Origin of the sequence: Novosphingobium sp. SG754, assembly GCF_013149315.1 — a bacterium.
Lineage (GTDB): Bacteria > Pseudomonadota > Alphaproteobacteria > Sphingomonadales > Sphingomonadaceae > Novosphingobium > Novosphingobium capsulatum.
Genome location: NZ_JABGCC010000003.1, coordinates 115344 through 230686, shown reverse-complemented (window position 1 = coordinate 230686; position 115343 = coordinate 115344). Strand labels below are relative to the sequence as shown.

Annotated in this window: 93 protein-coding genes (2 of these 93 cut by a window edge); 61 read left to right on the top strand and 32 right to left on the bottom strand. The window is 66.5% G+C overall.

The genetic code is table 11. From position 1 onward, the window contains the following. From cydB to FHW97_RS09095, 3 genes are all read left to right on the top strand, one after another. Nucleotides 1-149 carry the final stretch of a cytochrome d ubiquinol oxidase subunit II gene (gene cydB / locus FHW97_RS09105; RefSeq protein ID WP_022674873.1) on the top strand. Its footprint begins 1000 nt before the window's first position, so the window shows 149 of its 1149 coding nt (coding positions 1001-1149); its start codon lies off the left edge, out of view; it ends in the stop codon at nucleotides 147-149. Nucleotides 150-161: 12 nt separating this feature from the next. After that, the gene (cydX, locus tag FHW97_RS09100; RefSeq protein ID WP_022674874.1) at nucleotides 162-272 is read left to right on the top strand and encodes a cytochrome bd-I oxidase subunit CydX; all 111 of its coding nucleotides are present in this window, start codon (nucleotides 162-164) and stop codon (nucleotides 270-272) included. Between the two features lie 229 nt (nucleotides 273-501). Next, nucleotides 502-2820 (top strand): TonB-dependent receptor, encoded by a 2319-nt coding sequence (locus tag FHW97_RS09095; RefSeq protein WP_171798747.1) that lies wholly within the window; start codon nucleotides 502-504, stop codon nucleotides 2818-2820. A 65-nt stretch (nucleotides 2821-2885) separates the two neighbouring features. On the opposite strand, the gene FHW97_RS09090 is transcribed toward FHW97_RS09095, so the two are convergent. The 3 genes from FHW97_RS09090 to FHW97_RS09080 are packed head-to-tail and all read right to left on the bottom strand — an operon-like array spanning nucleotide 2886 to nucleotide 5724. Then, nucleotides 2886-4190, bottom strand: a complete 1305-nt coding sequence (locus tag FHW97_RS09090) for an amidohydrolase family protein (protein WP_171798746.1) — start codon at nucleotides 4188-4190, stop codon at nucleotides 2886-2888. 29 nt (nucleotides 4191-4219) lie between these two features. Next, a complete protein-coding gene (locus tag FHW97_RS09085; RefSeq protein WP_168352236.1) occupies nucleotides 4220-5209 on the bottom strand; it encodes a FecR family protein in 990 nt (329 codons plus the stop codon). Continuing rightward, nucleotides 5206-5724 carry an RNA polymerase sigma factor gene (locus FHW97_RS09080; protein ID WP_168352235.1) on the bottom strand — a complete coding sequence of 173 codons (519 nt, stop codon included), beginning with the start codon at nucleotides 5722-5724 and terminating at the stop codon, nucleotides 5206-5208. The genes FHW97_RS09085 and FHW97_RS09080 overlap by 4 nt, the downstream gene beginning before the upstream one ends. Before the next feature lie 124 nt (nucleotides 5725-5848). Here FHW97_RS09080 and FHW97_RS09075 point away from each other — a divergent pair, with 124 nt between their 5' ends. The 3 genes from FHW97_RS09075 (at nucleotide 5849) to FHW97_RS09065 (ending at nucleotide 12216) form a co-directional block, all read left to right on the top strand. Then, nucleotides 5849-8392 carry a TonB-dependent receptor gene (locus FHW97_RS09075; RefSeq protein ID WP_171798745.1) on the top strand — a complete coding sequence of 848 codons (2544 nt, stop codon included), beginning with the start codon at nucleotides 5849-5851 and terminating at the stop codon, nucleotides 8390-8392. Nucleotides 8393-8533: 141 nt separating this feature from the next. Then, a complete protein-coding gene (locus FHW97_RS09070; protein ID WP_168352233.1) occupies nucleotides 8534-10843 on the top strand; it encodes a TonB-dependent receptor in 2310 nt (769 codons plus the stop codon). A gap of 14 nt (nucleotides 10844-10857) precedes the next feature. Then, nucleotides 10858-12216, top strand: coding sequence for an amidohydrolase (locus FHW97_RS09065; protein ID WP_171798744.1), 1359 nt, complete (start codon nucleotides 10858-10860; stop codon nucleotides 12214-12216). A 17-nt stretch (nucleotides 12217-12233) separates the two neighbouring features. On the opposite strand, the gene FHW97_RS09060 is transcribed toward FHW97_RS09065, so the two are convergent. Genes FHW97_RS09060 through ptsP form a run of 4 tightly spaced genes read right to left on the bottom strand, consistent with a single transcriptional unit; the run spans nucleotide 12234 to nucleotide 18880 of the window. Continuing rightward, a complete protein-coding gene (locus tag FHW97_RS09060; protein WP_171798743.1) occupies nucleotides 12234-13622 on the bottom strand; it encodes a carbohydrate porin in 1389 nt (462 codons plus the stop codon). Nucleotides 13623-13667: 45 nt separating this feature from the next. After that, nucleotides 13668-15299, bottom strand: a complete 1632-nt coding sequence (locus FHW97_RS09055; protein ID WP_169048437.1) for a PTS fructose transporter subunit IIC — start codon at nucleotides 15297-15299, stop codon at nucleotides 13668-13670. Between the two features lie 42 nt (nucleotides 15300-15341). Continuing rightward, a complete protein-coding gene (gene pfkB / locus FHW97_RS09050) occupies nucleotides 15342-16292 on the bottom strand; it encodes a 1-phosphofructokinase (RefSeq protein WP_169048438.1) in 951 nt (316 codons plus the stop codon). Then, entirely contained in the window at nucleotides 16292-18880 is a 2589-nt protein-coding gene (gene ptsP / locus FHW97_RS09045) for a phosphoenolpyruvate--protein phosphotransferase (RefSeq protein ID WP_370525365.1), read from the bottom strand. Before ptsP ends, pfkB begins: the two co-directional genes overlap by 1 nt. Before the next feature lie 162 nt (nucleotides 18881-19042). On the opposite strand from ptsP, the gene FHW97_RS09040 reads away from it, so the two are divergent. Further along, entirely contained in the window at nucleotides 19043-20029 is a 987-nt protein-coding gene (locus tag FHW97_RS09040; RefSeq protein ID WP_171798741.1) for a LacI family DNA-binding transcriptional regulator, read from the top strand. Here the strand turns inward: FHW97_RS09040 and FHW97_RS09035 are convergent. Further along, nucleotides 20026-21198 carry an acyltransferase gene (locus tag FHW97_RS09035; RefSeq protein ID WP_171798740.1) on the bottom strand — a complete coding sequence of 391 codons (1173 nt, stop codon included), beginning with the start codon at nucleotides 21196-21198 and terminating at the stop codon, nucleotides 20026-20028. The genes FHW97_RS09040 and FHW97_RS09035 overlap by 4 nt on opposite strands. A gap of 486 nt (nucleotides 21199-21684) precedes the next feature. Here FHW97_RS09035 and FHW97_RS09030 point away from each other — a divergent pair, with 486 nt between their 5' ends. From FHW97_RS09030 to FHW97_RS09020, 3 genes are all read left to right on the top strand, one after another. Continuing rightward, nucleotides 21685-22761, top strand: coding sequence for a class 1 fructose-bisphosphatase (locus FHW97_RS09030; RefSeq protein ID WP_171796840.1), 1077 nt, complete (start codon nucleotides 21685-21687; stop codon nucleotides 22759-22761). Between the two features lie 40 nt (nucleotides 22762-22801). Beyond that, the gene (locus FHW97_RS09025; protein WP_171798739.1) at nucleotides 22802-23746 is read left to right on the top strand and encodes a LysR family transcriptional regulator; all 945 of its coding nucleotides are present in this window, start codon (nucleotides 22802-22804) and stop codon (nucleotides 23744-23746) included. Nucleotides 23747-23891: 145 nt separating this feature from the next. After that, a complete protein-coding gene (locus FHW97_RS09020; RefSeq protein ID WP_370525366.1) occupies nucleotides 23892-25124 on the top strand; it encodes an MFS transporter in 1233 nt (410 codons plus the stop codon). A gap of 99 nt (nucleotides 25125-25223) precedes the next feature. On the opposite strand, the gene purU is transcribed toward FHW97_RS09020, so the two are convergent. Further along, nucleotides 25224-26111: a formyltetrahydrofolate deformylase gene (gene purU, locus FHW97_RS09015; protein ID WP_253941696.1), complete on the bottom strand. Its 888-nt coding sequence runs from the start codon at nucleotides 26109-26111 to the stop codon at nucleotides 25224-25226. Between the two features lie 158 nt (nucleotides 26112-26269). Between purU and FHW97_RS09010 the strand changes: the two genes are divergently transcribed. The 5 genes from FHW97_RS09010 to FHW97_RS08990 all read left to right on the top strand — a co-directional run bounded on the left by FHW97_RS09010 (nucleotide 26270) and on the right by FHW97_RS08990 (nucleotide 32771). Further along, nucleotides 26270-27556: a sarcosine oxidase subunit beta family protein gene (locus FHW97_RS09010; RefSeq protein WP_171798738.1), complete on the top strand. Its 1287-nt coding sequence runs from the start codon at nucleotides 26270-26272 to the stop codon at nucleotides 27554-27556. Between the two features lie 15 nt (nucleotides 27557-27571). Next, nucleotides 27572-27835, top strand: coding sequence for a sarcosine oxidase subunit delta (locus tag FHW97_RS09005; protein ID WP_022678459.1), 264 nt, complete (start codon nucleotides 27572-27574; stop codon nucleotides 27833-27835). After that, nucleotides 27832-30711 (top strand): 2Fe-2S iron-sulfur cluster-binding protein, encoded by a 2880-nt coding sequence (locus FHW97_RS09000; RefSeq protein WP_171798737.1) that lies wholly within the window; start codon nucleotides 27832-27834, stop codon nucleotides 30709-30711. Before FHW97_RS09005 ends, FHW97_RS09000 begins: the two co-directional genes overlap by 4 nt. Then, entirely contained in the window at nucleotides 30704-31198 is a 495-nt protein-coding gene (locus FHW97_RS08995) for a sarcosine oxidase subunit gamma family protein (RefSeq protein ID WP_171798736.1), read from the top strand. Before FHW97_RS09000 ends, FHW97_RS08995 begins: the two co-directional genes overlap by 8 nt. A 256-nt stretch (nucleotides 31199-31454) precedes the next feature. Next, on the top strand, nucleotides 31455-32771 hold the full coding sequence (locus FHW97_RS08990) for a spinster family MFS transporter (protein WP_370525377.1): 1317 nt from the start codon (nucleotides 31455-31457) through the stop codon (nucleotides 32769-32771). Here the strand turns inward: FHW97_RS08990 and FHW97_RS08985 are convergent. After that, nucleotides 32768-34351: an AMP-binding protein gene (locus FHW97_RS08985; RefSeq protein ID WP_171798735.1), complete on the bottom strand. Its 1584-nt coding sequence runs from the start codon at nucleotides 34349-34351 to the stop codon at nucleotides 32768-32770. The two genes, FHW97_RS08990 and FHW97_RS08985, sit on opposite strands and share 4 nt — an antisense overlap. A gap of 237 nt (nucleotides 34352-34588) precedes the next feature. Here FHW97_RS08985 and FHW97_RS08980 point away from each other — a divergent pair, with 237 nt between their 5' ends. The 5 genes from FHW97_RS08980 to FHW97_RS08960 are packed head-to-tail and all read left to right on the top strand — an operon-like array spanning nucleotide 34589 to nucleotide 41628. Further along, nucleotides 34589-36856 carry a TonB-dependent receptor gene (locus tag FHW97_RS08980; RefSeq protein WP_171798734.1) on the top strand — a complete coding sequence of 756 codons (2268 nt, stop codon included), beginning with the start codon at nucleotides 34589-34591 and terminating at the stop codon, nucleotides 36854-36856. Nucleotides 36857-36873: 17 nt separating this feature from the next. Beyond that, nucleotides 36874-38112 carry a cytochrome P450 gene (locus FHW97_RS08975; protein WP_171798733.1) on the top strand — a complete coding sequence of 413 codons (1239 nt, stop codon included), beginning with the start codon at nucleotides 36874-36876 and terminating at the stop codon, nucleotides 38110-38112. Nucleotides 38113-38144: 32 nt separating this feature from the next. Then, the gene (locus tag FHW97_RS08970) at nucleotides 38145-39029 is read left to right on the top strand and encodes a helix-turn-helix domain-containing protein (protein WP_022676838.1); all 885 of its coding nucleotides are present in this window, start codon (nucleotides 38145-38147) and stop codon (nucleotides 39027-39029) included. A gap of 7 nt (nucleotides 39030-39036) precedes the next feature. Further along, entirely contained in the window at nucleotides 39037-40503 is a 1467-nt protein-coding gene (locus FHW97_RS08965) for an aldehyde dehydrogenase (protein WP_216647704.1), read from the top strand. Nucleotides 40504-40527: 24 nt separating this feature from the next. Further along, nucleotides 40528-41628: an NAD(P)-dependent alcohol dehydrogenase gene (locus FHW97_RS08960; protein ID WP_171798732.1), complete on the top strand. Its 1101-nt coding sequence runs from the start codon at nucleotides 40528-40530 to the stop codon at nucleotides 41626-41628. Between the two features lie 11 nt (nucleotides 41629-41639). Here FHW97_RS08960 and FHW97_RS08955 read toward each other — a convergent pair whose 3' ends face one another. Then, entirely contained in the window at nucleotides 41640-42176 is a 537-nt protein-coding gene (locus FHW97_RS08955) for a TlpA disulfide reductase family protein (RefSeq protein WP_022677949.1), read from the bottom strand. 195 nt (nucleotides 42177-42371) lie between these two features. On the opposite strand from FHW97_RS08955, the gene bchI reads away from it, so the two are divergent. Genes bchI through FHW97_RS08935 form a run of 4 tightly spaced genes read left to right on the top strand, consistent with a single transcriptional unit; the run spans nucleotide 42372 to nucleotide 46130 of the window. Then, nucleotides 42372-43367 carry a magnesium chelatase ATPase subunit I gene (gene bchI, locus FHW97_RS08950; RefSeq protein WP_171798731.1) on the top strand — a complete coding sequence of 332 codons (996 nt, stop codon included), beginning with the start codon at nucleotides 42372-42374 and terminating at the stop codon, nucleotides 43365-43367. Continuing rightward, nucleotides 43364-45067 (top strand): magnesium chelatase subunit D, encoded by a 1704-nt coding sequence (locus FHW97_RS08945; protein ID WP_171798730.1) that lies wholly within the window; start codon nucleotides 43364-43366, stop codon nucleotides 45065-45067. The genes bchI and FHW97_RS08945 overlap by 4 nt, the downstream gene beginning before the upstream one ends. Continuing rightward, entirely contained in the window at nucleotides 45064-45957 is an 894-nt protein-coding gene (gene bchO, locus FHW97_RS08940; RefSeq protein WP_171798729.1) for an alpha/beta fold hydrolase BchO, read from the top strand. The genes FHW97_RS08945 and bchO overlap by 4 nt, the downstream gene beginning before the upstream one ends. Next, the gene (locus FHW97_RS08935; RefSeq protein ID WP_168352212.1) at nucleotides 45954-46130 is read left to right on the top strand and encodes a hypothetical protein; all 177 of its coding nucleotides are present in this window, start codon (nucleotides 45954-45956) and stop codon (nucleotides 46128-46130) included. Before bchO ends, FHW97_RS08935 begins: the two co-directional genes overlap by 4 nt. 183 nt (nucleotides 46131-46313) lie before the next feature. Here the strand turns inward: FHW97_RS08935 and FHW97_RS08930 are convergent, their stop codons facing one another. Both FHW97_RS08930 and crtD read right to left on the bottom strand, forming a co-directional pair. Next, nucleotides 46314-47087 carry a hydroxyneurosporene dehydrogenase gene (locus FHW97_RS08930; RefSeq protein ID WP_370525367.1) on the bottom strand — a complete coding sequence of 258 codons (774 nt, stop codon included), beginning with the start codon at nucleotides 47085-47087 and terminating at the stop codon, nucleotides 46314-46316. A 65-nt stretch (nucleotides 47088-47152) separates the two neighbouring features. After that, nucleotides 47153-48709, bottom strand: a complete 1557-nt coding sequence (gene crtD, locus FHW97_RS08925; RefSeq protein ID WP_171798728.1) for a 1-hydroxycarotenoid 3,4-desaturase CrtD — start codon at nucleotides 48707-48709, stop codon at nucleotides 47153-47155. Nucleotides 48710-48799: 90 nt separating this feature from the next. On the opposite strand from crtD, the gene FHW97_RS08920 reads away from it, so the two are divergent. From FHW97_RS08920 to FHW97_RS08870, 11 genes are all read left to right on the top strand, one after another. Then, complete coding sequence (locus tag FHW97_RS08920; RefSeq protein WP_168352210.1) at nucleotides 48800-49939, top strand: methyltransferase; 1140 nt, start codon at nucleotides 48800-48802, stop codon at nucleotides 49937-49939. Nucleotides 49940-50064: 125 nt separating this feature from the next. Beyond that, nucleotides 50065-51024, top strand: a complete 960-nt coding sequence (bchC, locus tag FHW97_RS08915) for a chlorophyll synthesis pathway protein BchC (RefSeq protein ID WP_171798727.1) — start codon at nucleotides 50065-50067, stop codon at nucleotides 51022-51024. Continuing rightward, nucleotides 51021-52007 (top strand): chlorophyllide a reductase iron protein subunit X, encoded by a 987-nt coding sequence (locus FHW97_RS08910; RefSeq protein ID WP_028658065.1) that lies wholly within the window; start codon nucleotides 51021-51023, stop codon nucleotides 52005-52007. The genes bchC and FHW97_RS08910 overlap by 4 nt, the downstream gene beginning before the upstream one ends. Continuing rightward, nucleotides 51994-53538: a chlorophyllide a reductase subunit Y gene (gene bchY, locus FHW97_RS08905; RefSeq protein ID WP_171798726.1), complete on the top strand. Its 1545-nt coding sequence runs from the start codon at nucleotides 51994-51996 to the stop codon at nucleotides 53536-53538. Before FHW97_RS08910 ends, bchY begins: the two co-directional genes overlap by 14 nt. Next, nucleotides 53535-54995, top strand: a complete 1461-nt coding sequence (bchZ, locus tag FHW97_RS08900; protein WP_022677063.1) for a chlorophyllide a reductase subunit Z — start codon at nucleotides 53535-53537, stop codon at nucleotides 54993-54995. The genes bchY and bchZ overlap by 4 nt, the downstream gene beginning before the upstream one ends. A 139-nt stretch (nucleotides 54996-55134) precedes the next feature. Then, a complete protein-coding gene (gene pufB, locus FHW97_RS08895) occupies nucleotides 55135-55290 on the top strand; it encodes a light-harvesting antenna LH1, beta subunit (RefSeq protein WP_022677062.1) in 156 nt (51 codons plus the stop codon). Nucleotides 55291-55369: 79 nt separating this feature from the next. Next, nucleotides 55370-55555, top strand: a complete 186-nt coding sequence (gene pufA, locus FHW97_RS08890) for a light-harvesting antenna LH1, alpha subunit (RefSeq protein WP_022677061.1) — start codon at nucleotides 55370-55372, stop codon at nucleotides 55553-55555. A 118-nt stretch (nucleotides 55556-55673) separates the two neighbouring features. Then, nucleotides 55674-56498 (top strand): photosynthetic reaction center subunit L, encoded by an 825-nt coding sequence (gene pufL / locus FHW97_RS08885; protein WP_054131572.1) that lies wholly within the window; start codon nucleotides 55674-55676, stop codon nucleotides 56496-56498. Nucleotides 56499-56512: 14 nt separating this feature from the next. Continuing rightward, the gene (pufM, locus tag FHW97_RS08880) at nucleotides 56513-57487 is read left to right on the top strand and encodes a photosynthetic reaction center subunit M (protein ID WP_062786811.1); all 975 of its coding nucleotides are present in this window, start codon (nucleotides 56513-56515) and stop codon (nucleotides 57485-57487) included. Further along, nucleotides 57484-58584: a photosynthetic reaction center cytochrome PufC gene (gene pufC, locus FHW97_RS08875; RefSeq protein WP_171798725.1), complete on the top strand. Its 1101-nt coding sequence runs from the start codon at nucleotides 57484-57486 to the stop codon at nucleotides 58582-58584. Before pufM ends, pufC begins: the two co-directional genes overlap by 4 nt. Nucleotides 58585-58846: 262 nt before the next feature. Then, nucleotides 58847-59374: a cytochrome c family protein gene (locus FHW97_RS08870; RefSeq protein WP_148291759.1), complete on the top strand. Its 528-nt coding sequence runs from the start codon at nucleotides 58847-58849 to the stop codon at nucleotides 59372-59374. A 170-nt stretch (nucleotides 59375-59544) separates the two neighbouring features. Here FHW97_RS08870 and FHW97_RS08865 read toward each other — a convergent pair whose 3' ends face one another. From FHW97_RS08865 to FHW97_RS08855, 3 genes are read right to left on the bottom strand one after another with little or no spacing between them, the layout of a single operon-like run. Further along, nucleotides 59545-59994, bottom strand: coding sequence for a nuclear transport factor 2 family protein (locus FHW97_RS08865; RefSeq protein ID WP_171798724.1), 450 nt, complete (start codon nucleotides 59992-59994; stop codon nucleotides 59545-59547). Then, nucleotides 59991-61328: an SRPBCC family protein gene (locus FHW97_RS08860; RefSeq protein WP_062786533.1), complete on the bottom strand. Its 1338-nt coding sequence runs from the start codon at nucleotides 61326-61328 to the stop codon at nucleotides 59991-59993. Before FHW97_RS08860 ends, FHW97_RS08865 begins: the two co-directional genes overlap by 4 nt. A gap of 13 nt (nucleotides 61329-61341) precedes the next feature. Beyond that, nucleotides 61342-62535, bottom strand: a complete 1194-nt coding sequence (locus FHW97_RS08855) for an aromatic ring-hydroxylating dioxygenase subunit alpha (protein WP_171798723.1) — start codon at nucleotides 62533-62535, stop codon at nucleotides 61342-61344. 164 nt (nucleotides 62536-62699) lie between these two features. Between FHW97_RS08855 and FHW97_RS08850 the strand changes: the two genes are divergently transcribed. Then, complete coding sequence (locus FHW97_RS08850; RefSeq protein WP_253941694.1) at nucleotides 62700-64358, top strand: AMP-binding protein; 1659 nt, start codon at nucleotides 62700-62702, stop codon at nucleotides 64356-64358. On the opposite strand, the gene FHW97_RS08845 is transcribed toward FHW97_RS08850, so the two are convergent. Further along, a complete protein-coding gene (locus tag FHW97_RS08845) occupies nucleotides 64324-65454 on the bottom strand; it encodes an AI-2E family transporter (protein ID WP_062786538.1) in 1131 nt (376 codons plus the stop codon). The genes FHW97_RS08850 and FHW97_RS08845 overlap by 35 nt on opposite strands. 56 nt (nucleotides 65455-65510) lie before the next feature. Continuing rightward, entirely contained in the window at nucleotides 65511-66308 is a 798-nt protein-coding gene (locus FHW97_RS08840) for an SDR family oxidoreductase (protein ID WP_168352202.1), read from the bottom strand. A gap of 150 nt (nucleotides 66309-66458) precedes the next feature. Between FHW97_RS08840 and FHW97_RS08835 the strand changes: the two genes are divergently transcribed. Beyond that, complete coding sequence (locus FHW97_RS08835) at nucleotides 66459-67220, top strand: SDR family NAD(P)-dependent oxidoreductase (RefSeq protein WP_022677051.1); 762 nt, start codon at nucleotides 66459-66461, stop codon at nucleotides 67218-67220. 148 nt (nucleotides 67221-67368) lie between these two features. Here the strand turns inward: FHW97_RS08835 and FHW97_RS08830 are convergent, their stop codons facing one another. Beyond that, nucleotides 67369-68400 (bottom strand): NADP-dependent oxidoreductase, encoded by a 1032-nt coding sequence (locus tag FHW97_RS08830; RefSeq protein WP_028658060.1) that lies wholly within the window; start codon nucleotides 68398-68400, stop codon nucleotides 67369-67371. 217 nt (nucleotides 68401-68617) lie between these two features. Here FHW97_RS08830 and FHW97_RS08825 point away from each other — a divergent pair, with 217 nt between their 5' ends. After that, the gene (locus FHW97_RS08825) at nucleotides 68618-70891 is read left to right on the top strand and encodes a TonB-dependent receptor (RefSeq protein ID WP_370525368.1); all 2274 of its coding nucleotides are present in this window, start codon (nucleotides 68618-68620) and stop codon (nucleotides 70889-70891) included. Nucleotides 70892-70972: 81 nt separating this feature from the next. Then, nucleotides 70973-71752 carry an SDR family NAD(P)-dependent oxidoreductase gene (locus FHW97_RS08820; RefSeq protein WP_022677048.1) on the top strand — a complete coding sequence of 260 codons (780 nt, stop codon included), beginning with the start codon at nucleotides 70973-70975 and terminating at the stop codon, nucleotides 71750-71752. Between the two features lie 79 nt (nucleotides 71753-71831). Here FHW97_RS08820 and FHW97_RS08815 read toward each other — a convergent pair whose 3' ends face one another. Further along, the gene (locus tag FHW97_RS08815; RefSeq protein WP_171798722.1) at nucleotides 71832-72632 is read right to left on the bottom strand and encodes a ThuA domain-containing protein; all 801 of its coding nucleotides are present in this window, start codon (nucleotides 72630-72632) and stop codon (nucleotides 71832-71834) included. Next, a complete protein-coding gene (locus FHW97_RS08810; protein WP_171798721.1) occupies nucleotides 72632-73060 on the bottom strand; it encodes a nuclear transport factor 2 family protein in 429 nt (142 codons plus the stop codon). Before FHW97_RS08810 ends, FHW97_RS08815 begins: the two co-directional genes overlap by 1 nt. 295 nt (nucleotides 73061-73355) lie before the next feature. Here FHW97_RS08810 and FHW97_RS08805 point away from each other — a divergent pair, with 295 nt between their 5' ends. Both FHW97_RS08805 and FHW97_RS08800 read left to right on the top strand, forming a co-directional pair. After that, complete coding sequence (locus tag FHW97_RS08805; RefSeq protein WP_171798720.1) at nucleotides 73356-74825, top strand: GH1 family beta-glucosidase; 1470 nt, start codon at nucleotides 73356-73358, stop codon at nucleotides 74823-74825. 16 nt (nucleotides 74826-74841) lie between these two features. Next, entirely contained in the window at nucleotides 74842-75837 is a 996-nt protein-coding gene (locus FHW97_RS08800) for an alpha/beta hydrolase (protein ID WP_169048470.1), read from the top strand. A gap of 38 nt (nucleotides 75838-75875) precedes the next feature. On the opposite strand, the gene FHW97_RS08795 is transcribed toward FHW97_RS08800, so the two are convergent. After that, the gene (locus tag FHW97_RS08795; RefSeq protein ID WP_171792978.1) at nucleotides 75876-76229 is read right to left on the bottom strand and encodes a Rieske (2Fe-2S) protein; all 354 of its coding nucleotides are present in this window, start codon (nucleotides 76227-76229) and stop codon (nucleotides 75876-75878) included. Nucleotides 76230-76260: 31 nt separating this feature from the next. Continuing rightward, nucleotides 76261-77304, bottom strand: coding sequence for an NADP-dependent oxidoreductase (locus tag FHW97_RS08790; RefSeq protein WP_171798719.1), 1044 nt, complete (start codon nucleotides 77302-77304; stop codon nucleotides 76261-76263). Nucleotides 77305-77459: 155 nt separating this feature from the next. Between FHW97_RS08790 and FHW97_RS08785 the strand changes: the two genes are divergently transcribed. From FHW97_RS08785 to FHW97_RS08770, 4 genes are all read left to right on the top strand, one after another. Then, nucleotides 77460-77867, top strand: coding sequence for a nuclear transport factor 2 family protein (locus tag FHW97_RS08785; RefSeq protein ID WP_107715219.1), 408 nt, complete (start codon nucleotides 77460-77462; stop codon nucleotides 77865-77867). A gap of 21 nt (nucleotides 77868-77888) precedes the next feature. After that, nucleotides 77889-79079: a beta-ketothiolase BktB gene (gene bktB, locus FHW97_RS08780; protein WP_171798718.1), complete on the top strand. Its 1191-nt coding sequence runs from the start codon at nucleotides 77889-77891 to the stop codon at nucleotides 79077-79079. Between the two features lie 107 nt (nucleotides 79080-79186). Continuing rightward, complete coding sequence (locus FHW97_RS08775) at nucleotides 79187-80548, top strand: malonyl-CoA decarboxylase (RefSeq protein ID WP_171798717.1); 1362 nt, start codon at nucleotides 79187-79189, stop codon at nucleotides 80546-80548. A gap of 250 nt (nucleotides 80549-80798) precedes the next feature. Further along, nucleotides 80799-83183: a TonB-dependent receptor gene (locus tag FHW97_RS08770; RefSeq protein ID WP_107715216.1), complete on the top strand. Its 2385-nt coding sequence runs from the start codon at nucleotides 80799-80801 to the stop codon at nucleotides 83181-83183. 53 nt (nucleotides 83184-83236) lie between these two features. Here the strand turns inward: FHW97_RS08770 and FHW97_RS08765 are convergent, their stop codons facing one another. Both FHW97_RS08765 and FHW97_RS08760 read right to left on the bottom strand, forming a co-directional pair. Beyond that, nucleotides 83237-84778 (bottom strand): carboxylesterase/lipase family protein, encoded by a 1542-nt coding sequence (locus FHW97_RS08765; protein ID WP_171798716.1) that lies wholly within the window; start codon nucleotides 84776-84778, stop codon nucleotides 83237-83239. 3 nt (nucleotides 84779-84781) lie between these two features. Next, the gene (locus FHW97_RS08760) at nucleotides 84782-86308 is read right to left on the bottom strand and encodes a malonyl-CoA synthase (RefSeq protein ID WP_171798715.1); all 1527 of its coding nucleotides are present in this window, start codon (nucleotides 86306-86308) and stop codon (nucleotides 84782-84784) included. 142 nt (nucleotides 86309-86450) lie between these two features. Here FHW97_RS08760 and FHW97_RS08755 point away from each other — a divergent pair, with 142 nt between their 5' ends. The 4 genes from FHW97_RS08755 to FHW97_RS08740 all read left to right on the top strand — a co-directional run bounded on the left by FHW97_RS08755 (nucleotide 86451) and on the right by FHW97_RS08740 (nucleotide 91044). Then, a complete protein-coding gene (locus tag FHW97_RS08755; protein WP_216647703.1) occupies nucleotides 86451-87146 on the top strand; it encodes a GntR family transcriptional regulator in 696 nt (231 codons plus the stop codon). Between the two features lie 52 nt (nucleotides 87147-87198). Further along, on the top strand, nucleotides 87199-87564 hold the full coding sequence (gene madL, locus FHW97_RS08750; protein ID WP_022674638.1) for a malonate transporter subunit MadL: 366 nt from the start codon (nucleotides 87199-87201) through the stop codon (nucleotides 87562-87564). Beyond that, complete coding sequence (madM, locus tag FHW97_RS08745) at nucleotides 87557-88318, top strand: malonate transporter subunit MadM (protein ID WP_107715214.1); 762 nt, start codon at nucleotides 87557-87559, stop codon at nucleotides 88316-88318. Before madL ends, madM begins: the two co-directional genes overlap by 8 nt. Before the next feature lie 347 nt (nucleotides 88319-88665). Continuing rightward, complete coding sequence (locus FHW97_RS08740; protein WP_171798714.1) at nucleotides 88666-91044, top strand: TonB-dependent receptor; 2379 nt, start codon at nucleotides 88666-88668, stop codon at nucleotides 91042-91044. Between the two features lie 50 nt (nucleotides 91045-91094). Here the strand turns inward: FHW97_RS08740 and FHW97_RS08735 are convergent, their stop codons facing one another. Beyond that, a complete protein-coding gene (locus FHW97_RS08735; protein ID WP_171798713.1) occupies nucleotides 91095-92195 on the bottom strand; it encodes a DUF475 domain-containing protein in 1101 nt (366 codons plus the stop codon). Nucleotides 92196-92374: 179 nt separating this feature from the next. Next, complete coding sequence (locus FHW97_RS08730) at nucleotides 92375-94846, bottom strand: TonB-dependent receptor (protein ID WP_253941693.1); 2472 nt, start codon at nucleotides 94844-94846, stop codon at nucleotides 92375-92377. Nucleotides 94847-95059: 213 nt separating this feature from the next. Between FHW97_RS08730 and FHW97_RS08725 the strand changes: the two genes are divergently transcribed. Both FHW97_RS08725 and FHW97_RS08720 read left to right on the top strand, forming a co-directional pair. After that, entirely contained in the window at nucleotides 95060-96064 is a 1005-nt protein-coding gene (locus tag FHW97_RS08725; protein WP_171798712.1) for an NADP-dependent oxidoreductase, read from the top strand. Continuing rightward, entirely contained in the window at nucleotides 96061-96594 is a 534-nt protein-coding gene (locus FHW97_RS08720) for a nuclear transport factor 2 family protein (RefSeq protein WP_233250817.1), read from the top strand. Before FHW97_RS08725 ends, FHW97_RS08720 begins: the two co-directional genes overlap by 4 nt. Nucleotides 96595-96601: 7 nt before the next feature. Here FHW97_RS08720 and FHW97_RS08715 read toward each other — a convergent pair whose 3' ends face one another. The 5 genes from FHW97_RS08715 to FHW97_RS08695 form a co-directional block, all read right to left on the bottom strand. Next, nucleotides 96602-96742 carry a hypothetical protein gene (locus FHW97_RS08715; protein ID WP_022674645.1) on the bottom strand — a complete coding sequence of 47 codons (141 nt, stop codon included), beginning with the start codon at nucleotides 96740-96742 and terminating at the stop codon, nucleotides 96602-96604. Nucleotides 96743-96811: 69 nt separating this feature from the next. Continuing rightward, nucleotides 96812-97426 carry a pyridoxamine 5'-phosphate oxidase family protein gene (locus tag FHW97_RS08710; protein WP_171798711.1) on the bottom strand — a complete coding sequence of 205 codons (615 nt, stop codon included), beginning with the start codon at nucleotides 97424-97426 and terminating at the stop codon, nucleotides 96812-96814. Further along, nucleotides 97426-98049 (bottom strand): TetR/AcrR family transcriptional regulator, encoded by a 624-nt coding sequence (locus tag FHW97_RS08705; protein ID WP_171798710.1) that lies wholly within the window; start codon nucleotides 98047-98049, stop codon nucleotides 97426-97428. Before FHW97_RS08705 ends, FHW97_RS08710 begins: the two co-directional genes overlap by 1 nt. Further along, nucleotides 98046-98510: a DUF1348 family protein gene (locus FHW97_RS08700; RefSeq protein WP_107715207.1), complete on the bottom strand. Its 465-nt coding sequence runs from the start codon at nucleotides 98508-98510 to the stop codon at nucleotides 98046-98048. The genes FHW97_RS08705 and FHW97_RS08700 overlap by 4 nt, the downstream gene beginning before the upstream one ends. Before the next feature lie 183 nt (nucleotides 98511-98693). Continuing rightward, nucleotides 98694-99620 (bottom strand): LysR family transcriptional regulator, encoded by a 927-nt coding sequence (locus tag FHW97_RS08695; protein ID WP_051146213.1) that lies wholly within the window; start codon nucleotides 99618-99620, stop codon nucleotides 98694-98696. Nucleotides 99621-99879: 259 nt separating this feature from the next. Between FHW97_RS08695 and FHW97_RS08690 the strand changes: the two genes are divergently transcribed. The 10 genes from FHW97_RS08690 to FHW97_RS08645 form a co-directional block, all read left to right on the top strand. Next, entirely contained in the window at nucleotides 99880-101145 is a 1266-nt protein-coding gene (locus FHW97_RS08690) for an aromatic ring-hydroxylating dioxygenase subunit alpha (protein ID WP_370525370.1), read from the top strand. Next, on the top strand, nucleotides 101135-102391 hold the full coding sequence (locus FHW97_RS08685) for a cystathionine gamma-synthase family protein (RefSeq protein ID WP_171798709.1): 1257 nt from the start codon (nucleotides 101135-101137) through the stop codon (nucleotides 102389-102391). The genes FHW97_RS08690 and FHW97_RS08685 overlap by 11 nt, the downstream gene beginning before the upstream one ends. After that, entirely contained in the window at nucleotides 102388-103986 is a 1599-nt protein-coding gene (locus FHW97_RS08680) for an FAD-dependent oxidoreductase (protein WP_370525371.1), read from the top strand. The genes FHW97_RS08685 and FHW97_RS08680 overlap by 4 nt, the downstream gene beginning before the upstream one ends. 17 nt (nucleotides 103987-104003) lie before the next feature. After that, the gene (locus FHW97_RS08675) at nucleotides 104004-105161 is read left to right on the top strand and encodes an FAD-binding oxidoreductase (protein WP_062786604.1); all 1158 of its coding nucleotides are present in this window, start codon (nucleotides 104004-104006) and stop codon (nucleotides 105159-105161) included. Nucleotides 105162-105263: 102 nt separating this feature from the next. Then, on the top strand, nucleotides 105264-107201 hold the full coding sequence (locus FHW97_RS08670) for a CocE/NonD family hydrolase (protein WP_171798708.1): 1938 nt from the start codon (nucleotides 105264-105266) through the stop codon (nucleotides 107199-107201). Between the two features lie 211 nt (nucleotides 107202-107412). Beyond that, on the top strand, nucleotides 107413-108411 hold the full coding sequence (locus FHW97_RS08665) for a LysR family transcriptional regulator (protein WP_082209252.1): 999 nt from the start codon (nucleotides 107413-107415) through the stop codon (nucleotides 108409-108411). A gap of 349 nt (nucleotides 108412-108760) precedes the next feature. Continuing rightward, complete coding sequence (locus tag FHW97_RS08660) at nucleotides 108761-111022, top strand: TonB-dependent siderophore receptor (RefSeq protein ID WP_171798707.1); 2262 nt, start codon at nucleotides 108761-108763, stop codon at nucleotides 111020-111022. Nucleotides 111023-111039: 17 nt separating this feature from the next. Next, on the top strand, nucleotides 111040-112842 hold the full coding sequence (locus FHW97_RS08655; RefSeq protein ID WP_253941692.1) for an ABC transporter ATP-binding protein/permease: 1803 nt from the start codon (nucleotides 111040-111042) through the stop codon (nucleotides 112840-112842). Continuing rightward, nucleotides 112839-114188, top strand: coding sequence for a TldD/PmbA family protein (locus FHW97_RS08650; RefSeq protein WP_171798706.1), 1350 nt, complete (start codon nucleotides 112839-112841; stop codon nucleotides 114186-114188). Before FHW97_RS08655 ends, FHW97_RS08650 begins: the two co-directional genes overlap by 4 nt. After that, nucleotides 114185-115343 carry the 5' portion of a metallopeptidase TldD-related protein gene (locus FHW97_RS08645; RefSeq protein ID WP_171798705.1) on the top strand. Its footprint extends 302 nt past the window's final position, so 1159 of the gene's 1461 nt are visible here — the first part of the coding sequence; it begins with the start codon at nucleotides 114185-114187; the stop codon falls past the right edge of the window. The genes FHW97_RS08650 and FHW97_RS08645 overlap by 4 nt, the downstream gene beginning before the upstream one ends.

Genomic DNA, 115343 nt, shown 5'->3' with positions numbered 1-115343 from the left:
CCTCGTCCAGCCATCTCACGCTGTTCATCATGCTGGTGTGCACCATCGTGTTCCTGCCGATCGTGCTGGCCTATACCGCCTGGGTCATGACCCTGCTGAGCGGGCGCATCACCCTGCGCGATGTGCGCACCAATCCTGATTTTTACTGAAAGGACGTCGCCATGTGGTATTTCACCTGGGTGCTCGGTCTGGGCCTGGCCGTGGGCTTTGGCATCATCAACGGGCTGTGGCACGAATTCAATTCGCCGATCGACGATGACCCCGCGATTTGACCGTAAAGCCTGATGCGCCGCGCGGTTGCGCGTGGTGACAGAGACCTGAAAACGCGGCGCCCGGCCTTGGCCTGGCGCCGTTTTTCGTTGCAGGTGCAGCAACTTGGCAACAGATCTTTGCGATATGATGCGGTGCTTGCGGATTCAAAGTTGAAAGTCGGTTCACCTTTCAGTATTGTGCCCTCACCAAGCGACGGCAAGGCAAGACCGTCGCGCCAAGGAGAGGACCATGGCTCTGACCGCCAGCACCCGCATTCGTTCGATTTCCGCCATTCTGTTTGCCGGCGTGGCGCTGGGCGCGCTGCCGGCCCCGGCCCTGGCGCAGGACACCAGCGGCGCGGCCGCGCAGGCTGGCGCCGCCAGCGACGGCGAGATCATCGTCACTGCCCGCCGCCGCAGCGAAACGCTCAACTCCGTGCCGATCGCCATCACCGCGTTTTCCGGCGATGAACTGCAGGCCAAGGGCGTCGGAGACATCACCGCGCTGGCCGACGAAGTGCCCAACGTGACGCTGGAGCCTTCGCGCGGGACCAACTCGACGCTGTCGGCCTTCATTCGCGGGGTGGGGCAGCAAGACCCGGTGTCCGGTTTCGAACAGGGCGTGGGCATCTATCTCGACGATGTCTATCTCAACCGCCCGCAGGCCGCCGTGCTCGATATCTATGACGTGGAGCGGGTGGAAGTGCTGCGCGGGCCGCAGGGCACGCTCTATGGCCGCAACACCATCGGCGGCGCGATCAAGTATGTGACCCGCAAGATCGACGATGCCTTTCATCTGCGTCTGCGCGGCACTTATGGCAGTTATGACCAGGCCGATGGCGTCGCCACGGTCAGCTCGCCGCTGACCAGCGATGGCGTGCTGCGCGCCAGCGGCACCGTGGCGCGGCTGACGCGCGGCGGCTTTGGCCGCAACCTGACCACGGGGCTTTCGAACTACAACAAGGATATCTGGGCCGGCCGTGGCACGGTGGAAGTGCACGGCACCGATTTCTTCGCGCGGCTCACCGGCGATTATACCCACGATATGTCCAACCCGCGTGGCGGCCACCGCGAAATTCCCGGCCAGCTGACCGGTGCGCCGGTGCTTGCCAACGTGTTCGATACCCAGGCCGGGCTCAACAGCCCCAAGCAGGACGTCAAGGCCTGGGGCTGGTCGCTGTTCATGGAAGCCAAGCCGACCGACCACCTCACGCTGCGGTCGATCACCGCGTTCCGCAAGGATGACAGCGCCTCGCCGATCGATTTCGATGCCACCGCCTCGCAAGACGTCGACGTGCCGGCCTACTACCGCAACAAGCAGTGGAGCCAGGAAATCCAGCTGCTCTACAACTCGGGCAAGTTCAACGCGCTGCTGGGCTATTACTATCTCTATGCCACGGCGCTGACGCAGTTTGACGTGCGGCTTTTCACCACCGTGCCGGGGCTGGCGGCGTTCACTGGCGCCAATATCCGCACCGATACCTCGGCCGCGTTTGCGAACCTCAGCTATGATTTCAGCGATCATCTCAGCCTGGAAGCGGGCGGGCGCTATACCTGGGACAAGCGCTATGCCCAGATCCTGCGGCAGAACTACCTGGGCGGCGGATCGCCGGTGTTTGGCGGGGCGGGCGTGGCGTTTGGCGCCCCTAGCACCAATTTCCTGGGCAGCGCGGACTACAAGAAGTTCACGCCGCGCGTCTCGCTCAACTGGAAGCCGAACACCGACAACACCGTCTATGCCAGCTTCAGCCAGGGCTTCAAGGGCGGCGGGTTCGATCCGCGCGGGGTGGGCGTCAATGCGCCGCCGGGGATGACCCAGGGCGAATTCCTCAGCTTCCGCCCGGAAAAGGTCAACAGCTATGAACTGGGGGTCAAGACCCGGCTGTTCGACCGCCGCCTGTCGCTCAACCTCGCCGCGTTCCGCATGGACTATACCGATGTGCAGATCCCCGGCTCGGTGGCGTGCACGGTGGGCGGGCTGCCCAGCTTCTGCGGGGTGGTGTCCAACGCCGGCAAGGCGCGGATGCAGGGCGTGGAAGCCGAAGGGCGGCTCAAGCTGGGCGGGTTCACGCTCAATGGCTCACTCGGCTATATCGACGCAAAGTACCTCAAATACATCACGCTGATTGCTGGCCAGCCGACTGATGTGGCCGCCTATCGCAAGGTGCAGAATACCCCGGCGTGGACCGGCAGTGCCTCGGCCAGCTATTCCATTCCGGTGGGCACGGGTGCGGTCGACGTGACCGGCGGCGTGTCGTGGAAGAGCAAGACCTATCAGTTCGAAGTGCCCAACCCCTATCTCGACCAGGCCGGCTATGCCCTGTTCGATGCCAGCGTGTTCTATCGTGCGCCGGGCGGGCGGTGGACCTTTGGCGTCTATGGCAAGAACATCCTCGACAAGCGCTACAAGACCTCGGGCTATACCTATGTCGCGGGCAATGCCACGACCGGGGCGCTGACCTATACCCCGGCGGGCAACCTGATCCCGACCCTGGGCAAGGAAGGCGTGCTGACCACCTACTGGGGCAATCCGCGCCAGGTGTTTGCAACGGCGACGCTCAACTTCTGAGTTCAGCACCTGCAAAAGGGGGGGATGGGGCCGGGCAGCCCCATCCCCCCTTTTTGTCATGGCGATCAGATGCGCGGCTCGCCGTGATCCTTCACCACGCGGCCGCCCTGCATGACAAAGCGCACGCGCTGCAGTTCGGTGATATCGGTCATGGGGTCCTTGTCGGTGGCGACGATATCGGCGAAGGCGCCCGGGCGGATCGCGCCGATGCGGCTTTCCCCGATCAGGTTGGCCGCGCCCACGAACGAGCTGCGCAGCACGTCAGCCACGGGCATCCCGGCCTTGACCATCAGTTCGAACTCGCGCCCGTTCTGGCCGTGGTGATAGACGCCGGCATCGGTGCCGAACGCGATTTTCACGCCCGCTTTCCATGCGGCATAGAGGTTCTTGGCCATGATCGGCCCTACCGCCATGGCCTTTTCCGCCATCGACGGGCCGAGCAGTTCGGGATGCTTCTGCGCGAATTCCACCACCGTAGCCCCGGCGATCAGCGTGGGCACCAGATAGGTGCCGTGTTGCTTCATGATCGCATAGCTTGTCGAGGTGGCAAAGCTGCCATGCTCGATCGAATCCACGCCGATCGCGCTGGCATGGTCGATCGCCTGGGCGCCATGGGCATGGGCCGCCACGGGCAGGTGCAGGGTGTGGGCAGTATCGACCACGGCCTTGATTTCGGCGTCGGTCATCAGCTGGGCCTGGGGATCGTCACCCACGCTGGCGACGCCGCCCGAGGGCACGATCTTGATCAGGTCGACGCCGTCGCGGAAATGCTCGCGCACTTTCTTCACCGCCTCGTCCGGCCCGTCGACAATGCCATCCTGCCAGCCGGGCTTGGTCAGCGCCGGATCAAAGCCGTTGGCCGGATCGCCATGGCCGCCGGTGGGGCTCAGGATGCTGCCTGAAACCCACATGCGCGGGCCTGCAATGGTGCCTGCCTTCTGCGCGCGCTTGAGCGCCACGACCACGGCGGTATCGCCGCCCACATCGCGCACCGAAGTGAACCCGGCCAGCAGGGTGAGGCGGGCATTGCCCACGCCATCGAGCGTTTCGTCATAGCTGCTATGCGTGACGCTTTGCAGCAGGGCATTGCCCTTGGTGAGATCGAGCGTGAGGTGCACGTGCGCGTCGATCAGGCCGGGCATGACCGTGCCCTGCGACAGGTCGATCACCTCGGTCCCGGCGGGCGTGACAAAGCCATCCTGCACTGCGGTGATCTGGTCATCGTGCACCACGATCGAGACCTGGCTGCGTTCGCCAGGGTTGATGCCATCGATGAGGTGCCCGGCATGGATGACATAATCGCGCGCAATGGCTGGGGCACAGGCCATAGTCATGGCCAGCGCGACACCGGCCAGCAAGGTCTTCTTCATTGCAAAGCTCCCTGAAAAGAATGGCTTGGTTATTGTGTCTGGGGTGAAGGGTGAGCGGCGGCGGCGGCCGGCTGGGCCAGCGCGCCGGGGTGGCCCATGGCGGCGACCGCCGCGATCAGTGCCTGAGGATCATCGATGCGGAACGTGCCGCTGACCGGCAGGCTGCCGACGCGGGCATCGCGCAGCACCAGCGGCCGCGCCAGATAGCGGTTGAAGCGCGCGACCAGGGTGCCGAGCGGCTCGGCGTCGGCGGCGATCATGCCATCCTGCCAGCCGGGCGTGCCGGCGGGATCGGCCTGACCCAGCAGCGCTGTCTGGCCGCGCAGGGTCAGGCGCTGGCCGGGCGCGAGGCGACGCGGCGCCAGGCCGGGGGCGGCCACGTCCACCGCGCCCTCGATCAGGGTGACGGCGGCGGCATCGCCATCGCGGCACACTTCAAACACGGTGCCCACATCGGTCACGGCCAGATCGCCGGCGGTCACGCGGAACGGGTGCGCGCCATCGTGCACCACGCGAAAGAACGCGCGGCCTTGCGCCAGGGTGGCGCGGCGCTGGCCGCCATCGGTGCCGACCAGCACGCGGCTATGCGCGTCAAGCGTGATCGCGGTGCCATCAGCCAGGGCCACGGTGCGCGGCGCGGCTGCGCCGTTTTCCAGCGCGCGCATGGCCAGCTGCGGCGCGGCGGACTGCGGCACGCTACCCGATCGCATCGCCAAGACGCCGCCCACGCCCACCGCCAGCGCACCAAGCGTGGCGGCCACCGCCAGCCATGGGCGGCGCCGAATGGTGGGCGGGGCGGTACGGGCCAGCGCCGCGGCACGCAGGGCGGCAATCTCGTCGCTCTGCGCGCAGCCATCGAGCGCCTGCCACAGCGCCTCCACTTCGGCCAGGGCGGCGCGGGTGGGCGCATCGCCGGGCACGGGCACGGGCCGCCCGCCGCGCCGTGCGGCAAAATGCACGATGGCCGCCTCTTGCGCCGTGCGTTCCTCGCGCCCGTCAGGGCTGTGGTCCGCGCTCATTCCTCGATCTCCAGCAACAGGCGCAGCGCCTTCATGATATGCTTTTCCACGGAACTGACCGAAATCCCCATGCGGCGGGCAATTTCGGCATAGGCCATGCCTTCGAACCGGTGCAGCACGAACACGTCGCGCGTCCGCTCGGGCATGGTCGAAAGCCGGTTCATGATGACGTTGAGCGCCTCCTTGCCTTCCAAGACGCGCTCGGGCGTGATCCACTCAACGGGATGATCATTTTCTTCCAGCGACCGGTGCGCGCGTTCGTGGCGCACCCCGGCGCGGCGGGCGCGATCGTGCACCACGCTGTTGGCGGCAGTGAACAGATAGGCGCGCGGATTGTCCACCGCGCCGCTGTCGAGCCGCTCGTGCGCGCGCAGCCACACGTCCTGCACGGCATCGTCGACATCGGCGGCATTGCCCAGGCGGCGCCCCAGCCAGGCGCGCAAGGCGCGGCGGTGGCGTTCGAACCCGGAAAGGGGTGCCTCGCCCGCCGGGGGGATGATCCGTTTCGATGACATTGACGGGTAAGCTAGCCAAGCCGCGCGCCGTTTGGCAAGCTGATGGACAATGAGGGAAAAATCGGGCGCCATCGGGTGCCGGCCGGCCTGGCTGCAGCGGGGGCGGGCTGGCGTGCCTTGGGCCATGGCCAGGCTGGCCGTGGCGGCGCTGGTGCTGCCTGCGGTTTTCGGTGTTGCGCGGCCGGTCCATGCCCAGGGCCGGCCAGGCATGGCCCCGTTGCGCCTGCCGGCCGCGCCTCTGGCTGATAGCCTGCGCACACTCGGCCTGGCCACGCACACCACGATCATCTTTGCGCCGCAGACCGTAGCCGGCCGCCGCGCGCCCGCCATGGTGCTGGTGGGTGATGTCGCGGCCATCGCGCGGCGCCTGGTGGCGGGCAGCGGCCTGGTGGTGCGGCGATCCGGCCTGCGCAGCCTGCTGATCCTGCCCGCGCCGCCGCCGCGCGCGCCAGCGCCCGAGGCGCCGCCACCACCGGTGCTGGCGGCGGGCGATATCATGGTCACCGCGCTGCGCCGCCCCACCTTGCTGGCCGATACGCCGATCAGCATGGTTGCCCTGCGCGGGGAAGACCTTGGCCATGATCACGCCACTACGTTGGCCGGCCTGGCGCGGCTGGCGCCCAGCCTGACGGTCACCTCTGCCGGAACCGGGTTCAACCGCCTGAGCATGCGGGGCGCCTATGCCGCCGGTGAAGCGACCGTGGCGCTCTATTTTGGCAACGTGCCGGTGGCCGGGCCTGGCGGATCGACCAGCGATCCCGGAATGATGACGCCCGATCTGGTGCTGGCCGATGTGGAACGGGTGGAGGTGCTGCGCGGGCCGCAGGGCACGCTCTATGGCACCAGCTCGCTGGCGGGAACGGTGCGCGTGCTGTTTCGCGGCGCCCAGCTTGACCAGCGCAGCCTGGCGCTCGACAGCGCGGCCACACTTACCCAGCACGGCGCGGCGGGGGCAAGCACCACGGCCGTGATCAACCTGCCGCTGGCCGCCGGGACCGTCGCGCTGCGGGCAGTGGGCTGGCGCGAATACCAGGGCGGCGTGATCGACATGCCGCGCCTGGGCCGGCGCAACAGCGATGACCAACTGCGCGAAGGCGGCCGGCTGGCGCTGCGCTGGCAGATCGCGCCCGATTGGCGGGCAGACCTGGCGGGGGTGTGGCAGCGCAGCCGCATCGGCAACAGCCACAGCACGATTGGCGGCGGCGCGCCGGATCAAACCGCGGCGCAGGTCATCGTACCGTTTTTTGATACCTTTGCCATGGCCTCGCTCGATCTGCATGGCCGGCTGGGCAGCGGCGGGGTGAGCCTTGACGCCACGGCGGCGCGATCATGGTGGCGGCCGCACCGCTTCTGGGATTTCACGCAAAGCCAGCTCAATCATCTCGACGATGCCGCCGCGTGCGCGGCCTTGGCCGGTCTGGCCAGTGGCAGTTGCAGCGCCGCGCAGATGGCGGGATACAATCGCCTGCTGCTGGCAAGCAGCCCGACGCTGGTGGATCAACCCCTGGCAGTCGACGTCAGCAGCGGCGAGGTGCGCCTGTCGGCCGAGGGCCGAATGACCTGGACCGCCGGCCTCTTTGCCAGCCGGCGCAGCGATGACGGGCAAAGCGCCAGCCTGGGCGTGAACCCGGCTACCGGGCTGGCGCGGCCCGGAACGCAACCAACCTCGCTGCGCCGCTTTGCCAGCCAGCTCGATGAATATGCGCTGTTTGGCGATGGCAGCTGGCGCGCGCTGCCCTGGCTGATGCTGTCGGGCGGGCTGCGCTATTTCCACTATGCGCGCACTACGCAAAGCGTGGTCACCCTGCCCAATCCATTCCTGGGCCCGTTTGCACCATCGTCGCTGGCGATGGCCACCCGCGCGCATGGGCTGGTCGGCCGCGCGCGGGTAGAGGCGCGGCCATCGTCGCGCGTGCTGGTCTATGGCCAGGTATCCAACGGCTTTCGCCCGGGCGGCAGCAATGTGGTGCCCGGCCTGCCGCAAGCCCTGGCCAGCTATGCCGACGATCGCCTGGAAAGCTGGGAAGTGGGCACGCGCCTGTCGGGCCCGGCGCGCAGCTGGCATCTTGATCTTAACGGCTTTCACCAGCGCTGGTCCAACATGCAATATGCCGCCGTTTCGGCCGATGGCAGCTATGCCTTCATCACCAACATCGGCACGGCGCGGATCAACGGGGCGGAATTGTCTGCCGGCGTGGCGCTGCGCGGCGGCTGGCGGGCCAAGCTGCAGGGCACCGTGACCGATGCGCGGCTGGTGCAAGACCAGGTTTCGGGCGCGGCCACCACCGATGGCCGCGCGGGCGAGGCGCTGCCCTATGTCGCGCCCTGGGCGGCGAGCGTGGAACTGCGCCGGGAATGGGCGCTGGGCCAAAGCCAGGGCGCCGATGGGGGCTGGCGCGGCGATGGCGGGCTGTTCTTGCACTATGCCGGCCGGGCGTGGAGCGCGTTTCGCGGCAGCACGGTGATCGATCGCCTGGCGCTGGGCGGCTTTGCCGCGATCGATGCCGATCTGGCGATCGCGCGCGGGCCCTGGCGCCTTGGCGTGTTCGTGCAGAACCTGGCCAATGGCCGCGGCCGCGTTTGGGCCGGCACGACCGGCGGCAGCGACATGGTGACCTATCAGCGGCCGCGCACCGTGGGGCTGACGCTGCACAGCGAATTGCGCTGACCAACTTTCACGGGCCAGAAAATTCACTGACAAGAAAAAAATCTGCCCCGTCGGGTGAGGGGGTGACGCTGCCCTGCGTCTAGCCAGGCAAGGGGGCCGGGACTGCGCGGCACACCCTGGAACAACGACAGGGAGCATACCATGAGCAAAGCCATTCTGGCCGTTTCCGGCCTGATCACCGCGCACGTCTTGTTGGCAGGCACTGCCTTTGCCGCCGACGCCGCGCCGGCAGACACGCCGGCCGCCGCCGCCCCCGCGCCGCAGGCCGATGGCACCACCGGCGGCGATATCGTGGTCACCGCGCTGCGCCGTGCGTCAACCGTGCAGACCACCCCGCTCAGCATCGTGGCGCTTTCGGGCGACGGCCTGGCCAAGACCGGGGCAACCCAGCTCAATGACTATTTCCGCCAGATCCCCAACCTCAACGTCACCAGCGGCGTGGCCGGATCGAACCGCATCTCGATCCGCGGCGTCAACGCGGCGGGCGAGGCGACGGTGGGCCTCTATTACGATGAAACCCCGGTCACCGGCCCTTCGGGCACCACGCAGGATTCCGGCGCCGTGGCGGCCGATCTCAACCTGTTCGATGTGGAGCGGGTGGAAGTGCTGCGCGGGCCGCAGGGCACGCTCTATGGCGCCAGTTCGATGGCCGGCACGCTGCGCGTGATCTTTCACAAGCCCGATTACGACAAGGTGGAAGCCGGCGGCGAAACCCAGGTGACCACAACCGAGGGCGGTTCGGCCGGCTATTTCCTGCGCGGCATGGTCAACCTGCCGGTGGTGACCGACAAGCTGGCGGTGCGCGTGGTGGGCTATGGCGAGCGCAAGCCTGGCTGGATCGACAACGTCACCTATGGCACGCAGAACATCAACCGTTCCACCAACTGGGGCGGGCGCGGCATCATCGGCTTCAAGCCCGATGCGCTGACGACGATCACCGCCACGCTCAGCTATCAAAAGGGCGACGCGCCCGATCAGCAGGGCTGGTATCCCAGCGTCGGCCGCTACAAGACCAATTCGCCCGCGCAGTTGCCGTTCCACACCGAAATGCAGCTCTACAACCTCAAGGGCGATCGTGACCTGGGCTTTGCCACGCTGACCGGCACGGCCAGCTATTACAACTACAACTATATCCGCACGATCGATTTCACCCCGTCGGTGCGGGCCTATGCCACCTCGCCCGCGCAGTGCGCCCGCGCCAATGGCGCCACCTGCACCAGCGACCAGTTCGCCGCCTATCAGGCCGCGGGCCTTGCGCTGTTGCCGGCTGCCGGCTTTCAGCCTGCGTGGGTCCATTCGCAAAACTATGAGGCGCGGCTTTCCTCCAACGCGGCGCAGATGCCGGCCTGGTTGGAATGGACGGTGGGCGTCTATTACGAAAACCGCAAAGACCATATCGACAGCAACGTGATCAGTGAAAACGCCAGCGATGGCAGCATCACCCTGCCTATTACCCCGCTGGTCTATCGCTATGTCGAAACGCGCTCGCGCCAGATTGCCGGTTTTGGCGAAGTATCGCTCAAACCGCTGGCCGGGCTGACCATCACCGGCGGCCTGCGCTATTACGATTATAGCAAGACCACCAGCGGCCAATCCTATATCACCAACTTCTACACCGGCACGCTGGCCGCGCCGTTCAGTGCGGCGACGACCACCGCCAACGGCTGGCTGGAAAAGTTCAACGTCAGCTATCGCATCACCCCGCGCGTGATGGTCTATGCCAGCGCATCCAAGGGGTTCCGCCCGGGTGGCGCCAACAACATCCCCGGCCTGGCCGCCAATCTGGTGTCGTACAAGCCCGACAGCCTGTGGAACTATGAAGTGGGGGTGAAATCGAGCTGGCTGGGCGACAAGCTGGTGCTCAATGGGGCGGCGTTCAACATCGAGTGGAGCAATATCCAGACCTCGGCCCGCACCGCCGATGGGCTCTATGCCTTTCTTACCAATGCCGGCCACGCACGCATCCGCGGGGTTGAGCTTGACCTGACGGCGCGGCCGGTGCGCGGCCTGACCCTGGGTGCGGCGCTGGGCTATACCGATGCCCACCTGACGCAGGACCAATCCTCGTCCGCCGTGCTGATCACCGCATCGACAGGCAAGGCCGGGGATCCCATCCCCAATACGCCCGATCTTACCGCGTCGGCATCGGCCAGCTATTCCTGGGCGCTCAATTCGCGGTTCGATGCGCTGGTCCGTGCCGATGGCGCCTATACCGGCCATCAGGAAGGCACGTTCCGCCCCAACGATCCCTATCACACCGCCTATGGCAACTATGCCACGGCGAACCTGCGCGTGGGCGTGGAGAACCGCGAGATGGGCGTCTATCTGTTCTGCAACAACCTGACCGACACGATGGGTGCCATCGCGGTCACCAGCGGTTATGGCTATACCAACCTGACCTATTCGATCCAGCCGCGCACCTGGGGCCTCAACGCCCGGTTCAGCCTGTAAGCAAAGGAACTGTCATGGCTTTTACGCACACACTCCGCCGCCGGCTGGCGCGGGCCACGGGCCTTGCCCTGACGCTTGCTGCCGTGCCGCAGGTGGCCCAGGCCGCGCCGCTCGATCCCGTGGCGGCGCGCGCCGCGATCGATGCGCAGCTCGCCAAGATCTATCCCTCGCTCGATGCGCTGTACAAAGACCTTCACCAGCATCCCGAAGTCGGCTTTCAGGAAACCCGCACCGCCGCACTGCTGGCGGCGCGGATGCGGCAACTGGGCTTTACCGTGACCGAGCATGTCGGCCAGACCGGGATCGTGGCGGTCTATCGCAATGGTGATGGCCCGGTGGTTTTGGTCAGGACCGAGCTGGACGCCCTGCCGCTGGAGGAAAAGACCGGGCTGCCCTATGCCAGCCACGCCCAGCAGACCATCGATGGCAAGCTGACCCCCACCGATCACGCCTGCGGCCATGACAGCCATATGGCCTGGTGGGTGGGCACGGCGCAGACGCTGCTGGCGCTGAAAGACAAGTGGCACGGTACGCTGGTGTTCATCGGCCAGCCGGCCGAGGAAAAGGCCGGCGGCGCCAAGGCCATGCTGGCCGATGGCCTGTTCACCCGCTTTCCCAAGCCGGACTATGCCTTTGCCGCCCATGTCGGCCCGGATGTGGCCGGGCATGTGACCGTCAAGCAGGGCGCGGTCAGCTCTGCCTCGGACTCGGTCGTCGTCACGTTTCATGGCCAGGGCGCGCACGGCTCGATGCCTGACAAGAGCATCGATCCGATCGTGATGGGCGCGCACTTTGTCGATGATGTGCAGACCGTGATCAGCCGGCAGAAAGACCCGCAGAAGTTCGGCGTGATCACGGTGGGCGCGTTCAACGCCGGTTTCGTGCCCAATATTATCCCCGATACCGCCGTGCTCAAGCTGACGCTGCGATCCTACGATCCCGATGTGCGCAAGCTGCTGCTCGATGGGGTGGGCATCACCGCGCGCGCCGTGGCGAGCATGGCCCGCGCGCCCGAACCGGGGGTTGACCATACCGAGGCAACGGCATCGGTGGTCAACGATCCCGCGCTTGCCGGGCAATTGGCCGGTATCCTCAAGACCGCGCTGGGCGATGCCCAGGTGGCGCTGGTGCCGGCGATGATGCCCGGCGGCACCGCGAGCGAGGACTATTCCGAATACGTCAACGCCGGGGTGGCCAAGTCGGTGTTCTTTGGCGTGGGCGGCAGCGATCCGGCGATGCTCGCGCGGCTCAAGGCCGAGGGCAAGCCGGTGCCGGTCAACCATTCGCCATTCTTTGCCCCGCAGCCCGAACCGACGATCCGCGCCGGGGTGGAAACGCTGGCCCTGGCGGTGCTGGGCGTGGCGGGGAACTGATCCCCCGCCACTGCACGTCAGCGCCCGAAGAAGGTCGGGCCGTCGAGCGTGAACTTGAAACCGAACACCAGCGCATCGCGGGTGTTGGTGGGGTTGAACGGCGCTCCGGTGTTATCGGGGTGCAGGACATATTGCACATTGGGCGAAATGCGCAGGCCCGGAACCAGATCGGCGCCATAGGCCAGTTCCATCATCACCTCGTGGCGATGCACGTTGTCTTCGCCGCCGGCGGCCAGGCGCGCGGCGCGCATGCGCTGCATCGCCAGGTCGGAAAAGCGCTGGTCGTTGATGACAAAGCCCAGCGTATCGGTATCGCGCCCCTTGAACGTGCCGGTCTGGACGATCCCGAAATCGAGATAGCGGCTTTCCTCCACCTGGCCCGACAGGTTGGTCATCGCCACGCCAAAGATCGACAGCCCGCGCCGGCTTTGCGGATCGGGGCGGGTCAATTGCTGGTCAAAGCGGGCATAGATCCCGTTGCGCCCGTGCAGCGTGCGGGCCGGGCGGCCGGTGAGAATGGCAATACCGCCGGCATCGTCGCGCAGCGGATCGGCATAGTCGGCGCGGTCGAACCAGCCGCCCAGGATATAGTGGCCGGGCAGGCGGGTCTCACCCTTGTCATCGGCATAGCCCAGTTCCCACGGCACGATCACCCCCGTGCGGTTGGCCGAGGAGAAGTTGAAGCCATCATCGTTCCAGCGCTTGCGATCGGGGTTCACTTCATAGACGCCGGCATGGGCGAACCAGCGCGGCGCCACCCACAGCTTGGCCTGGGCCATCCAGCTTGACGCCGGGAAATAGGTGAAGTTGCTGTTCTTGAACACGAAGGTGGGGTTGCCGCAGGTCGAATTGGTCTGGAACAGGCAATAGAGCGGCGAATTGAGGAAGTGGATGTTGGCCTGGCTGCGCCCGGCCTCGATCACCAGGCGATCGTTGAGCAGCTTCTGCTCCCAGGTCAGGATCGCCAGGTGGGTGTTCTGCGTGCCCCACACTTCCTGGACCGAGGTATTGTTGCCCAGCGCAATGCCCGACAGGCTCTTGCCGTGGCGGTTGGTCACGGCCACGTGGATCGTGGCGCCACTGATCCCGGCGATGCGATCCATGTCGAGATCGGCACCCACATAGACCTGGCCGGTATAGGCGCTCTTGCGCGCCAGGCCGCCGGTCACGTTGCCGGCGGCTTCGCCGGTATAGCTCCATTGCAGGGTGACGCCTTTGTCGGCCAGCGGTTGCAGCGGCTGGCGCGCGGCGGGCGTCTGCCCGGTTGCCGGAAGCGTCGCTGGAAGCGTTGGCGGGGGCGGGGGAGCGGCATCATCGGCCAGCGCCGGGGCGGCAGAGGCGAGGAGAGCAGGCAGCACGAGGGCGAGGGCGCCTGCGCGGCAGGCACCATGGGGCAGGGCGAACATGGGTTTTGCTCCTTGCGGCCGGGGGCTGGCCGCATGTGAAAGGGTTCAGGCGGTGGCGGGCAGCGCCGTGGTTTCTTGGGCAAGCGGGCGGCGCAGCAGCCCGGCAAGCAGCGCGGTGGTGAGCGTGCCGGCGGCAATCGCCACGGCATAGGCGGCCAGATGGGTCACCGCGCCGGGGATCGGCAGCACGAACACGCCGCCATGCGGCACGCGCAGTTCCACGCCCATCGCCATCGAAATGGCGCCGGCCAGGGCCGATCCGGCAACGAAAGCCGGGATCATGCGCAGGGGATCGCGCGCGGCAAACGGGATCGCCCCTTCGGTGATGAACGCCAGGCCGAGCACGGCCGTGGCCCCGGCGCCATCGCGTTCCTCTGCCGAAAAGCGGTTGCGGAACAGGACCGTGGCGAGCGCGATGCCGAGCGGCGGGGTCATCCCGGCGGCCATCGTTGCAGCCATCGGGGTATAGACCTGGCTGGCGATGAGGCCGACGGAAAAGGCATAGCTCGCCTTGTTGACCGGGCCGCCCATGTCGAACGCCATCATCGCGCCCAGGATCAGGCCCAGCGCAATGGCGCTCGATCCCTGCATCCCGCGCAGCCATTCCGTCAGGAACGAGAGCACGGCGGCCACCGGCGTGCCCACGGCATAGACCATCAGCAGTCCGGTCAGCAGCGTGCCAAGCAGCGGCAGGATCAGCATGGGTTTGAGCCCAGCGAGGTTACGCGGCAGGCGGATCGCACGGTTCAGCGCGTCCATGCCATAGCCGGCGATGAAGCCCGCGACGATTCCGCCGAGAAAGCCCGCGCCCTGGCTGGCCGCGATCATGCCGCCGATCATGCCCGGGGCAATGCCCGGCCGATCGGCAATGGAATAGGCGATATAGCCCGCGAGTGCCGGCACGATCAGGGCAAAGCCGCCCTTGGCGCCGATCTCGAACAGGGTGTGCGCCAGGGTGCCGGCGGCGGCATCGTCGTTGGCGTGAATGCCGCCCAGGGCAAAGGCCAGCGCGATCAGCAGGCCGCCCGCCACCACGAACGGCAGCATGAACGATACCCCGGTCATCAGGTGCTTGTAGGGGCCGGTGCGCTCGGCTTTGGCCGGCGCCGCGGTTTCTTCACCGCCTGCCTGCACGCTTGCTTCGGCCAGGGCGCGGGTGATCAGCGCGGCGCCGCCGGTGATGGCCGGCTTGGTATTGCTGGCAAACACGCGCTTGCCGGCAAAGCGGGCGCGATCGACTTCGCGGTCAGCGGCGATGATCACCACGTCGGCCTCGGCAATTTCCTGCGCGGTGAGCGGGGTGCCGGCGCCTACCGAGCCTTGCGTTTCCACGCGGATGGCATGGCCCAGTTCAGCAGCGCCCTGTTGCAGCCCTTCGGCCGCCATGAAGGTGTGGGCAATGCCCGTGGGGCACGAGGTGATGGCGACGATGCGCGTTGGGGTGGCTTCAGCGGCCGGAGCGGCGGCCAGGCCAGCCAGCACAGCGGCGGGATCGGCCAGCACGGCATCGACCGGGACCACCCGCGCGGACGGATCGGCCAGCGGCGCGGCATCGTCGAGGGCAAGCTGCACCTCGACGTCGAGCCCGGCCTCGCGCGCGGCCTTACGCAGCGCCTCGGCGGCGAGCACCGCTTCCACATCGCGCCCCGGCGCGGCGATCAGCACATGATGTTTCATGGTCAAACCCAATCCCAAGGTCATTTCTGTTGCAGCCGCGCGTTACGGACGCGGGCCGATGATCACGTCTTGCGCCAGCGCCATGACGCTGGCCTTTTCCGGCAGGTTCGGCCCGGCCATGCCGAGCTTGGCCACGGCAAAGGCGGTGGCGAGCCGCGCGGTTTCCGCCAGGCCCAGCCCGGCGACATGCGCGGCGGCGAGGCCTGCCACCATGGCATCGCCCGCACCCACCGTGCTGGCCACGCCCAGCGGGCCGAGCGGGGGCAGGGCAAGCTGGGCATGGACCGCGCCATCGCCGGTCACGAACAGCGCGCCCTGGCTGCCCATCGACACCACCACCTGTTCCACCCCGCGCGCATGCAGCGCCCGCGCCGCAGCGAGCACGGCAGTGCAATCGGGCAGCGCCTCTCCGGCCCAGGCGGCCAGTTCATCGCGGTTCGGCTTGATCACGTGTGGCAGCACCGGCGCGGCCAGCGCGCGCGCCAGCGGATCACCACTGGCATCGAGCAGCACGTGCACGCCCTGTGCGCGCAGCCGCGCCACCAGCGTGGCATAGCAGGCTGGCGGGCAGCCGGGGGGGAGACTGCCCGCCAGAACCACCATGTCTCCCGGTGCGGCCATGGCCGTCAGCCCGTCGAGCACGGTGGCAAGGGTTTCATCGGTCACCGCCAGGCCATCAAGGTTGATGTCGGTGGTATCGTCGGCATCGACCAGCTTGAGGTTGACGCGCGTGGCGCCATCCACCCGCACCATCGCATCGGTGATCGGCTTGGCGGCAAACAGCGCCTCGAACGGGGCGGCATTGTCGCGGCCGAGCAGGCCATGGGCGGAAACCGGGGTGCGCCAATCGGCCAGGCAGCTGGCCACGTTGATGCCCTTGCCCCCGGCGTTCTGGCGCACGCCACGGGCGCGGTGGACCTGGCCGGGCACCAGGCGATCGAGCGTGATCGTCTCGTCGATCGCGGGATTGAGCGTGAGGGTATGAACGCGCATCAGGCCGCTCCTCCATCGAGCGCGCGCACTTGCGCGGCGCCGGGTTGGGCCAGGGCGCGGCGCGCCAGGTCTTGCAGATCGGCCAGGCTGGCGCCGCGCAGCCGCGCCTTGACGGCGGGAATGTCACGCGGGGTCATCGACAGTTCGCTCACCCCCAGGCCGGTGAGCAGCGCGGCGCCGAACGGATCGCCGGCGAGGCCACCGCACACCCCCACCCAGCGGCCGTGGGTGGCGGCGCCTTCCACCGTCAGGGCGATCAGGCGCAGCACCGCCGGGTGCAGGCTGTCGGCCTCGGCGGCAAGGTCGGGGTTCTGGCGGTCGATCGCCAGGGTATATTGCGTCAGGTCATTGGTGCCGACCGAAAAGAAATCGGCATGTTCGGCCAGCGCTGCGGCTTGTACGGCGGCGGCCGGCACTTCGATCATGATGCCGATCGGCACGGCGGGCGCATCCAGCTCGGCGCGGATCTCTTCGCAGCGGGCGCGCAGCCGCTGCAATTCCCAGGTAGAAGTAATCATCGGGAACATGATCGACAGATCGCCGCCCTGCTTGGCGGCGCGATAAAGCGCGCGCAGCTGCGGATCGAGCAGGTCGGGCCGGCGCAGCAGCAACCGCGCACCGCGCACGCCCAGGAACGGGTTTTCCTCGGTCGGCAGATCCAGATGCGGGACCTGCTTGTCTCCGCCGATATCGAGCGCGCGCACGATCAGCGGGCGGTGGCCGTCCGGCCCATCACCCAGCGCGGTGATCATGGCGCGATAGATCGCTTCCTGTTCGTCCTCGCTCGGCGTGTCGCCGCGTTCCAGAAACAGGAATTCGGTGCGCATCAGGCCGACGCCTTCGGCGCCTTCGGCCAGGGCAAAGGCCACCGAATCCGGGCGGTTGACGTTGGCGGCGATGGCCACCTGGTGCCCATCGGTGGTGATCGCCGGGCGGCTGCGTTCGGCCTCTTGCGCGCGGCGGCGGGCGGCGATGCGATCGATCCACCCTTGCGCGCTGGCGATGTCTGCCGGCGTGGGATCGAGCCAGACGCGGCCGGCATCGCCATCGACGATCACCGTGGCCCCGGCGCCCAGCGCCAGCAGGTCATTGCCCAGCGCCACCACCGAAGGCAGGCCCAGGGTGCGCGCCAGAATCGCGCTGTGCGAGGTGGGGCCGCCCAGCGCCGTGGCGATGCCCGCTACCTTTGCGGGATCGAGCGTGGCGGTGTCGGACGGCGAAAGATCGCCCGCTAGCAGCACGCAAGGCGCCGCATCCGGGCCGTCGGGCAGGGTTTCGAGCGAGCCTGTGGCAAGTGCCGGATCGATCGCGGCCAGCACGCGGCGGCCCACATCGTGCAGGTCTGCCGCGCGGGCGGCGAGCACCGGATTGCCCAGCGCGGAAAGCTGCCCGGCAATGCGGCTGACAGCCTGGTGCCACGACCACGCCACGCCATGGCCCTCGACCATGAGCTGGCAGGTCAGCGTGATCAGGTCGGTATCATCGAGCAGGTCGGCCTGCGCCTTGAAGATCGCCGCATCGCCCGCGCCCAGGCGGCGCGTGGTATCATCGATCAGCGCGGTCATCTGCGCGCGGGTGCGGCGCAGTGCCTCGTCCAGCATGGCGCCGCCCCGGCCCAGATCCACTGGCTCGTCCGGCACCGTGAGTTCGGCTGCGGCAACTACATGGACGCGGCCGATCGCCAGGCCCGGGCTGGCTGCCACGCCCGCCAGCATGGCCAGCGGTGTTTCCGGCTGCCAGCCCTTGCCGCCATTCTGGGCAGCAGCGGCGGCGACCTTGGCGGCGGCACGGGCAGCGTCTTCCTTTTCCCGCGCGGTCAGGCGGCGGGCCACGGCCAGGAACTGGTCCACCGCGGCGCGGCCCTGCGGGCCATCGGCCGACACGGTGATCGTGTCACCCTGCTTGAGGCCCAGTTGCAGCAGGGACACCAGGCTTTTGGGATCGGCGCTGTCATTGCCGTGGCGGACGCGCAGCGCGGCGGGCGCGGCGCGTGCCGCATCCATCCAGGCAGAAGCGGGGCGGGCGTGGAGGCCTGCGGGATAGTCCACCGTCCACTGCGCGCTGTGGGCCAGATCGGCCACTGGCGCTGCGGATGTCGGGGCGGCGCCATCTTCGCCCAGGGCGCGGGCAATGGCATGGGGATCATCGCTGGCGACCAGCGCGGCCAGGCGTGCCTCGTCCTGGATCAGGCGGGTCAGCCGGCGCAGGATGGCGATGTGGCTGTCGGAACTGGCGGCAATGCCCACCACCAGCTGCGCGGTCTGCCCGGGGTTCCATTCCACCCCGTCGCGCAGTTGCAGCACGGCGATGCCGTCGCGCCGCACCAGGCCCTTGTCTTCGCCCAGGCCATGCGGGATCGCCACGCCGGCGCCCAGGAAGGTGTTGGCCACGTCCTCGCGGCGGACCATGCTGTCTTCATAGCCCGGCGCCACGCATCCGGCTGCCACCAGCATCTGCCCGGCCTGGCGAATCGTGTCTTCCTTGCCGTTGGCCGTGGCGGCGATGCGCACCAGAACGGCATCGCCAGCGGCTGCACCATGTGGCGCATCTTCGGGCAAAATCGCGGGGTTGGGCTGCATTTCGCGCATCTCTCCTGGGGCCATTGGTCGGCGAGCTTGGGCCGCCGCTGTGCATTGAGAAAACGTTTTCTCGTGAATTTTGTCAAGAGGCTTGCGTAAATGGGCGGATTGGGGCCATGCTTGCCACGAAAACAGGCTGCAAGGCCGGGGGTTTGGAGAGAACGTTTTCTGATGGCAGTGGGGATCAAGGATGTGGCGCGGGTGGCCGGCGTTTCGGCGGCCACGGTTTCGCGGGTGCTGGCGGGCAAGGCGGTGGATGCCGCCATGCAGGCGCGCGTGCTCGATGCGGTGAAGAGCACCGGCTATCGTCCCAACCTGGCGGCGCGGCGGTTGCGTTCGCGGCATTCCAACGTGATCGGGCTGATCGTCGCTGATATCCGCAACCCGTTTTTCACCGCCGTATCGCGCAGCGTGGAAACCGTGGCGGCGGCGCGCGGCATGCAGGTGATCTTGTGCAACACCGATGAAGACCCCGCGAAAGAGGCGATGTACCTTGACCTCATGCACCAGGAACGCGCCGCCGGCGTGATCCTGGCGCCTTCGCGCCAGCGCGTGGCGCGCACCGAATGGCCGGGGGGAGAGCGCCCGGTGGTCCTGATCGACCGCGCCATTCCCGGCGCCGATCTCGATTGCGTGCTGCTCGACAACGAACGCATGGCTGCCGTGCTGGTGGAGCATCTCCACGCCCAGGGCCATCGCCGCATCGCCGGCCTGTTCGGCGCGATGAGCACGACCGGCCTGGAACGCCGCGCCGGGTTCGAGCGCGCGGCCAAGGCGCTTGGGCTGGAGACGCAGGCGATCGCCGTGCCCCACAGCGCCGGCGAGGCCGAGCGCGCCCTAGCCGGCCTGCTGTCTGGCCCGCAGCGCCCCGATGCCGTGGTGGCGAGCAACGGGGTCATGCTGCTCAACGTGCTGCGCACCTTGCGCGCGCAGGGCCTGTCGGTGCCCAACGACATGGCGCTGGCCGGGTTTGACAACAACGACTGGATGGATTTCGTGGGCCAGGGCGCCAGTGGCGCGGGCGGGATCAGCGTGATCGAGCAGCCAGTGGAGGAAATCGGCCGCACTGCCACCACCATGCTACTCGACCGGCTGGACAATCCGCAGGCGCCCACCCGCAAGGTGGTGCTGGCGGGCAAGTTGGTGGCGCGAGGTTAGACCACGACAACCTCGCGGGAAGGGCGGCGCACGCGGCTGGCGAGGCGCGCGCCAAGTTCCATCCCTGGGCGTTCGACCAAGCGATAGGCATAGCGTGCCACGGTTACGATGACGACGAGGTAGAGCACCGTTACGCCGTCCATGATGAACGGCGATTGCTTGATCGTGGCCAGCTCGGTGCCGGGCACCACGGCCGGCGAGTGCAGCAGCTTGGCCACGACTTTCAGCACGTTGGCAACGACGAAGGCGATGAAGAAATGCACCATGTAGATCGAATAGGAGGTGCGGCCGAGGAACAGGCAGAACGGCTTTTTGAGGAGCTTGGCAACCGCGCCATCTTCGAACGATACAGCCGCGATCACGAACAGGAACACGATCGGCCCCACCATGAACAGGCCATAGCCCGCGCCGAAAGTGAGCATGGCAAAGGCCGCCGCGATGGCGACGATCTGGAACGGCGTGGCCGGAATGCCCGAGAACGTGCCACGATAGTTCCACAGCGCCACGCCGATGAAGAACGAATAGATGCAGCGCGGTAGAAACGCATAGAAGCCCGGTTCGCCATCGGCATGGATCAGCCAGGCAAGCCCAAGCGCGATGGCAGCAAACTGGCACAGCCGCACGTGCCGCTTGGCCAGGAGCAGGATCAGCGCGAACAGGACATAGCTGACCAGCTCGACGCTGATGCTCCAGCTCGGCCCGTTCCATTCCGATCCGGGAATCGGCAGGAAGCCGTTGAGCAGGAAGAAGTTGGCTGGAACGCCCGACAGTGTGCGATTTTCGCTGAACGGCGGGCGGGCCAGGGGCAGCGCGATCTTGTGCGAGAGAATATAGAGCGTGGTTTCCGCGCAGAGGAACGCGGCCAGCATGACGAGATGGAGTGGCCAGACCCGGGCAATGCGCTTGATCGCGAAAATCTTGAAGTCTTGCTGGTTATGGATCTTATCCTGATAGGCGCAGGCGATGACAAAGCCGCTCAAGACGAAAAAGAATTCCACGAACAGGAATGAATTGCGCACATAGTGCCAGAAATAGATGTGGCTGCCCACTTGCAGGTGATGCAGCGCCACCGACAGCGCCGCGAAACCGCGCAGGCTGTCGATCGCTTCGAAACGATGGGGCGAGGGCCTGCTGCTGATGGCGACGTTCGAGATTGGTTCTTGTGCCATGGTCTAGCGATCCTGAAAGGGGGCAGGGATCAGTCGCGTCTCGACCCTGTTGGGCGAGATTGCGGCAGGGCCATTTGCAAAGCATGCAAATAAAGGCCGATATGGCGTTCAGAATTGCTGATTATTATTTTTTAAAATCATTCCGATATAGCTGTTTTATAAGTCAAAGCCGTTGGTTGTCACAAGACGTGCGGAGGAAAACTGTAAAAAAGTTCATGTTGTTTTGGAAATATTCAGCAATGTTGTTGATGCGGGCGGCATAATTCCAAGCGCATGACGATTTTTTAATATTGAGGTCATGCGTTTTTGCCGGCCTTGCCGGCGCTTCGCCTCCCGCAACGTGCGCTTGGCCGCGCCTGCCGAAGCGGGCAGGCAGTCCTGCTGCGCGCAAAAGTTGCCCTTTCGTCTTCGCATTTGCACAAGACTTGGCCTAGAGAGGGCCGCATTGCCCGGCCAGGCCGGGCCCAGGCAGGAGAGATTCGCCCGATGAGCACCCAGACCCCCGTGATCGACAGCGCCCCCGCCGCACCTGCTGCGCCGGCGCCCAATCCGCAATCGGGGCAGCCGGTCACGCTCACCCGCTTTCTGATCGAGCAGCAGCGGCGGCCGGATTCGCCCTGTCCGCCGCAGTTGCGCCTGTTGCTGGAAACCGTGGCGCGCGCCTGCAAGGCAATCAACTTTGCCATTTCCAAGGGCGCGCTGGGCGATGTGCTGGGTTCGCTGGGCAGTGAAAACGTCCAGGGCGAAGTGCAGAAGAAGCTGGACGTGATCGCCAACGACCTGCTGCTCGATGCCAACGAATGGGGCGGGCAACTGGCCGCGATGGCGTCGGAAGAAATGGAATCGCTGCATCCCATTCCGGGCCGTTTCCCCAAGGGCGAATACCTGCTGGTGTTCGATCCCATCGACGGGTCGAGCAATATCGACGTGAACCTGTCGGTCGGCACGATCTTTTCGGTGCTGCGCGCGCCCGAGGCCTGCGCCGGGCGCGACGTGGCCGAGGCCGATTTCCTGCAGCCCGGCACCAGCCAGGTGGCCGCCGGCTATGCCATCTATGGCCCGCAGACGCTGCTGGTGCTGACCGTGGGCACCGGCGTCTATGAATTCACGCTGGACCGCGAGATCGGTTCGTGGCGGATGACCGACGGGCCGATGCAGATGCCGCGCGGCAACCGCGAATTCGCCGTCAACATGGCGCGCCGCCGCCAATGGTCGCCCCACGTCGCGCGCTATATCGAAGAACGCATCCAGGGCAGCGAAGGCCCGCTGGGCGTGGATTACAACATGCGCTGGCCCGCCTCGATGGTGGCCGACGTGCACCGCATCATCAAGCGCGGCGGGATTTTCCTCTACCCGGCCGATCACCGCAAGGGCGGCAGCGCGCGCCTGCGCCTGCTCTATGAAGCCAATCCGATGAGCATGCTGATCGAGCAGGCCGGCGGCACATCGAGCAATGGCCACGCGCGCATTCTCGATCTGGTGCCTACTGGCCTGCACGAACGCGTTGGCGTGATCCTGGGCGACCCGGAAGAAGTGGCCGCCGCCAGCGAGCCGCAGGGCTAAGCGCCGAGGCTGGCGCGCACGGCGGCGGCGGGGGCCGGGCATGGATATGTTCGCCGCGTTGCAGGCCTTCGTGGCCGTGGTGGACGAGGGCGGCTTTACCCCGGCGGCGCGGCGCGCGGGGCAGGCCACGTCATCGTTCACCCGCCATGTCGACGCGCTGGAAGCGGCGCTGGGCACCCGGCTGTTGACGCGCACCACCCGCCAGGTCAGCCTGACCGAGGCGGGGGAGGCCTATTACCCGCGCGCCCGTGCCATCCTCGATACCCTGGCCGAGGCCAACCGCACGGTGCGCGAGGGGCCGGGCGCGGCGCGCGGGCTGTTGCGGGTGAGCCTGCCGGTCAGCTTTGCCCGGCTCCATGTTACGCCGATCCTGCCCGCGTTCATGGCGGCGCACCCCGATATCACGCTCGACGTGGTGGTGACCGACACCCCGCTCGATCTGGCGACGCAGCGCATCGACGTGGCCGTGCGGCTGGGCGCGCTCGATTCCTCCAGCCTGGTGGCGCGGCGGCTGGCACCGCAACGCCGCCTGGTCTGCGCCAGCCCGGCCTATCTTGCCGCGCATGGCACGCCCCAGGTGCCGCAGGACCTGGCCGATCACGCCTGCCTGACCTTTGCCTTTGCCGATGGCGAGCGGCGCTGGCGGCTGACGCGCGATGGCCAGCACGAATGGGTGCGGGTGTCAGGCCCGCTGCGCACCAACCACGCCGATACGATCCGCGAAACCGCGCTGGCTGGGGCGGGGCTGGCGCTCTTGCCCACCTGGCTGGTGGGTGAAGACGTGGCGCAGGGGCGGCTGCGCCCGGTGCTGGCCGAGTGGCACGGCGACATTGCCCGTCCCGGTGCGCCGCCGCCGGGCGATCCGGGCATCCACGCGCTTTACCTGCCCGATCGGCGCGGCATGGCCAAGGTGCGCCTGCTGGTCGATTTCCTGGCGGAAAGTTTTGGCACGCCGCCCTATTGGGAGCGGTGCCTGCCGGGCTGAGCTTTGCCCGGCATCATTGCGTAAAATGCAATAGTGCGTGCCACTTGGGGCAGATTATCATTTGCCGGCCAATGGTGCATAGGGGGGCAACCAAGCCCGGCAGCAACCGTTTCCCCCGGCCTGCCTCTGCACGAGAGCCCTGATCATGTCGGACACCATCCTTGCCGGCGCGCCCGCGCGCCAGGCGTCTCAGCCATCGGCGCAAACGCCACGCCCGGTTCTGGGCAACGGCCTTATCCTGGCGATGGCCGCCACCACTGGCCTCGCCGTCGCCAATATCTATTACAATCAGCCGATGCTGGGCCTGATCGAAACCAGCATGCCCGGTGCGCTGACGGCGCTGGTGCCCACGGTCACGCAACTGGGCTATGCCCTGGGGCTGTTCCTGCTGGTGCCATTGGGCGACCGGGTCGAGCGGCGCGGGCTGATCGTCTTGCAGTTCCTGCTCCTCGCCGTTGCGCTGGTGCTCGCCGCCGTCGCGCCCACGCCCGCGCTGCTGCTCGGTGCCTCGCTCGTGCTGGGCGCGCTGGCCACCGTGGCGCAGCAGATCGTGCCCTTTGCCGCGCATCTGGCCCCGGCCGAACGCAGCGGTGCGGTGATCGGCAAAGTCATGGCTGGGTTGCTCTGCGGCATCCTGCTCAGCCGCACCTTGGCCGGGTTCGTCGCCGAACATGCCGGCTGGCGTGCGATGTTCTGGCTGGGCGTACCGCTCGCGCTGATCGCTGCGGCGATCCTGCGGGCGATGCTGCCCACTTCGCGCGCCAAGGGTGACCACCACGGCGAAGGGCCGCGCTATGCCCAGCTCCTCGCCTCGCTGTGGCACCTGTGGCGCCGCCACCGCGCGCTGCGCCTGGCGACGCTGACGCAAGGCCTGCTGTTTGCCGCGTTCAGCGCGTTCTGGAGCATTCTCGCCCTGCGCCTGGCACAAGTGGGCCAAGGCGCGGGCGTGGCCGGGCTGTTTGGCGTGATCGGCGCGGTGGGCATTCTCGCCGCGCCGATGGCCGGCCATGTTGCCGACCGGCGCGGCCCCCATGCCACGATCGTGGTGGGCGTGGCGCTGATGGTGGTGGCCTGGATTATCGCCATGACCTTTTCGGGCGTGGTTGGCCTGGCGCTGGCCTGTGTGGTGCTCGACCTGGCGGTGCAAAGCGCGCTGATTTCGCACCAGCATATCGTCTATGCGCTGGACCAGGGCGCCCGCGCGCGGCTCAACACGCTGTTCATGGGCGGCATGTTCCTGCTGGGTGCAGCTGGCTCTGCCCTGGCGGCACTGGCCTGGCATGGTGCGGCCTGGACCGGGGTGAGCGTGCTCGGCTTGGCGCTGGGCGTGGGGGCGGGGCTGGTCAACTGGCTGGCACGGCGCCCACAGGAAGCGTAAAACAATAATAATTACAGATGTATATGTGATTTCCCCGGGGAAACCTTGCGGTTGCTCCGGGGAAATCCAGTAAAATGCTGCACTGCACAATAATGTGGTTCAGCCAAACACGATGGTCTTGTTGCCATCGACCATCACGCGCCGTTCGATATGCCACGATACCGCGCGGGCCAGCACCTGGCATTCCACGTCACGGCCCAGCGCCACCAGCGTGTCGGGCGCATGGACATGGCTGACGCGGCGCACGTCCTGCTCGATGATCGGCCCTTCATCCAGGTCGGTCGTGACATAGTGCGCGGTGGCGCCGATGATCTTCACCCCGCGCTCGTGCGCCTGGTGATAGGGCTTGGCGCCCTTGAAGCTGGGCAAAAAGCTGTGGTGGATATTGATGCAGCGCCCTGCCACCTTCGCGCAGAGCATCGGCGAGAGAATCTGCATGTAGCGCGCCAGCACCACCAGATCGGGCTGCGTCTCGTCGATCAGCGCGGCGAAGCGGGCTTCCTGCGCGGCTTTGCCATCGGGCTTGGTCGGCAGGTGGTGATAGGGCAGGCCGCTCCATTCGACAAAGCTGCGCATGTCATCATGGTTGGAAACCACGCCGACGATATCGACCGGCAGCAGTCCGGCGCGCCAGCGATGCAGCAGATCGAACAGGCAATGCCCGAATTTCGATACCGCCAAGAGCAGGCGCGGGCGTTGGGCCATATCGTGCAGCGACCAGTCCATGGCAAAGCGGTGGGCGATCGGGGCAAAGCGCTGGCGCAGCGTGGCCACATCGGGCAGCGGCGCGCCATCGCCGGCAAACGCCGTGCGCATGGCAAACTGGCCCTTGGTGCCGTTGTTGAAATGATTGGATTCGGTGATGGTGGCGCCCTGTTCCGCCAGGAAGCCGGCCACCGCCGCGACGATGCCGCGCTGATCGGCGCAGCGCAGCAAGAGGACCTGACCTGGCATGGCCAGCGCCCCCGGATCAACAATTCCGGTCATGCTTTGCATTCCCCCCGGCGGGCCGGCCACGTGCCGCCCGCGCTTTCACGCCTTGCAAAGACCGGCTGCCGGCGGTTTTTGGCAAATCACATTTTCGGCCATGGGGATGACATTTTTAGACGCGACGGGATCGCCCTGCGCCACTTACCCATGACGGCGTGACAGGAACCCGATCAACCCGTTGGCCACAGGGCCGCTATTCCGCGCTGGCCCTGCTGCGTGGCGCGCTGGGCGGCCATCGCCACTGGGGCCGTGCCTGGCGCGCGGCAGAGCCACGCGCGAGCTATGACGTGGTGATCATCGGCGGCGGCGCGCACGGCCTGGCCACGGCCTATTACCTGGCGAGCCAGCACGGCATCCGCAATGTGGCGGTGGTGGAAAAAGGCTGGATCGGCGGCGGCAACACCGGCCGCAACACCACGATCGTGCGTTCCAACTATCGCCAGGCCCCGCTGCAGCGTCTGCTCGAGCATTCGCTCAAGCTGTGGGAAGGCCTGTCTGACGAGCTCAATTACAACGTCATGTTCTCGCCGCGCGGTGCGCTGTTCCTGGGGCATTCCGATGCCGACATGACGCGCCTCGCCGAACGCGGCGATAGCTTGCGGGCGATGGGCATCGATGCCGAGCTGATGGACGTGGACGCGGTGCGCCGCCTGGTGCCGCTGCTCGATTTTTCCCCCCATGCGCGCTGGCCGATTCAGGGCGGGATGATCCAGCATCGCGGCGGCACTGCGCGGCACGATGCCGTAGCCTGGGGCTATGCCCGCGCGGCCGACAACCTGGGCGTGGACGTGATCGAGAATTGCGAGGTGACCGGCTTTGTTCGCGAGGGCGATGCGGTAACCGGCATCGAGACCACGCGCGGCAGAATTGCGGCGGGCAAGGTGGCAATCTGCGTGGCGGGCAACAGCGGCCATGTCGCGGGCCTTGCCGGGCTGCGCCTGCCGATCGAAAGCCACACACTGCAGGCCTATGTCACCGAGCCGGTCAAGCCGATGATCGACACCGTGATCATGTCGCAATCGCTGCATTGCTATATCTCGCAATCCGACAAGGGCGGAATCGTGGCGGGCGGCGATCCCGATGGCTTTCCCAGCTATGCCCAGCGCGGCCAGCCGGTGCGGCTGGAAGACGCGATCGCCCAGGCGATTGCCCTCGTGCCCGCGCTCAGCCGGTTGCGGATGGTGCGCTGCTGGTCGGGCGTGACGGACATGAGCTTTGACGGCTCGCCGATCATCGGCGACCTGCCGCTGCGCAACCTCTATATCAACGGTGGCTGGTGCTATGGCGGGTTCAAGGCGACGCCGGGATCGGGGCATCTCTATGCCCACCACCTCGCCACCGGCCAGCCGCACCCGATTGCCGCGCCGTTCGACCTGGCGCGCTTTGCCCAGGGGCGCACCATCGACGAAGCGGGCGTTGGCCCGATGCCGCAGCACCGCTGAGGGGGAGAGCAGGCCATGATGCTGATCGATTGCCCCCATTGCGGGCCGCGCGCGCAGGAAGAGTTCACCTATGAGCGCACGCGCGACAGCGTGGTGCCGCTCGATGCCGCGCCGGCCGCGGCGATGGCCACGCTCTATGCCCGCGCCAATCCGCGCGGCGAGGAGGACGAGATCTGGCGCCACACCCTGGGTTGCCGTGGCTGGCTGGAACTGCGGCGCCACCGCATGACCCACGCCATCGTGGCAGTGCGCCCGCTGGGCCCGGCGGTGCTGCCATGAGCGGCGCTGCGCTGACGTTCACGTTCGACGGCAAGACCTATGCCGCGCGGCCGGGGCAGACCCTGGCGGCGGCGCTGCTCGACAACGGCGTTGCCGTGGTGGCGCGCAGCTTCAAGTATCACCGCCCGCGCGGCGTGATGGCGGCAGGCGTGGAAGAACCATCGGCGCTGGTCACCGTGGGGGAGGGCGGGCGGGCGGAACCCAATACCCGCGCCACCGACGTGTTCGTCTATCAAGGCCTGGTGGCGCGCAGCCAGAATGTCTGGCCCAGCCTGGCGTTTGACGTGGGCGCGATCAATGGCCTGGCATCGCGGCTGATCCCGGCAGGCTTTTACTACAAGACCTTTTTCGGGCCGCCGCGCCGCTGGATGGTCTATGAGCGGTTCATCCGCAAGGCCGCTGGCCTGGGCCCGGCACCGGCCGATGCCGATCCCGACAGTTTTGACCACCGCGCCGCGTTTTGTGACGTGCTGGTGGTGGGCGCCGGGCCAGCCGGCCTGGCTGCCGCGCTGGCTGCGACGCAGGCGGGCCAGCGCGTGATGCTGGTGGAGCAGGACAGCGTGCCCGGCGGCGCGCTGCTGCGCGAGGATGTGCGCATCGATGGCGTGGGCGGGCCCGAGTGGGCCGCGCAGGCCGTGGCGCAGATTCGCGCGGGCGGCGGGCGCGTGCTGCTGCGCGCCACGGCGACCGGCTATTGGGATGGCAACCTGGTTTCGGTGGTGCAGCGCCTGGCCGAGCCGGGGCAGGTGCCGGCGGCTGCTGCGCCGGTGCAGTGCCTGTGGAAAGTGCGCTGCGGCAAGGTCTTGCTGGCCACTGGCGCGATCGAGCGGCCGCTGGCCTTTGGCGGCAACGATCGCCCCGGGGTGATGCTGGCGCAGGCGGTGCGCGCCTATGTGCGGCGCCATGGCGTGGTGCCGGGGCGCCGGGCGGTGGTGGCAACCAGCAACGACGATGGCTATCGCACCGCCTTTGCCCTCGCCGATGCCGGGGCGCAGGTGGTGGCCGTGCTCGACAGCCGCGCCGCGCCCGACAGCGCCATCGTCGATCAGGCGCGCGGCCGCTTTGCCGTGCTGACCGATGCCCGGCCGATCGATACCCGCGCGCGGGGCCGGCGGCTGGCCACGGTGATCGCGCAGGTGGGCGGCGGCGAGCAGCGCCTGGCGGCCGATCTGCTGGCGATGTCGGGCGGGTTCACCCCGGTGGCGCATCTGCACAAGCAGGCCGGGGGCGACCTGGCGTGGGACGCGGCGGCCCAAGCCTTTGTGCCCGGCACGGCGCGGCAGGCGCAGGCCAGCATCGGCGCGGCGGCAGGCGGGCACGACCTGGCCGCGATCCTGGCGCAGGGCTGGGCCGCGGGCAGCGGCGCGGCGCCGCGCGGCTTTGCCGTGGACGATCCGCTGGGCATGGGCACGCCGGCCAGCGCGGCCGAGGTGCCGCAGGCCGCGCGCGGCAAGGCGTTCGTCGATTTCCAGAACGATGTGACGCTCAGCGATATCGATCTGGCCTGGCGTGAAGGCTATCGCTCGGTCGAGCATCTCAAGCGCTATACCACGCTGGGCATGGGCACCGACCAGGGCAAGACCGGCAACATGGCCGCGCTCGCCCGGCTGGCCCAGGCGCAGGGCGTGGATATTCCCCAGGCCGGGCTGACGACGTTTCGCCCGCCCTATACCCCCACCACGCTGGGCGCGTTTGCCGGTGCGGCGGTGGGCGATCATGCCGGGCCAGTGCGGCGCCTGCGCCTGCGCCAGGCGCACGGTGATCTGGGCGCGGCGTGGCAGCCGGTGGGCTATTGGTTTCGCCCGCGCAGCTATCCGCGCGCCGGGGAAAGCCTGGGCGTGGCATCGCTGCGCGAGGCGCGCATGGTGCGGCACAGCGTGGGCGTGGTCGATGTTTCCACGCTGGCCACGTTCGAGGTGAGCGGCCCGGATGCCGCCGCTTTGCTGGAAATGGCCTGCGCTACCACGATCGGCCGCCTGGGGGTGGGGCGCGGGCGCTATACCGTGATGCTGCGCGAAGATGGGCTGGTGATGGACGATGGCACCGCCTGGCGCCTGGCCGAGCAACGCTATCTCCTCACCAGTTCGACCGGCGGGGCAGACCGCATGGCGCAGCATCTGTCGTGGTTGCGCAACGGGATGGCGCCGCATTTGAAAGTCAGCGTGGTCAACGTGCAGGAGCATCTCGGCGCGGTGGCGCTGGCCGGGCCACAAGCGGCGCGCGTGCTGGCCGCGCTGACCGGGGCGGAGGCGCCCGCGCACATGCGCTGCACCCGCGCGGTGCTGGCCGGGGTGGACGTGCTGATCCTGGCGGCAAGCTATAGCGGGGAGCGCGCGTTCGAGGTCTATGCCCCCGGGCACCAGCTGCGCGCGGTGTGGGATGCGCTGCACGGCGCGGCGGTGGCGGCGGGCGGCGGCGCCTATGGCCTCGATGCCATGGATCACTTGCGCGTGGAAAAGGGCCACGTGGTGATCGGCGCCGAAGTGGACGGGCGCGTCAGCGCACACGACATTGGCCTTGGCGGCATGCTGCGCAAGAGCGGCGGTTTTGTTGGCTGGCAGGGGCAGCAGCGCCCGGCGATCGCCACGGCCAGCGGGCGCCGCCAGCTGGTGGGCCTGACGGTGATCGGCGGCCAGGCCCTGCCCGAAGGCGCCATGCTGGTGACGCAGGAAGGGCAGGAACCGCTGGGCCATGTGACCACCGCCGCGCCGCGCGTGGCGGGCGAGGGCTGGATCGGCCTGGCGCTGTTGACCGATGGCATGGCCCGCCGTGGGCAGGAACTGCTCGCCTGGTCGGCCACGCGAAACCTGCGCGTGCCAGTGCGGGTGGGCGATCCGGTGTTCTATGACCGTGAAGGGGCGCGCTATCGTGATTGAGCTTTCGGTCCACGATGCCGCCGATGTACTGGCGCTGGAGCTGTGGGATGCGGCGGGCGCGGCGGCGGTGGCGCCGGTGCTGGGCTTTGCGCTGCCGGCTGCGGGGCGCAGCGCTGGCGATGATCACCTGCGCGCCATGCGTTTTGAACCCATGGTGTGGCTGGTGGAAGGCGCCGCGATCGACCGCGCCGCGCTGGACGCGGCAGTGGCGGACCAAGGCGCGGTGACGCCGATTGGCGGCGGGCTGGTGCGGGTACGTCTGGTGGGCGCGGGTTGGCGCGGCCTGCTGATGCACGATGGCGTGTTCGATGCCGAAGACCCCGCGTTTGCGCCGGGCTGTACGGCCGCCACGGTGATCGCGCATGTGGCGGTGCGCCTCAACGTGGTGGCGCCCGATCGCTGTGACGCGCTGGTGCCGGCGAGCCTCGCCGATGGCCTGATCGCGCGCTGGCGCGAGGTGGCGGCAAGGGTAGATACGCCGGCATGACCCTGCGAAGGTGAAAGGATTAGGCACAAGAGACTGGATTGTATCGCATTGATCTCGTCATCCCGGGCTTGACCCGGGATCCCGCTGCCTGTTCCTGCGAGAAGGCAAGAAAGCGGGACCCCGGGTCAAGCCCGGGGTGACGGAATTGCGATAAATTCGGGTTTTGCCATGCTGGGCGAACGAGAACAGAGCCAGTGGCCGGGGAGAAAAGACAATGCGCGATGGTGAGGCAATGCTGGCCCCGGTTCCGCCCGTGATGGGTGCGCGCGGGTCTGCGCCTGTGGCATCGGCCCGGCAATGGTACGTGCTGGTGCTGCTGTCGCTGGTCTATGCGATGAACATTGCCGATCGCTATGTCATCACCACGGTGATGGAATCGATCCGGCTCGATCTCAAGCTGACCGATTCGGGTGTGGCCCTGCTCACCGGCGTGGCGCTGGCGCTGTTCTATGTGACGATCGGCATTCCGGTGTCGGCGCTGGCCGACCGCTTCAACCGGCGCAACATCATTTCCGGCGCGCTGCTGCTGTGGTCGGGCCTGACCATCCTGACCGGGCTGTCCTCCACCTTCGGGCAGATGCTGCTGGCGCGCATTGGCGTGGGCATCGGCGAAAGCGGCGGCACCCCGCCATCCACCTCGATGCTGGCAGACTATTTCCGGCCCGCGCAGCGACCGGCGGCGCTGACCGTCTATGCCCTGGGTTCGTGCCTGGGGGCGTGGATCGGGGCAGACGTGGCCGGGCGCGTGGCCGATCTCTATGGCTGGCGCCATGCGTTTCTGGCGCTGGGCGTGCCGGGCGTGGTGCTGGCGGCACTGATTTTCCTGACCGTGCGCGAGCCGCAGCGCGGGGCGATGGATGCGCCGCGTGCAGCCGATGCCGCCCCTGCCGCGCCGCGCCTGCCGCTGTGGCGCGCGCTGGCGTTCCTGCTGCGCCAGCGCGCCACCATGCACCTGATGATGGGCGGCGCGGTGACGGCGCTGTGGGGCTGGGGCCTGATGTGGTGGACGCCCACCTATCTGCAGCGCGCCTATGGCCTGACGGCGGGCCAGGCGGGAGAGATCCTGGGGCCGATGCACCTGATCGCCGGCAGCCTGGCGACCGTGGCCACGGCCGTGCTGATGGCCAGCAAGGCCATGGCCGATCCGCGCCGCGTGCTGATCCTGATGGCAGTGGTGGTGGCGGTGATCACCGTGCCATCGTTCTTCATCTTCTGGACGCATGATCTGGGCGTGGCCAAGCTGTGCCTGTGGCTGTTCGTGCCGGCGATGTATTTCTACATCGGCCCCTCGTTCGGGCTGTTGCAGAACGTGGTGCCGGCGCAGATGCGCGCCACGGCCTGTGCACTCACGCTGCTCATGGCCAATATCGCCAACCTCGTGATCGCGCCGCAGTTCGTCGGCCTGGTCAGCGATCATATGGCCGGTGGCCATGGCGCCGATGCCGCATCGCTGCGCATCGCGCTGCTGATCCTGGCGCCCACCGGCCTGTGGGCGGCATGGCATTACTGGGCCGCGACGCGCAATATCCTGGCCGAACAGGCGCGCGCCACAGCCGGTGACCACGCCGCCTAACGCGGGCTTGGCGGCGCGGCGGCGCGCAATTCGGCGATCAGGCTGGCTTTCATCAGTTTGCCGGTGGGTTCGCGCGGGAGGGTTTCGCGAAACAGGATGCGCTTGGGCGTCTTGATCGCGCCCAGCCCGGCGCGGGCAAAGGCGGTGATGCTGGCAGCCAGGGCATCGTCGGCTACCACCCCGGGCGCCGGCTGGATCACGGCGACGGCCACTTCGCCCAGATCGGCATCGGGCGCGCCGACTACGGCGACGTCGGCCACGGCCTCATGGCCGATCAGCAGGTTTTCGATCTCTTGCGGGTAGATGTTGACCCCGCCCGAGATGATCATGAAATGCTTGCGATCGGTCAGATAGAGGAAGCCATCGGCATCGAGATAGCCGATATCGCCCAGCGTCGCCCAGCCCTGGGACGACAGCGCGGCGGCGGTCTTGGCCGGATCGTTGTGATAGGCAAACGCCGGGCCATTGGCGAAATAGACATTGCCCGGCGTGCCGATGGGCAGTTCATGGCCATCATCGTCAAGGATATGCACTTCGCCCAGCACGGCGCGGCCCACTGATCCGGGATGGCTGAGCCATTCGGCGGCGCTGAGCGCGGTAATCCCGCAGGTTTCGGTGCCCGAATAGTATTCGTGCACGATCGGCCCCCACCAATCGATCATCGCCTGCTTGACCGTCACCGGGCAGGGCGCCCCGGCGTGGATCGCCGCGCGCAGCGACGACAGATCGGGCTGCGCGCGCTGCGCCGGATCGAGCTTGAGCAGGCGCACGAAATGGGTGGGCACCCAGGTGCCGTGCGTCACGCGCCAGCGCTCCACCAGGGCGAGCGCGGCCAGGGCATCGAACTTGTCCATCACCACCACGGTGCCGCCGAGGCGGTGGATGGTCATCGCCCAGCGCAGCGGCGCGGCGTGATAGAGCGGCGAGGTGGAGAGATAGACGGTGTCTGCCGCCATGCCATAGAGCGCCTGCCCCATGCACACCAGCGGCGTGGGATCACCCAGCACGCCATCGGGCAAGGCCGGCTTGACCCCCTTGGGCCGCCCCGTGGTGCCCGAGGAATAGAGCATGTCGGCGCCCGGGCTTTCATCGCCCACCGGGGCAGCGGGCATGGCCGCGGCCAGTGGCGCCCAGCCGGGCAGGCCATTGCCGCCCACGCCGGTCAGCAGCACGGTAACCGCCGTGCCCTGCGCGGCGAGCAACTGCGCCACCTGCGCTGCCAGCGGGGCCAAGGCATCGGCCACGACCAGCAGCTTGGCGCCGCTGTCGGCGACGATATAGGCTGCGTCTGCCGGGCTGAGCCGGGTGGAGATGCTGGTAAGATAAAGCCCGCTGCGCTCTGCCGCCCAGCCAATGGTGAACACCTCGGCCGTGTTGTGCAGCATGACCGCGATCACGTCTCCGCGCGCCAGGCCCAGCCGGCGCAGTGCCTGCGCGCCCTGGTTTGCTGCAGCCTCGAGTGCAGCATAGGTCAGCACGGGCGGCTGGCCGGCCGTGGCATCGGCAAAGATGCAGGCGGCCTTGTCGGGGCTGGTCTGGGCGTGGGCGCGGGGGTGAAACACCGGTGATTCCTCTTCCATGACGGGCGCCGGGGTCGCTGCCCTGGCCGTTGCCACCGACAAGCCGCTCCACGCGCGATCAGGCAAGCGCAGAGCAGGAAATGCACAAATCGGCGACAACCACGACTAAAGCCAGTGCTGCGCCGCGCGGCTAGAACAGGCAAATGAGGACAGCGGCCCCGGCACTGGCCTGGTGCCGCTGTCTTCACGCCAACAACAAGAATGACCCGGCCCAAGCAGGACGGGAGGAGAGGAATCATGAAGGCATCTGCCCGCGCGCAGTTTCACGTCTTGGCCAGCCTTGCAGCGCTGGCCGCCGCCACCGCCGCGCCGCGCGTCGCGCTGGCCCAGGATGCCCCCGTCGCCCAGGATGCTGCACCCACGCCGGCGCCGGCCGTTGGCGAAATCGTGGTGACGGCGCAGCGCCGCGCGCAATCGGTGATGGACGTGCCGCTGGCGATTTCGGCGGTTTCGGCGCAGGGCCTGGTGGCCATGGGCGTGACCAATTCGGCCAACCTCGCCCAGGCCGTGCCCAATCTGCAGGTCAGCACCAATTTCGGCGCGGCGCAGCCCAATTTCTCGATGCGCGGCATTTCGGTGGCCAACGAATACAATTCCAACCAGGTTTCCCCCGTGGGCGTCTACATGGACGACGTCTATCTTGCCGCGCGCGCCAGCCATGGCATGGGCCTGTTCGATCTTGATCGCGTGGAAGTGCTGCGCGGGCCGCAGGGCACGCTGTTTGGCCGCAACACCACCGGCGGGGCGATCAACTTCATCACCCGCGCGCCCTCGCTTTCGGGCAGCAATGGCTATGCCGAAGTGGGCTATGGCAACTTCGACACCTTTACCGCGCAAGGCGCGGCCGAAACCACCCTGGCCGATGACCAGGTGGGCCTGCGCGCGGCGGTCAATTATGTGAAGGGTGACGGGCAGATCCACAATGTCTATCCCGGCGGCCGCGATGCGATGAGCCAGGATACCCTGCAAGGCCGCGTCGCCCTGCGCATCAAGCCGACCGGGTCGGGCCTCGACATCAAGATCCGTGCCTATGCCGGGCGCGACAATCCCACCGGGGCGGGCACGATCGGCCTGCAATCGGCCCGCGCCGGGCTGGGCTTTTTCGAGGTGAACGAAAAGAACCTGGGCAATTTCCGCACCCGCGCCTGGGGCGTGGCCGCCAACGTTTCCTATGAACTCTCGCCCGCCGTCACGCTGACCTCGATCACGTCATACGATGGTGGCAGCCTGGACATGGGGCAGAATGCCGATGGCGCGCCGGCTGATATTCTCTTCATCAACTGGAAATCCAATTTCCGCCAGTTCGCCGAAGAAGCGCGCATCAACTATTTGTCTGACAACCTCAAGCTGGTGGCGGGCCTGTTCTATGGCTGGGACCGCACCATCACCGACAACGATTTCAACATCGGCAGCGCGCTGGCGCCGGGGGTGAACGGCGGCTTTTTCCAGCACTTCCGCCAGAGCCGCTTTTCCATCGCCGGGTTCACCCAGGGCGATTACAGCCTGACGCGCAACCTCACGCTGACGCTCGGCGGGCGCTATACTTCTGACAAAGCGCGCTATCGCGATGGCTATGCCTATCTCTTTGCCGGCGGGTTCGGCGCGGGCGAAACGCCGCTGGCCACGACCGTGCCGTGTGCGACCGGACCGGGCACCTGCGCCTATGATCCCAACGCGCGCTACAACCTTGATGGCAACAACAACGCCTTCACCGGCCGCGCCGCGCTCAGCTACAAGTGGGACAGCGGGCTGCTCGGCTATGTCAGCTATAACCGCGGCTATCGCTCCGGCGCGTTCAACGGCGGTTCCTACACTTCTTCGGCGGGGATCAACTTCGTCAAGCCAGAGACGGTCAACGCCTATGAAGTGGGGCTGAAAGGCCGGCTGTTTGACCGCACGCTGTCGTTCTCGACCGCGGCATTCTATTACGACTATTCCAACCAGCAGCTGCAGGACACGCGCCCCGGCCCGGTTTCGATCCTGGTCAATGCGCCCAAGTCGGAAATCTATGGCGCGGAAGGCGAGTTTACCTGGACGCCGAGCACGCGCTTTTCGATCAACGGGTCGGTGGGCCTGCTGCATGCCACGTACAAGGAACTGACGCTCCAGGGCACCAACCTCGCCGGCAACGACCTGCCGTTTGCCCCGCACGTGACCGCGCAACTCGGTGCCGATATCGTGCTGCTCGACAATGGGCCCGATCGCGTGACGCTGTCGCCCAACGTGGCCTATGCCGGGCACCAGTATTTCACGCCGTTCAACCTGACCAATGCCGCCGGCACGGCGCAGAACAACGCCGAATTGCAGCAGGACGCCAATGCCAAGGTGAACGGCCAGATCACCTGGCAGCACGCCAACCTGCAACTGCGGGCATGGATCAAGAACGCCTTCAACGCGCGCACCTATGCCTATGGGCTGGACCTGCGCGGCGCGGGCTTCCCCTACAACTTCCTGGTGCAATCGGCGCCGCGCACGTTCGGCGCCAGCGCCAGGGTCACGTTCTGATGCAGGATACCCCGGCCATGACCACAGTGACCAGCACCCGGCCCGATTTCAAGAACCCCGATCTCTATGTGGCCGGGGTGCCGCACGACCTGTTTGCCCAGGTGCGCGCGGATGAGCCGGTCTATTGGAATGCGGAAGCGGATGGGCCGGGGTTCTGGGCGGTCTTGCGCTATACCGATATCGTCGAGGTGTCGCGCCAGCCGCTGCTCTATTCCTCGGCCTATGCCAACGGCGGCCACCGCATTTTCAACGAAAACGAGGTGGGCCTGACCGGGGCGGGCGAAAGCGCGATCGGCGTTCCGTTCATCTCGATCGATCCGCCGGTGCATACGCAGTATCGCAAGTTCATGATGCCGGCGGTGGCGCCGGGCCGCCTGGCCGGGATCGAGGAGCGCATTACCGAGCGCTGCCGCGCCCTGCTTGATGCCATTCCGCTGGGCGAGCCGGTTGACCTGGTTCAGGCGCTGTCGGCGCCGCTGCCGCTGATGACGCTGTGCGAGCTGTTCGATCTGCCGCCCGAGATCGGCTGGCATGATCTTTATGACTGGACCAACGCCTTTGTCGGCGAGGATGACCCCGAGTTCCGCCAGAGCCCGGAGCAGATGGCGCAAGTACTCGGCAGTTTCTTTGCCCTGATGCAGACGCTGTTCGACACGCGGCGCCACCAGCCCGGCGCCGATCTGGCGACGCTGCTCGCCAATGCCGAGATCAATGGGCAGCCGGTGCAGTTCCGCGATTTCGTGGGCAACATGATCCTGGCGCTGGTCGGCGCCAACGAGACGACGCGCAATTCGTTGAGCCACACCGTGGTGAACTTTGCCGCCCATCCCGCGCAATGGCAGATGGTGCGCGATGATCCGGCGATCCTGGCCACGGCGGTGCGCGAAATGGTGCGCCATGCCAGCCCGGTGATGCACATGCGCCGCACCGCCACCGCCGATACCGTGCTGGGCGGCCAGGCCATCGCCAAGGGTGACAAGGTGGTGCTGTGGTACACCGCCGCCAACCGCGACGAAAGCGTGTTTGCCGATCCCGACACCTTTGACATCACGCGCGGAAATATCCAGCATCTGGCATTCGGCAGCGGCCAGCACGTGTGCATCGGTTCGCGGCTGGCCGAAATGCAATTGCGGGTGGCGTTTCGCCTGCTGGCGGAGCGGGTCAAAGGGTTCGAACTGGTTTCGGCCCCGCGCCGGTTCCGTTCCAACTTCATCAACGGGCTCAAGAACCTGGACGTGAAGCTGGTGGCAGGATGAAGCAGGCGGCACCGCAAGGCGGGAGAGATGGGATGCAGGAATTGCCGCGTTTCAATCCGGCGGGCACCAACGAGGCGATCATTTCCGATGCGCTGGGGCGTGGGCCCGACATGCAGCTGGGCTCGCGCGAGGATGGCTGGCAGCTGTGCCGCTGGCGCCAGTTCGTCGGCTCCTACACCGTGCCCGCGCTGCCCGAGCCGCTCTATACCATGCATATCGCCGGGCAGCAGCACAACCGCACCTGGCTCAACGGCGGGTGGAGCGAGCATGCCTCGATGCCCGGCTGCGCCACGATCGTGCCCTCGGGCCAGCAGACCGGCTGGCTGGTGGATGGCGAACTCGACGTGGTGACGCTGAGCGTGTCCTCGCAGCAGTTGCAGCGCGCGCCGGCGGCCGACCAGTTCCGCACCATGCGCTTTGCCTTTTCCGATCCGCTGGGCGCGGCGTTGACGCGGCAGGTGCTGTCGGAACTCTATGCCCCGCAAAGTGCCGAGCGCGAGGTCTATATCGGCGCGCTGGTCAATGCGCTCAAGGCGCATATCCTGCGCGGGGCCAATTCGGTAACGGCGCAGGATATCCCGATTTCCTCGTTCTCGTCCTATCGCATTCACCATGTGATGAACGCGATCCTGCAAAAACCCGAGGCGCAGCATTCGCTGGAAGAAATGTCGGCCGTGGCAGGCCTGACGCCATCGCATTTCTGCCGCGTATTCCGCAAGGCCACCGGCCTTTCGCCGCACCAGTATGTGATGAAGACCCGCCTGGATAAGGCGCAGCAGATGCTGCACCAGAGCGACCTTTCCATTGCCGCCATTTCCGAAAGCCTGGGCTTTACCAGCCAGAGCCATTTCACCCGCGCCTTTCGCCAGTTCACCGGCGAGGCGCCGAGCGATTTCCGCAAACGCACCAGGAATTGAACGCCTCATGACGATGCAGCCCGGCTTTGCCGATCTTGCCCTGCCGGACCTGCGCCTGCGGGTGGGAGACGATATCCTGCCCGCGACCGGCGCGGTCGATGTGGAAGACCCGAGCACCGGCGCCACTGTGGCGCAAGTGCCATTGGCCGGCGATGCGGCGGTGAATGCCGCCGTGGCAGCGGCGCGCGCGGCGCTGGTGGCGCCGGCCTGGCGCGACCTGGCCCCGCTGGCGCGCGAGCGGCTGCTGCACCGCCTGGCCGATGCGATGGAGGCAGACCTGCCGCACCTGGCGGCGCTGGAAGCGCTCGATACCGGCAAGCCGCTGACCATGGCCGAAACCGTCGACATCCCCTCGGCCATTGCCTGGCTGCGCTGCTATGCCGGGTGGCCATCCAAGCTGGCTGGGCGGGCGGGCACCTTGAGCGCCACGCCGGGGGATTATCACGTCTATACCCGCCGCGAGCCGGTGGGCGTGGTCGCGGCGATCACGCCGTGGAATTTCCCGCTGGTTCTGGCGATGTGGAAGATTGCCCCGGCGCTGGCGGCGGGCTGCACGCTGATCCTCAAGCCGGCGGCGGAGACCCCGCTGTCGGCGCTGCGCCTGGCCGAACTGGCCCGCGCGGTGGGCTTTCCCCCCGGCGTGTTTACCGTGCTGACTGGCGATGGCGCCACGGGCGCGGCGCTGTCGCGCCATCCCGGCGTGGCCAAGGTGGCGTTCACCGGCTCCACCGCCACGGGCGGGGCGATCCTGGCGGCGAGCGTGCCCGATTTCAAGCGCGTGACGCTGGAACTGGGCGGCAAGTCTCCTTCCATCGTCTGCGCCGACGCTGATCTGGCCAAGGCGATCCCGCAGGTGGCGATGGGCTGTTTCTTCAACAGCGGGCAGATCTGCTATGCCGGGTCGCGCGCCTATGTGCACCGCTCGATCTATGACCAGGTGCTCGATGGGCTGGCCGATGTTGGCGCCGCGCTGCGCCTGGGGCCGAGCGCCGATCGCGAGAGCCAGCTTGGCCCGCTGGTGAGCGCGCGGCAGCAGGCGCGCGTGGCCGGCTTTGTCGCGCGCGCACGGGAGGCTGGCATTGCCGCGGTGGAACGCCGTGTGACGCTGCCGGAAACCGGGCATTTCCTGGCGCCGACCGTGCTGCGCGATGTGCCGCCCGATGCCGAGGTGGCGCGCGAAGAGGTGTTTGGCCCGGTCTTGGCAGTGACCGCGTTCGACGACCTGGACGAGGCGATCGCGCTGTCCAACGACAGCGCCTATGGGCTGGCCGCGCATGTGTGGACGCGCGACCATGCCACCGCGCACCATGCCGCAGCGCGGCTGGAGGCCGGCACGGTCTTTGCCAACTGCATCCTGGTGGCCGATCCCGCCTTTCCCTTCGGCGGGATGAAGGCATCGGGCATCGGCCGCGAAAACGGCAGCGAAGTGCTGGACGCCTATCTCGAACCCAAATCCGTGATCATGGCGCTGTAAGGCGGCGCGAAAGGACCAATGCCGATGAAGATTACCGCAGCCTTGGCCGTGGCGCCGCACAGCGATTTCAGCGTGGAAACGGTGGATCTGGGCGCGCCCCAGGCCAACGAGGTGCTGGTGCGCATTGCCGGGGTGGGGCTGTGCCATACCGACCTGGTCTTTCGCGATCAGTTCGTGCCGCTGCCGCTGCCGGCCGTGCTGGGCCATGAAGGCGCCGGCGTGGTGGAAGCGGTGGGCAGCGCGGTGACCGACCTGGTGCCCGGCGACACGGTGGTGCTGGGCTTTTCCAGCTGCGGTCACTGCCCGCGCTGCGCCGAGCATCTGCCCAGCTATTGCCGCGAGTTCGTGCCGCGCAACTATGCCGGGGTGCGGCCCGATGGCACCAGCCCGATCAGCCGCGATGGCAGTGCGGTAACGGCGGTGTTCTTTGGCCAATCCTCGTTCGCCAGCCATGCCATTGCCGATCGGCGCAACGTGGTGAAAGTGGCGGCGGGCGATGACCTGGCGATCATGGGGCCACTCGGCTGCGGCCTGCAGACCGGGGCCGGCGCGGTGCTGCGCTCGCTCGATTGCCCGGCGGGCAGCACGCTGGCGGTGTTTGGCGGCGGGCCAGTGGGCCTAGCCGCAGTGATGGCCGCGCGCTATCGCGGGTGCAGCCGCATCATCCTGGTAGAGCCGGTGGCGGCGCGGCGCGCACTGGGCGTGGAGCTTGGCGCGACCGACGTGATCGACCCGGGCGAGGGTGACGTGGCCGCCGCGATCCGTGCGCTGCTGCCCGATGGCGTGGATTTTGCCGTGGAAAGCAGCGGCCGGGTGGCCGTGATGGAAACAGCATTGGCGAGCCTTGCCAGCCGGGGTGCGCTGGGCCTGGTCGGCGTGCCGCCGCGCGCCGAAGATGCCCTGGCGATCAACATTGCCGGCATGATCACCTTTGGCCATCGCGTGATCGGGATTATCGAGGGGGACAGCGACCTGCAGGGCTTCATCCCCGAACTCGTCGCGCTGTATCGCGCGGGGCATTTCCCGTTCGATCGGCTGATCAAGACCTATCCCCTGGCGCAGATCAACGAGGCCGTTGCCGCGCAGCATCGCGGCGAATGCGTCAAGGCGGTGCTGATCCCCTAACCTTGATCCCCTTAGCCTTGGGGCGGCGCCTCGCGCAGCAATGGGACCAGCACGTTGTTGAGATCATCGAGATCGAAGGCGCCGGCCTTGGCATAGCGGACCACGCCGGCGCGATCGATCACGAAGTTGGTCGGCACGCCGGTGAGCGGGGCATAGGGCCCCTTGAGCGTGCGCACTGCCGGAATGTGCATGACTGCAAACAGCTTTTTCAGCTGATAATTCGGCAGCGAATCCTCGGTCGTCACGGCAAAGACGCGCAACCCGTGCTTTTGCTGCAGGGCATAATATTGATCGAGCAGGGGCAATTCCGCCTTGCACGGGCCGCACCAGGTGGCCCAGAAATTCAGGACCACGACCTGGCCCTTGAGATCGGCGAGCGACAGCTTGGTGCCATCGATCAGGCGCAGGTCAAACGGCGGGGCGGGCTGGCCGACCACGGGGTCTTTGGCCAGCGCCGGCGCGGTTGGCGCAAACGCCGTGGCGGCAAGCAGCGCGGCGGCGCCAGCCATGGCCAGGCGGCGCGGGACGGCAAAGCGGATCGGCATCATCTGGGTTCCTGTTGGTGCGCGCGGTGCCGGTGCCCCCGGTCGCCGACGGAGACTGTCATACCGCGCCGATTGTCGCCAGTCTTGCCGCTGATATTCCCACCGTTTCGGCACAAATCTCATCCCGCGGCGATGGGCGTCGCGCGGATAGCGATTTTGCTTGTTCTTACACTCATTGATGTCCAGAGTGTTGGACATATGGCCCGCTTCCCTTTCTCTGCGATCGTCGGCCAGGACGAGATGAAGCTGGCGCTGCTGATTGCGGCGGTCGATCCGGCGATCGGCGGGGTCATGGTGTTTGGCGATCGTGGCACGGGCAAATCCACCGCCGCACGCGCGCTCGCGGCGCTGCTGCCGCCGATCATGGTGGTGGAGGGCTGCCACTTTGGCTGCGAAACGCCAGGCCAGTGCCCCGGACCGTGCACCGGCGGCAAGACCGTGCGCCAGGCGGTCCCGTTCGTCGATCTGCCGCTGGGCGCGACCGAAGACCGCCTGCTCGGTGCGCTTGACCTGGAACGCGCGCTGCGCACGGGCGAGCGGGTCTATGAACCCGGCCTGCTGGCGCGCGCGCATCGCGGGTTCCTTTATATCGACGAAATCAACCTGCTGGAGGATCACCTCGTTGACCTGCTGCTCGACGTGGCGGCATCGGGGCAGAACGTGGTGGAGCGCGAAGGGCTGTCGGTGCGCCATGCCGCGCGCTTTGTCCTGATCGGCAGCGGCAATCCCGAAGAGGGCGAACTGCGCCCGCAATTGCTCGATCGATTTGGCCTGTCGGTGGAAGTGCGCACCCCGCGCGCGATCGATACGCGGGTGGAGATCATGCGCCGCTGCGCCGCGCACGATGCTGATGCGGCGGCGTTTGCGGCGCAGTGGGCGCAAGAGGATGACAAGGTCTTGCAACAGATCGCGCGCGGGCAGCGGCGGCTGGCGCGGATTACGGTGCCCGATGCGGTGATGACCGATGCCGCGCTGTTGTGCAGCGAACTGGGCGTGGATGGCCTGCGCGGGGAATTGACGCTGATGCGCGCCAGCCGCGCACTGGCCGCGCTCAAAGGCGCCAAGCTGGTGCGGCGCGAGCATCTGATGGCGGTGGCGCCGCTCGCGCTGCGCCATCGCCTGCGCCGCGATGTGCTGGACGAAAGCGGATCGAGCGCGCGGATCGAGCGCGCGCTAGCTGAACATCTATCATGAACAGCGGGCTGGCAGATGCGCTCCTGGCGGCGCGCCTGCTGGCCCAAAGCCCCACGGCGCTTGGCGGAATGTGCCTGCGCGGCGGCGGCCCGGCGCGCGACCTGGTGACCCAGGCGCTGGCCGCGCTGCTGCCGCCCGGCACGGCGTGGCATCGCCTGCCCGGCCATATCGACGAAGAACGGCTGTGCGGCGGCACCGATATCGCCGCGAGCCTGGCCAGCGGCACGCTGGTGCACCAGCGCGGCCTGCTGGCGGCGGCGCGCGGCGGAGTTCTGGTGGTGCCGATGGCGCAGGGCCTGCGTGCCGATATTGCCGGCCGCGTGGCGCAGGCGATGGATGATGCGGGCGGGCCGATCCTGGTTTTGCTGGACGATGGCACAGCGGACGAACCGCGCCCGCCCGCCGCGCTGATGGAACGCATTGCCTTCGACATTACGCTGGATGGGCTGCGGCTGGCGGACCTGGCAATGCCACTGCCGCACGCTCTGGCGGCAACGCCTGTTCCACCCGCGGATAACGCCATGCTGGGCGCGCTCGCGGCGGCGGCGCAGGCGCTGGGCATCGCCTCGATGCGGCCGCTGTTGCAGGCCGCCGCCGTGGCGCAGGGCCATGCCGCGCTGGCGGCGCGCGCGACCGTGAATGCTGAGGATGTGGCGCTGGCCGCGCGGCTGGTGCTCTCGCCCCGCGCCACGCAAGTGCCGCCCGAGAGCGCGCCTCCCGACGACGCGCCGCCCGAGCAGGAACAGACCAACCGCGATGGCGAGAACGAGGGTGAAAGGGAGGGGCCGGAAATCCCCGAGGATCTGGTGATCGAGGCGGCACGCGCGGCGATCCCGCGCGACGTGCTAGATCGCATTGCCGCCGGGCAGGCGGGTCGGGCCAAGACCGGTGGCGGCGGTGGCTCGGGGCAACGCTTGCGATCGGGCCGGCGTGGCCGGCCGCTGGGCGCGCGGCCTGGCCTGCCCGGTGGCGGGGCGCGCCTGGCCCTGATCGACAGCCTGCGCGCGGCCATTCCCTGGCAACCGCTGCGCCAGCGCGATCCCGCGCCCGATGGCGCCGGGCCGATCCGCTTTCGCCGCGACGATCTGCGGGTGCGCCGGTTTGAGGAGCGGCGCACCACCGTGACGGTGTTCTGCGTCGATGCCTCGGGCTCTACCGCGATGGCGCGCCTGGCCGAGGCCAAGGGCGCGGCCGAGCTGATCCTGGCGCAGGCCTATGTCAAGCGCGCGGAAGTGGCGGTCTTGGCGTTTCGCGGCGAGGGGGCCGAGGTGCTTTTGCCGCCAACCCGCTCGCTCACCCGCGCCAAGCGCGCGCTGGCCGCGCTGCCCGGCGGCGGCGGCAGCCCGCTGGCGCATGGACTGGTCCTGGCGCGCCAGCTGGCAGAGGCGGTGGCCGCGCGCGGTGGCACGCCGATCCTGGTGTTCATGACCGATGGCAGCGCCAATATCGCGCTCGATGGTGCGCGCGGCCGTGCCCGCGCGCAGGATGATGCGCAGCGCGCGGCCCGCGCTATTGCCGTGGCCGGCCACGATGCCGTGGTGATCGATATCGCCGCGCGTCCCCGGCCGGAGGCAGCGGCCCTGGCCCAGGCGATGCGCGCGCGCTATCTGCCCTTGCCCTGCGCCGATGCCCGCGCGCTGCATGCCGCCGTGGCCCAGGCGACTGCGCCAGAGCCGGCGCTACGCCGGGCGCGGGCATGAGCAGCGGGCCGCGCTGGGCCGTGGAGGGCCGGAACTGGCCGCATCGCGCCGCCAGCCGCTTTGTCGAAACGCCAGGGCTGACCTGGCATGTACAGCAGATGGGCGATGGCGCGGGGCCAGTGGCGCTGCTGCTGCACGGCACCGGCGCGGCCACGCATAGCTGGCGCGATGTGATGCCGCTGCTGGCGCGCGATTATACCGTGGTGGCGCCCGATCTGCCCGGCCATGGCTTTACCCAGGGGCGCCCGCAAGGCGGGCTGACACTGGTGGCGATGGCGCGGGCGGTGGATGATCTGCTGGGCGCGCTGGGCCAGGTGCCGGCGGTGGTGGTGGGGCATTCGGCCGGCGCGGCGATCGCCCTGCAACTGGTGCACGGGCGGGGGGATGACGTGCCGGTGGTGGGCCTCAACCCCGCGCTGATGCCGTTTCCGGGCCTGGCGGCGCAGCTGTTTCCCTCGCTGGCGCGGATGCTGTTTGTCAACCCGCTGGTGCCACGCATGCTGGCGGGGATTGCCCGCCTGCCGGGAGAGCCGGAACGCTTTCTGCGCCGCGCCACCGGCTCTGCCCTCGATGCCCAGGGCCTGCGCTGCTATGCCGCGCTGCTCGGCAATGCCGGCCATTGCGGCGGGGCGATGGAAATGATGGCCAGCTGGGATCTCGATGCCCTGAGTCGCACTTTGCCGGCGATCACCGCGCCGGTGCAGCTTGTGCATGCGCGCGGCGACGTGGCCGTGCCGCTGGCCTCGGTGGAAAAGGCTGCCGCCCTGCTGCCCCATGCACGGCTGGAGGTACTGCCTGGGCTGGGCCATCTGGCGCATGAGGAGCGGCCCGACCTGGCCGCGGCCCTGATCAACGCCCACGCCCGGCAACAGCGGGAGAGAGTGGGATGAGCGGCTGGAGCCAACATTTCGGCTGGGTGGAAATCGTCTTCACCGCCGCGATCGCCATCGGCTTTGGCGTATGGCAGCTGTGGTCAGTCAACCGTGAAATCCGCCACGACCGCGCCCGCAAGGCCGAGCAGGAGCGGGCGGATGCGCGCGATGATGGGGCGCCGCCGGGGTGAAGCGAGAATTTCGCGCAGAGGCGCAGAGGTGCAGATAGGTAGATTTTCTCCGCGCCTCTGCGCCTCTGCGCGAACAAAAATATGTTCGACACTGCCCGTCGTGGACGTGCGCGCGTTGCGTCAGAAGAACAGCTGGACCCCGGATCAAGTCCGGGGTGACGAAGAGCTATGTGTAACCCTGGCCTAAACCACCCGCGGAATGCGATAGGGCAGCATGAACTGCACGATCGGCGAGGAGAAGCGATCCATGTCGAGGCTTTCCTGCACCGAGACGACCGGTTCGCCCAGCAGGGTGGAGCGCAGGGTGGAGCGGGCATAGAACGGGGCGTCTTCCCAGGTGCGGACCACGCTGGCGTGGCCGCGATCGGCGCGGGTCTTGCGTTCCATTTGCCACAGCGTGTTGGGCAGGGGCGCCACGGGTGGCAGTTCGGCTTCTTCGTGGGGGGTGCCATCGACGGCAAAGCGCAGGGCGCTGGCAAAGGGGCGGCCGTCGCGGCGGATGCCCTCGTAGAACACGAAGGAGCCGTGGCGGCCATGGGCGCGTGACCAGTGCCAGACGCGGAAGCCCTGTTCCAGTGCCTCGCTGCCGAAATTGGAATCGAGATAGGCGCTGCCCTGCCAGGCCAGCCCGGGCTGCTGCATCGTCACCTCGATCCGCGCGCGTGGGGCAAGGCAGTGCCAGCGGTGCCGGCCTTCGGGGTCGAGCGCGAAGGCCTTGGCGTTCATCGCCTCGGGAATGACGCGCACGCGCCCGGCCACGCGACGCTGCCATGGCACGCCGACGCGCTTGTCCATCTCCTCGATATCGATTTCCAGCGCATTGCCGGTCCAGCGCATGGCACTGGGGCCGATCTGCAGGCAATCGGCGTCGCGCCGCACCGCGCCGCGTCCGCGCTCGGTCATCGTCCAGCGCGCGCCGGGGCCATAGAGCGCGACGTTGAGCGCGCAGTGATCCAAGGGCGTGCCCCGGCCACTTTTCTTGTAATAAGGGGAAAACACGCTGCCGATGAAGGCGATGATCGTCAGCCCGTGGCGCCCGCACTGGCTGATGGCATCGACATACCACCAGCCATAGCCACCGGGTGGAATCGCCGCATCGAAGCGAGGTCTTGCAGCACTGCCCGGCTCGCCAACCGTGCCGACAAGGCGGCCATCGGCACCCCCGCTCCGGGGTGGGTGCTTCCACCCGCGCAATAGAGCCCAGGGATCCGGGTCCGCGTGCCCTGCCGCAGGAATGACGCCGCCCAGCCGTGCGAGGCCCGTCCATAGATCGCTCCGCCCGTCGAGGGCAAAAAGGTCTCGAACTCGTTCGGCGTCAGCAGGATGCGGGGACAATCCGTTTCCAGCTCCAGCCCGCAGCGGCGCAGCGTCTTGCGCATGGCCAAGGTGCATTGGTCCCTCTCCTTTTCGCTATAGGCGTGGCTGTCGCCGTTGGCCGGGGCATTGACGATGATCTGCAGGCGCTCGCGCCCGCCGGCTTGCGCAGTGGTGCCATCGCGATCCTGCGCGCAGACATAGACGCTGGGATCGGTGGGCGGGCGGCCGCCGCGAATATCGCTGAACTCGCGCGGGTAATCGGGCGAGAACAGCACGTTGTGCCGTTGCAGGGGGAAGCCGCCGGTTTTGGCATGGGCGAGCCAGACCATGGCCGAGAGCGAGCGGTGACGCACGCCGTGGCTGCTGACCGCCATGGCGCCGATCGGGCCAAGGCGCCCGGCAGCAAGCGCTTCGGGATCGGCATTGGTGATCACGGCATCGGCCGGCACATGCTCGCCATTGGCAAGCACCACGCCCGAGGCGCGGCCATTGTGCGTTTCCAGCATGGCCGCACCGGTGCCAAAACGGAACTGCGCGCCATGGCGCTGCGCCAGGTTCAGCAAGGCCTGGGCCAGGGCGCTGATGCCGCCATCGATCAGCCACACGCCCTGCGCCTCGACATGGGCGATCAGCATCAGCGTGGCCGGCGTGGCAAAGGGCGAGGAGCCGCAATAGGTGGAATAGCGCGCGAAAAGCTGACGCAGCCGTTGATCGGCAAAGTGCTCGCCCAAGACCTTCCACAGGCTTTCATAAGGGCGGATGGCGAGGAGATCGCCCACCCGCCACAGCCCGATGCGCCACATCAGCGAAGGCGGCCAGGCGAGCTTTGATCCGCGCAGCATGGTGGCGTCAAGAATGCCGTGGATGCGCGCGGCCTCGGCCCGGAAGGCGCGAAAGCCGGCGGCGGCCGCCGCGCCGGCAAAATCGCCGATCGCTTCCTCGCTGCGCGCGGGATCGGCATGGAGATCGAGCTGGCCGGCCCCGTCCCAGGCATGGCGGGCGAGCACCTGGGCGCGGCGGATCGTGACATGATCGGCTAGGTCAGCGCCGCAATCGCGGAAGATATCGGCAAACACATCGCGCAGGGTGAACACGGTGGGGCCGGCATCGATGCCCACGCCATCGACGGCCAGCTGCCGCGCCTTGCCTCCCGGATGCCCGGCCTTTTCGATCACGGTCACCGCCAGGCCGCGCGCGGCGAGCAGCGCGGCCGCTGCCAGCCCGCCAATGCCTGCGCCGATGATCGCAACCCGTGCCGCCATGCGCGTCGTGCCCCTTTGCGAAAGGAATCACCCCCGGGAATAGGAATTGATCTTTACACCAATGATGTCCATTAAAATAGACATATGGAAATGTCCACTATTCCAGACCAGCTGGGTCAGCCTTCTGTCGTGGCACCCTGGCGTCGGCGGTGGACGGCGTGGCGCAACGGGGTGCTGGCCAGCCCGCGCTTCCAGTTCTGGGCGGCGCGGCTTCCGCTCATTTCGGCCGTGTCGCGCCGCCGCGCGGCGCAGGCGTTCGATCTGGTGGCGGGGTTCTGTTATTCGCAGGTGCTGATGGCGGCGGTGCAGGTTGGGCTGCTTGATCTCTTGCGTCGCGGGCCGTGCAGTGCAGATGACGTGGCGCTGGCCAGCGGCCTGTCCCCCCAGGCCGCGTTGCGCCTGGTGCGCGCGGCGGCTGCGCTCGACCTGGCCGAGGAAGTGGCACCGGGGTGGTGGATGCTGGGGCAACAGGGCGCCGCCCTGCAGGCCAATCCCGGCGCGATCGCGATGGTGCGCCATCATGCGCTGCTCTATGCCGATCTGGCCGATCCCGTGGCGCTGCTGCTGCGCGACCGGGCCATGCCCACCGCGCTTTCGTCGTTCTGGCACTATGCCCAGGATGCCAGCGAACACGAGGCGGCATCCTATTCCGCGCTCATGGCGGCTTCGCAGGCGATGGTCGCGCAGCAGGCGCTGGCGGCCTATCCCTTTGCCCGGCATCGGCGGTTGCTCGATCTCGGCGGTGGCCATGGCGCCTTTGCCAGCGCGGTGGCCAAGGCCTGTCCGGCGCTGGAGGTGGCGGTGTTCGATCTGCCGCCGGTGGTGGCCGGCGCCGGCGCCTGGCTGGATGCAGCGGCGATGCGCGGGCGCATCGCGTTGCACGGCGGCGATTTCTTTCGCGATCCGATTCCGCCGGGCCATGATTGCATCACGCTGGTGCGGGTGCTGCACGATCACGATGATGATGCCTGCCTGGCCCTGCTGCGCGCCGCGCGCCAGGCGCTGGTTTCGGGCGGGCGACTCGTGGTGGCAGAGCCGATGGCCAAGACGCCGGGCGCGGCCGCGATGGGTGATGCCTACTTCGGATTTTATCTCTGGGCGATGAATGCCGGGCGCCCGCGCAGCGCGGCTGAATATGGCGCGCTGCTCAAAAAGGCCGGATTTGCGGGGTGGCGGCGCCATCGCACGGCATATCCCGTGGTTGCCAGTGTGGTTGTCGCGTTTGGATGACACTTAAAAACGTTAAGGTAGATTGACGTATGTCAAGGTTGGCGTATGGTGATCCTTGCCGGAACGTACCCGCTTTCGGGTGAACGCGACGGGGTCTGACCGACCGTTGGGAGAAGGACCGGGGCATGGATGCGCTGGCCGTCATACTCGAAGCACCCAGGTGCATTGCGCTGCGCAAGCTGACGTTGACCAGTTCGGTCGCCGGCAACGGCGCCATTCTCGGCCCGAGCGACGTGGTGGTCGACATCCGCTGGAGCGGCATCAGCACGGGCACCGAAAAGCTGCTGTGGTCGGGCGAAATGCCGGTCTTTCCCGGCATGGGCTATCCGCTGGTGCCGGGCTATGAATCGCTGGGCCGCATCGTGGATGCCGGGGCCGCGGCGCAGGGCCGCATTGGCGATTGGGTCTTCGTGCCGGGCGCCGCCTGCTATGCCGATGCGCGGGCGCTGTTTGGCGGCACGGCGCAGCGCGTGATCATTCCCTCGGCACGGGCCTTTCCCGTGGCCGAGTCGCTGGGCGCCGATGGCGTGCTGTTTGCCTTGGCGGCTACCGCGCTCCACGCGCTGCAAGGCGGCACGGCGCCCGATCTCATCATCGGGCATGGCACGCTGGGGCGCCTGCTGGCGCGGCTGACCATCGCCATGGGCGCGCCTGCGCCCACGGTGTGGGAACGCAATGCGGTGCGGCGCGAGGGCGCCAGCGGCTATCGCGTGATCGCGCCCAAGGACGACGATCGGCACGATTACGCCACGATATACGACGCGAGCGGCAATGCCGATTGCCTGGACCAGCTGATCGCCCGGCTGCGCCACGGCGGCGAAGTGGTGATGGCCGGGTTCTACGCCAACCGCCCCAGTTTCGATTTTGCCCCGGCGTTCCGGCGCGAGGCGCGCTTTCGCATCGCCGCCGAATGGCAGCCGGCCGATCTGGTGGCGGCGCGCGGCCTGATCGACAGCGGGGCGTGCAGCCTGACCGGCCTGGTCAGCCACATGCGCCCGGCGACCGAGGCCAGGGACGCCTATCCCGAAACCTTCCTCGCCGCCGACTGCCTCAAGATGGTTCTCGATTGGAGCGCTTGCGCATGACCTTGCTGAACACTGCCGATGCCCTGCGCGCCGAAGCCGCGATCGAGCCCGATGCCCCGCACACGGGCGAGGTTACCAAGCAGACCCAGGTGATTGCCATCTATGGCAAGGGCGGATCGGGCAAGAGCTTTGCCCTGTCCAACCTCAGCTACATGATGGCGCAGCAGGGCAAGCGCGTGCTGCTGATCGGGTGCGATCCCAAGTCTGATACCACCAGCCTGCTGTTTGGCGGGCGCAGCTGCCCCACGATCATCGAAACCTCTGCCGCCAAGAAGCTGGCGGGCGAAGAAGTGCGTATCGAAGACGTGTGTTTCCAGCGTGATGGCGTGTTTGCCATGGAGCTGGGCGGACCGGAAGTGGGCCGTGGCTGCGGCGGGCGCGGCATCATCCATGGGTTCGAACTGCTGGAAAAGCTGGGCTTCCATGATTGGGGGTTCGACTATGTCCTGCTCGATTTCCTGGGCGACGTGGTCTGCGGCGGGTTCGGCCTGCCGATTGCACGCGATATGTGCCAGAAGGTGATCGTGGTCGGCTCCAACGACCTGCAATCGCTCTACGTTGCCAACAACGTGTGCAAGGCGGTGGAATACTTCCGCAAGATGGGCGGCAATGTTGGCGTGGCCGGCATGATCGTCAACAAGGATGACGGCACCGGCGAAGCCGCTGCCTTTGCCGATGCCGTGGGCATCCCGGTGCTCTGCGCCATTCCCGCCGATGAAGACATTCGCCGCAAGTCGGCCAATTACCAGATCATCGGCCGGCCCGATGGCCAGTGGGGCAGCCTGTTCGAAGACCTGGCGGTCAATGTTGCCACCGCGCCCGCGCAGCAGCCGCGCCCGCTTGACCAGGATGGCCTGCTCGGCCTGTTCTCGCCGGAGCAGGTGGGCGGCGATGTGGTGCTGCGCCCCGCCACCCAGGCCGACATGCGCGGTGCCGCCTTTGTCCAGAAGCCCTCGCTCGAGGTGATCTATGACGAGGCTTGACGCACCCGCGCCGCCGGCCGCGCGCCAGGCAGACCGCATCGCGCTCGATCCGCCGCCGGCCAGCGGCGGTGGCTGCCATGCCGATGCCGGCGTGCTGCGCGCGGCGACCGACCAGGCCCAGGGCAGCGCCCTGCTGGAACGCTATGCCGCCGATTATCCTGTGGGGCCGCACGATCAGCCGCAAAGCATGTGCCCGGCGTTCGGCTCGCTGCGTGTCGGGCTGCGCATGCGCCGCACCGCCACGGTGCTGTCGGGTTCGGCCTGCTGTGTCTATGGCCTGACGTTCACCTCGCACTTTTACGGCGCGCGGCGGACGGTGGGCTATGTCCCGTTCAATTCCGAAACGCTCGTCACCGGCAAGCTGTTCGAGGATATCAAGGACGCGGTGGAAGGGCTGGCCGATCCGGCGCTCTATGATGCCATCGTGGTGACCAACCTGTGCGTGCCCACGGCCAGCGGCGTGCCGCTGCGCCTGCTGAAAAAGCAGATCAACGGCGTACGCATCATCGGCATCGACGTGCCCGGCTTTGGCATTCCCACCCATGCCGAGGCGAAGGACGTGCTGGCCGGCGCCATGCTCGCCTATGCCCGCGCAGAGGCCGAGCAAGGCCCGGTGGCGGCGCCGCGCGTCAAGCCCGATCGCCCGACGGTAACTTTGCTGGGCGAGATGTTCCCGGCCGATCCGGTGGGCATCGGCATGATGCTGGAGCCGCTGGGCCTGGCCGCCGGGCCGGTGGTGCCCACGCGCGAATGGCGTGAACTTTATGCCGCACTCGATTGCGCGGCCGTGGCGGCGATCCATCCGTTCTACACCGCCAGCATGCGCGAATTTTCCGCCGCCGGGCGCGGCATCGTCGGCTCTGCCCCGGTCGGGGTGGAAGGCACGGCCAGCTGGCTCGATGCGATCGGCGCGGCCTGCGGCGTGGCACAGGATCGCATCGATGCGGCCAAGAACCGCTTCCTGCCCGCAATCGGTGGCGCGCTGGCGGCCAATCCGATCAAGGGGCGTATCACCGTGACCGGCTATGAAGGGTCGGAACTGCTGGTGGCGCGGCTGCTGATCGAAAGCGGCGCCGATGTGCCCTATGTCGGCACGGCCTGCCCGGCGACGCAGGCGGGTGAGGCTGACCGCGCCTGGCTGGAGGCGCGCGGTGTGCGCGTGAACTATCGCGCCAGTCTTGAGCAGGATGTTGCCGCGGTCGAGGAATTTGGCCCCGACCTGGCGATCGGCACCACGCCGGTGGTGCAGCATGCCAAGCAGCGCGCGATCCCCGCGCTCTATTTCACCAACCTGATTTCCGCCCGCCCGCTGATGGGCGTGGCCGGCGCGGGCAGCCTGGCGCAGGTGGTCAACGCGGCGATGGCCAACAAGCCACGGTTCGATCGCATGCGCGCCTTTTTCGATGGGGTGGGCAGCGGGCCGGGCGCGGGCGTGTGGGAAGATACCCCGCAGGACCGGCCGCAGTTCAAGAAGAAATATGCCGCCCTGAACGAAGCTGCGCGCAAGGCGGCCGAGGCGGTGGGATCATGACTCTGGTTCTCGATCACGATCGCGCCGGCGGCTATTGGGGGGCGGTCTATGTCTTTACCGCGGTCAAGGGCCTGCAGGTGATCATCGACGGTCCGGTGGGATGCGAAAACCTGCCGGTGACATCAGTGCTGCACTATACCGATGGCCTGCCGCCGCACGAACTGCCGATCGTGGTGACCGGCCTGGGCGAAGAGGAGCTGGGCAAGACCGGCACCGAAGGCGCGATGAAGCGGGCGTGGAAAACGCTCGATCCCGATCTGCCGGCGGTGGTCGTCACCGGCTCCATCGCCGAGATGATCGGCGGCGGGGTGACGCCCGAAGGCACCAATATCAAGCGCTTCCTGCCGCGCACTATCGACGAGGACCAGTGGCAGAGCGCCGATCGCGCGCTGGGCTGGCTGTGGAAGGAATTTGGCCCCAAGGGCGTGCCCGCCGCGCGGCCGCTGCGCGAGGGGGAAAAGCCCCGCGTCAACATCATCGGCCCGTCTTACGGCATGTTCAACATGGCGAGCGACCTGCACGAGGTGCGCCGCCTGATCGAGGGGATCGGCGCGCAGGTCAACGTGGTGTTCCCGCTGGGGTGTCACCTCGCCGATATCCGCAAGCTGGCCGATGCGCAGGCCAACGTGTGCCTCTATCGCGAATTTGGCCGAGGCCTGTGTGAGACGCTGGAGCGGCCCTATTTCCAGGCGCCGATCGGGTTGGACAGCACCACGCTGTTTTTGCGCGCGCTTGGTGCGGAGCTGGGACTCGATCCCGAACCATTCATCGAGCGGGAAAAGCACACCACGATCAAGCCGCTGTGGGATCTGTGGCGCTCGGTAACGCAGGATTTCTTTGCCACCGCCAGCTTTGGCATCGTGGCTAACGAAACCTATGCCCGCGGCATCCGGCGGTTCCTGGAAGACGACATGGGCCTGCCGTGCAACTTTGCCTTTGCGCGCAGTGCCGGGGTCAAGCCGCGCAACGAGGACGTGCGCGCGGCGATCCATGCCAATCCGCCGCTGGTGCTTTTCGGTAGCTATAACGAGCGCATGTACAACGCCGAGCGCGGTGGGCGCGGGATCTATATCCCGGCCAGTTTCCCCGGCGCGGCGATCCGGCGCCACACCGGCACGCCGTTCATGGGCTATTCCGGCGCGACCTATTTGGTGCAGGAAGTGTGCAACGCGCTGTTCGACGCGCTTTTCCACATCCTGCCGCTGGCGACCGAAATGGACAAGGTAGAGCCCACGCCCGCGCGCGGGGTCGGCGAAGCGGCGTGGCGCGAATTGCCGTGGGATGACGATGCCAAGACGCGGCTGGACGAGGTGGTGGCAGCACAGCCCGTGCTGATCCGCATTTCGGCGGCCAAGCGGCTGCGCGATGGCGCCGAGCGCGCCGCCCGCCGCCATGGCGAAGATCGCGTATCGGCCGATCGGCTGGCCGATGCCCTGCTTGAGGCGCAGGTCGCATGACCCGCGCCCGTTCCATCCGCCCGGAAGCCTGCCGCGCGCAGCCCGGCCCAGCCATTCTCACGGTGCATTCGGGCGCCGCGAGGATACCCGAAGAGGTCGTTTCGCCTCTCGCACACCACCAACGAAAGGAGATTGGGCTATGAGTGATCGTGACGATCGCTTTGGGCTGAGAACGTATCTCACGCCCGAGGAAGCCAAGGAGTTCCACAAGCTGTTCATGAGCAGCTTCCTGGGCTTCACCGGCGTGGCCGTGGTTGCACACGTCCTGGTCTGGATGTGGAAGCCCTGGCTGTAAGCCGCCCACTCCCTCGCGATATCGGGCCAAGGGGGCCTGATGGGGCGAGGGCCAACACTCTTGCACAAGGATAAAACCCATGTGGAGACTTTGGCTGATTTTCGATCCGCGCAGGACATTGGTTGCCCTGTTCGGCTTTCTGCTCGTGCTGGCACTGATCATTCACTTCATCCTGCTCAGCACCGACACCTACAACTGGCTCGACGGCCCCAACTCGGCGCAGGGCGCCGCGCATGCCGCCGCTGCCGCAAAACCGGCCAGCTGACGCAAGCCCGTGCGAGAGGCGGCGGCGATCCCGACCGCCGCCTCATGGGCGCTGACGCCTGAAAAAACTGGCATCTGAACACAACAGCCGCCGCATCCAGGCGGAGAGGGGGATGGCCATGGCACTCCTGAGTTTCGAACGAAAATATCGCGTGCGTGGCGGCACCTTGATCGGTGGCGACCTGTTCGATTTCTGGGTGGGCCCGTTCTACGTCGGCTTTTTCGGCGTGGTAACGGCGATCTTCGCCTCGCTGGGCACGGCGCTTATTTTCTATTCCGCATCACAAGGCCCGACCTGGAATCCCTGGCTGATTTCGATCGCGCCGCCCGATCTCAAATATGGCCTGGCGCTGGCGCCGCTCAAGGAAGGCGGCTTCTGGCAGATCATCACGGTCTGCGCGCTGGTCTCGTTCGTGTCATGGGCGCTGCGCGAGGTGGAAATCTGCCGCAAGCTGGGCATGGGCTATCATGTGCCGGTGGCCTTTGGCATGGCGATCTTTGCCTATTTCACGCTGGTGGTGATCCGTCCGGTCCTGCTGGGCGCGTGGCACTGGGGCTTTCCCTATGGGATCTTCAGCCACCTCGATTGGGTGTCGAACACCGGATACCAGTACCTGCACTTCCACTATAACCCGGCGCACATGCTGGCGGTGTCGTTCTTCTTCACCACCACGCTGGCGCTGGCGCTGCATGGCGCGCTGGTGCTCTCGGCCGTCAACCCGCCCAAGGGTGGCGAGGTCAAATCACCGGAATACGAAGACACCTTCTTCCGCGATCTTATCGGCTATTCGATCGGCACGCTGGGCATTCACCGCCTGGGCCTGTTGCTGGCGCTCAACGCCGGGTTCTGGAGCGCGGTGTGCATAGTCATCAGCGGCCCGTTGTGGACGCGCGGTTGGCCCGAGTGGTGGACCTGGTGGCTCAACCTGCCGATCTGGTCGTGAAGGAGCACCGTGCGATGACGACCTACCAGAACATATTCACCCAAGTGCAATTGCGCGGCGAACCGGAAATGGGCGTGGCCCTGCCACCGGGCAGCGAGGAGCGCATCGGGCAGGGCGGCTTCGTCCACCTCCTCGGCCTGGTCGGCCAGGCGCAGATCGGCCCGATCTACCTCGGCTGGACCGGCATTTTCGCGCTGATCTTCGGGTTTACCGCGTTCGAGATCATCGGTCTCAACATGCTGGCCTCGGTCAACTGGAACCCGATCCAGTTCGTGCGCCTGCTGCCGTGGCTGTCGCTGGAGCCGCCCGGCCCGCAATATGGCTTTTCCCCGTTCGTGCCGCTGGCCAAGGGCGGGTGGTGGATCATCGCCGGTTTTTGCCTGACCACCTCGGTCATGCTGTGGTGGGTGCGCACCTATACCCGCGCCCGCGCGCTCGGCATGGGCACGCATGTCGCCTGGGCCTTCCTCAGCGCGATCTGGCTGTTCCTGGTGCTGGGCTTCATCCGCCCGTTCTTCATGGGCAGCTGGGCCGAAAGCGTGCCGTTCGGCATCTTTCCGCACCTCGATTGGACCGCTGCTTTTTCGATCCGCTATGGCAACCTGTTCTACAACCCGTTCCACTGCTTCTCGATCGCGTTCCTCTATGGCTCCACCCTGCTGTTTGCCATGCACGGCGCGACGATCCTCGCCGTGGGCCGCTATGGCGGCGAGCGCGAGATCGAGCAGATCACCGATCGCGGCACCGCATCGGAACGCGCCGCGCTGTTCTGGCGCTGGACCATGGGTTTCAACGCCACGATGGAATCGATCCATCGCTGGGCCTGGTGGTTTGCCGTGCTGACCACGCTGACCGGGGGCATCGGCATCCTGCTGACCGGCACCGTGGTGGACAACTGGTATCTGTGGGCCCAGCAGCACGGCTATGCGCCGCACTATCCGGCAACCGGGGTGATTGACCCCGCCACCTTGGGGAGCACGGGGAAATGAGACGGATCACCGCTATTGCCCTGGCGGCGCTTGCCGCGCTGTCCCTGGGGGGCTGCGAACTTTCCCACAAGGTTTCGGGCCAGAACGGCTATCGCGGCACCGGCATGGACCAGGTCACGGTCAAGAAAGTGGCCATGGCCAAGGACGAGGTGCCGCCGCCGCCCTATGACCCGCCATCCACCGACGGGCCGCGCGCCAAGGAGCAGTTCCAGAACCTGCAGGTGCTGGGCGATGAATCCGCCGAGCAGCTGAGCTATACCATGGCCGCGATGACCGCCTGGGTGGCGCCCAAGGAAGGCTGCAACTATTGCCACAATCCCAACAACATGGCCTCTGACGAACTCTATACCAAGGTTGTCGCGCGGCGCATGCTGCAGATGACGCGCAACATCAACCACAACTGGCAATCGCACGTGGCCCAGACCGGGGTGACCTGCTGGACCTGCCACCGTGGCCAGGCCGTGCCGACCAACCACTGGACCATGCCGCCCGCGCCGCCCAGCGGCATCATCGGCAACCGCCATGGCCAGGACGACCCGATCGCCGCCACGGGATTTTCGTCGCTGCCCGATGCCTCGCTGGCGCTCTATCTGACCGGCGATCCGAAAAAGGACCAGAACATCCGCGTTCAGGCCACGGCCGCGCATCCTTCGCCGGCTGACAAGACCAGCGTGATGCAGACCGAAAATTCCTATGCCGTGATGATCCACGTGTCCAAGGCGCTGGGGGTGAACTGCACGTTCTGCCACAATGCCCAGGCTCTTGGTGCCTGGCCGATCAGCACGCCCAAGCGGGCCAAGGCCTGGTACGGCATCCGCATGGTGCGCGAAACCAATGGGCAGTATATCAGCTCGCTGACCAATGCTTTCCCGGCCTATCGCAAGGGGCCGATGGGTGATCCGTTCAAGGTCAGCTGCGCCACCTGCCACCAGGGCAAGAACAAGCCGATGGGCGGCTATCCCATGGCCAAGGATTACCATGCCTTGTGGGGCGCGCCGGGCAACGCCACGGTTCCCGCCACGTTCCCCGCGCCGTTGCAGGCGCCAACGCCCACCCAGCCGGTCGCCTCGGCCGCGCCGGCCACTCCGGCGGGATGAAGGCAATGCCGAAAGCCAGCCAGCCGCCTTGATGTCAGGCCCGATCATGCATTCGGGAACGGTTCGGGGGGCCAGCCGTTAACGCGCGAGGGAAGTATCGGAAAAATGCGGGATAACTGGCACGATCCGCCGGCCAGATCCGCACCCTGGCGATGATATGTTCTTGCCCTTACGGCCGTATTGCGTGGCACTATCGGACACGTTCTAGTTTCCCGCCGTCCTGTGTGACGCGCAGCCTCATAAAACAAAACGGAGGATGCAGATGATATCCAAGGTTCATTATCTTGCACTGGGCACCGCCACGCTGCTGCTTGCCGCGTGTGGTGGCGGCGGCAGCAAATCGGCAGCGGAACAGACGCCAGCTGCCAGCGAAACCACGACGGCCGCTGCAGCGGCATCGATGACCCCGGCCGCAGCGGCCAGCACGCCCGCGCCGGCGGCTGATTCCACCGACACACTCGATCACACCACGCTGGCATCGTTCACCGCCGATCCGGTGCACGGCAAGCAGATCTTCGCACAGTGCCAGGCCTGCCACTCGGCCGAGCCCGGCAAGAACATGATCGGGCCCTCGCTCGCAGGGGTGGTGGGTCGCAAGGCTGGCTCCATCGCCGGGTTTGCCTATTCCAACGCCAACAAGAGCAGTGGAATTACCTGGACCGCCGAAAAGCTGTTCCAGTACCTGGAAAAGCCGCAGCGCGTGGTGCCGGGCACCAAGATGACGTTCCCCGGCCTGCCCAAGGGCCAGGACCGCGCCGACGTGATCGCCTATTTGAAGAACCCGACCTGATCACCGACGCTATTGCGATTTGTACAAAGGCGCGAAGGCACTGCGGTGTTCTTCGCGTCTTTGTGTGTGGGTGGAGGACAGCGTGCCGTCCTGCTCTGCGATGTTCGAGACCGCGCCCCTCCGTCAGCCCTGCGGGCTGCCACCTCCCCGCTGGGCGGGGAGGATCGTGTTCAGGGCGCCGGGGTGTGGACCGGGGGCAGCAGCATGGTCATGCCCAGACGCGCGATGCGCCAGGTGCCCTCGTGCTGGGCAAGGTCGAAGGCGTAGCGGGCCTTCACCTCTAGCAGGGTGCCATCGGTGCCCAGGCTGAAGGCGTGGCCATAGGCCGTGACCTGCGCGGTGCCGGCGGTGGCGTCATAGGCGCCGAGTGCCACGTTGCCGACAAAGTGGGCGTTGCTGGCCATGGTGGCAAAGGCGGCTTCGAAGAACCCCTGGATGCCTGCACGCCCGACGATCCGGTCCATGCCCAGGCTGGTCAGGTCATAGCAGCCATCGGGCGCGAACAGCGCGGCAACGCCGGCCGCATTGCCGATATCGTCCACCGCCATGGCATAGGCGGTGAGCAGATCGGCAAGGGCCAGGCGCACGTCTGCGGGGCAGGGCGGCGGGGGATAGGTCATGCCGGCTGCACCGGGCCCTTGCTGGCCACGTAATCGTTGAGCAGTTCGTGGAAGCGCTGGATGCGCTTTTCCTGGCCGGGCAGGATACAGCCCTTGAAGCCGCGCGAATTGAGGCCTTGTTGCTGCGTGGTGCCGATCGAGAGATCCTGATCGGCGACAAAGCCCAGCGAGACGCCATCGCCATAGCGGCTGTGCCGTGCCACGGCATCGTGGCGCAGCGGCACGGTGCCGATCGGGGTGACCACCTCTTTCATGCCCTTGACCGGGGGATAGAGGCACCAATGCTGGAACACGCATTTTTCCGGGTCGGTGGGATGCGGCTCGGTGCGCAGCACCTGCATCTGTTCGGGCGACATGGTGAGCGTGAGATTGGGAAACAGCGTGCAGTGGAAATAGTCCACCAGTTGCTGGTCGGTCATGTCTTCGTACATGGTATAGCCGCGCTCTGGCCCCAGCTTGCGCTTGGCGGCGATCACGGCGGCGCGGATTTCGCCGGTGCGGCCCTGATAATCGGCCGGATCGATGCCCCAGGCGCGGGCGATATCATCGAGCGGGGCAGGCACTTCGGCGCTGTGATAGTCCACCCGCGTGGTGGCCTGGTGGCCGATCATCCACATCGCGTTGTGGCCGCTGGGATACATCTCGAACACCGTCGTGGGCAGGCCGTCGTTGATGAACGTGGCCAGTTCGGGATGGATCGTGGGGAGGTGGTAGCTTTCGTTGAAATTGTCGCGGATCACCTTCCAGTTGAATTCCGCGTCGCACGATAGCTTGAGCACGCGCACCCAGTTATCCAAGCCATAGTTGGCGAGGCGTTCCTGCAAGGGCGCCATCCACTGCGCCAGCGGCGGCACGTCATCGTCCATGCACCAGAACACGAACGGGCCCCAGGTTTCGCAGCGCAGTTCCGACAGGTGCACTTTGCCGCAGGGGTTGCCGCCGGCAAAATCATCCGGGTCCTGCACTTTGGCGAGCAGGCCATCGGGAGTGAACTGCCAGCCGTGATAGCCGCAGGTGATGCGCGGCAGCGAGCCGGCATCGCCCAGCACCAGGCGGTTTCCGCGATGCGGGCAGCTGTTGTAGAACGCGCGCACGCTGCCATCGGCCTGGGCGATCATCAGGATCGAATCCTTGCCGAAATCGTGGCGAATGAAGTCGCCTTCCTCCTCCAGTTCGGCCAGCATTCCGCCCAGGTGCCACACCTTGGGCCACAGATTCTGCCCTTCCTTGTCCATCCAGTCGCGCGAGATATAGCGATCGGCTGTGATCGTGTCGCCGCGCACCGGCATGTCGAAATCGGGCGAATAGCGCGATTTGTTGTCCTGGACTGTCATGCTCGCCGCCCTCTCACATTACCGGCTTGGGCAGGGTGGCATCATCCTGCAGATACCAGTTGAGCCATTCGTGGAAATACTGGTTGCCGCGTTCGTTGCGGCCGAACACCAGGTTGTCGTGCGCGCCGCTTTCCAGGCCTTTCTGGATTTCCATGCCGATGACGTAGTCTTCCTGATAGGTCACATCGCGGAAGAAGTTGATCATCTGCTCCACCGCGGCGCGGTCGGCCTCGTCGCGGATCGGCTCGCGCCGCAGATAGTGCAGCACGGTGCGGTTGCGATCGGGCGTCGGCCCGGGGAACAGCTGGGCCACCTGGGTAATTTCGGGCGCGAGGAACGCCGAGACATTGGGGAACAGGATGCGCACAAAATCAAAGCCGTTGTTTTCCTGGTCGCCCCAATCCTCGCGCGGCACGTCTTTCAGCGCCTCGGCAATGCGGTGCTGGGGAAAGCCGATGCGCATCGAGGGGCCGAAGCCTTCGTAGAACATGCGGTTCGATGGCGTGCGTGGCTCGATCGTGGCGGGGTGCAGCGAGGCGAAGTGATAGCCTTCGAGATAGCCGTCGAACGCGATCTTCCAGTTGGCGCCCTCGATCGTGCGGCTGCCGAGATAGGCCCAATCGGCAAAGCCGACATTGTCGAAATCCTCGAGAAAGCCCTGGAAATAGTCATCGAGATCGAGCGGGGCATTGGGCGTGAGCGCCACGAAGATCATGCCCGCGCGTTCCTCGCACGGCAGCGCGCGCAGCGCGAGGCCGGCCTTGTCGACATCGCCAAAGTTGGCGCTTTCCGACACACCGAGCAGCTTGCCGTCCTGGCCATAGGTCCAGCCGTGGTACTTGCAGGTGAAGCGGGCGCACTTGCCGTGCCCTTCCGAAGCGACCGGCGCGCCGCGATGCGAGCAGACGTTGAGGAAGGCGCGCACCTCTCCTGCCTTGTCCCGCACGATCAGCACGGGCAGGCCCATCGCGTCCATCGCCTTGTAATTGCCCGGCTCGGGCAGTTCGGCGGTGAAGGCCAGCATCAGCGGCACGCGGCGGAACACCAGTTCCATCTCGGCCTTCCACTGATCGGGATCGGTATAGGTGGCCGTGCGCACGCGCGCCACCTGCTGGGCCTGGTAGGTGCTGTTGTGCTCGACGTAATCCAGCATGATCTCGGCAATATCGCCGATCCGCTGGCGCCGCTCGGCCCGTTCATTGCTCATCTGCGGCCTCTCCTGCCTGTTTTGCTTGTGACGCTATCGGGCAAAGCTGCCGCAGGCAGATCGCCTTGCCAAGCTGGGACAGGTGACAGGTTCCTCGCATTTTGGCCAAGTGGACAGGCGCCCGCTAACCGGCGAACAAGCGCAAAACGGGCAAGGCGACGAGGATGATGAACGACAGCGGCGAATCAGCGCGTGAACCTGCCCGATCCTGGCCCGCCGTTCCGGCCGCGCACCAGGCGCCATTCGTGCGCGAGGGGCTGTGGCCGCATCAGACGATAGCCGATCGCGCCGCTGATCTGGCGCTCAGCCGGCCCGATGATCCCTGCATCGTCGATGATGCCGGCGCGCTGACATTTGCCGCCTTGTGGGCCGATGCCCAGGCACTGGCCGCGTCGCTGCGCGCGCGCGGCTTGGTGCCGGGCGATGTCGTGGCGTTCCAGTTGCCCAACTGGCGCGAGGCGGCGGTGCTGAACCTGGCCTGCGTGATCGCCGGGCTGGTGGTCAACCCGATCGTACCGATCTATCGCGATGCCGAAATGCGCATGATGCTGGGCGATGGCGCGGCCCGCGCGCTGTTCGTGCCCACGGTGTTCCGCAAGGTGGACCACGCTGCCATGGCCGCCCGGGTGCAGGCCGATCTGCCCGCGCTGACGCATGTGTTCACCGTGCGCGGCGAGGGGCCTGACGATCTTGCCAGCCTGGTGGCGGCCGAGCGCAGCCTGCCCGATGCACGGGTGGTGGTCGATCCCATGGCGGTGAAGATGGTGCTCTATACCTCGGGCACCACGGGGCGGCCCAAGGGCGTGCTGCACAGCCATGCCACGCTGGGCCGGGTGATCGGCCAGAGCGGCGCGTTCTGGGGGCTGAAACCGGGCGAGGCGGTGCTGATGCCATCGCCGGTCACGCATGTGTCGGGCTTTGCCAATGGCCTGGAAATGCCGCTGGTGATGGGCACCTGCACGGTCCTGATGGAAAGCTGGAACGCGCAGGAGGCGCTCGTCCTGATCGCGCGGCATGGCGTGGTTGGCACGGTGGCGGCCACGCCGTTCCTGGTGGAGCTGGCCGCCGCCGCGCGCGCGGCGAGCGAGACCCTGCCCACGTTCCGTTTCTTTGCCTGCGGCGGCGCGGCCGTCGCGCCCGAGGTGATCCGTGAGGCGCGATCAGCCTTTGCCCGCTGCGCGCCGTTTCGCGTGTTCGGCAGTTCCGAAGTGCCGCTGGTCAGCTTTGGCTGGCCCGATGATCCTGCGCGCGCGGCGCAGACCGACGGGCGCATCGTCGACTATGCCGTGCGCATCGTCGATGAAGCCGGCCACGATCTGCCCGATGGGCGCGAGGGGGAAATCCTCGCGCGCGGGCCGGCGATGATGATCGGCTATACTGATCCTGCCGAAACCGCCAAGGCCATCGACGCGCAGGGCTTTTTCCGCACCGGTGACCTGGGCGTGCGCGACGCCGCCGGCGCCATCACCGTTACCGGGCGCAAGAAAGACCTGATCATTCGCGGCGGCGAAAACATTTCCGCGACCGAGATCGAGCAGGTGCTGGCCACGCACCCGGCCGTGGCCGATTGCGCGGTGGTGGCCATGCCCCATGCCCGGCTGGGCGAGGGGGTCTGCGCGTTCATCGTGGCACGGGGCGCTGTGGCGGCGTCTGACCTGGCCGCGCACGTGGCGGCCAGTGGCCTTGCCCGGCAGAAGATTCCCGAACGCTTTGAAATGATCGCGGCCCTGCCGCGCACGGCGGCGGGCAAGGTGCGCAAGGATCAGCTGCGCGCGCAGATCGCGCAGATCATTGCGGCAGAGACGCTTCCGGCGCCGGGTTGAGCGGGCCCTGGTGCGCGCCAACCCATTCGCGCCACAGCAGCATCAGCACGGCGATCAGCGCCGGCCCGATCACCAGCCCGATCAGGCCCCAGGTTTCGATCCCGCCCAGGATGGCCAGCAGCACCCACAGGAAGGGCAGCCGCGTGGCCCCGCCGATGAACACCGGGCGCACGAAGTGATCGGCCACGAAGATCACCACGCTGCCAAAGACCAGCACGATTACTGCTGCCGCCGCCTTTCCGGCCGCGGCGAGCAGGGCAGCGGCGAGGACCACCGCCGCCACCGCGCCCAGCGGAATGGCCGACAGCAGCGCGGTGAGCAGGCCGAGTAGCGCGGCATGGTCCACTCCGGCAAAGCCATAGGCCAGGCCCATCAATACGCCTTCGCCAAAGCCGATGATGATCAGGCCATTGACCGTGCCGCGCACCGCCAGCACTGCCTGATCAGCCACGCGCAGGCCCAGTTCGCCAAAGGCGCGGCGCGTGCCGATGCGCAAGGCATGGGCCACCCGCGCGCCATCGCGCATCAGGAAGAACAGCGTCAGCAGCATGAAGCTGACCAGCAGCACGCGATGCGCGACCAGGCCCAGAATCTTTTCGCCTGAGGTGAAGTGCAGCTTGTGTGCCTGCATCGACAGGCGATCGATCGCCTCGGGCGTGGCCAGGGTCTGCTGCCACCAGGCGACCAGGTGATCGCCATAGGGCAGGTGCGCCACGAAATCGGGCACCGGCACGCCCTGGGCATGGGCCTGCGCCAGCCACTGCGTCACGGCCATGCTGTCGTGCGCCACGGCGGCGGCGACCATGACCAGCGGGATGACAAACACCAGCAGCACCAGCAGGGTGAACACCGCAGGCAAGACCAGCTTCTGCCCGCGTGGCCAGCGCTGCGCCGCTGTAACGTGGAGCGGCCAAAGCGAGACCGCCAGGATGACGCCCCAGCCCAGCGCGGGCAGGAACATCCGCAAGGTCCACAGGCCAGCCAGCGCCAGCAGCACGATGGCAACGACACCGGTTATCCGTTGCGCCCGCGTGGCGTGGTTGGCCCCTTGCGCGGTCCAGGTTCCGGGCGCGTCGTCATCATGGCTTGCTTGCATCAGGCCTGCCTAGCGCAGCACACCGAGCGAAACCAGATGGCAGCGGGCGGTCTTTTTCAGCCGCCCTTGGCCATGGCCGCGGCCATTTCCGCGCGGGTGGGGTTGCGCCGCAAGGTAAGGCCGCCGTTTACCTGGAGGTTTTCCCCCGTCATGAAGCATTCGTCGCTGGCCAGGAACACGGCGGCGGCGGCGATATCGTCGCTCGTGCCGATGCGGCCCAGCGGATAGCCCGCCAGGAAACTGTCGAACAGGCCGGGCACGGCCTTGGCCTCGGCGGTCATCGGTGTTTCGGTAAGGCCCGGCGAGATCGAGTTGGCGCGGATGCCTTCCTCGCCAAATTCGTGTGCCACGCAGCGCACCACATGGTCGGTGCCGGCCTTGGTGCCCATGTAGGCGGCGTGATCGTTGAGCATGATCGTGGCTGTGGCGCTGCTGATCTGGATCAGGCTGCCGCCGGTGCCGCCCATGCTGCGCGCCATCTTGCGGATCATCGCCTGGTAGAACTGGAACGGGCCGATGTATTGCAGCGCGGTGATGGTATCGAGTTCGTCGCGCGTGGTATCGAGGAACGGCTTGAGCAGGCCCCAGCCGGTGGCGTTGACGGCAATATCCACCCCGCCCATCGCGCCAACCGCCGCATCGGCCATCGCGGCAAGGCTTTCCGGGCTGGTGATGTCGCACGCCGCCCAGTGGCACGCATGGGCACTGGCAAAATCGGCGAGCACGCTTTCCTTGCGCCCGGCGACCAGAACCTGTGCGCCTTCGTCCAGAAAACGGCGCGCGATGTGCTGGCCCATGTTGCCTTCGCTGCTCGCGCCCAGAACCACGGCGCGCTTGCCGTCCAACCTGCCCATCGCTCTCTCCCGCATGACGTTTGCCCGCTTGCTAACACAGGCACGCGCAGGCCATTCCTCTCCAAAAGGGCAGTGGAGCGCGGCCGGGGCGATGCGCCAGTTTGATCCTGCTATCATGGCGCGGCGTGCGCGTCCGAAAGGAACGAGAACATGGATCTGGGACTCAAGGGGAAAAAGGTAATCCTCACCGGCGGCAGCCGGGGCATCGGCCGCGCCACGGTAGAGCTGTTCGCCGCAGAAGGCGCCGATGTCGCGTTCTGTTCGCGCAATGCCGAACAGGTGGCCGAAACCGCCGCCGCGCTGGCCGCGCATGGCGGCAAGGTATTTGGCAGCGCATTCGACATGGAAAGCGGCCACGATGCCTATCGCGCGTGGCTGACGCAGGCGCGCGACGCGCTGGGCGGATGCGATATCTTCGTGCCGATGATCTCCACCAGCGGCGCGGGCGCGACGGGCGATTGGCAAAAGAGCCTGGATTACGACATCATGGGCCTGGTCATCGGGGTGGAGGTGCTGGAAGAGGCGCTCGCCGCCTCGGGCGAGGGCAGCATCGTGGTCACGGCCAGCACGGCCGGCGTGGAAACCTTCATCGTGCCGCAAGGCTACAACGCGCTTAAGGGCGCGCTGCTGGTGCATGCCGGACAGCTGAGCCAGGCTCTGGGCGCCAAGGGCATTCGCGTCAACAGTGTATCACCGGGCCCGATCCGCTTTCCCGGCGGCAACTGGGAAGCGATCGAGGGCGTCATGCCCGAACTCTATGCCGCCACGCAGGCGCAGTTCGTGCTGGGCCGCTGGGGCGGGCCGGAAGAAGTGGCGCGCACCGTGGTGTTCCTGGCCAGCCCGGCATCGTCTTTCACCACGGGAACCAATGTGGTGATTGATGGCGGCTATACCAAGCGTGTGCAGTTCTGAGGTTTTGGGGATTGTGCGTTTGGGGGGTGAAGCGATTTCTCCCCTCCTCTTCAGAGGAGGGGTCGGGGGTGGTGCGAAGCCTTACACTACCTTTCCACCACCCCCCGACCCCCTCCTCTGAAGAGGAGGGGGAGAGAGTTTACGCCCATCACTCCACCGCCAGCACCAGCTTGCCGGTGTTGGCGCCAGTGAACAGGCGCATGAATGCGTCATAGGCGTTTTCCAGGCCATGCTGGATATCCTCGTCCACGCGCAGGCGCCCTTCGCCGATCCATTGCGCCACGGCCGCGCCGCCTTCGGCAAAGCGGGGGACATAGCCGGCGATCAGGAAACCCTTGATCGTCGCCTGTTTCACGATCACCTGCCACAGGTTGCGAATGCCGATCTTTTCCGGGGCGTTGTATTCGCTGATCAACCCGCACAGCACCACGCGGGCATGCAGCGCCAGGTTCATCAGCACCGCATCCATCACATCGCCGCCGACGTTCTCAAACAGGATATCCACCCCCTGCGGCGCGGCAGCGGCAATTTCGGCCGAGAGGGCGTCGACCGGCTTGGCCCCGTGCGCGTCCTTGTAGTCGATTGCCATGTCAAAGCTGTAGTCCTGCACCAGGCGGCGGCACTTTTCCGCGCCGCCGGCAATGCCGATGACCCTAAGGCCCAGGATCTTGCCGATCTGACCCACCATCGATCCCACTGCCCCGGCTGCACCTGTAACCAGAAGGGTTTCTCCAGCGCGCGGTGCCGCTGCATCGGTAAGCCCGAAATAGGCCGTCAGGCCCACCGCGCCCACGGCCGAGAGATAGCGCGAGGGGCTATCGACGATCGACACGTCGATCTTGCTGGTGAAGCCGCCGGGGGTGACCACCGAATAATCCTCGATCGCGTTAAGGCCCAGCACCCAGTCGCCCACCGCGAAATCGGGATTGCGCGACTCGTGCACCCGACCCACCGTGGTGGCGCGCACGGCATCGCCCAGCGCGATCGGCGGCATATAGCTGGGCGCATCGTCCATCCATCCGCGCTGCGCCGGATCGAGCGAGATGAAATGGTTGCGCACTACCATGCCGCCTTGCGGGGCAGCTGGCACGGCGCCGGTTTCCAGGTGGAAGTCATCGCGCTGTGGTGTGCCGTGTGGGCGCCGTTGCAACAGGAAACGGCGATTTTCCAGGGGGTTCATCATTGCTCTCCCAATCCGGCGGGGCTGCCTTGGCCAGCCCCGATCATGTGCTTGCAGCTTGGCCCAAACCCCGGGGCAAGCACCTATGATTTGTTGCAGTAGGTGTGCGTGCCCTCCCCGGCATAGGTTCCCATCATCAAGGGGCAAGAACCCTGCGGGATAAAGATACTGGGGGAGTGAGAGGATGAAAGGCTGCTTTGCCAATCGTGCTGCGTGCGTGCTTCTGGCCGGGGTCAGCGTGCCGCTGTTCCCCGGGCTGGCCTTGGCCGAAGGGGCGCCTGCGCCGCAAGCGCCGGCGGCCGATGCTGCCCCGCAGGCCGATAGCGCCGTCTCGCAAGACACCAACGCCATCATCGTGACCGCCCGCCGCCGCGCGGAATCGCTGCAGACCACGCCGGTGGCGATCACCGCGGTCAATGCCGCGATGCTGGAAAACAAGGCCGCGGTGAACATCGGCGATCTGCAGGGCGCGGCGCCCGGCCTGCTGATCACCCAGCAGAATTCCGGTGCCCAGGCGGCCAACCTGTCTATCCGCGGGTTGACCTATGCCGACATCGAAAAGAGCCAGACGCCGACGGTCGGCGTGGTCGTCGATGGCGTGACCATCGGCACCAACACCGGCCAGTTGCAGGACGCGTTCGATATTGCCCAGATCGAAGTGCTGCGCGGGCCGCAGGGCACGCTGTTTGGCGCCAATACCATCGGCGGCGTGGTCAATATCACGCGCAGCAAGCCGACCATGACCGCGGGCATGAAGGCCGAGTTCACCTATGGTCGCTGGAATACCTGGTCGGGCAAGGCGATCGGCAATTTCGGCAATGGCGAAACCCTGGGCCTCAAGTTGTGGTACTTCCACAACCAGAGCGACGGCTTCTATCACAACGCCACCTACAACCGTTCTGACGGCGCCTCCAAGGGTGACAGCTTTGGCGGCACGATCCTGTTCAAGCCGGCCGATTCCGATTTCACTGCGCAGTTCACTATCGAGAACGTGATCCAGTCGTTCGTGCCGGTGGTGAGCAACCTGGCCAAGACCGGCGAAGTGTTCTGCGCGTTCGAGCCGGCGCAGGAATGCAACCGCAACACCACCACCGATCTCTATACCACGTTTGGCCAGCCGGCGCTCAGCACCTATCACGCCCCCGATGCCACGCTGGAAATGAACTATAACCTGGGCAGCGTTAAGTTGACCTCGATCACCGGCTGGCGTCACAGCGCCGAGCGGCAGACCCAGGATTTCGACGGTTCGTCCACCGATCTCTATTACGTCGATCGTATCCAGAACTACACGCAGTGGAGCCAGGAACTGCGCGCCGCCGGCAACCTGATCCAGGGTTTGGATTATGTGATCGGCGGGTTCTATTTCAACAGCAAGTACGATTTCAAGCAGTGCTCGCGCGTGTTCGGCTTTTCCCCCAACACCCCGCCGTGCACGTTTGACGCCGCGCCGCAGATCGAAAACGCCAAGTCGGAAAGCTATGCCGCCTTTGCCGATTTCAACTGGGCGATCATCGACAAGGTACGCCTCTCGTTCGGCGGGCGCTGGTCGCACGATTACAAGTACCTGGCCAATGGCTTCCTCGGGGCGCCATTCCCGCCCGGTTCGGCCAACTTCTCCAAGTTCACGCCCAAGGTGGGCATCGACTATCGCCCCAATTCCGATGCGATGTTCTATGCCAGCTGGTCGCGCGGGTATCGTTCCGGCGGGTTCAGCCCGCGCGCGGGCGACGCCAACTATGCCACCCGGCCGTTCCAGCCCGAAACGCTCGACTCCTATGAGGTGGGTGCCAAGCTTGATCTGTTCGATCACCGCCTGAACATCAACCTGGCCGGCTATATCTCTGATTACAAGAACATGCAGCAGAACACGACGATCCCGTGCGCCTGCTCCACCGGCAACCAGACGATCACCAGCAACGTGCCGGGCGGCGCGCTGATCAAGGGGATCGAGTTCGACGGTTCGCTGCGCGTCAGCTCCAACTTCAAGATCACGGCCTCGGCCGCGCTGATGCAGTCGCACTTCCGCCGCTTCGTGGTGGGGGGCCTAGTCGGCACCACGATCACGCCGTTCGATTACACCGCCAACCGCCTGATCTATGCGCCCACGTTCTCGGGCTCGATCAGCGGCGACTACACCATCCCCACCGATTTCGGCAGCGTGGTCAGCTCGCTGTCGTGGCGGCACATCAGCCCCTATGACGAGCAGATCTCGATCGCATCGAGCGCGGCGGGCACCACGGCACTCGGCACGCCCGGCCAGATCGTGAGCGGCAACGATGCGCGCGTGCGCACGGTGACGCAGGACCTGGTCGATGCCAGCCTGACGCTCAATTTCAAGATCAACAAGACTGATGCCTATCTGCGCGTGTTCGGGCGCAACCTTGCCGATATCCGCACCACCACCCATGCCTTTACCGTGGCGGGCCTGTGGTCGTTCGGCATGGCGCTCGAACCGCGCACCTATGGCGGCACGATCGGTTTCAAGTTCTGATGGCCGCTCGGGATCGGGCGGCGCCCGGTCCCGACCCCTGCCCGGTCGCTTAAGGCCAGGTCGCACAAGAAAGGAAACAGCATGAAGCGCTTGGAAGGCAAGATCGCCCTCGTTACCGGCGGGGCATCGGTGCCCGGGCTGGGCAGTGCCACGGCCATCCGCTTTGCCCAGGAAGGCGCGCGGGTCTATGTCACCGATCGCGATCTGGCCGGCGCGGAACAGGTGGCGCAATCGATCCGTGATGCCGGCGGGGTGGCCACGGCCCTGGCGCACGACGTGACCTCGGAAGCCGATTGGGATCGCGTGATCGCCGCGATCGATGCCGCCGATGGGGCGCTCGACATTATCGTCAACAATGCCGGCATCGCCGTGCTGGGCGAGTTTGACAAGGTGACCACGGCCGATTGGCTGCGGCAGAACGACGTGAACCTCAACAGCGTGTTCCAGGGCACGCAACGCGCGTTTGTGATGATGCGCCGCCCGGGCGCCGATGGCCGCGCGCGGGGTGGGTCGATCATCAATATCTCCTCGGTCGCCGGCCTGATCGGCGTGCCGGGCTGCGCCGCCTATGCCGCCAGCAAGGGCGGGGTGCGGCTGTTTTCCAAGGTCGTCGCGCTGGAAGGGGCCACCGATGGCATCCGCTGCAACACCGTGCATCCCGGCATGATCGCCACCAATATCCAGGGCGTGGCGCTGGAAGACAATGCCGCCAACTATGACGCGGTGATGGGCCTGGTGCCGATGGGCTATATGGGCGCGCCCGAAGATATCGCTAACATGAACTTGTTCCTCGCGTCGGACGAGGCACGCTATATCACCGGCGCAGAGTTCGTGGTGGACGGCGGGATGACCGCGCGCTGAGGGCTTTCGGGGCAGCAGCTGAGGCCCTTTTTCACCACTGTCACCCCGGGCTTGACCCGGGGTGACGTAGCATATTGGCTCAACGCAGGTCCTGGTGCGCCACCCAGCGCATCGCGTTTTCCAGCAGGGCGCGATAGGGCGCGCTGTTCCATGCGCCGGGGCCATCGCCGGGCTGGAGATAGACCAGCCGGCTGGCCAGCGCCTGCTTGGCCCAGCCGATCAGCGGTGGCGCGAGCGGATGGTCCCAGCCATGGTTGGCAAACATCGCGCCGCGCACGGCAAGGTCTGCCGACCAGAAGTGATCGCGCGTGAACGGCGCATCGCAGGTGAGCAGCGGCACCACCTCATCGGCAAAGACCTGCGCCAGATAAAGCTCGTCCACCACAGGAAATTCCGTGGGGATTCCGTGGGTAACGGGATGGGCATGGGTCTGGGCAGTATAGGCTACATCGTGGCGATAGCCGCTGTCGGGCGCAAGTTGGCCGCGCACCATGGCCGGCCGGTACAGGAACTGGCCGCCCAGCCATTCATGATAGTCGGCCCAGGTGGGCCAGGCCGCCAGCGCATGGTGCAGCGCCACCACGCCCTTGCCCTGTTCCAGCAGCGCGCGAAAACCGGCCTGCAACTGCGGCGAGGGTGCGAGCATGGCGGGCGGCTCGGTTGCTTCGAAATCGAGGCCGGGCATGTCGTAGAGCACCAGCACGTCGAATTCGGCCATGCCATCGGGGTCCATCAGCAGGGCGGCGGCGGGCTGGTCCACCATCGTCGCGCTGACGCCGTCCATCGCCTGGAACATGGCATCAAAGCCGGTGCGATCAAACGGATGGCCACGCACCGCCACCAGCGCGCGCAGCCCGGCGTGATGGCGAATGATAGGCATTACAACCCCTTGGGCGCGATCTGCCGATGGATGTTGCGGAACGTGCGCGCTTTGAAATACCAGCGGCCATCGATGCGGATGCATTCATCGTCATACTGCCCACGATCGCGGTGCACGCCATCGGGCCAATCATAGACCTCGGCGGTGTAGGACCGCAGCGTGGCGCGATCGCCATCCACCACGATGCTGCCGGGCCAGGCTTCGAACATGATGCCGGGATAATGCTTCATCGCTTCCACCCACATCGCCACGATCGCGGCGCGGCCTTGGGTGGTGCCGATTTCGGGATAATCGGGCAGCGACCATTGCGCATCCTCGGCCCAGGTTTCTCCCCAGGCCTGCGCATCGCAGCGCGTCACCGCATCGGCATAGGTTTCAAGCAGTTCGCGCAAGGCCAGGCGATCTTCGGCGGGGCCGGCAAAGGGCATGGGGGTCTCTCCCGTTATGGCTTTGGCCCCGACCATAGCCGGGGGGCAGGGCCACGGCGCCTAGCCGATTGCACAGGCGGCGCACGGCCGGCGAGCGCGCAGCAATCGATTTTGTCAAACACAGGCATTGTCAGCAGGGGCAATGATAGCGTAACCATTGCCGAGAATACGGGGGTTCGAGCCCGATTGGCAGCAGCCCTGGCATTGGCCCTGGCGGCCTGATCTGGTGCAGTGATCCGCACACTTTCGCGCCAGAACACAACCAAGCCAGAACACTATCAAGGAAGAGGACAGCATGAGCAGAATCAGTCGTCGCGATCTGGGCCGTGGGTTGGGCGTGGCCGCCCTGGGCGCATCGATCGGCGGGACGCACCCCGTGCTGGCACAAACCGCAACTGCGGCCGGCACCGCGGCGGGCGCGGGCGATGACCTGGCATTCCCGGCCGATTTTGCCTGGGGCTGCGCCACCGCAGCCTATCAGATCGAAGGCGCGGTGAAGGAAGACGGGCGAGGGCCCACCAACTGGGACATCTTTTCCCACACCCCGGGCAAGGTTGCCCATGGCGATACCGGCGATGTGGCGTGCGACAGCTATCACCGCTATCCCGAGGATATTGCCCTGCTCAAGGCACTGGGTGTCAAGGCCTATCGCTTTTCGGTGGCCTGGTCGCGCATCTTCCCGGAAGGGAAGGGCAAGCCCAATGCCAAGGGGCTGGATTACTACAACCGCCTGGTCGATGGCCTGCTCGCCGCCGGCATCACCCCGCATGTCACGCTGTTTCACTGGGATCTGCCCGCCGCGCTGCCCGGTGGCTGGCAGAACCGTGACGCGGCGCTGGCCTTTGCCGACTATGCCGGGTTCATGGCCGGCAAGCTGACCGACCGCGTCAAGCATGTCATGACGGTCAACGAACTGCGCTGCTTTACCGACCTGAGCTATATGACCGGGGGCAAGGCGCCCGGCCTCAAGCTGCCGATGGGCGAGGTTAACCAGGTGCGCCACCATGGCGTGCTGGCCCATGGCCTGGGCGTGCAGGCGATCCGCGCCCATGCCCGCCCCGGCACGCAGGTGGGCCTGGCGGACAACGCGACGATCTTTGTGCCTGCGCTGGAAACGCCCGAGCATATCGACGCGGTCAAGCGCGCGGTGCGCGAGGAAAACGCCATGTTCCTCACCGCGATCATGGAAGGCCGCTACATCGACAGCTACCTGGCCGCGCAGGGCAAGGACGCGCCCAAAGTGCAGGCCGGCGACATGGCCGCGATCGGCAGCCCGCTCGATTTCGTTTCGGTCAATATCTACACCGGCAACACCGTGCGCGCCGATGCCAGCAAGCCCGGCGGCTATGAGATCCTGCCGCACCTGCCGCAGTCGCCGCGCATGGCCTCGCCCTGGCTCTATGTCACGCCCGAGGTGATGTATTGGGGGCTGCGCACCATCAACGACCTGTGGAAGCCCAAGGCGCTGTACATTTCCGAAAACGGCTGTTCTGCCGATGATGCCGTGGCCGCCGATGGCAAGGTCTATGACGCCGATCGCGTGATGTACCTGCGCAACTACCTCACCCACCTGCAGCGCGCCACGCGCGAGGGGCTGCCGGTGAAGGGCTATTTCCTGTGGAGCCTGATGGACAATTTCGAATGGGAAGATGGCTATACCAAGCTGTTTGGCATCCACCACGTCGATTTCGCCACGCAGAAGCGCACCCCCAAGATGAGCGCGGACTGGTATCGCGAAGTCATCCGCACCAATCGCCTGGTCTGAGCGAAAGGACCGACCGATGACCACCACGATCGCGCCCTCGCGCCGCGCCTTGCTTGGCGGCCTCGCCACGCTGGGCGCACTTGCCGCCGCCAGCCCCAAGGCGAGCGCCGGCCCCACGGCGATCCACTATGGAGGCCCCTCAATTCCGCTGTGGCCCGGTGCCGCGCCGGGCGCGCCGGCCATCTTGCCCAAGCGCCGGATCGAGCAGCGCAGCCAGAGCGCAGCGTTCGACGATCGCTGGCTCTATGGCGTGGCCACGCCCACGATCGAGGTGCGCCGGCCGGCCTATCAGGATGGCTCGGCCGTGATCCTGGTGCCGGGCGGCGGCTATGGCTTCCTCTCGATCGATAACGAGGGGGAAGAGCAGGCCAACTGGCTGACCCAGCGCGGGGTGACCTGCTTCATCCTCTATTATCGACTGCCGGGCGAGGGCTGGGGCGATCGCGGCCTGGTGCCCTTGCAGGATATGCAGCGCGCCATCCGCCTGGTGCGCCATCGCGCCGGCGAATTCGGCATTGATCCGGCGCGGGTGGCAGTGCTGGGCTTTTCGGCCGGCGGGCACCTGGCCGGCAGCCTGGCGACGCGCTTTGCCGAGCAGACCTATGCCCCACGCGACGCGGCCGACGCGCTTTCGGCGCGGCCTGACCTCGCCGGGCTGATCTATCCGGTGATCACCTTGAGCGAGACATTCGTCCACGCCGGTTCGCGCGACAACCTGCTGGGTCCCGGCGCCACGGCGGCGGCCGCGCGGGCAGGCTCGGTGGAACAGCGGGTTGGCGCGGACACGCCGCCCACGTTCCTGACCGCCGCCTCCGACGATGGCCTGGTGCCGATCCAGAACAGCCTGGCGATGTACCAGGCGCTGCTGGCCAAGGCGCGGCCCTGCGAATTCCACGGCTTCGACCAAGGCGGCCACGGCTTTGGCGCGCGCCTGCCGCAAACCGTGCCGGCGCACGCCTGGCCCGACCTGTTCCACGCCTTTGGCCGGCGGCATGGGGTGTTCAAGGGCTGATCGCGAGGGTTGAGGGTTTCAGCGACCAGCCGAAGCCCTCAATGATCGACGGGCATTTCATCCATGCCGGGCGGCGTGGCAGGCACGGCGACTTCTACCACGCCATCGCTTTCGCGCACGGGGAAGCGGCGCAGCGCCGGATAGGCGCCGCCGATGCAGTGGCCGTCAGCCAGGTCGAACCGCGCGCCGTGAAGCGGGCACATCAGCGCGCCGCGGCGGATGCGGCCGGTGGAAAGGCGCGCGGCGGCGTGGGTGCAGCGGTCGTTGACGGCCACGATCGTGTCTTCATGGCGCGTCAGCAGCACCTGCCAGCCGCCGACTGCGTGCACGCTGGCTTGGCCTTCGGCAATATGGTCTGCGCTGCCGATCGGGTGCCAGACTTGCTCTTCCACGGCGCGTTGCTCCTTGTCGGTGGTCGGTTGGTCAGATTTCCACCAGCGTCTTGCCGGTGGTTTGCCCCTGCATCAAGGCGATGAATGCGTCCGGCAGGCTTTCGAAGCCGTGGTGGACGTTTTCGAGCGGCACCAGTTCGCCCCGGCCGTGCAGATCATCGAGCATGGCCTGCGCCTCGGCCAGGCGATCGGCATGGTCATACGTGAGGAAACCGCGCAAGGTCAGGCGCTTGACCACCAGTTGCCATAGCTGCGTCACGCCGTGGGGATGATCGGCATCATTGTATTGCGCGATCATGCCGCACAGCGCGATGCGTCCGCCTTCGCGCATGCGTGGCAGGACGAGGTCGAGCAGCGGGCCGCCGACATTGTCGAAATAGACATCGATGCCCTGCGGCGCGGCGGCATCGAGCGCGGTGGCGAGTGCATCGGGCGCCACGCGGTGGTCGATCGCAGCGTCGGCGCCCAGGCGCTGCACCAGCGCGGCCTTGTCTGCCCCGCCAGCCAGGCCCACCACGCGGCAGCCCATGGCGCGCGCCAGCTGCACCACCGTGCTGCCGGTGGCGCCGGCCGCCGCGCTGACCAGCACGGTATCGCCCGGCCGCGCCTGGCCCACCGCGACAAGGCCCACCCAGGCCGTTAGCCCCACCGGCCCCAGCGCGCCCATATAGGCACGCAGCGGCACGCCCGGTTGCGGCGTAACGCGTTCCAGCCCCAGCGCATCGGGCGTGATGACATAGTGATCGGACCAGGTGCCGAGCACGCGCACCAGCGTGCCCACCGGCCAATCGCCATGGCGGCTGGCCACCACCTCGCCCAGCGACATACCGGTGACCGGCGCATCGATCGCCACCGGCGGCAGGTAGGATGGGCGATCATCGAGGAAGCCGCGGATCGCCGGATCGACCGAGCCGACGCGCATGCGCACCAGCATCTGGCCATCGTCCAGCACCGGCATGGGGGTTTCCACCAGGGCAAAGCAATCGGGCGTGGGCACGCCCACCGGCCGGCGGCGCAACACGATGTGGCGCACCGTTGCGGGCAGGGCGGCCGTGGGGTGAGCAGCAGACGTCATCTGATCAGGCATCCGTCTTCCAGCGTTGTGTTCTTGTCTATCCATGCCTGATAGGCGCTTGGCCCGCCGTCGCGCTCTAGCTTTTTCGCTAGGTGGCGTGGCGCTGGGGCGGGGCGATGATGGCGCAATACCCAGCGGGAAGAGGAACGCCGGCCATGACGCCAGCCGAAATGATCGCCTTTGTCGATGAACTTTATGACCTGACTGCCACCGGGCAATGGGATGCCGTGGCCGCGCGGCTGACCGACGATTTCGTGGTGGTGGAGGCCGATGGCCTGCCCATGGCCGGCACCTATCGCGGGGTGCAGGGCCTGCAGGACCTGTTCACCAAAGTGATGGGATTGATGGATGTGGTGGCGATGGACCGGGTGGAAACCACCGCCGGCGCCAATCACGCGGTGACGATCCTGTCGTTGCGCTTTGCCGACCCGGCGCTGGCGCCGGCCGAGCTGTGCGAGCTGTTCCGCTTTCGCGATGGCAAGGCCTGCGCGATCATTCCCTATTACTTCGATCCGGCGCCCGTGCTGGCCGCCACTGCTGCCAAGCGCGCCGCGCTGGCCTGACCTCCAAGGACCATCACAACCATGACCGACAAGCCCGACGACATCATGATCCTTGGCCCGGTGCGCACCGCCATCGGCGATTTTGGCGGCGCGCTGAAAAGCTTTGCCGCGGCCGAGCTGGGCGCGCGCGTGATGGCCGAGGCGGTGCGCCGCGCCGGGCTGACGCCGCAGGACATGGAGCACGTGGTGATGGGGCAGGTGATCCCGTCAAGCGGCAAGGACGCCTATCTGGCGCGCGCCGCCGCGCTCAAGGCCGGGGTGCCGGTGGAGGTGCCGGCCTTGACTGTCAACCGCCTGTGCGGATCGGGGCTGCAGGCGGTGATCTCCGCTGCGCAGATGATGCAACTGGGCGAGGCGGACATCACCCTGGCGGGTGGCGCGGAAAGCATGTCGAACACGCCCTATCACGATCACGGCCAGCGTTGGGGCCGCAAGATGGGCGATGCCACGCTGGTCGATGCGCTGGTGGAAACGCTGTCCGATCCGCTCGATGGCTGCCACATGGGGATCACGGCGGAAAATATTGCCGCGCGCCACGATATTTCGCGCGCGGATCAGGATGCGCTGGCGGCGCAAGGCCATGCCCGCGCGCTGCGCGCGATTGCCGAAGGGCGCTTTGCCGAGCAGATTCTGCCGATCGAGCTGGTCACGCGCAAGGGCACCACGGTGTTCGATACAGACGAGCACCCGCGCGCCGGAACCACGGCCGAGGCGCTGGCGGGCATGAAGCCGGCATTCCGCAAGGACGGTACCGTCACCGCGGCCAATGCCAGCGGCATCAACGATGGCGCGGCGGCCATGGTTCTGGCGCGGCGCAGCGTGGCAGAGCAGCGCGGCCTGGCGCCGATCGCGCGCATCGTCAGCTGGGGTCACGCCGGGGTGGAGCCAGCCTATATGGGCATGGGCCCGGTCAAGGCCGTGCCGATTGTCCTGGCCCGCGCCGGGCTGACCCTGGCCGATATCGACGTGATCGAGGCGAACGAAGCCTTTGCCGCGCAGGCGCTGGCGGTCTCGCGCGCCCTGGGTTTCGATAGCGAGCGCGTCAATCCCAACGGCAGCGGCATTGCCCTGGGCCATCCGGTGGGCGCGACCGGCGCGATCCTGGTGGTGAAAGCTGCGCACGAATTGCGCCGCACCGGCGGCCGGCGTGCGCTGGTCACGATGTGCATCGGTGGCGGGCAGGGTATCGCCATGGTCATCGAGACAGCCTAATCATATGCACGATTATTGAAAAAGCCATACTGCGTATGCGGTGGTGCGATTAAACGCGGTAGTGTATATCCCGTGGCCGGATATCGGCCTTGGGAGAATCACGCGCCATGCCGCTCGACCGATCGCGCCTTGCCCGCGACATTCTCGAAAGCCTGTTTCAACGCTGGCGCCGCCCGGTCGTCGGCAAGGGTGCGCCGGGCGTGGCTGCGGTGCCAGCCGATGCGCCGCTCATCGATCGTGCCGCGGCACTGCTGGAAGAGCGCAGCCAGTCTTCGGGCGTGCATCTGGCGGCTGGCATCCTTGCCGATTATGCCGCGTGCGACGATGCCGGGCGCCACGCGTTCCTGCGCGCCCTTGCCACGCGCTTTGCCCCCGATCCGCAGGCCATTCGTGCGGCGCTCAATGCGCATGATGCCGATCCCAGCCCGGCGCGCCTGTCGGCAGTGACTCGGGCGGCAGAGGCGCCGCGCCAGGAGGTCTTGCGCCGGCTGAACCAGGCGCCGGCCGGCACGGCGGCGCTGGTGGCGATGCGGGCCGATCTGCTGCGCCACTTGCCGCAAGACCCGATGCTGGCGCCGCTGGAAGACGATCTCGTGCATCTGTTGCGCTCGTGGTTCAACCGCGGATTCCTGGTGCTGCGGCGCATCGACTGGAGCAGCCCGGCCGATCTGCTGGAGCGGATCATCCGCTATGAGGCGGTGCATTCCATCGCCACCTGGGACGATCTGCGCGCCCGCCTGCTGCCGGCTGATCGGCGCTGCTATGGCTTTTTTCATCCCGCGCTTGGCGACGAGCCGCTGATCTTCGTGGAGGTGGCGCTGTGCGCGCAAGTGCCGGATTCGATTGGCGCGCTGTTGGCGCAAGACCGCGCCGTGCTCGATCCGCAAGCGGCGCGCGTGGCGGTGTTCTATTCGATATCCAACTGCCAGGCGGGCCTGGCCGGGATCAGCTTTGGCCAGTTCCTGATCAAGCAGGTGGTCGAGGATCTCGGCGCCGAATTTCCTGGTCTGGAAAGCTATGTGACGCTTTCGCCGATCCCCGGCTTTGCCCGCTGGCTGCGGGATGCGGCGGCCAAGGGCGATGCGGCGGCCGGGCAGGCCCTGGCACAAGGCGCGCCCGATGCCGGCTGGGCAGGGGATGATCCCCGCCGCCACGCGCTGATGCGGCTGGGCGCGCGCTATCTGCTGGCCGAGCGCGATGGGCGCGGGCGGCTGCGCGATCCGGTGGCGCGTTTCCATGTCGGCAATGGCGCGCGGGTAGAGCGGCTGTGCTGGCTGGCCGACACCAGCCCGCGCGGGATGAAGCAATCGCTGGGGCTGATGGTCAACTACCTCTACGATCTTGCCAGCGTGGAGGCCAACCACAACGCCTATGCCCGCCACCGCGTGGTCAATGCCAGCGGCGCGATGCACGCACTCTTGGCGCCGGAGCGACACACGCATGCCAAATTGGTATTGCCAGCTGCCTGACCTGTTTTGCTGCTCTGTTAAGCCAGATGGTGGGCGCAACACGGCGTCTTGCCCGATCGCGCGCGGCATATGCTGCATTCTCGCCACATATTCGGCTTTGACTGCGGCGTGGCAACGCCGACTTTGACGCCTTTGCATGCATGAAACAGATGAATAACGATAAAATGAATTGATTTCCGTTCTTCCTAAAACCAAGCCAAGGATATTGGTAAGGCCAAAATGTGTGGCCAAATGAATGAGGGAGGAACCTGTGCGCACACTTACCATCGCGGCTTTGCTGTCGGCATCGATGCTGGCCGCACCAGCTGCCCTGGCCCAGGCCGCGGGCGCTGCTGACGCAGGTGGCGATGCCGTGCAGAACGGCGAGATCATCGTTACCGCGCAGCGCCGCAGCGAAAGCCTGCAGCGCGTGCCGGTCAGCGTTATGGCGCTGACCAAGGATGCGCTGGCGTCGCAGAACCTCAACGATCTGACCCAGATTGCCCGCGCTGCGCCCTCGCTGCAGGTGGGCGTGGACAATTCCTTTGCCGTGCGCGGCATCGGCACGCTGGCCTTTGCCGGCACGATCGACAGCAGCGTGGCCATCGCCATCGACGACGTGAACCTGGGCCGCCCCGTGCTCAACAGCCCGCTGCTCAACGATCTGGCGCGCGTCGAAGTGCTCAACGGGCCGCAAGGCCTGCTGTTCGGCAAGAATGCCTCGGCCGGCCTGCTCAACATCGTCACCGCGCGGCCCAAGCTGGGTGACTATTCCAGCTCGGCCAACCTCGAACTGCTCAGCCGCGACAAGCCCTCTGAATCGGGCAATGCCTTTGGCGTTATCGCGCGCGAGACGCTGAACATCCCGGTGACCGCCAATTCGGCGCTGCGGTTGAGCGGCCTTTATTCCTATCAGGAGCCGGCCACCACCCATGTCGGCGCCTATGCGCCCGGCTCGCGGCACGATCTCAATGCCACCAGCTTTTCCTTCAAGGGCAAATACCTGGCCGAGCTGACCGACCAGCTCTCGTTCTATGCCATTGGCGATTACAACGAAAACCACGGCATCGCCGGGATCTTCGACAACACTTATCGCCAGGTCGACGTAGCCAGCGTCAACCTGCCGTCGCTCAACTCTGTCGGGATCACGCCGGGCAGCCGCAATTTCCTGTTCGGGGGCGAAGCCAGCCAGTTCCGCGACATCAAGACCGGCGGCGCACAGGGCCAGCTGTCTTATCGCATGGCTTCGGGCATCGAGATCAGCAATCTGTTTGCCTGGCGGTTCTATACCCAGAACCAGGCGGTTGACGGCGATTACCTGCCCGGCAACGGCTTGAACACCAATGCCTCGCAATCGCGCTATGACCAATATTCCAACGAATTGCGCGTGGCGCTTCCGGCCGAGAACCGCTTGAGCGGCCAGGTCGGTCTCTATTGGTTCAAGTCGAAGCTCGATCTGGCGCGCCAGTTGGCCGGCAACAGCTACCTGCCGGATGCTGCCGTGCGCGGCTATCCCTTCTGCGTGGGTGCGGTTGCCGTTCCCGGCGCCAACCCGCCGACGTGTTCGCGGTCCAACGTGGCGCAGCTGGGCAGCGATCGCAACTATGTGCAGAACACGCAAAGCTATGCCGGCTTCGGCCAGTTGACCTACAAGGTGGTCGATGGGCTGCAACTGATCGCCGGTGGCCGCGTCACGCACGACAAGATCGACCTGGTCCTGTCGCAGAACCAGCTGAACTATTTCCAGGCGCTGGGCGGCCCGCGTGGCGTATTCTCGTCCAGCTACGCTAACACCGATTTCAGTTGGAAGGCCGGGGCGCAGTTCCAGGCGACGCCCACGATCATGGTCTATGGTTTCTATGGTCGCGGCTACAAGGGGCCGGGCTTCAACGATACGTTCCCCACCGCGACCGCCAATGTGGTGGTGCGCCCGGAGACCTCGCGCACGGCCGAAATCGGCGTGAAATCCAGCTTCTTCAACCGCAAGCTGACAGTCAACCTGTCGGCGTTCCACACCAAGTTCGACGATTTCCAGGTGCAGTCGTTCGACGCCACCCTGGCGACCTTCCAGGTGCAGAACGCCGCCAGCGTCACCTCGAAGGGGATCGAGGCCATGGTCATCGTGGCGCCGTTCACCGGCTTCACGCTGACGAGTTCGGCCTCGCTGCTGTCTTCCAAGTTCGACAGCTTTCCCGGGGCGCAATGCTATCCCACGCAAACGACCTATGGGTGCTCTGCCACCCAGTCCACCTTCAATGCATCAGGCCTGACCTTGCCGGCCGCGCCGCGCTTCACCTCCAGCATGCTGGCGCGCTATGAAGTGCCGCTGGAAGGAACGGTCAAGCCGTTCATCCAGGGCAACTGGTATCACCGCTCGTCGATCAACTACACCGTCAACCAGGCGCCCGGCGCCACGGTCGGCCCGATCGACGTGTTCGGTGCCAGCATCGGTGCGAAGCTGTCCAACCGCGTGGAAATCTCGGTGTTCTGCAAGAACTGCACGAACGCGATCAACCCGACCTCGATCGGCGTCGATTCGGGTGATTCCAACGCCCGCAACGCGCGCGGCCAGGCGACGCCGAAGCTGTCCTACACCCAGCAGTTCGGGCTGGATTCGGTGCGATCGTTCGGCCTCAACCTTGCCATGAACTTTTAAGCCATTATCCGGTAAAGGCCCCTGCAGCGCCATCGCGGCGCTGCAGGTTGGTATTATTCCCCCCAGATTTTCCGTTCCACGCCATCGGGATCGCTCACCAGGGCCGGCACCTGGTCCAGCACCATGGTGGCGTGTGCCCTGGCGTCATAGCCGTGCCAGGCGGGAAGCCCTGGACCGGCCGGTGCCTGTCCCTGCACAAAGCGCACCATCGCCCCGTGCATGCCATCGGCGAGCGGCTGCTCGGCGGCCGAAAGGCCAAAGAACTGCGCCATGCCCGGCGATGTCAGGTGATCGAACGTGAACGGCAGATCGAGCACGTGGGGGCTGTGGCCCTTGAACGGTCCACCCGGCGCCGGAAACGCCAGGCGATAGCGCCACACTGGCGCGCCGCTTTGCGCATGGGCCAGCGCCAGGCGCAGGCACGGCATGCCGTATTCCTCGGCCGTGATCAGGCGCCAGTGGCGCTCTGCCGTGGAAAGATCGGGAAAGGCCTGGGCATAGGCGGCATCGCGCGCCACCATCTCTGCCACCGTGGCATTGGACAGCGCCTGGGACTGGATCGGCCCGGCGGCCTGTTCGGCGTTGAGGAACAGACGGCTTTCATCGGCATTGCTGCCGATCAGCAGCGGCATGCGCGGCGCCTTGCCGGCGCGCAGACGCGCGAGCGGCACCAGGGGCAGCGCCTGGCCATCGACCACCGGGCGGAACGGGAAGTTGCGCGGCCAGGCCGATCGCGCCGCGGCCTGCGCGGCCAGCAACTGGTCGGTCGTGGCGGTCAGCAGGCGATCCGCGCCGCCCAGCTTGGCCACGAACAGGCGGGCAAATTCCTGCGCTTCGGCCAAGGTGTGCACGGTCTGGCCGCCGCCGCTGAAGATCGCGGCGCGGGCATAGAGGCCATCGGCCATGGGCATGCCCATCAGCGTGCCGACGTTCTTGCCGCCGGCGGATTCGCCCGCGATCGTCACGCGCGCCGGATCGCCGCCGAACGCGGCGATATTGGCCCTGACCCAACGCAGCGCCAGCACCAGATCGCGCATGCCGTTGTTGCCGCTGCCGGCATAGGTGCGGCCCAGGGCTTCCCCGGTTTCCAGGAAACCAAGCGCGCCGACGCGATAGTTGACCGTCACCGCCACGACGCCATCGGCGGCAAAGCGATCACCGGCAGTCAACGCCTCGCCGCTCCAGCCGCCTTCGTTGCCGCCGCCGTGGATATAGACCAGCACGGGATGGCGCCCGGGCGTGGCCGGCGCCCAAATGTTGAGCGCCAGACAATCCTCGGTCATCGCGCCGGCAAAGGGCGTCATGCCGGGCTTTTGTGGGCAGACCGGCGCGGGCGCGGTGGCATCGCGCACCCCGGCCCAGCGCGGCGCCGGGCGCGGCGCGGCAAAGCGGGCGGCCTGGCCATAGGGAATGCCGGTGAACACCCGCACGCCGCCGGCCATCTGGCCGCGCACCAGGCCACTGACGGTGGCGATGGTCAGCCCATCGTGGGCCAGGGGAGCGCGGGCGAGGGCGGGCGCAAAGGGCGGCGCGAGCAGCGCACCCGCGCCGATCAGGCCCAGCGCCTGGCGGCGATCGATCGTGGTGGCGCGCATGGCTCAGTTCACCTTGGCGGCAAAGAGGGTGGCATAGGTTTCGCGCAGGGCCTTTTTCTGGATCTTGCCCATGGTGTTGCGCGGCAGTTCGGGCACGAACACCACGCGGCGCGGCTGCTTGAAGCGGGCCAGCTGCCCCTGCAACGCGCCCAGCACGGCTGCTTCGTCGAGCGCGGCATCGCGCGCCTGGACCACCGCCACCACGCCTTCGCCCATGTCGGGGTGGGGCACGCCGATCACCGCGCTTTCAGCGATGCCGGAGATGGCATCGATCAGCGCCTCCACCTCGGCCGGATAGACGTTGAACCCGCCGCAGATGATCAGATCCTTGGCGCGGCCGACGATCGCAACATATCCAGCCGGATCGATCACGCCCATGTCGCCGGTGATGAAGAAGCCATCGGGGCGCAGTTCCTCGGCGGTCTTTTCGGGCATCTGCCAATAGCCCTTGAACACATTGGGGCCGCGCACCTCGATCCCGCCGACCGCGCCCAGGGGCAGGACAGCGCCGGTTTCAGGATCGGTGATGCGCAGCTCCACGCCGGGCAGCGGCAGGCCGACACTGCCGGGAATGCGCGGCCCGTCATAGGGGTTGGACGTGTTCATGTTGGTTTCGGTCATGCCATAGCGTTCGAGGATGGCATGGCCGGTGCGCGCAGAAAATTCCTTGTGCGTTTCGGCCGATAGCGGCGCCGAGCCAGACACGAACAGGCGCATGTGCGCCACCAGGTCGCGGGTGAACGCCGGCTCTGCCAGCAGCCGCGAATAGAACGTGGGCACCCCCATCAGCACGCTGGCGCGCGGCATCAGGCGGATCAGTTCGGCTACGTCGAACCGGGGGCACAGGATCATCGCGCTGCCCGCCGCAATCGTGATGTTGGTGGCCACGAACAGGCCGTGGGTGTGGAAGATCGGCAGGGCATGCAGCAGCACGTCGGCTGCGCCAAAGCGCCAGTAATCCTTGAGCGTGAAGGCATTGGAGGCCAGGTTGGCGCGCGTGAGCATCGCCCCTTTCGAACGCCCGGTGGTGCCCGAGGTGTAGAGGATCGCGGCAAGATCGCCTGGGCTCGCGGCATATGGGGCCAGATCGGGCGCGTAATCTTTGAGGCCAGCAGCCAGCGTGCCTTGCTCATCGGCGCCCAAGGTCAGCCGCGCGGGCACGCCGATTTCGGCGCACAGCGCGGCCATGGCGGCATCGTCCTGCGGGCGGTGGATGAACAGCGCCGGGCGCGCGTCTGCCAGGAAATAGCGCACTTCTGCGGCGGTATAGGCGGTATTGAGCGGCAGATAGACCGCGCCGATCGCCTGCGCGGCCAGATAGGTGAGCAGGGCCGTGGGGCTCTTTTCCACCTGCACGGCCAGCCGGTCACCCGGCTGCACCCCGGCGGCGCGGAACAGGCCGGCCATCTGTCCACAACGCGCCAGTGCGGCGCCATAGGTGATCGTCGAAAGATCGGGCAGGATCAGGAATGGCGTATCGGGGGCATCCAGCGCACGGGCCTGGAAAGTGGTGAAAAGGTCCTGCTCCATGCTCATCCCTTTGTGTGTCCGCGATATCGGCGCCGCGGCCGGTTCATAATCCCGGCGGGGGCTCGGTGTGCACTGTGGCACATACATGATGGTTGAATAGGCTTCTAGTGTATGCAAGATGTGTTGTGGAGAAAATTTGCGCATGCAGGATAATCCAATGAACCCCGTCGAGGAAGCACCCAGCCTGCTCCTTTCCGAGCGGATCCGCATTGCCCTGGCTGACGAGATCACCGCGGGCAGCCTGGTGCCCGGCGCCACGCTGGATGAACAGCAGATCGGCGATCGCTTTGGCGCGTCGCGCACGCCGGTGCGCGAGGCGATCCGCCAGCTGTCTGCCGTGGGCCTGGTGGAAATGCGGCCCCGGCGCGGCGCGGTGGTCTCGGGTTTTACCACGCAACGCATCATCGACATGTTCGAGATGAGCGCCGAAATCGAGGCCATGTGCGTGCGCCTGGCGGCCTATCGCATGAACCCGATGGAGCGCAGCCGCCTGGCCCAGCTGCATGAGGATTCGCTGGCGATGGTGGAGGCGGGCGATCTTGATGCCTATGACCGCCTGAACTGGTCGTTCCACCAGGTGATCTATGAAGGCACGCACAATGCCTTCATCGCCGAACAGGCCATGGCCCTGCGCGATCGCATGGCCGCGTTCCGCCGTACCCAGCTGCGCGAAACCGGCCGCCCGGTGCGCTCGCGCGCAGAGCATGGCGATGTGGTGGCCGCGATCATGCGCGGCGATGGCGAGGAAGCCGCGCGCTGCATGCGCGCGCACATGTTCAACGCTTCGATCGCGCTGGAGCGCTTTACCGCCAAGCGCGAGGAACTGGGCGGGGGCTGACGACACACAAGCCGCTGTTTTTCAAAAACGATAATCGGGAGAGGGCAAGGCGATGGCAATTTATGGAACGGCGCTTCTGGCGCTGTGCACGCTCCTGGGGGCGGCGCTGGGGGAATTGCTGGGCCATGTCCTGCATGTGAAGGCCAATGTCGGCGGGGTGGGGCTGGCCATGTTGCTGCTGATCGCGGCCAAGGCCTGGCTGGCGCGCCGTGGCAAGTTGACGCCGGGCCTGCGCCTGGGCGTGGAATTCTGGGGCCTGATGTATATCCCCATCGTGGTGGCCATGGCCGCGCAGCAGAATGTGCTGGCGGCGCTGGAAGGCGGGCCGATGGTGGTGATCGCCGGGATCAGCGCGGTCACGCTGTGCTTTGCCTTGGTGGCCGTGCTGGGCCGGGTGATGGGCGGCCGCCATGGGTGATATCGTGCAGAAGATCCTGGCCGATCAGGGCTTGGTCTTGGCCTTTGCCGTAGTCGGCGGGCTGATGCTGGCCAGCGTGGCGGTGTCGCGCCATCTCACCGGCGGGCGCATCCACGCCAGTGCCATCGCCATCCTGGCCGCCCTGGCCCTGGCCTGGTGGGGCGGGGTCTTGACCGGCGGCAAGAAGGGCCTGGCCGATGTGCCGGGTCTGGCTGGACTGGCGCTGATGGGCGGCGCGATGCTGCGCGATTTTGCCATCGTTGCCACCGCGTTCGAGGTTGACGTGATCGAGGCGCGCAAGGCCGGCTTGATGGGCGTGATCGCGCTGGCGCTGGGCACGATCGTGCCCTTTGCGGTGGGCGTGGGCGTTGCGTGGAGCTTTGGCTATCGCGATGCCGTGTCGCTCACCACGCTGGGCGCGGGTACGGTTACCTATATCGTCGGCCCGGTGACCGGCGCGGCGCTGGGCGCTTCGTCTCCAGTGATTGCCCTGTCGATCGCCACCGGCGTGCTCAAGGCCGTGTTGGTGATGACGTTCACGCCGATGGTCGCGCGCCTGATCGGGCTCGACAACCCGCGCAGTGCCATGGCCTTTGGCGGGCTGATGGGCACGGTCAGCGGCGTGGCGGGTGGCCTTGCCGCCACCGATGCGCGACTGGTGCCCTATGGCGCGCTGACCGCCACGTTTCACACCGGCATCGGCTGCCTGGTGTGCCCCTCGATCTTTTTCCTGATCGTTCGCGCACTGGCCTGACTGCGTATACAGCGCGGCATGGCTGGGCCGCTCGCCAGGCGTTTGATACGCCCGGCAGGGCATGGCGTGCGCGCTGTGTGCACATAAATGCCACATCGCCCAAAACTGGCATACACTATGCCGATCAGGGTTTGACAACGCCGTCAGTGTGAAATACAAAATTACGAAATAGCCGCATTCGGTATGCCCAATCGTGCAGCGAGCCACGAATCAGCATACAGAGCTTGCGCGGTGAACCGGGTTGAGGGTGTGATGGGGGCAAAATCTGCCGGGGCCGAAGGCTGCCCGGCCGGCGCGTGCGCCTCCCTCATGCCAGACATAGAAAAATGCCTGATGGGAGCAGACGCATGACAACCACCTTCGCCATGCCCACCGTATGTGGGCCGAAAATTTCCGCAGCGATTTCGCTGGGCGCGCTGGCGCTGGCCTTGGCCATGCCGGGCGCGGCACTTGCTGCTGCCCCCGCCGCTGCGCCAGCCGCGCCGGCTGCCCCTGCGGCTGATACGCCGCCCGCCGGCGTGACCGACATTGTCGTCACCGCGCAAAAGCGCAGCGAGCGCCTGCAGGATGTGCCTGTCGCGGTTAGCTCGGTCAGCGGTGACATGCTCAAGGCGGCAAACCTTACCAATATCACCGATATCCGCTTCCTGGCGCCCAGCGTGCAGTTTGCCGAATCCAACAGCGTGCGCGGCGAAGGCTTTGCCATTCGCGGCGTGGGCACGTTCGCCTTTGCCGATGGCACGGAACAGAGCGTGAGCGTGGTGGTCGATGGCGTAGTGCTCGGCAGGCCGGGCATGGGCACGGGCGATCTTGCCGATGTGGCGCAGGTCGACGTGCTGCGCGGACCGCAGGGCATGCTGTTCGGCAAGGGCGGTTCGGCCGGCGTGGTGTCGATCTCCACCCGCAACCCGACCCAGAATTTCGAAGGCAGCGCGCGCGTGTCTTACGGCACCGACAACGAGACCAAGTTGGAAGGCGTGCTCAACGTGCCGCTGACCGAAAACCTCGCCTGGCGCACCACCGGCTATTTCAACCACCGCGATGGCTTCATCAACAATGTATACACGGGCCAGACGCTCGGCGGGCAGAGCGAGGGCGGTTTCCGCACCAAGCTGCTGTTCAAGCCGGATAGCGACCTGTCGGTGCTGGCCTCGTTCGATTGGGGTCACCATTCCTCGGCCTGCTGCCAGTCGGTGATTGTCGGCACGGTGGGCGCGGCGCCCAACAACTATGTGGTGCAGCGTCTGGCGGCCTACAATATCGTGCCCAGCCTGGATAACCGCGAAACCAATGTCGGCGGTCCGGTCTATCTCAACATGACGCAGTGGGGCGGCTCGCTGCAGATCGACAAGTCGATCGGCGATTACACGCTCACCTCGATCACCGCGTTCCGCCGCTGGGTGCTGCATGACAACACCGACACCGGCTTTACCGATACGCCGTTCTTCCCGATCAACGGCGCCGATGAAGCGCAGCAGCAGTTGACCCAGGAACTGCGCCTGGCATCGCCCAAGCGCGGCCTGGTCGATTATGTGGTCGGCCTCTATTACTTCAACCAGAACCTCAAGGCGGCCTATCCGCAGCAGGGGCAACTGGGCCTGCCAGCATCCACCGCTGTCTATAGCCGCAAGGCGCAGCCCGATATCCAGACGCTGAACTATGCCTTGTTCGGCCAGGGCAACATCAACCTGACGCCAACGTGGAAGCTGATCGTGGGCGGGCGCTATACCCACGATGACCTGACCATGATCCGCTACAACCGCACGCTGGTCAGCCCCACCGACAATGCGTTCCCCGGCGCGCCGCCGCTGTCGTTTGACCAGACCACCTATCCCAGCAACCGCAAGGCCGACAATTTCAGCTACAAGCTGGGCACCGAATACAAGATCACCCCCGATGTGATGACCTATTTCACCTATTCGCGCGGCTACAAGGGGCCAGGCATCGGGCTGGTCAGCGGCTATCTGCTGGGCCAGCCGCTGTTTTCCAACCCGGAAATTCCCACCAACTATGAAGTGGGTCTGAAAACCGCGTGGTTCAATCGCCGCCTGGTGTTCAACATCGATGCCTACACCACCGACATCAAGGATTTCCAGACGCAGATTTCCACGCCGTTCATCTTCAACGGCACCAACCTGGCGATCCTGCAGATTGCCAATGCCGGGAAGGTCCGCTCGCGCGGGATCGAAATGGACTTTTCCGCGCGGCCGACCGACCGCCTGACGATCAGCGGGAACGCGGCCTATATCGATGCCAAGTTTGCCTATTTCCCCAACGGCACGTGCAACTATCCCACGCAGCCCGGCTGCTTTGTCAGCACCACGATCCCCGGCACGACCACCACCGTGCCGGCCACGCGGTTCTTCAACAACACCGGCAACGTGCTGCCCAACAGCCCCAAGTTCACCTATTCGCTCAACGCCAATTACGACGTGCCGGTGACCAGCGAAATCACCGGTTTCATCAAGGCGAACTACAACTATCGCAGTTCGGTGAACTTCAGCGCCAATGGCGATCCGCTGACCTATCAGCGCGGCTATGGCATTGCCGGTGGCCAGATCGGCGTGCGCGATGCCGATGGGCGCTGGAACGTGGCGGTGTTTGCCCGCAACCTGTTCAACACCCGCTTCGTCACCGCGATCAGCAACAACGGCAGCTATCAGACCGCCTGGCTCACCACGCAGGCCATGCGCACCATCGGCGTGCTGGGCGACGTGAAGTTCTAAGCGGCCGGCCGCGCGCGGGTTCCGTGGAGCCGCGCGCGGCGGCCCTTGGCTCAGGCGGTGTGCTGGCCGGGCTGCACATCGCCGCTGGGCAGGATCGCGTCGGCCTCGCCGGCTTCCTCGTATTCGTGGGGGAAGCGCCGCTTGTGGCGGATCGAGGCATAGAGTGAGGCACCGATGATCACCGCGCCGATCAGGCCGGTGACGATCTCGGGCACGTGCACGCGGATGCTGATCAGCATGATCACCGCAAGCGCGACGATGGCATAGAACGCGCCGGGTTCGAGAAAGCGAAACTCGCTCAAGTGCCCGCCCCGCACCAGGGCCACGGTCATCGAGCGCACGAACATCGCGCCGATGCCCAGGCCCAGTGCGATCAGCAGGATATCGTTGGTGATGGCAAAGGCGCCGATCACCCCGTCGAACGAGAACGAGGCATCGAGAAACTCGAGATAGACGAACGCCGCCGCGCCCGAGCGGACCACCTTGCCGGTGGCAGCATCTTCTTCGCCGCCCATCAGGTCACCGAATTTCTGGACCGCGAAATAGGTTGCCACGCCGGCGAGGCCCGCGATCAGGAACGTCTGCTGTTCGCCCGGGTGCAACCAGAACGAGAGCGCGCCAACCACGATCGCGGTGACCAGATAGGGCGCCAGGGGCAGCCGCGCGAAGGCCGCCAGCGGCCGTTCGATCAGGCCGATCCAGTGATGTTCGCGGTCGGTATCGAAGAAGAACGAGAGGCCCACCAGCATCAGGAATGCGCCGCCAAAGCCGGAAATGCCCACATGCGCGCCGGTCACGATCGCTTCATAGCGGGCGTGATCGGCAATCGCGATGCGCGCCGCTTCCCATGGAGAGACGAGCGCGGCGACCGAGACGATCAGGATCGGGAAGACGATGCGCATGCCGAACACGGCAATGATGATCCCCCAGGTCAGAAAGCGGCGTTGCCACAGCGGGTCCATGTCCTTGAGGATGGATGCGTTGACCACGGCGTTGTCGAGGCTGAGCGAGGTTTCCATCACGCCTAGCACGCCGGCAATGAACACCATCGAGAGCGCCGGGCCAAGCAGCCCGGTCTCGACATAGCCGAGCACGCCGGCGAGGATCAGGCAGACGACCGTGAAGATCATCGAGCCGCGAAAGGCTTGCATGGGAATGACGCTTTCTTGTTGCACTATTGGGTCCCGCACCGGCGGGCCGGCACGCGTGCTGCGTTAACGGATCGCTGGCGCGGCGCCAACCAACGCTTCACCATGAAAAAAGGCGCGGGTGCCGAATTGTCCGGCACCCGCGCCTTACGCGGTCCTGCTGATCGCGCGTGGTGCGCTGATCAGAAGTTCTTGGTCAGCGAAATCTGCACCGTGCGGGGCAGCGCACCAAAGCCCATGAGATCGGCATGCAGCGCATTGGCCGTGCCGGTGCCGCTGCCGGTGAGCGGCGCATCGACACCGCCGTTGATATATTGCTTGTTGGTCAAGTTCTTGCCGATGATCGCTACCTGCCAGTTATCGTCGCTCGCGCCCAGGCGCACGCCCACGTCGAGCACGGCATAGGCGGGATTGCGCGAGAACTGCTCGCCAAAGCCCGAGACGAGATACGACGCGCTGTAGCGCGTATCGATGTTGAGCCCGGCCTTGAGGCCATTGCCAATCGGCGTTTCATAGTTCGCGCCCAGCGTGCCGGTCCAGTGCGGGGCCATGCCCAGCGGCTGGCCGGTCAGGTTCTGGCGCGCGCCGGTGCCACCTGCGGCGATCGGGGTGCCGGCGGTGGTCAGGTTGCAGCCTTCGGCAATGCTCTGCCCGCCAAAGCACGGCGCGACGGGGAAGTTGCTGTATTTGGCATCGTTGTAGTTCATGCTGCCATGCAGGTTGAGGCCCGACACGGCGCGCGGGGCAAATTCGAACTCCAGTTCGACCCCCTTGGTCGTGGCATCGGCCGTCAGCGTCTGGAACGCCACCTTGACCGAGTCGAAATAGTCGGTCTGCAGGTTCTTGTATTTATAGGAATATAGGTTGAGGTTGAGGCGCAGCTGGTGATCGGCCAGCGTGCTCTTGATGCCGCCTTCAAAGCCCTGCACGGTTTCGGGATTGAACACGAAATCCGCCGCCGGGTTGGCCGAGGCGAGCGAATAGATCCCGCCGTTGGAGAACCCGCCCGACTTGTAGCCCGTCTTGTACGAGGCATAGACCATCACGTCTTGCAGCGGCTTGTAGGTCAACGAGAAATCGGGCGACCAGTTGTTGAAAACCTGGTGCGCGGTAACCTGCGAGCCGGCCCCCATCGGCCACACCCCGATGAACGTGGGGCTGGTATAGGGCTGGATGAAGAAGCTGTCCTTGGTTTCGTGGGTATAGCGCACGCCGGCATCGAATTCGACCTGGGGCACGATCTTCCAGATCGCCTGGGCAAAGCCGGAAATGGTCTGCCCGCGGGTATAGCTCGATTTGGTGCCGTCCTGGTACTGGTTGATGCCCTGGCTCGGGATATTGTTATAGCTGTAGCTGACGAACTGCGCGAAATCGCGGCGGGTCTTTTGATAGAGCACGCCGGCCATCAGGTTGACCGGGCTGTCATAGTGGGTGAGGGCGCGCAGCTCGTTGGAAAAGGCCTGCCAGCTGGAGTTTTCCGTGGCCCAGACCGAGCTGGCGCTGGAATTGAATTCGCACGCGCACAGCCACTGGTTGTTGTTCCAGTTGTAGTTGGTCACGTTGGTGATCGTGACCTTGTCGAGATCATAGTTGAAATTGTTGGTGACGGCGGCGGATTTGTAGCGGTTGTAGAGGCTGCCATCGCCGGCATAAGGAAAATTCTTGGCCACTTCGCTCGGCAGGTTGTTCTGGTGCGTCACGAAGTTGTAGCCGCAGGTATAGCCGTTGATCTGCGTCTTTCCGGTGGGGCAGTTGTACGCCACATAGTTATAGCTGGAATTGTTGGCCTTGTTGTAATCGAACGAGGCCTTGAGCGTATCGGTCAAGGCGCTGCTGGGTTCGTATTTCAGCGTTACGCGGCCGAGGAATTCGCGGTTGCCCGGCTGGTTGCTGCTGGTGGGATACGAGGTGTAGGTCGGGCTGGGCGTGGGCGAGAGCGGATAGGTGATGGCAAAGGGCTGCGACACGTTGTCATAGTATCCGCCCCAGGCCTTGGTGCCGCGCACCGCCACGCGCAGGCCCAGATCATCGGTCAGCGGGCCCGATGCCACGCCTTCAAGCTGTGCCTGCTTGGCCTTGAATTCATAGCTGGCCTTGGTGCGGAACTGCCAGGTGGGAGTGGGATCGGCAGTCTTGATCGAGATGACGCCGGCCGTGGCGTTCTTGCCGAAGAACAGCACCTGAGGCCCCTTGAGCACTTCCACGCCGGCCAGGTCGAAGAACCCTTCTTCCAGCACGCGGCCCTGGCCGTAATAGACCCCGTCGACCACGGTTGCCACCGATTGCTCGATCCCGATCGACGTGGAGGACGAACCGATGCCGCGCAGCGCGATCTGCGCCGCCGATCCGTTGGAGGCGTGGCCCACGGTGAGGCTGGGCGTGGCGGCGGCGATCTTTTCGATGCTGGTGATGTCGCGCTGCACCAGGGTCTGCGCGGAAATGGCCGTGACGGCGACCGGCACCGACTGCGCGCTTTCCACCCGCTTGCGCGCGGTCACGATGATTTCGGCAAGGCCGCTTTCGTGTTCGGCGGCAGGCGGTGCATCGGCGGCTGCGGGCGGTGGCGCTTCGGCGGCGAGGGCGGCGGTGAACGGGTCAAGGGCCAGCGGGCCAAAGGCGGCCGCAGCCATCAGGCGATGGGCTTTGCGAGGCATGGTACTCTCCCTGGCGAGCGCTGTGGTGCGCGTCTGTTGTGCGTGGCTGGGGTATGGTTGAACTGTTCTGGTCCCAAGCCTCGAGGTTAAGCCACGAGCACCGCGCTGCCCCTGCCTCCGACAATGGATAGGCCTAATCCTTTGACTAGGTGGCGTGAGCCCGGCGCAGCGGGCAGCACAGCGGCCAACGAACCGAGAGGATGATGGCTGGCCATGGCGCAGAACCGCTTCTGGAGATTGGATGCGCGCCCGCAGGGCCACGATTTTGCCAGCGCCCTGTCGCTCTGCACCGAAACGCTGGCGCCGCTGGGCGATGGCGAGGTGCGGATCGCGGCCGAATACCTGTCGATGGATGCCGGCACGCGCATGTGGATGAGCCCGCGCACCGATGGCTATCAACCGCCCCTGCCGCTGGGCGCCAAGATGATGGGGGTGGTGCTGGGCCGGGTGTGCGAGAGCCGCGATCCGCGCTTTGCCCGTGGCACGCTGGTGCGCGGCTTTGGCCAGTGGGCGCAGTTCAGCACCGTCATGCCCGATCCCGCCGGCCTGGTGGCGGTGGACGATGACGTGGCCGATATCCGCCAGCATTTCGGCGCGCTGGGGATGAATGCCTGGACCGCTTATGTCGGCGTGGCCGAGGTGCTGGGCCTGGCCGCCGGGCAATGGCTGGTGGTGTCGGCCGCCGCCGGGGCCACGGGCAGCCTGGCCTGCCAGATCGGGCGCAACCTGGGGTTGCGCGTGATCGGCATTGCCGGCGGGCCGGACAAGTGCCGCTATCTGCTGGAAACCCTGGGGGTTGATCAGGCGATCGACTACAAGAACGAGGATGTCGCCGCCCGCCTCGCTGCAGTCGATGGCGGAGTGCACGGCTATTTCGACAATGTCGGCGGCCCGCTGCTCGATGCGGTGCTGCCCAACATGGCGCATTATGGCCGCGTTGCGGTATGCGGGCTGGTGGCAGGCTATGATGCCGACAAGCCGCTGCCCGGCCCGGCGCGGTTTGACCAGATCCTGATGCGCCGGCTGCGGATGGAAGGCTTTTTCATTCCCGATTTCCTGCATCGGGGCGCCGAATTCATGCCGCGCCTGCGCGCCTGGTTCGACGCCGGCAAACTGGTGGCGACGATCGATGAAACCGTGGGCCTGGAAAACACCCTTATCGCCTATGATCGCATGCTGACCGGCAAGAGCCTGGGGAAAGTGGTGGTGAAGCTGTGACGCAGACAAGGCTGGCCACCCTGGCCGATCCCCTGGCCGATTACGTCGCGCGGCGCGACATCACCGATGCGCTGCACCGCTATATGCGCGGGCTGGACAGGCTGGACGAGGCACTGTTCCGCAGCGCGTTCCACCCCGATGCCCAAATCGATTGCGGCGTCTATGCCGGCGATCTCGATGGGTTCGTGACTTTTGCGTTTGGCTTTCTGGGGCAGATGCAGGCCAGCCACCACATGCTGGGGCAAAGCCGCATCGCGATCCACGATACCGCCCGCGCCAGCGGGGAAAGCTATTTCCAGGCGTGGCACGGTATCCGCGACGCCGATGGCGCTCCGCGCGATCTGTTCATCGCTGGCCGCTATATCGATGCCTATGCCTGCCGCGACGGGCAGTGGTGCATCGTGCGCCGTACTCTGATCAGCGAATGGGCGACCGATATGGCCGCCACCGGCCAGGCGCATATGAATGCACCGCAAACCCTGCGCAGTGCGCGCGGCGGCCACGATCTCTCCGACAGGCCCGCCTGGTAGGCCCGGTTTACGGGCGCAGCTTGTTCTGCGCCACGCTCACCGCGATAAAGGCCACGATCCCGATCGGAAACCACAGGCCAAACTTGTGGGTCAACAGACCGATCGCAGCACAGATCAGCAGCGCGCCAAAAGGTGTGAGGTTCTTCATGCTTGCTGTCGTAACGTATTGAAATGTGCTTTGGCCACCGTAATTTCCGCGTGCCGAGCCGAACGCAGGTCAGCGTTGTGGCGTCACACCTTCCAGGGTGGCGATGCGGGCGCGCAGGCGGGCTATCTCATCCTGGAGCGGCTGGGTGATCTGCGCCAGGTCTGCCGCGCCGAACCGGGGCGTAATGTGTTGCGGGCAGTTCCAATCGAACCCGACGATGTCGATCACAAACGCACGCTCGCCGATCGCGGCATAGTCTGCGGGCATCAGCGCCGCGACATCATCGGGGTCGCTGGTGGTGCGGGCATGGCCGATCAGTTTCAACCGGCGCCGCGCGGGATAGTCCATCAGGAACAGGCAGACCCGATCGTGGGCCGCGAGGTTACCGGTCGAGAGGAACTGCCGGTTGCCCTGATAATCGGCAAAACCGATGCGGTTGCCGGAAATCCGGCGGAGAAAGCCCGCCGGCCCGCCGCGATGCTGCATATAGGGCCAGCCGTGTTCACTGATGCTGGCGATATAGAAGCTGTCACGCGCCGCGATGAAGTCGAGTTCACGCGCCGTGAGCAAGTCCACGTCGCCCGCTTGCGCTTCCATGCGGGCATAGGCGGTGCGCGAGCCGTCCTGCTCTTGCAAGGCGCGGGAGTGGGGGCCGAACATGGTTCGCAGGAATGTCTGTGCCATCAGGTCTCGTCCTTGGTAACCGCGTCGGGCGCGGTCCCTGCCTGCGGGGAAGCGGCAAGGGCGGCCAGCAATGTGGCCTGGAGCCGCGCAACGATGCGTTGGAACGAGGCGGCCTCGTCCAGCGCCCGTGCCAGCACGATTGCGCCCTGGATGCCCGACACCGCTTCTTCGGCAAGCGCCAGCGCCAGGCCCTGTGGTATCCCGCCTTTTTTCAGGCATTGGGCCAGCGCCTTGATCCAGCGCGCAAAATACCCTGCCAACTTACCGGAAAAGGCCTGGCCGGCGGTGTTGAGGCCAAGGCACCCGACGATGCACACCCGCCTGCCCGATCGGAAGTAGGCGGTCACGTCAGCGAACATGGCGATGATCGCTGCTTGCGGGTCGGGCCCATCCTCCAGCGGCTGGAAGATGGCGTCGACGAACCAGGCGTCGATATTGTCGAGCACCGCCGCCATCATTTCCTCCTTCCCGCCGGGGAAGAAGTTGTAGAGGCTGCCTTTGCCCAGCCCCGTCGCCTTGGACAGCACGGCCAGGCTCGCGCCCTCGAAGCCGTGCTCGCGAAAGGCTTCGGCCAAGGCGGGCACCGCGCTCTGGCGATCGGTGAGCACGCGCCGGGTTTTCACAGGCCAAGCTGGCTCAACGAAGGATGATCGTCGGGGCGCCGGCCCAGCGGCCAGTGAAACTTGCGGTCGGCCTCGGCGATCGGCATTTCGTTGATGCTGGCATGGCGGTTGGACATCAGGCCATCTTCGGCAAACAGCCAGTTCTCGTTGCCATAGGCGCGGAACCACTGCCCGCCATCGTCGCGGTATTCATAGGCATAGCGCACGGCGATGCGGTTGCCGGTGAATGCCCACAGTTCCTTGATCAGGCGGTATTCGTGTTCCTTGTTCCACTTGCGCGTGAGAAAGGCCTGCGCCTCTTCGCGGTTGGTCGCGAACTCAACGCGGTTCCGCCAGCGCGTGTCGGGGGTATAGGCCAGCGCCACCTTGGCGGCATCGCGGGTGTTCCAACCATCTTCGGCCAGGCGCACCTTTTCAGCCGCTGTTTCGGCGGTGAACGGGGGGAGGGGGGGACGGGACACGTCTGTTCCTTTCGGGAAGCCGGCAGCGGTTCCAGCAGCGAGAGCCGTGGATGCAAGACCAGCATTGCAATGATGACGATGGAGCGATCGATCGCTCGACTCAGCACGACTGTGCCTTGTACTGATCAGTACATCATTTGACCGAATGGTACAAACGGAATTTCGTGCTGCGTTCGCGTGGTGTCAGGCCTTGGCCATGATCTGGGCCTTGTGCTCGGCCTCGGCCGTCTCTTCCTGGCCGCGCTGCCGGGCGAAATGGCGGATGATCCATTCGCGGAACAGGTAGATCGCCGGGTCTGAAAGATCTTCGGCATGAAGCTTGAGGTAATAGCCATAGCCATCGCCGGCCACCGCATCGTAAGGCATGACCAGGTTTCCGGCGGCGATTTCGGGGCCGAACATGTCGATATCAGCCAGGACCACGCCCGAGGCGCCAATGGCATAGCGCACAGCGGAAAAGGCAGTGTCGAACGCCAGGCCATCGGTGCAGTTGAGCGTGAGACGCTGCTGGTCTGCATAACTGCTCCACAGCAGGCCGCGCGGTTCGTTATCCAGCTTCACATGCAGCAGTTCTGCGGAGTTGAGAAATTCCTCCAGAGACTTGCCCTTGTGCTGTTCCCACGTGGCGGGCGAACACAGCGGCGCGACACGCACCATCCACAACAGGTCGGTGACCATGTCGCCCACGTTGGGCCGGTCGAACACGATCGCCATGTCGAGATTGCCCGGCGGCGCGCCCGTGGCGTTGGACGTCGACACATCGATGCGGATCTCGGGATGCTCGCGGCGGAAACCGTGGATCAGCGGCAGCGCCGTCTGATAGAGCAGCGAGGGCGGGATGTGCACGCGCAAGGGGCGGCTTTCCATGTCCTGGTTGCGCACCACGTTGAGCGTCTGTTCCATGCGATCCAGACACTTGCTGACCACGGGCAGCAAGACTTCGCCCGCCGGGGTCAGCTTGAGGCCCGACGCGCTGCGTTCGAACAGCGGCTTGCCGATCAGGTCTTCCAGGCTGCTGACATGGCGGCTCATCGCGCTTTGCGTCACCGTCAGCGCCTGCGCGCCGGCGGTAAAGCTCAGGTAGCGGCCCACCGCTTCGAACGCGCGCAAGGCGTTCAGCGGCAACCAGCGGCGATTGATGAGCCCGTTCGGTCCGATGGTGGTGGCTCCCGTTCTTGGCAGTCCGCCCGGCCGGAAAATGCCGGCACGGCCGAAAATGCGCGTTTCCTTGATCTGCGTCAATTCCATCGGATTTTTGTTGCGCGCCGGCCACGGCGAAAATCGCATGCGGGCATGACTTAATCGGATTCGCGAGAGCCGCGCTGCCCGTGCCAAGACCCATGGTGCCATTTTGAAAGGACGCACAAGGGTGAACCTGGTCGACATCAAGGCCAAGCTTGACGAACGCCGCCCCGGGCACAGCCTGCCCCAGGCGCTGTACAACGATCCGGCCATGTTCGATTTCGACATGACCGCGATCTATGGCCGTTCGTGGCTGATGGCCGGTTTTACCTGCGAACTGCCCGAGGCGGGATCGTGGTCCTCGCTCAAGGTCGGGCGCTGGCCGATCCTGATCGTGCGCGACAAGGGCGGCGCGATCCGCGCGTTCCACAATTCCTGCCGCCACCGCGGCGCGATGCTGTGCAAGGAAGGCACCGGCCGCTCGCCGCGCCTGGTGTGCCCCTATCATCGCTGGACCTACAACCTCGATGGCTCGCTGCTCAGCGCGGCGCGCATGCCGGCCGATTTCGACAATGCCGATCACGGCCTGCGCGAAGTGAAGATCGAGATCGTCGCTGGCGTCATCTATATCTGCCTGGCCGACGATGCGCCGCCGTTCGAAACCTTCCGGCGCGAGATGGAAGCCCTGCTGGCGCCGCATGATCTGGCCAATGCCAAGGTGGCCCATGTCGAAAGCCTGACCGAATACGCCAACTGGAAGCTGGTGCTGGAAAACGGGCGCGAGTGCTATCATTGCCAGGCCTCGCACCCCGAACTGGCGCGCACGTTCCCGGTCGGCGCATCGTCGTATTTCGAATTTGGCGAGGCCGATCACGCCGCGCAGTTCGAGGCGCGGATGCAGGATCTGGGCCTGGCCATGGGCCCGGTGGGCGAGGATTGGTGGCAGGCGATCCGCTTCCCGCTCAACCCCGGCATGCAGACCATGTCGATGGATGGGCAGCCACTTGTGGCGCGGCCGATGGTGGCGGCGGGCGATGGCGACGTCGGCTCGCTGCGCTGGGCGTTGGAGCCGCATAGCTTTGCCCATGCCGTGGGCGATCACCTGTTCTTCTTCAGTGCCATGCCAGTCGGCCCGCGTGAAACCGTGGTGACGGCCAAGTGGCTGGTGCACAAGGATGCAGTGGAAGGCGTGGACTATGACCGCGCCAAGCTGGTGGAGCTGTGGAACACCACCAACCTGCAGGACAAGGAACTGGCTGAAAACAACCAGGAAGGCGTCGATAGCCCCGGCTATACGCCTGGCCCCTATTCGCCCGAGGCTGAAGTGCTGGTGGTGCGCTTCGTCGATTGGTATTGTGCCAAGGCGCGTGAATACCTGGATATGCAGCTGGGTGCGGCGCAACCCGATAGTGCACCGGTGGCGGCGTCCAAGGATCTTAGCCATGCGGCATGATGGGCCGGGCGTGCGGCCCGAAACCCTGGCCGTGGCGGCAGGCTATGATCCGGCCCAAGCGGGCGGCGCGGCCAAGCCGCCGGTCTATCTGACCAGCACCTTCGTCTATGAATCCGCCGCCCAGGCCAAGGCCATTCACGAGGCCTATTTCGATGGCACCGGGCCGGAAGTGGGCCAGACGCACCATATCTATGCCCGCCTGGGCCATCCCAACCTCGACATGCTGGAAAGCCGGCTGGCGGCGGTGGACGGGGCAGGGGCGGCCGCGGTATTCGCCTCGGGCATGGCGACGCACAGCGCGATCGCGCTGGCGCACTTGCGGCCAGGTGACAGCGTGCTGCATTCCCGCCCGATCTATGGCGGCACCGATGGCCTGCTCAACCAGTTCATGCCGCAATGGGGCGTGACGAGCGTGGACATCACCGATGGCTGCAACGCCGACCATGTACGCGCCCAGGCCGACCAGGCGCTGGCCGCCGGGCCGCTGGCGATGATCGTGATCGAAACCCCGGCCAATCCCACCGCCGCCATCACCGACCTGCCGATGATCGTGGCCCTGGCTGACGAGATCGGCGCGCGCACCGGGCGCCGCCCGGTAGTGGTGTGCGACAATACCCTGCTTGGCCCCTTTGCCCAGCGCCCGATCGCGCTGGGGGTGGACCTGTGCATGACCTCGCTTACCAAGTATTGCGGCGGGCACAGCGATCTGCTGGCCGGCGGCGTTTCGGGCAAGCTGGACCTGATCGCGCCGCTGCGGCTGTTGCGCACCACGCTGGGCAGCCATTGCGATCCGTTCACCAGCTGGCTGGTGCTGCGTTCGATGGAAAGCGTGCACGTGCGGTCGGAACGGGCGATGCACAATGCCCGCGTGATCGCCACGTTCCTGCGCGATCATCCCAAGGTGGCTGGCATCACCTATCTGGGCTTCCTGCCCGAAGGCTCGCCGCAGCGCGCGGTGTTCGATCGCCAGTGCAGCGGCGCGGGATCGACCTTTTCGTTCCACCTCAAGGGTGGCGAGGCCGAGGCGTTCCGCCTGCTCGACGCGCTGCGCCTGATGAAAGTTGCCGTCAGCCTGGGCGGGTCGGAAACCCTGGTATGCCATTCGGCCAGCACCACGCACTATGCCGTGGCGCCCGACAAGCGCCTGGCCGGGGGGATTACCGATGGCACCATCCGCATGTCGGTGGGGATCGAGCATGAGGACGACCTGATCGCCGACCTGGCGCAGGCGCTGGAGGTGGTGTGAGCGTGGTGGACAGCAACAACGAAGGTTTCACCGGAACCGATGCCCACGCCGTCAATGGCAAACTGCCTGGCGCCGATGCGCATTACGACCTGGTCGTGGTCGGCGCCGGGCCGGCAGGCCTTGCCGCCGCGCTGGAAGCGGCCGCGAACGGCGCCAGCGTGCTGCTGGTGGACGAGCACCCGGTCTCGGCCGCGCAGATGGGCAACGACGTGCCCTATTGGTTCGGCGGGCGGATGACTGGCGCGGTGGCGGCCAAGGCGCGGATGATCGAGCAGGTGTTCATGGCCGAGCCGCTGTTCGAGCAGGCGTTCGACGCCGGCATCGATGTGCAACTGGGTGTCTATGCCTGGGGCCTGTGGCGCAACCGCGCCAATCTGGGCGCGCTGCCCGAGGCGATGCTGGGTCTGGCCGATGAAGAGCGTTCCTGGACCGTCGGGTTCAAGGCCATTGTCCTGGCCACCGGCGCGCGCGATCTGGCGCTGGCGTTCGATGGCTGGGCGCAGCCTGGCGTGATGGGCGCCCAGGGGCTGTATGCCCTGCTCACGCGCTATGACGCCTTTGCCGGGCGGCGTCTGGTGGTGCTGGGCTCGGGCGATCTGGCGCTCGATACTGCGCAACTGGCACTGGACAAGGGGCTGGAAGTTGCTGCCCTGGTCGAAGTGGCAGACGCGCCGCAGGGCGACGCGGCCAAGGCGGCGGCGCTGCAGGCAGCGGGTGTGCCGATCCGCTGCGCCAGCGTGATCCGGGGGGCGCCCAGCGGCATCGACGGAGTGCGCGCGGCGGTGATCGGCCCGGTGTCGGGCGAGGGGCCGGGCGAAACCCTCGAATGCGACACGATCTGCATGGCGGTGGGCGTGGTGCCGGCGATCGAGCTGCTCGACGTGGCCGGTGGCCGCATCGTGACCGATAGTGCGCGCGGCGGCCATGTGCCCCAGGCGCTGGCCGGCATGGCGCTGCCCGATGTGTTCATCGCCGGTGATTGCGCCGGGCTAGGCCATGGCCGCGATGCTGCCGCCGCACAGGGCCGCGCAGCGGCGCGCCAGGCGCTGGGGCTGGATGTGGCCACGCCCGAATTGGCGGCGAACGAAACCGATCGGCTGGCCTATCGCCAGGCATGGCTGCGCGCGCTGGTCGCTGCCACGCCCGATACCGTGCACGTGTGCCAGTGCGAGGAAGTCAGCCGCGCCGATCTGCTGGGCGTGCAGCCGCCGCAGTATCTCGCCCGGCCCGAAAAGCTCGGCTGCCGCAGCCTGGAAACGCTGCTGCACGATGGCCCGCCCGATCAGGAACAGATCAAGCGACTGACCCGCGCCTGCATGGGCGCATGCCAGGCACGCCGCTGCCGCGAACAGGTGGGCATGCTCATGGCGATGGGCGCCAACCTGCCGATCGAACAGGCGCCCCGCGCCGGCTGGCGCGCGCCGGTGCGGCCCCTCGCGCTCAAGGTTTTGGCCGATTGGGACGAGGCCGAGGCGATGCGCGAGGGCTGGGACGTGTGGTTCGGCATTCCCACGCAGTGGACGCCCTATCGCGACATCGGCACCGAGCGGGAGGCGATGCACCGCGAGGCGCTGGGCGGCAACATGCACCTTTGATGACGACGGGACGCGACATGACGAAATCGGCAAATGGCGCCTCGGTCATCGTGATCGGCGCAGGGGTGACGGGGCTTTCGGCGGCATGGTGGCTGGCCCGCTCTGGCGTGGACGTGATCGTGCTCGACAAGGGCGTGGTCGGCTGGGAAGCATCGAGCCGCAACGGCGGCGGCGCCTCGCACTATCAAAGCCCGCTGTTCGATGAAGAACAGCGCCTGTGGCCGATGATGGATGAATTGCTCGGCTATCCCACCGAATACCAGCGCGAGCGCGTGATCATTGCCGTGAGCGAGCGGCAGCTGCATCACTATCACTATATCGCCGGCATGTGTGGCGACATGGGCTATCAGGTGGACAAGATCGACGCGCAGCAGGCGCGCGAGATGGTGCCACTGGCGGGCGACAATTGCCTGGGCGGCATCCACCTGCGCTTTGGCGGGCATGCCAACCCGCAGCGCACGGTGCAGGCCTATGCCTGGGCCACGCAGGATCTGGGCGGGCGGATCATCCAGCATTGCCCGGCGCTGCGCATCGAAACCAGCGCGGGCCGCGCCACCGGCGTGGTAACGCCGCAGGGCACGTTGTCGTGCGACGCGCTGGTGGTGGCGGCCGGGCCGCAGATTTCCGGGCTGATGGCGCCGCTGGGCGTTGACGTGCCGCTGGCGGCCGCGCGCGCGGAAATGATCGTGACCGAGCCGGCGCCGCTGATGCGCTGGGGCGGGGTGGATGGCAACGGCCTCTATGGGCGGCAGACCCTGCGTGGCAACCTTGCCTATGGCGGCGGGCCGCACGAATGGCTTGATACCGATCCTGCCGGCCCCACCGCGCGCCCATCGACGCCGCTGGCGCGCAACCTGGCGCGGCGCGTGGCCGAACTGCTGCCGGGCGCCGCACATCTCAACGTGATCCGCTCGTGGTCGGGCATCATCGAGAACACGCCGGATGGGCGCCCGATCATCGACCGGCTGACTCACCCCGAAAACGTCACGATCGCCACGATGTCGGGCGTGGGCTTTGGCCTGTCGCCGGCTTCGGGCCATGCCATCCGCGATCTGGTGATCGACGGGCAGGTCAGCTTTGCCGAGATCGACAAGCTCGCCCTGTCACGCTTTGCCGACCTGGCGCCCGATTGGCGCAGCCAGCGCGGGTGGGAGGCCCTGGCCAGCGCGGCGTGAAGCGCTGGCCAATGTCCGTTTGTCTTTGCGCGATCGCGCGGTAGTAAGGTTTCCCGCGCAACCACCCTGCGCGCCTTCCTGCTGTTCGAAAGTTGCACCCCCATGCGCGCATTCCTGTCATTGGCAACGGCTTCCCTGTTTTCGCTCGCCATCGCCGGCCCTGCCCTGGCGCAAGGCGCCGCCCCGGCGGCCGATGCCCCGGTTACGCCGATGACGCCCGATGTGATCGCGCATTTTGACCAGGTGCTGCCCTCGGCCGATTTCATCCGGCGCGAGGCGATGGTGCCGATGCGCGATGGCACCAAGCTCTATACCGTGATCGTGATGAAGAAGGGCACGCGCGGCGGCCCGATCCTGCTCTCGCGCACGCCCTATGACGCCTGGGGATCGACGCACCGCGTGGCCAGCCAGCGCATCGTCGATATCCTGGAAACGATGGACGCCGAATTTGCCGAAGACGGCTATATCCGCGTCTATCAGGACATTCGCGGCATGCACCGCTCTGAAGGCACTTATATCATGAACCGGCCGATCGCCGGGCCGCTCAACAATACCGGCATCGATGAATCGACCGATGCCTATGACACGATCGACTGGCTGGTGAAGAACGTGCCGGAAACCAACGGCAAGGTGGGCGTGATCGGTTCGTCCTACCTCGGTTTCACCACGCTGATGGCCGAAATCAATCCGCATCCCGCATTGAAGGCTGCCGTGCCGGAAAGCCCGATGGTCGATGGCTGGATGGGGGATGACTGGTTCCACAACGGTGCGTTCCGCGTCACCTCGTTGAGCTATGCCACCACGCAGGTGGTCAACAAGGGCGATGGCGGCGGCGATTTCGCGCTGGGCAAGGGGGATGATTACACCCGCTGGCTGGAAGCGGGATCGGTGGGTGATTTTGCCGCCAAGCTGGGCATCGGTCAGGTTCCGGGCGTGCGCAAGTGGCTGGAAAACCCCGCTTACACTCCGTTCTGGTCGGAACAGGCGGTCGACAAGTGGCTGGCCGCCCGGCCCTTGACCGTGCCGACCATGCTGGAAGTGGGGCAGTGGGACCAGGAAGACAGCTATGGCGCGCCTTCCGTCTATCGCGCGCTCGAGCCCAAGGACAAGAACAACGACATGGTCACCCTGGTGATCGGCCCGTGGCGCCATTCGGGCGCCAACCACGGCGGATCGAGCCTGGGCGCGCTCGATTTCACGGGTGACACCGCGCACGAATGGCGCGTGAAGTATCTCAAGCCGTTCTTCGATCACTGGCTCAAGGATGCGCCCAATCCGCACACCCCGCCGGTGCTGACCTATGCCACCGGCATCAACCAGTGGCAGGAAAGCCCGCGCTGGCCGATGGGTACGGGCCAGGCGCTCTATCTGGGGGCCAATGGCAGTGCCGGCTTTGCCAAGCCGGGCGCGGCCGGGCATGACGATTATGTCAGCGATCCGGCCCACCCCGTGCCGTTCATCCCGCGCCCGGTCGACATGGACGATGGCGCGCAGTGGAAGCCCTGGCTGGTGCACGACCAGCGCTTTGTTTCTGGCCGGCCCGACGTGGCCGAATGGCAGACCGCCACGCTCGACAAGCCGGTGCACATCATGGGCGCGCCCGAGGTGGACCTCTATGCCGCCACCACCGGCACCGACAGCGACTGGGTGGTCAAGCTGATCGACGTCTATCCCAACGACGTGCCCGAGGCCGCCGACCAGGGCGGGCGCCCGTCGATGGCGGGATACGAGCTGCCGATCGGCATCGAGATTTTCCGCGGCCGCTATGCGCAAAGCTTTGCCAAGCCCGCGGCGCTCAAGCCGGGGCAGGTGGTGCACTATCATTGGGCGCTGCCCAACGTGAACCACGTGTTCCTGCCGGGCCACAAGCTCAAGGTGCAGGTGCAGTCCACGCTGTTCCCGCTCTATGACCGCAACCCGCAAACCTTCGTGCCCAATATCATGTTTGCCAAGCCCGGCGACTATCGCAAGGCCACGCAGAGCGTGTGGTTCGGCGGCGACAAGGCCAGCGCGGTGGTGCTGCCGGTGGTCGCCGAATAGCGGTCTCCTGCGCTGGCGGTGGCCTTTTTGGGATCCCCGATGCTGTGTCGGCTGGGGGCAAGGGGCGTGTGCGCGGTAGCGTGCCAGCGCTTTCGCGCCCAGGGCCGATATGGCACAGTGACGCGCAATCCCAAGCCTGTGGCAGACGCGAGGCGTTCAACCCGCTTCGCCTGCTGCGGCGCCGAAGGGAAGGTACGAAGGACTGGCTAACTTGCGCATCGATAAACCCAGGGGGGACAGGGGCCGTAGCCCGGCCGAGACCCCGGAGCCCCCGGTTCATCGCCTCAACCTCAACCTGCTTTATCCGCTCGACGCGATTCTTCATGCGCCGACGCTGACCGAGGCGGGGCGACGGGTAAGGCTCAGCCAGTCTGCCATGAGCCATGCGCTGCGCCGCCTGCGCGACCATTTCGGCGATGACCTCGTCATTCATCATGCGGGTGGGGACCAGCAATTGACTTCCCTCGGCATGGCGCTGCGTAGCGAGGTTCGCCGCGTGTTGCGCGATGTGGACGGGACACTCAACTTCGCATTGTCGTTTGATCCGTCGACCAGCACGGGTACGATCACCGTTGCCGCATCCGACGTGGTCGAGCAGATGTTGCTTGGCCCTGTGGTCCAGCGCCTGTTGGCGGCCGCTCCCGGCCTCGCGATCAACATCGTTCCGCTGGATATCGATGTGCCGCAACGCGCCCTGGATCGTGGCGCCGACTTGCTGTTGCTGCCGGCGGAACTGGCATTGCCCGACCTGGAAACGCTCCCCATCCTTACGGAATATATTTCCTGTCTGATATGGACGGGCCATTCCGAACTTGCCGACCGGTTCGACATAGACGAGGCCCAGTATCGCGGCGCGCGCCACGTCATCGCCGGCGACGAGCGGATGCTGACCATGACGGTCGATCGCAGCACGGCCGACCTGCTCAAAGCACGTCGCATTGCGATGCGCACCAGTTCGCAGGCTGCCCTGCCGGGGATCATCATCGGCAGCGATCTGTTGGCGACCGGCAGCAGTTGGCTGTTTCAGTACTTCGCTTCGATCATGCCGGTCAGGGCCGTCGCGGCGCCATTCGTGCAGGAAGGCGTCGTGACCGTGGCGCAATGGCCAGCCTATCGGCGACGGGATCCCATGCTCGCCTGGTTCGTGGCCCAGATCGAGGCCTACGTCGCACTGTTTTCAGCCAACGTCAGGGCCAGAGATGGCCATTGAACGTGTTCATGCCCGGCATGAACACTTCGAATTTGCGTGTAACCCAAGTGACGCATAGCTTCGGCTTCGACAGCAAAATCCCGCTGGTGCCAAGGGCGCCAAGACAGGGAATGCCGTCGCGCAGGAGGACGGCCGCGGTCGCACCCGATCGGGAAGCGACCGATCTTTCGCCGTAAGGCGAGTCCGTTTTTTGTCACAGGGTCTTGGGTTCACCGGACGGGCAACTGCGCCCGTCTGGGGATGGCGCTCGACCGTGGGGGGAGGGAGTTGCATCGTGCACATGACTGCTAAACGCCGTTATCTTTTGAGCGCCGCAAGCCTGGGTATTCTCGCGCTGGGGGGCGCCGCAATGCCTTCGACTGCGTCGGCGCAAGGTGCGCTGGCCAGCACGGCCATCGACCTGCCAGCAATGCCGATGGCCGAAGCGCTTCAGGCGATTGCAGCGCGAACGGGTGAGCCGATCAATTACGATCCCGATGCGGTCAAGGGCCTGACCTCGCGGCCGATACGCGGTGCGACGGATGCGCAACACGCGGTCCAGGCGGCGATTAAGGGCAGCCACCTTGTGGTCATGCCGGGGGCACAGGAAGGGCTGATTGTCGCCAACGACATCATCGTTACCGCCCGGCGTGACGAGGCGGAAACGAGCGTGCTCGTTCGCCAGGCGACCACGTCTGATCGCAACGGCCTGGGCCTGCGCAACCAACCGCGCAACACCCAGGTCATTACCGCCAAGACGATCGAGGAGCAGCAGGCCCTCAACATTACCGATATTCTGCGCAATGCCGGCAGTGTTTCGGTGCTGTCCAACAGCCCGAACAGCGGCGCCAGCTATACGATCCGCGGTTTTTCCGCCGCGGGCCTGGTCAATGGCCTATCGACGACATCGCAGTACGGTGTCAGCGCGGGTGCGGATCAGCCGGTCGCCAATATCGAGCGGGTCGAAATCCTGAAAGGCCCTGATGCGCTGATGGCCGGCTTTGGGAATCTGGGCGGCAACGTCAACGTGGTGACGAAAAAGCCCAGCGCCGAGCAGCGCCTTGCCGTCAGCTTTGATACCGGATCGTTCGGGCTGGTGCGCGGCGTGGTCGATGGCAATAATGCGATCACCGCCGACAAAAAGCTGTCGGCGCGCTTCATCGCCAGCGCGCAGACGATGGATCATAACTATGGCGGCTATACCGGTGACAAGAGTTGGCTGGTTGCGCCTTCGCTACGCTACAAGGACCGCCTGACCGACATCATCATTGGTGTCAGCATCAACGAGGCGACGAGCGGTATTGGCGCGTTCACGCTGTTCGACAACAAGACGCGGCAACTCATCGATCGTGACCCGTCCCGGCCGATCTACGCGGCCAACCAGGGCATCAAGATCAACACCAACCGCTATTACTTCGAGGCGACGCGGCAACTCGTGCCCGGCATCGACCTCGTCGCGCGTGGATCGCACGATGATACCCTGTTAACGACCCGGGCCGCCAGCGTCGGCTACAGCCGCCAGGGCGCGTTGATAGCTGACACCCAAGGGTCGCAGCAGGATGGCTCGTCCAACGCGCTGGACACCTTCCTGCGCATCAAGACTCAGCCTGCCAAGGGCCTGAAAGCCAATTTCAACCTTGGCTACAACTACAGCGATGGTTCGGCCGCGCAGCGCAGCGGGCTGGTCTATAACCGCGCCACCAACCCATCACTGGGCGCCAATACTCCCTTGGTCGTGATCCCGTGGTCCTCGTTCGGCAACGTGCAACTTATCAGCGGCGGCAAGCAGAACGGCGTCTATGGCCAGGCCCTGATCGAGTTCTGGAAGCTCAAGATTCTCGGCGGCGTGCGCAAGAACTGGTTCGAGACTACGTCACAGACGTTCTTTGCCGGGCCTTCGCCCGTGCTGATGCAGCGCAAGAACGGCACCTCGCCCAGTGCCGGCATTATTCTGGATGCCACCCCCGACCTTTCGATCTTTGCCAATTACGCGCGCGGCGAGCAGGCCACGTTCACCGCGGCCAAGGACGGCAGCATCCTGCCCAATGTGATCACCACCAACAAGGAAGCGGGCATCAAGCTCGATCTCTTCCACAAGCGTGCGACGATCAACGCATCGTATTTCGATATCCAGCAGGATAACATCATCATTCGCGATCCGGCTGACCCCACCAACCTGTTGCCCGGACCGGGCCAGCGCGGCCGCGGCGTGGACCTGAACATTGCCGGACAGCTGTTGCGGGGGTGGACGGTGCTGGCATCGCTTACCCGCACCAATTACAAGCTGTTGACGACCAATGCCCTGCAGACCGTCGTCGCGCAGCAACCGCGCGATACCTACAGCGTCTATTCGACCTATCGGACAAAGCTTTCGGACGACCTCAGCGGCGGTGTGGCGGCGGGCCTGTACGGACGATCAAGTTCCTTTGCCAATCTGCTGGGACAATATGTCGTGCCGGCGTCGCGGCAGGTGGACGCCAACGTGTTCCTGAGCTTCAAGGGTTTCAACCTCAATCTGGGCGTCCGCAACGTCTTCGATCGGCGGAACTACGGCTCGGCCTCGGTCTATACCTACGTGCCGGTGGGCGAGCCGCGCACGGTGCGTCTGAGCATTTCCAAGCGCCTTTTCTGACTGGGTATAATCGAGCGATGATGCCACCGCCTGCCAACGTCGAGGAGGCCCGCCGCGAAGCGGGCCTCCAGTCCAACCAACCGGCACGGGAGCGCTGGGCCCACGCGTGGCGGTTGACCACGCGATATTTCGTGTCCGACGATTGGAAATGGGCGTGGCTTCTGGTGGCGTGCTATTGCGCGATCGAGGTGGGCACGACCTATGCGCTGTTGCTGGCCAACCAATGGCAGCGCCACTTCTATGATGCGATCGAGCAGCGCCAGGGTGGGCTGTTCCTGTCGCTGGTTCTTGCTTTCGCGACCATCATTGCAATTCAGATCGGCACGGCGACTGCCCACAACATCGTCGGCTGGACGCTGTCGATCCGGTGGCGGCAATGGCTGACGAACTGGTATCTGGGCCGCTGGTTCGCGCGCGATCGCTTTTACGAGATCGAGCGGCTGCGGATGATCGACAATCCCGACCAGCGCATCGCCGAGGATGTGAAGGAATTCACGTCCATGGGCCTGATCTATGGCACGTCCCCGCTCAGCATCCTGGTTTCGCTGGTGTTCAGCCTCGTGCGGGCGATCGCGTTTGCCGCCATATTGGTGCAGACGGCGAGACCGCTTGCCATTCCCTTGTTTGGCTACCGCATCCCGCTGCCCGGTGGCGACCTTGTCTGGTTCGCCATCGGCTATGTCCTGTTCGGCACGGTGCTTATCACCTGGATCGGCAAGCCGTTTGTCCGGCGGCGCATGCGGGAGCAGCATTACGATGCCGATTTCCGCAGCGAACTGCTCCACGTCCGGCGCAACAGCGAACAGATCGCCTTTTCAGGCGCCCAGGGCATAGAACTGCACGGCCTTCGCCAGACCTTCGCCAACATCAGGCGCAACTGGTATCGGCTGATGCTGGCCAATGCCGGGTTGCAGGCGGGGCAGAGCATCTATCAGCAGGTCATGGCGATCGTGCCGCTGTTCCTGACAGTGCCCAAGTATTTCGCTGGCGCCATTACGTTCGGACAGGTGCAGGCCGCCCGCGATGCCTTCACACAGTTTTCCAGCAACTTGTCTTATATCGTTCTCGGCTATCCGGGCATCGCGCGCCAGATCGCCAACTTCAACCGCTTGAAGGCCCTGGACGACGCGATCGATCACGAACGCCCGCGCGGCATCGGTTTTGTGCCGGGTGGCACGCCCGATGGCGTTGCCATCAGCGCAACCGGCTTGATGCTGCGCCGCCCGAATGGGGAGCCCCTGCTGTCGGTGGCGGACTGGACGATCCGCGACGGCGAGCGCTGGGTGATCGAAGGGCCTTCGGGTACGGGCAAGACCACGCTGCTGCGCGCCATGGCTGGCCTCTGGCCCGACGGGACGGGCCAGGTGGCGATGACCCGGCGCGGCACGGCGATGCTGGTGCCGCAGCGGCTCTACCTCCCGCTCGGCACGCTCAAGAACGCGATCTGCTTTCCCGATCGGTCGGAAGATCATGACGACGCGACCATCGCGGCATTGCTCGAACGCGTGCGGCTCGACGCCCATGTCGCGGACATGCACGCGCTGCGCATGTGGCAGGACGAACTGTCGCCAGGGGAGCAGCAGCGCGTGGCCCTTGCCCGCATCCTGCTGCAGCGGCCCAGCCTGCTGGTGCTGGACGAGGCGACGAGCGCGCTGGACGCCGACAATGCAGCGTATTTCTATCAAGCAGTCCTGGATGCGATGCCGCACGCGACCATCGTCAGCGTCGTCCATAACGAGCGGTTGGCGGCCTATCACACCCACCGCCTGACCCTGCATCATGGCCATGCCAGCTTTGCGCGGGTTGAGGGCGCGGCATGACCGCTTTGTTGACCCACGATGAGGCGGCCTTGCGCGATGCGGCGCAGTGGGCGGTCGAACAGGCGGCCAAGCGCGGCGCGCGGGCGCGCGCCTCGGTTCGGCATGAGGGCATCGCCAAGACGGCAGTGCGCGATGGCGAGATCGAGATGGCCGAGCGCAGCGGCAGCCAGAGCCTTGGCTTGACCGTGTTTCACAATGGCCGCCGGGGATCGGCCTCGACCGCGGGATTCGACCGGGCGGCGATCGACCGCGTGGTGGAAGAGGCGATGCTGATCGCCGCGCATGTCCAGCCCGATCCCGATGCCGATCTGCCGCCGGCCGATCGCCTGGCCTTTGCCGGCCCCGCACCGTTGCTCTATGGCGACAGCCCGCGCAGTGCCCAGGCGATGCTGGAAGCAGCGCGCGCGCTGGACCGGATTACCGCCGAAATCGCTGCGTCGGACAGCCGGCTGCGCGCCGGGGAGTCCGTGGCCTTGGCTACCGAGGGCCTGTGGGCCCTGGCGACCAGCGACGGGTTCTGTCGCACTGCATTGCGCTCCAACGATGCGCGCTGGACGGTGATGCTGGCGCAGGACGATGGTGGCAGCATTTCCGATTTCTGCCAGTCGCAGGAACGGCGGATTGAGGCCCTGATCGCGCCCGAAACGCTGGCGCGCGACGCGGCGGCGCGCGCGCGCCGGGCACTGGGTGCGCGGGCCGTGGGCAGCCGCCGTTGCGCGGTGTTGTTCGACCCGCGCACGGCCGCAACCCTGATCGACATCGTGGCTGGCGCGCTGAACGGGGCGTCGCAATATCGGCGCATAAGCTTCCTGCCAGACCCGGTGGGGCGCTGCGTGGCCGCTGCGCATCTGGACCTGCGCGAAGATCCGTTCGAACCTTTGGGGCTGGCAAGCGGCGGCTTCGATAGCGAGGGGATCGCCGGCTCCTCGCGCGCGATCCTGCGATCGGGTGTTGCCGAGGGCTTGTTCCTGTCAAGCTTTTCCGGCCGCAAGCTGGGAATGGCATCGACGGGCAACGCCGATGGCTATTACAACCTTGCACTCACCAGCACGGCCGAAAGCGGCGATTGGGCCGCGATGCTGCGGATGCTGGGCAGCGGGCTGGTCGTCACCCACTTCCAGGGCGGCAAGACCGATCCTGCCAGCGGCAACTGGACGCAGGCAGTGCGTGGCTTCTGGGTCGAAGACGGCGAAATTGTCCATGCCGTCACCGACGTGACGCTTGCGGGCACTGTTCCTGCCATGCTGGCCGCCATTCGCACGGTCGGGCGCGACGTGGCGCGGATCGGGGCGATCCGTACCGGCTCTATCCTGATCGACGACATGCAATTGGGGGGCAGGGCATGAACGGCGGCGACATTGCGCTCGACCGCGCGCGGGCGCGGTTGTTCGAACCGGCCGGGCTGGACGAGGCGGCGATCGGCCGCGCGCTGGGCGAGCTGGCTGGCGGTGGCGCCGATCTGGCCGATCTCTATTTCGAAGCAAGCAGCACGCGCAGCTGGCAGCTTGAAGGTGGCCGCGTGTCCCAGGGCGCGTTTGCGATGCGGCAGGGGGTAGGCGCGCGAACGGTCCACCGGGGCGAGGTGCGCTTTGCCCATTCGGCCGATATCCGCCCGGGCGCGCTGCTCGATACGGCGCGTGCGGTAAGAACGCTGGCACCTGGCGGCGATGCTCAGCGCCATTCACCCGGTATCGCACTCAGCCGCCGCACCGCCGGCCATGCGCTCTATCCCGCGCTCGATCCTGTCGCGGTTACGGACGCCACTGCCTGGATCGCCATTCTGGAGCGGATCGACGAACGCGCCCGTGGCCGGGATCATCGCATCGTGCGGGTCGATGCGAATGTCCGTTTGACCGACACGACGGTGCTGGTTGCCGATGCCGATGGCCTGCTGGCGGGTGATGTTCGGCCGATGACCATCCTGTCGATGATCGTGATCGCGGAGCAGCGTGGCCGCCGCGCACGCGGGCAGGCGGGCCTGGGACGGCGGGCGGGGCTCGATGGCTTCGATGCCGCCGCGATCGACGCCATGGTCGCGACGGCGACGCGCATGGCGCTCAACAATCTCGAAGCCATCCCGGCGCCCGTTGGCGAAATGCCGATCGTGCTGGGGCCGGGCTATCCCGGTGTGCTGTTTCACGAGGCGGTGGGACACGGTCTGGAGGGCGATCACCATCGCAAGCATCTCTCTGCCTTTGACGGCAAGCTGGGCGAGCGGATCGCCGCGCCCGGTGTGACCGTGATCGATGACGGCGGCATCCCAGGACGTCTGGGATCACTCGGCATCGACGACGAAGGCACCGCGCCCGATCGCACCGTGCTGGTGGACGACGGCGTGTTGACCGGGCTGATGCAGGACCGGCTCAATGCCGGGCTGATGAATGCCCGCTCGACCGGGAATGGCCGCCGCCAATCCTATGCGCACTTGCCGCTGCCGCGCATGACCAACACGTTTCTGGCGAACGGCCACGCGGACCCGACGGACATCATCGCCTCGATCG

What these genes read in the sequence shown, in the direction of transcription:
- pufM (WP_062786811.1), top strand. Translation starts at nt 56,513, where the DNA reads ATGACGACCTACCAGAACATATTCACCCAAGTGCAATTGCGCGGCGAA.
- FHW97_RS08775 (WP_171798717.1), top strand. Translation starts at nt 79,187, where the DNA reads ATGCCGCTCGACCGATCGCGCCTTGCCCGCGACATTCTCGAAAGCCTG.
- FHW97_RS08740 (WP_171798714.1), top strand. Translation starts at nt 88,666, where the DNA reads ATGACAACCACCTTCGCCATGCCCACCGTATGTGGGCCGAAAATTTCC.
- FHW97_RS09085 (WP_168352236.1), bottom strand. Translation starts at nt 5,209, where the DNA reads ATGAGCGCGGACCACAGCCCTGACGGGCGCGAGGAACGCACGGCGCAA.
- FHW97_RS08805 (WP_171798720.1), top strand. Translation starts at nt 73,356, where the DNA reads ATGAGCAGAATCAGTCGTCGCGATCTGGGCCGTGGGTTGGGCGTGGCC.
- FHW97_RS08800 (WP_169048470.1), top strand. Translation starts at nt 74,842, where the DNA reads ATGACCACCACGATCGCGCCCTCGCGCCGCGCCTTGCTTGGCGGCCTC.
- FHW97_RS09080 (WP_168352235.1), bottom strand. Translation starts at nt 5,724, where the DNA reads ATGTCATCGAAACGGATCATCCCCCCGGCGGGCGAGGCACCCCTTTCC.
- FHW97_RS08765 (WP_171798716.1), bottom strand. Translation starts at nt 84,778, where the DNA reads ATGCGCGCCACCACGATCGATCGCCGCCAGGCGCTGGGCCTGATCGGC.
- ptsP (WP_370525365.1), bottom strand. Translation starts at nt 18,880, where the DNA reads ATGCGCGAAATGCAGCCCAACCCCGCGATTTTGCCCGAAGATGCGCCA.
- FHW97_RS08865 (WP_171798724.1), bottom strand. Translation starts at nt 59,994, where the DNA reads ATGACCTATCCCCCGCCGCCCTGCCCCGCAGACGTGCGCCTGGCCCTT.
- FHW97_RS09005 (WP_022678459.1), top strand. Translation starts at nt 27,572, where the DNA reads ATGATGCTGATCGATTGCCCCCATTGCGGGCCGCGCGCGCAGGAAGAG.
- FHW97_RS08730 (WP_253941693.1), bottom strand. Translation starts at nt 94,846, where the DNA reads ATGCCTCGCAAAGCCCATCGCCTGATGGCTGCGGCCGCCTTTGGCCCG.
- pufA (WP_022677061.1), top strand. Translation starts at nt 55,370, where the DNA reads ATGTGGAGACTTTGGCTGATTTTCGATCCGCGCAGGACATTGGTTGCC.
- FHW97_RS08845 (WP_062786538.1), bottom strand. Translation starts at nt 65,454, where the DNA reads ATGCAAGCAAGCCATGATGACGACGCGCCCGGAACCTGGACCGCGCAA.
- FHW97_RS09075 (WP_171798745.1), top strand. Translation starts at nt 5,849, where the DNA reads ATGGCCAGGCTGGCCGTGGCGGCGCTGGTGCTGCCTGCGGTTTTCGGT.
- pufB (WP_022677062.1), top strand. Translation starts at nt 55,135, where the DNA reads ATGAGTGATCGTGACGATCGCTTTGGGCTGAGAACGTATCTCACGCCC.
- pufC (WP_171798725.1), top strand. Translation starts at nt 57,484, where the DNA reads ATGAGACGGATCACCGCTATTGCCCTGGCGGCGCTTGCCGCGCTGTCC.
- pfkB (WP_169048438.1), bottom strand. Translation starts at nt 16,292, where the DNA reads ATGCGCGTTCATACCCTCACGCTCAATCCCGCGATCGACGAGACGATC.
- FHW97_RS08810 (WP_171798721.1), bottom strand. Translation starts at nt 73,060, where the DNA reads ATGCCCTTTGCCGGCCCCGCCGAAGATCGCCTGGCCTTGCGCGAACTG.
- FHW97_RS08960 (WP_171798732.1), top strand. Translation starts at nt 40,528, where the DNA reads ATGAAGATTACCGCAGCCTTGGCCGTGGCGCCGCACAGCGATTTCAGC.
- FHW97_RS08975 (WP_171798733.1), top strand. Translation starts at nt 36,874, where the DNA reads ATGACCACAGTGACCAGCACCCGGCCCGATTTCAAGAACCCCGATCTC.
- FHW97_RS08970 (WP_022676838.1), top strand. Translation starts at nt 38,145, where the DNA reads ATGCAGGAATTGCCGCGTTTCAATCCGGCGGGCACCAACGAGGCGATC.
- FHW97_RS08735 (WP_171798713.1), bottom strand. Translation starts at nt 92,195, where the DNA reads ATGCAAGCCTTTCGCGGCTCGATGATCTTCACGGTCGTCTGCCTGATC.
- bktB (WP_171798718.1), top strand. Translation starts at nt 77,889, where the DNA reads ATGACCGACAAGCCCGACGACATCATGATCCTTGGCCCGGTGCGCACC.
- FHW97_RS08655 (WP_253941692.1), top strand. Translation starts at nt 111,040, where the DNA reads ATGATGCCACCGCCTGCCAACGTCGAGGAGGCCCGCCGCGAAGCGGGC.
- FHW97_RS08990 (WP_370525377.1), top strand. Translation starts at nt 31,455, where the DNA reads ATGGGTGCGCGCGGGTCTGCGCCTGTGGCATCGGCCCGGCAATGGTAC.
- FHW97_RS08715 (WP_022674645.1), bottom strand. Translation starts at nt 96,742, where the DNA reads ATGAAGAACCTCACACCTTTTGGCGCGCTGCTGATCTGTGCTGCGATC.
- FHW97_RS09030 (WP_171796840.1), top strand. Translation starts at nt 21,685, where the DNA reads ATGAGCACCCAGACCCCCGTGATCGACAGCGCCCCCGCCGCACCTGCT.
- FHW97_RS08675 (WP_062786604.1), top strand. Translation starts at nt 104,004, where the DNA reads ATGACGAAATCGGCAAATGGCGCCTCGGTCATCGTGATCGGCGCAGGG.
- FHW97_RS09020 (WP_370525366.1), top strand. Translation starts at nt 23,892, where the DNA reads ATGTCGGACACCATCCTTGCCGGCGCGCCCGCGCGCCAGGCGTCTCAG.
- FHW97_RS08935 (WP_168352212.1), top strand. Translation starts at nt 45,954, where the DNA reads ATGAGCGGCTGGAGCCAACATTTCGGCTGGGTGGAAATCGTCTTCACC.
- FHW97_RS08815 (WP_171798722.1), bottom strand. Translation starts at nt 72,632, where the DNA reads ATGCCTATCATTCGCCATCACGCCGGGCTGCGCGCGCTGGTGGCGGTG.
- FHW97_RS08785 (WP_107715219.1), top strand. Translation starts at nt 77,460, where the DNA reads ATGACGCCAGCCGAAATGATCGCCTTTGTCGATGAACTTTATGACCTG.
- bchC (WP_171798727.1), top strand. Translation starts at nt 50,065, where the DNA reads ATGGATGCGCTGGCCGTCATACTCGAAGCACCCAGGTGCATTGCGCTG.
- FHW97_RS08710 (WP_171798711.1), bottom strand. Translation starts at nt 97,426, where the DNA reads ATGGCACAGACATTCCTGCGAACCATGTTCGGCCCCCACTCCCGCGCC.
- FHW97_RS08855 (WP_171798723.1), bottom strand. Translation starts at nt 62,535, where the DNA reads ATGAGCAATGAACGGGCCGAGCGGCGCCAGCGGATCGGCGATATTGCC.
- FHW97_RS08755 (WP_216647703.1), top strand. Translation starts at nt 86,451, where the DNA reads ATGCAGGATAATCCAATGAACCCCGTCGAGGAAGCACCCAGCCTGCTC.
- FHW97_RS09070 (WP_168352233.1), top strand. Translation starts at nt 8,534, where the DNA reads ATGAGCAAAGCCATTCTGGCCGTTTCCGGCCTGATCACCGCGCACGTC.
- FHW97_RS08650 (WP_171798706.1), top strand. Translation starts at nt 112,839, where the DNA reads ATGACCGCTTTGTTGACCCACGATGAGGCGGCCTTGCGCGATGCGGCG.
- bchZ (WP_022677063.1), top strand. Translation starts at nt 53,535, where the DNA reads ATGACTCTGGTTCTCGATCACGATCGCGCCGGCGGCTATTGGGGGGCG.
- FHW97_RS08840 (WP_168352202.1), bottom strand. Translation starts at nt 66,308, where the DNA reads ATGGGCAGGTTGGACGGCAAGCGCGCCGTGGTTCTGGGCGCGAGCAGC.
- FHW97_RS09060 (WP_171798743.1), bottom strand. Translation starts at nt 13,622, where the DNA reads ATGTTCGCCCTGCCCCATGGTGCCTGCCGCGCAGGCGCCCTCGCCCTC.
- purU (WP_253941696.1), bottom strand. Translation starts at nt 26,111, where the DNA reads ATGACCGGAATTGTTGATCCGGGGGCGCTGGCCATGCCAGGTCAGGTC.
- madL (WP_022674638.1), top strand. Translation starts at nt 87,199, where the DNA reads ATGGCAATTTATGGAACGGCGCTTCTGGCGCTGTGCACGCTCCTGGGG.
- crtD (WP_171798728.1), bottom strand. Translation starts at nt 48,709, where the DNA reads ATGGCGGCACGGGTTGCGATCATCGGCGCAGGCATTGGCGGGCTGGCA.
- FHW97_RS08910 (WP_028658065.1), top strand. Translation starts at nt 51,021, where the DNA reads ATGACCTTGCTGAACACTGCCGATGCCCTGCGCGCCGAAGCCGCGATC.
- FHW97_RS08835 (WP_022677051.1), top strand. Translation starts at nt 66,459, where the DNA reads ATGGATCTGGGACTCAAGGGGAAAAAGGTAATCCTCACCGGCGGCAGC.
- FHW97_RS08965 (WP_216647704.1), top strand. Translation starts at nt 39,037, where the DNA reads ATGACGATGCAGCCCGGCTTTGCCGATCTTGCCCTGCCGGACCTGCGC.
- FHW97_RS08820 (WP_022677048.1), top strand. Translation starts at nt 70,973, where the DNA reads ATGAAGCGCTTGGAAGGCAAGATCGCCCTCGTTACCGGCGGGGCATCG.
- bchO (WP_171798729.1), top strand. Translation starts at nt 45,064, where the DNA reads ATGAGCAGCGGGCCGCGCTGGGCCGTGGAGGGCCGGAACTGGCCGCAT.
- FHW97_RS08760 (WP_171798715.1), bottom strand. Translation starts at nt 86,308, where the DNA reads ATGGAGCAGGACCTTTTCACCACTTTCCAGGCCCGTGCGCTGGATGCC.
- FHW97_RS08870 (WP_148291759.1), top strand. Translation starts at nt 58,847, where the DNA reads ATGATATCCAAGGTTCATTATCTTGCACTGGGCACCGCCACGCTGCTG.
- FHW97_RS08955 (WP_022677949.1), bottom strand. Translation starts at nt 42,176, where the DNA reads ATGATGCCGATCCGCTTTGCCGTCCCGCGCCGCCTGGCCATGGCTGGC.
- FHW97_RS09000 (WP_171798737.1), top strand. Translation starts at nt 27,832, where the DNA reads ATGAGCGGCGCTGCGCTGACGTTCACGTTCGACGGCAAGACCTATGCC.
- cydX (WP_022674874.1), top strand. Translation starts at nt 162, where the DNA reads ATGTGGTATTTCACCTGGGTGCTCGGTCTGGGCCTGGCCGTGGGCTTT.
- FHW97_RS08685 (WP_171798709.1), top strand. Translation starts at nt 101,135, where the DNA reads ATGCGGCATGATGGGCCGGGCGTGCGGCCCGAAACCCTGGCCGTGGCG.
- FHW97_RS08790 (WP_171798719.1), bottom strand. Translation starts at nt 77,304, where the DNA reads ATGACGTCTGCTGCTCACCCCACGGCCGCCCTGCCCGCAACGGTGCGC.
- FHW97_RS08725 (WP_171798712.1), top strand. Translation starts at nt 95,060, where the DNA reads ATGGCGCAGAACCGCTTCTGGAGATTGGATGCGCGCCCGCAGGGCCAC.
- FHW97_RS09095 (WP_171798747.1), top strand. Translation starts at nt 502, where the DNA reads ATGGCTCTGACCGCCAGCACCCGCATTCGTTCGATTTCCGCCATTCTG.
- bchI (WP_171798731.1), top strand. Translation starts at nt 42,372, where the DNA reads ATGGCCCGCTTCCCTTTCTCTGCGATCGTCGGCCAGGACGAGATGAAG.
- FHW97_RS09090 (WP_171798746.1), bottom strand. Translation starts at nt 4,190, where the DNA reads ATGAAGAAGACCTTGCTGGCCGGTGTCGCGCTGGCCATGACTATGGCC.
- FHW97_RS09035 (WP_171798740.1), bottom strand. Translation starts at nt 21,198, where the DNA reads ATGGCACAAGAACCAATCTCGAACGTCGCCATCAGCAGCAGGCCCTCG.
- FHW97_RS09040 (WP_171798741.1), top strand. Translation starts at nt 19,043, where the DNA reads ATGGCAGTGGGGATCAAGGATGTGGCGCGGGTGGCCGGCGTTTCGGCG.
- madM (WP_107715214.1), top strand. Translation starts at nt 87,557, where the DNA reads ATGGGTGATATCGTGCAGAAGATCCTGGCCGATCAGGGCTTGGTCTTG.
- FHW97_RS08830 (WP_028658060.1), bottom strand. Translation starts at nt 68,400, where the DNA reads ATGAACCCCCTGGAAAATCGCCGTTTCCTGTTGCAACGGCGCCCACAC.
- FHW97_RS08860 (WP_062786533.1), bottom strand. Translation starts at nt 61,328, where the DNA reads ATGACAGTCCAGGACAACAAATCGCGCTATTCGCCCGATTTCGACATG.
- FHW97_RS08980 (WP_171798734.1), top strand. Translation starts at nt 34,589, where the DNA reads ATGAAGGCATCTGCCCGCGCGCAGTTTCACGTCTTGGCCAGCCTTGCA.
- bchY (WP_171798726.1), top strand. Translation starts at nt 51,994, where the DNA reads ATGACGAGGCTTGACGCACCCGCGCCGCCGGCCGCGCGCCAGGCAGAC.
- FHW97_RS09065 (WP_171798744.1), top strand. Translation starts at nt 10,858, where the DNA reads ATGGCTTTTACGCACACACTCCGCCGCCGGCTGGCGCGGGCCACGGGC.
- FHW97_RS08660 (WP_171798707.1), top strand. Translation starts at nt 108,761, where the DNA reads ATGCCTTCGACTGCGTCGGCGCAAGGTGCGCTGGCCAGCACGGCCATC.
- FHW97_RS08920 (WP_168352210.1), top strand. Translation starts at nt 48,800, where the DNA reads ATGTCCACTATTCCAGACCAGCTGGGTCAGCCTTCTGTCGTGGCACCC.
- pufL (WP_054131572.1), top strand. Translation starts at nt 55,674, where the DNA reads ATGGCACTCCTGAGTTTCGAACGAAAATATCGCGTGCGTGGCGGCACC.
- FHW97_RS08985 (WP_171798735.1), bottom strand. Translation starts at nt 34,351, where the DNA reads ATGGAAGAGGAATCACCGGTGTTTCACCCCCGCGCCCACGCCCAGACC.
- FHW97_RS08850 (WP_253941694.1), top strand. Translation starts at nt 62,700, where the DNA reads ATGATGAACGACAGCGGCGAATCAGCGCGTGAACCTGCCCGATCCTGG.
- FHW97_RS08670 (WP_171798708.1), top strand. Translation starts at nt 105,264, where the DNA reads ATGCGCGCATTCCTGTCATTGGCAACGGCTTCCCTGTTTTCGCTCGCC.
- FHW97_RS08945 (WP_171798730.1), top strand. Translation starts at nt 43,364, where the DNA reads ATGAACAGCGGGCTGGCAGATGCGCTCCTGGCGGCGCGCCTGCTGGCC.
- FHW97_RS09025 (WP_171798739.1), top strand. Translation starts at nt 22,802, where the DNA reads ATGGATATGTTCGCCGCGTTGCAGGCCTTCGTGGCCGTGGTGGACGAG.
- FHW97_RS09055 (WP_169048437.1), bottom strand. Translation starts at nt 15,299, where the DNA reads ATGAAACATCATGTGCTGATCGCCGCGCCGGGGCGCGATGTGGAAGCG.